General features: G+C 66.2%; 85 protein-coding genes (1 of these 85 cut by a window edge). 51 read left to right on the forward strand and 34 right to left on the reverse strand.

Going from position 1 to position 99,973, the window contains the following annotated elements; genetic code table 11:
- The 3 genes in view from ACXAD2_RS05715 to fliF are tightly spaced (at most 3 nt apart) and all read right to left on the reverse strand, a layout consistent with a single transcriptional unit that may run on beyond the window.
- Window positions 1-80, reverse strand: the 5' portion of a protein-coding gene (locus ACXAD2_RS05715; protein WP_066111163.1) for a FliM/FliN family flagellar motor switch protein. The gene continues 253 nt to the left of window position 1, outside the view; only the first 80 of its 333 coding nucleotides appear in the window; its start codon is at window positions 78-80; the stop codon falls past the left edge of the window.
- Between the two features lie 3 nt (window positions 81-83).
- On the reverse strand, window positions 84-752 hold the full coding sequence (locus ACXAD2_RS05720; protein ID WP_475167987.1) for a FliH/SctL family protein: 669 nt from the start codon (window positions 750-752) through the stop codon (window positions 84-86).
- Window positions 749-2,458 carry a flagellar basal-body MS-ring/collar protein FliF gene (fliF, locus tag ACXAD2_RS05725; protein WP_475167990.1) on the reverse strand — a complete coding sequence of 570 codons (1,710 nt, stop codon included), beginning with the start codon at window positions 2,456-2,458 and terminating at the stop codon, window positions 749-751. Before fliF ends, ACXAD2_RS05720 begins: the two co-directional genes overlap by 4 nt.
- A 148-nt stretch (window positions 2,459-2,606) precedes the next feature.
- Between fliF and ACXAD2_RS05730 the strand changes: the two genes are divergently transcribed.
- The 4 genes from ACXAD2_RS05730 to ACXAD2_RS05745 are packed head-to-tail and all read left to right on the forward strand — an operon-like array spanning window position 2,607 to window position 5,128.
- Window positions 2,607-3,182, forward strand: a complete 576-nt coding sequence (locus tag ACXAD2_RS05730; RefSeq protein WP_475167993.1) for a flagellar basal body-associated FliL family protein — start codon at window positions 2,607-2,609, stop codon at window positions 3,180-3,182.
- Complete coding sequence (locus ACXAD2_RS05735) at window positions 3,179-4,120, forward strand: flagellar motor switch protein FliM (RefSeq protein WP_475167995.1); 942 nt, start codon at window positions 3,179-3,181, stop codon at window positions 4,118-4,120. Before ACXAD2_RS05730 ends, ACXAD2_RS05735 begins: the two co-directional genes overlap by 4 nt.
- Window positions 4,104-4,469, forward strand: a complete 366-nt coding sequence (locus tag ACXAD2_RS05740) for a flagellar motor switch protein (protein ID WP_066111174.1) — start codon at window positions 4,104-4,106, stop codon at window positions 4,467-4,469. The genes ACXAD2_RS05735 and ACXAD2_RS05740 overlap by 17 nt, the downstream gene beginning before the upstream one ends.
- A gap of 5 nt (window positions 4,470-4,474) precedes the next feature.
- Entirely contained in the window at window positions 4,475-5,128 is a 654-nt protein-coding gene (locus ACXAD2_RS05745) for a MotE family protein (protein ID WP_475167997.1), read from the forward strand.
- Window positions 5,129-5,194: 66 nt separating this feature from the next.
- Here the strand turns inward: ACXAD2_RS05745 and ACXAD2_RS05750 are convergent, their stop codons facing one another.
- The 3 genes from ACXAD2_RS05750 to ACXAD2_RS05760 all read right to left on the reverse strand — a co-directional run bounded on the left by ACXAD2_RS05750 (window position 5,195) and on the right by ACXAD2_RS05760 (window position 10,066).
- On the reverse strand, window positions 5,195-6,895 hold the full coding sequence (locus tag ACXAD2_RS05750; RefSeq protein ID WP_475168000.1) for an ABC transporter ATP-binding protein: 1,701 nt from the start codon (window positions 6,893-6,895) through the stop codon (window positions 5,195-5,197).
- Window positions 6,896-6,983: 88 nt separating this feature from the next.
- On the reverse strand, window positions 6,984-9,098 hold the full coding sequence (locus ACXAD2_RS05755; protein ID WP_475168002.1) for a TonB-dependent receptor: 2,115 nt from the start codon (window positions 9,096-9,098) through the stop codon (window positions 6,984-6,986).
- 44 nt (window positions 9,099-9,142) lie between these two features.
- A complete protein-coding gene (locus tag ACXAD2_RS05760; protein WP_475168004.1) occupies window positions 9,143-10,066 on the reverse strand; it encodes a helix-turn-helix domain-containing protein in 924 nt (307 codons plus the stop codon).
- A 355-nt stretch (window positions 10,067-10,421) separates the two neighbouring features.
- Here ACXAD2_RS05760 and ACXAD2_RS05765 point away from each other — a divergent pair, with 355 nt between their 5' ends.
- The 10 genes from ACXAD2_RS05765 to ACXAD2_RS05810 all read left to right on the forward strand — a co-directional run bounded on the left by ACXAD2_RS05765 (window position 10,422) and on the right by ACXAD2_RS05810 (window position 21,001).
- Window positions 10,422-11,222 carry a creatininase family protein gene (locus tag ACXAD2_RS05765; RefSeq protein ID WP_475168007.1) on the forward strand — a complete coding sequence of 267 codons (801 nt, stop codon included), beginning with the start codon at window positions 10,422-10,424 and terminating at the stop codon, window positions 11,220-11,222.
- Between the two features lie 10 nt (window positions 11,223-11,232).
- On the forward strand, window positions 11,233-12,048 hold the full coding sequence (locus tag ACXAD2_RS05770; RefSeq protein ID WP_475168010.1) for an ABC transporter ATP-binding protein: 816 nt from the start codon (window positions 11,233-11,235) through the stop codon (window positions 12,046-12,048).
- Window positions 12,029-12,904, forward strand: a complete 876-nt coding sequence (locus ACXAD2_RS05775; protein ID WP_475168013.1) for an ABC transporter permease — start codon at window positions 12,029-12,031, stop codon at window positions 12,902-12,904. Before ACXAD2_RS05770 ends, ACXAD2_RS05775 begins: the two co-directional genes overlap by 20 nt.
- A 1-nt stretch (window position 12,905) precedes the next feature.
- Complete coding sequence (locus ACXAD2_RS05780; protein WP_475168015.1) at window positions 12,906-14,081, forward strand: amidohydrolase family protein; 1,176 nt, start codon at window positions 12,906-12,908, stop codon at window positions 14,079-14,081.
- On the forward strand, window positions 14,078-15,469 hold the full coding sequence (locus ACXAD2_RS05785) for an FAD-binding oxidoreductase (protein WP_475168017.1): 1,392 nt from the start codon (window positions 14,078-14,080) through the stop codon (window positions 15,467-15,469). Before ACXAD2_RS05780 ends, ACXAD2_RS05785 begins: the two co-directional genes overlap by 4 nt.
- A gap of 26 nt (window positions 15,470-15,495) precedes the next feature.
- Window positions 15,496-16,506, forward strand: a complete 1,011-nt coding sequence (locus tag ACXAD2_RS05790) for an ABC transporter substrate-binding protein (protein ID WP_475168018.1) — start codon at window positions 15,496-15,498, stop codon at window positions 16,504-16,506.
- Between the two features lie 18 nt (window positions 16,507-16,524).
- Entirely contained in the window at window positions 16,525-17,169 is a 645-nt protein-coding gene (locus tag ACXAD2_RS05795; RefSeq protein WP_475168020.1) for an NAD(P)H-dependent oxidoreductase, read from the forward strand.
- A complete protein-coding gene (locus ACXAD2_RS05800; protein ID WP_475168023.1) occupies window positions 17,144-17,755 on the forward strand; it encodes a TetR family transcriptional regulator C-terminal domain-containing protein in 612 nt (203 codons plus the stop codon). Before ACXAD2_RS05795 ends, ACXAD2_RS05800 begins: the two co-directional genes overlap by 26 nt.
- A gap of 17 nt (window positions 17,756-17,772) precedes the next feature.
- Entirely contained in the window at window positions 17,773-18,162 is a 390-nt protein-coding gene (locus ACXAD2_RS05805) for a RidA family protein (protein ID WP_475168026.1), read from the forward strand.
- A 178-nt stretch (window positions 18,163-18,340) separates the two neighbouring features.
- Complete coding sequence (locus tag ACXAD2_RS05810; protein ID WP_475168029.1) at window positions 18,341-21,001, forward strand: Hint domain-containing protein; 2,661 nt, start codon at window positions 18,341-18,343, stop codon at window positions 20,999-21,001.
- Window positions 21,002-21,084: 83 nt separating this feature from the next.
- Here the strand turns inward: ACXAD2_RS05810 and pobA are convergent, their stop codons facing one another.
- The 4 genes from pobA to ACXAD2_RS05830 are packed head-to-tail and all read right to left on the reverse strand — an operon-like array spanning window position 21,085 to window position 25,203.
- Window positions 21,085-22,266 (reverse strand): 4-hydroxybenzoate 3-monooxygenase, encoded by a 1,182-nt coding sequence (pobA, locus tag ACXAD2_RS05815; protein ID WP_475168030.1) that lies wholly within the window; start codon window positions 22,264-22,266, stop codon window positions 21,085-21,087.
- 10 nt (window positions 22,267-22,276) lie between these two features.
- Entirely contained in the window at window positions 22,277-23,659 is a 1,383-nt protein-coding gene (locus tag ACXAD2_RS05820) for a TRAP transporter large permease (RefSeq protein WP_475168031.1), read from the reverse strand.
- Window positions 23,649-24,158, reverse strand: coding sequence for a TRAP transporter small permease (locus tag ACXAD2_RS05825; RefSeq protein WP_475168034.1), 510 nt, complete (start codon window positions 24,156-24,158; stop codon window positions 23,649-23,651). Before ACXAD2_RS05825 ends, ACXAD2_RS05820 begins: the two co-directional genes overlap by 11 nt.
- A 7-nt stretch (window positions 24,159-24,165) precedes the next feature.
- Complete coding sequence (locus ACXAD2_RS05830) at window positions 24,166-25,203, reverse strand: TRAP transporter substrate-binding protein (RefSeq protein ID WP_475168035.1); 1,038 nt, start codon at window positions 25,201-25,203, stop codon at window positions 24,166-24,168.
- 135 nt (window positions 25,204-25,338) lie between these two features.
- On the opposite strand from ACXAD2_RS05830, the gene ACXAD2_RS05835 reads away from it, so the two are divergent.
- Window positions 25,339-26,220, forward strand: a complete 882-nt coding sequence (locus ACXAD2_RS05835; RefSeq protein ID WP_475168038.1) for a helix-turn-helix domain-containing protein — start codon at window positions 25,339-25,341, stop codon at window positions 26,218-26,220.
- Between the two features lie 77 nt (window positions 26,221-26,297).
- Here ACXAD2_RS05835 and ACXAD2_RS05840 read toward each other — a convergent pair whose 3' ends face one another.
- Window positions 26,298-28,145, reverse strand: a complete 1,848-nt coding sequence (locus ACXAD2_RS05840; RefSeq protein WP_475168040.1) for a chloride channel protein — start codon at window positions 28,143-28,145, stop codon at window positions 26,298-26,300.
- A 186-nt stretch (window positions 28,146-28,331) separates the two neighbouring features.
- Window positions 28,332-29,156 (reverse strand): formylglycine-generating enzyme family protein, encoded by an 825-nt coding sequence (locus ACXAD2_RS05845; protein ID WP_475168043.1) that lies wholly within the window; start codon window positions 29,154-29,156, stop codon window positions 28,332-28,334.
- Between the two features lie 199 nt (window positions 29,157-29,355).
- Here ACXAD2_RS05845 and ACXAD2_RS05850 point away from each other — a divergent pair, with 199 nt between their 5' ends.
- The 7 genes from ACXAD2_RS05850 to ACXAD2_RS05880 all read left to right on the forward strand — a co-directional run bounded on the left by ACXAD2_RS05850 (window position 29,356) and on the right by ACXAD2_RS05880 (window position 36,525).
- Window positions 29,356-30,114 carry a GntR family transcriptional regulator gene (locus tag ACXAD2_RS05850; protein ID WP_475168044.1) on the forward strand — a complete coding sequence of 253 codons (759 nt, stop codon included), beginning with the start codon at window positions 29,356-29,358 and terminating at the stop codon, window positions 30,112-30,114.
- A complete protein-coding gene (locus tag ACXAD2_RS05855; RefSeq protein ID WP_475168046.1) occupies window positions 30,111-31,076 on the forward strand; it encodes an ABC transporter substrate-binding protein in 966 nt (321 codons plus the stop codon). The genes ACXAD2_RS05850 and ACXAD2_RS05855 overlap by 4 nt, the downstream gene beginning before the upstream one ends.
- A gap of 26 nt (window positions 31,077-31,102) precedes the next feature.
- Complete coding sequence (locus ACXAD2_RS05860) at window positions 31,103-31,897, forward strand: ABC transporter ATP-binding protein (RefSeq protein ID WP_475168047.1); 795 nt, start codon at window positions 31,103-31,105, stop codon at window positions 31,895-31,897.
- The gene (locus ACXAD2_RS05865; protein ID WP_475168051.1) at window positions 31,894-32,670 is read left to right on the forward strand and encodes an ABC transporter permease; all 777 of its coding nucleotides are present in this window, start codon (window positions 31,894-31,896) and stop codon (window positions 32,668-32,670) included. The genes ACXAD2_RS05860 and ACXAD2_RS05865 overlap by 4 nt, the downstream gene beginning before the upstream one ends.
- Window positions 32,671-32,734: 64 nt before the next feature.
- Window positions 32,735-34,969 carry an arylsulfatase gene (locus ACXAD2_RS05870; RefSeq protein ID WP_475168054.1) on the forward strand — a complete coding sequence of 745 codons (2,235 nt, stop codon included), beginning with the start codon at window positions 32,735-32,737 and terminating at the stop codon, window positions 34,967-34,969.
- Between the two features lie 5 nt (window positions 34,970-34,974).
- Window positions 34,975-35,886 (forward strand): nucleoside hydrolase, encoded by a 912-nt coding sequence (locus tag ACXAD2_RS05875; RefSeq protein ID WP_475168056.1) that lies wholly within the window; start codon window positions 34,975-34,977, stop codon window positions 35,884-35,886.
- 144 nt (window positions 35,887-36,030) lie between these two features.
- Window positions 36,031-36,525, forward strand: a complete 495-nt coding sequence (locus tag ACXAD2_RS05880; RefSeq protein ID WP_475168058.1) for an Lrp/AsnC family transcriptional regulator — start codon at window positions 36,031-36,033, stop codon at window positions 36,523-36,525.
- Between the two features lie 33 nt (window positions 36,526-36,558).
- On the opposite strand, the gene ACXAD2_RS05885 is transcribed toward ACXAD2_RS05880, so the two are convergent.
- The 3 genes from ACXAD2_RS05885 to ACXAD2_RS05895 are packed head-to-tail and all read right to left on the reverse strand — an operon-like array spanning window position 36,559 to window position 39,233.
- On the reverse strand, window positions 36,559-37,470 hold the full coding sequence (locus tag ACXAD2_RS05885) for a 2-hydroxyacid dehydrogenase (RefSeq protein ID WP_475168059.1): 912 nt from the start codon (window positions 37,468-37,470) through the stop codon (window positions 36,559-36,561).
- On the reverse strand, window positions 37,470-38,840 hold the full coding sequence (locus tag ACXAD2_RS05890; protein ID WP_475168062.1) for an aminotransferase class III-fold pyridoxal phosphate-dependent enzyme: 1,371 nt from the start codon (window positions 38,838-38,840) through the stop codon (window positions 37,470-37,472). Before ACXAD2_RS05890 ends, ACXAD2_RS05885 begins: the two co-directional genes overlap by 1 nt.
- A gap of 24 nt (window positions 38,841-38,864) precedes the next feature.
- Window positions 38,865-39,233 (reverse strand): cupin domain-containing protein, encoded by a 369-nt coding sequence (locus ACXAD2_RS05895; protein ID WP_475168064.1) that lies wholly within the window; start codon window positions 39,231-39,233, stop codon window positions 38,865-38,867.
- Between the two features lie 281 nt (window positions 39,234-39,514).
- On the opposite strand from ACXAD2_RS05895, the gene ACXAD2_RS05900 reads away from it, so the two are divergent.
- Window positions 39,515-40,414 carry a GNAT family N-acetyltransferase gene (locus tag ACXAD2_RS05900; protein ID WP_475168066.1) on the forward strand — a complete coding sequence of 300 codons (900 nt, stop codon included), beginning with the start codon at window positions 39,515-39,517 and terminating at the stop codon, window positions 40,412-40,414.
- 79 nt (window positions 40,415-40,493) lie between these two features.
- Here ACXAD2_RS05900 and ACXAD2_RS05905 read toward each other — a convergent pair whose 3' ends face one another.
- Window positions 40,494-41,783, reverse strand: coding sequence for an NAD(P)/FAD-dependent oxidoreductase (locus ACXAD2_RS05905; RefSeq protein ID WP_475168069.1), 1,290 nt, complete (start codon window positions 41,781-41,783; stop codon window positions 40,494-40,496).
- A gap of 495 nt (window positions 41,784-42,278) precedes the next feature.
- Between ACXAD2_RS05905 and ACXAD2_RS05910 the strand changes: the two genes are divergently transcribed.
- From ACXAD2_RS05910 to ACXAD2_RS05930, 5 genes are all read left to right on the forward strand, one after another.
- Complete coding sequence (locus ACXAD2_RS05910) at window positions 42,279-43,010, forward strand: HAD-IA family hydrolase (protein ID WP_475168070.1); 732 nt, start codon at window positions 42,279-42,281, stop codon at window positions 43,008-43,010.
- A 153-nt stretch (window positions 43,011-43,163) separates the two neighbouring features.
- Complete coding sequence (locus tag ACXAD2_RS05915; protein ID WP_475168072.1) at window positions 43,164-44,786, forward strand: ABC transporter substrate-binding protein; 1,623 nt, start codon at window positions 43,164-43,166, stop codon at window positions 44,784-44,786.
- A 100-nt stretch (window positions 44,787-44,886) separates the two neighbouring features.
- A complete protein-coding gene (locus tag ACXAD2_RS05920) occupies window positions 44,887-45,849 on the forward strand; it encodes an ABC transporter permease (protein ID WP_224901129.1) in 963 nt (320 codons plus the stop codon).
- On the forward strand, window positions 45,846-46,706 hold the full coding sequence (locus ACXAD2_RS05925; protein ID WP_475168076.1) for an ABC transporter permease: 861 nt from the start codon (window positions 45,846-45,848) through the stop codon (window positions 46,704-46,706). The genes ACXAD2_RS05920 and ACXAD2_RS05925 overlap by 4 nt, the downstream gene beginning before the upstream one ends.
- Window positions 46,706-48,364, forward strand: a complete 1,659-nt coding sequence (locus tag ACXAD2_RS05930) for an ABC transporter ATP-binding protein (RefSeq protein WP_475168078.1) — start codon at window positions 46,706-46,708, stop codon at window positions 48,362-48,364. Before ACXAD2_RS05925 ends, ACXAD2_RS05930 begins: the two co-directional genes overlap by 1 nt.
- A gap of 88 nt (window positions 48,365-48,452) precedes the next feature.
- Here the strand turns inward: ACXAD2_RS05930 and ACXAD2_RS05935 are convergent, their stop codons facing one another.
- The gene (locus tag ACXAD2_RS05935; protein WP_475168080.1) at window positions 48,453-50,720 is read right to left on the reverse strand and encodes a glycoside hydrolase family 3 C-terminal domain-containing protein; all 2,268 of its coding nucleotides are present in this window, start codon (window positions 50,718-50,720) and stop codon (window positions 48,453-48,455) included.
- A gap of 246 nt (window positions 50,721-50,966) precedes the next feature.
- Here ACXAD2_RS05935 and ACXAD2_RS05940 point away from each other — a divergent pair, with 246 nt between their 5' ends.
- The 3 genes from ACXAD2_RS05940 to ACXAD2_RS05950 all read left to right on the forward strand — a co-directional run bounded on the left by ACXAD2_RS05940 (window position 50,967) and on the right by ACXAD2_RS05950 (window position 55,369).
- The gene (locus ACXAD2_RS05940) at window positions 50,967-52,013 is read left to right on the forward strand and encodes a tartrate dehydrogenase (protein WP_475168081.1); all 1,047 of its coding nucleotides are present in this window, start codon (window positions 50,967-50,969) and stop codon (window positions 52,011-52,013) included.
- Between the two features lie 3 nt (window positions 52,014-52,016).
- Window positions 52,017-53,489, forward strand: coding sequence for an NAD-dependent succinate-semialdehyde dehydrogenase (locus tag ACXAD2_RS05945; protein ID WP_475168085.1), 1,473 nt, complete (start codon window positions 52,017-52,019; stop codon window positions 53,487-53,489).
- Between the two features lie 203 nt (window positions 53,490-53,692).
- On the forward strand, window positions 53,693-55,369 hold the full coding sequence (locus ACXAD2_RS05950) for a BCCT family transporter (RefSeq protein WP_224901448.1): 1,677 nt from the start codon (window positions 53,693-53,695) through the stop codon (window positions 55,367-55,369).
- A gap of 11 nt (window positions 55,370-55,380) precedes the next feature.
- Here ACXAD2_RS05950 and ACXAD2_RS05955 read toward each other — a convergent pair whose 3' ends face one another.
- From ACXAD2_RS05955 to ACXAD2_RS05990, 8 genes are all read right to left on the reverse strand, one after another.
- Window positions 55,381-56,214, reverse strand: a complete 834-nt coding sequence (locus ACXAD2_RS05955; protein WP_475168092.1) for a 3-oxoadipate:acetyl-CoA acetyltransferase — start codon at window positions 56,212-56,214, stop codon at window positions 55,381-55,383.
- Window positions 56,215-56,306: 92 nt separating this feature from the next.
- On the reverse strand, window positions 56,307-57,869 hold the full coding sequence (locus tag ACXAD2_RS05960) for a phospholipase D family protein (RefSeq protein ID WP_475168094.1): 1,563 nt from the start codon (window positions 57,867-57,869) through the stop codon (window positions 56,307-56,309).
- 172 nt (window positions 57,870-58,041) lie between these two features.
- Window positions 58,042-59,103 (reverse strand): patatin-like phospholipase family protein, encoded by a 1,062-nt coding sequence (locus ACXAD2_RS05965; RefSeq protein WP_475168095.1) that lies wholly within the window; start codon window positions 59,101-59,103, stop codon window positions 58,042-58,044.
- Between the two features lie 112 nt (window positions 59,104-59,215).
- Complete coding sequence (locus tag ACXAD2_RS05970) at window positions 59,216-59,578, reverse strand: GFA family protein (RefSeq protein ID WP_475168098.1); 363 nt, start codon at window positions 59,576-59,578, stop codon at window positions 59,216-59,218.
- 83 nt (window positions 59,579-59,661) lie between these two features.
- Window positions 59,662-61,809 carry a pyrroloquinoline quinone-dependent dehydrogenase gene (locus ACXAD2_RS05975; RefSeq protein WP_475168101.1) on the reverse strand — a complete coding sequence of 716 codons (2,148 nt, stop codon included), beginning with the start codon at window positions 61,807-61,809 and terminating at the stop codon, window positions 59,662-59,664.
- On the reverse strand, window positions 61,806-62,150 hold the full coding sequence (locus tag ACXAD2_RS05980; RefSeq protein WP_066111251.1) for a hypothetical protein: 345 nt from the start codon (window positions 62,148-62,150) through the stop codon (window positions 61,806-61,808). The genes ACXAD2_RS05975 and ACXAD2_RS05980 overlap by 4 nt, the downstream gene beginning before the upstream one ends.
- A gap of 152 nt (window positions 62,151-62,302) precedes the next feature.
- Window positions 62,303-63,226, reverse strand: a complete 924-nt coding sequence (locus ACXAD2_RS05985) for a TatD family hydrolase (protein WP_475168105.1) — start codon at window positions 63,224-63,226, stop codon at window positions 62,303-62,305.
- Window positions 63,223-63,966 carry an EboA domain-containing protein gene (locus tag ACXAD2_RS05990; RefSeq protein ID WP_224901425.1) on the reverse strand — a complete coding sequence of 248 codons (744 nt, stop codon included), beginning with the start codon at window positions 63,964-63,966 and terminating at the stop codon, window positions 63,223-63,225. Before ACXAD2_RS05990 ends, ACXAD2_RS05985 begins: the two co-directional genes overlap by 4 nt.
- A 109-nt stretch (window positions 63,967-64,075) precedes the next feature.
- Between ACXAD2_RS05990 and ACXAD2_RS05995 the strand changes: the two genes are divergently transcribed.
- Complete coding sequence (locus ACXAD2_RS05995) at window positions 64,076-65,461, forward strand: alkaline phosphatase family protein (RefSeq protein WP_475168112.1); 1,386 nt, start codon at window positions 64,076-64,078, stop codon at window positions 65,459-65,461.
- On the opposite strand, the gene ACXAD2_RS06000 is transcribed toward ACXAD2_RS05995, so the two are convergent.
- From ACXAD2_RS06000 to ACXAD2_RS06020, 5 genes are all read right to left on the reverse strand, one after another.
- Complete coding sequence (locus ACXAD2_RS06000; protein ID WP_475168114.1) at window positions 65,458-66,315, reverse strand: UbiA family prenyltransferase; 858 nt, start codon at window positions 66,313-66,315, stop codon at window positions 65,458-65,460. The two genes, ACXAD2_RS05995 and ACXAD2_RS06000, sit on opposite strands and share 4 nt — an antisense overlap.
- Window positions 66,312-67,502 carry a metabolite traffic protein EboE gene (eboE, locus tag ACXAD2_RS06005; RefSeq protein ID WP_475168117.1) on the reverse strand — a complete coding sequence of 397 codons (1,191 nt, stop codon included), beginning with the start codon at window positions 67,500-67,502 and terminating at the stop codon, window positions 66,312-66,314. The genes ACXAD2_RS06000 and eboE overlap by 4 nt, the downstream gene beginning before the upstream one ends.
- Complete coding sequence (locus tag ACXAD2_RS06010) at window positions 67,502-69,403, reverse strand: 3-dehydroquinate synthase (protein ID WP_475168120.1); 1,902 nt, start codon at window positions 69,401-69,403, stop codon at window positions 67,502-67,504. The genes eboE and ACXAD2_RS06010 overlap by 1 nt, the downstream gene beginning before the upstream one ends.
- 235 nt (window positions 69,404-69,638) lie before the next feature.
- The gene (locus ACXAD2_RS06015) at window positions 69,639-71,081 is read right to left on the reverse strand and encodes a sensor histidine kinase (protein ID WP_475168125.1); all 1,443 of its coding nucleotides are present in this window, start codon (window positions 71,079-71,081) and stop codon (window positions 69,639-69,641) included.
- Window positions 71,078-71,809, reverse strand: coding sequence for a response regulator transcription factor (locus tag ACXAD2_RS06020; RefSeq protein WP_066111237.1), 732 nt, complete (start codon window positions 71,807-71,809; stop codon window positions 71,078-71,080). Before ACXAD2_RS06020 ends, ACXAD2_RS06015 begins: the two co-directional genes overlap by 4 nt.
- 216 nt (window positions 71,810-72,025) lie before the next feature.
- On the opposite strand from ACXAD2_RS06020, the gene ACXAD2_RS06025 reads away from it, so the two are divergent.
- From ACXAD2_RS06025 to ACXAD2_RS06055, 7 genes are all read left to right on the forward strand, one after another.
- A complete protein-coding gene (locus tag ACXAD2_RS06025; RefSeq protein WP_475168129.1) occupies window positions 72,026-73,270 on the forward strand; it encodes an ABC transporter substrate-binding protein in 1,245 nt (414 codons plus the stop codon).
- Between the two features lie 86 nt (window positions 73,271-73,356).
- Entirely contained in the window at window positions 73,357-74,229 is an 873-nt protein-coding gene (locus ACXAD2_RS06030) for a carbohydrate ABC transporter permease (protein WP_475168132.1), read from the forward strand.
- Window positions 74,222-75,127 carry a carbohydrate ABC transporter permease gene (locus tag ACXAD2_RS06035; protein WP_224901407.1) on the forward strand — a complete coding sequence of 302 codons (906 nt, stop codon included), beginning with the start codon at window positions 74,222-74,224 and terminating at the stop codon, window positions 75,125-75,127. The genes ACXAD2_RS06030 and ACXAD2_RS06035 overlap by 8 nt, the downstream gene beginning before the upstream one ends.
- Before the next feature lie 5 nt (window positions 75,128-75,132).
- Window positions 75,133-76,230, forward strand: a complete 1,098-nt coding sequence (locus tag ACXAD2_RS06040; protein ID WP_475168136.1) for an ABC transporter ATP-binding protein — start codon at window positions 75,133-75,135, stop codon at window positions 76,228-76,230.
- Window positions 76,231-76,485: 255 nt separating this feature from the next.
- Window positions 76,486-77,625 carry an isochorismate synthase gene (locus tag ACXAD2_RS06045; protein WP_475168139.1) on the forward strand — a complete coding sequence of 380 codons (1,140 nt, stop codon included), beginning with the start codon at window positions 76,486-76,488 and terminating at the stop codon, window positions 77,623-77,625.
- A gap of 19 nt (window positions 77,626-77,644) precedes the next feature.
- Entirely contained in the window at window positions 77,645-78,292 is a 648-nt protein-coding gene (locus ACXAD2_RS06050; protein ID WP_475168144.1) for an isochorismatase family protein, read from the forward strand.
- A gap of 453 nt (window positions 78,293-78,745) precedes the next feature.
- Window positions 78,746-80,458: a type I secretion protein gene (locus tag ACXAD2_RS06055; protein ID WP_475168148.1), complete on the forward strand. Its 1,713-nt coding sequence runs from the start codon at window positions 78,746-78,748 to the stop codon at window positions 80,456-80,458.
- Window positions 80,459-80,519: 61 nt separating this feature from the next.
- Here the strand turns inward: ACXAD2_RS06055 and ACXAD2_RS06060 are convergent, their stop codons facing one another.
- The gene (locus ACXAD2_RS06060; RefSeq protein ID WP_083191471.1) at window positions 80,520-81,641 is read right to left on the reverse strand and encodes a quercetin 2,3-dioxygenase; all 1,122 of its coding nucleotides are present in this window, start codon (window positions 81,639-81,641) and stop codon (window positions 80,520-80,522) included.
- Between the two features lie 97 nt (window positions 81,642-81,738).
- On the opposite strand from ACXAD2_RS06060, the gene ACXAD2_RS06065 reads away from it, so the two are divergent.
- Entirely contained in the window at window positions 81,739-82,614 is an 876-nt protein-coding gene (locus ACXAD2_RS06065) for a LysR family transcriptional regulator (RefSeq protein ID WP_475168152.1), read from the forward strand.
- Window positions 82,615-82,768: 154 nt separating this feature from the next.
- Window positions 82,769-84,052, forward strand: coding sequence for an NAD(P)/FAD-dependent oxidoreductase (locus ACXAD2_RS06070; RefSeq protein ID WP_475168154.1), 1,284 nt, complete (start codon window positions 82,769-82,771; stop codon window positions 84,050-84,052).
- A 35-nt stretch (window positions 84,053-84,087) separates the two neighbouring features.
- Here ACXAD2_RS06070 and amaB read toward each other — a convergent pair whose 3' ends face one another.
- Complete coding sequence (gene amaB, locus ACXAD2_RS06075; protein ID WP_475168157.1) at window positions 84,088-85,608, reverse strand: L-piperidine-6-carboxylate dehydrogenase; 1,521 nt, start codon at window positions 85,606-85,608, stop codon at window positions 84,088-84,090.
- A gap of 182 nt (window positions 85,609-85,790) precedes the next feature.
- Between amaB and ACXAD2_RS06080 the strand changes: the two genes are divergently transcribed.
- The 5 genes from ACXAD2_RS06080 (at window position 85,791) to ACXAD2_RS06100 (ending at window position 91,106) form a co-directional block, all read left to right on the forward strand.
- On the forward strand, window positions 85,791-86,693 hold the full coding sequence (locus tag ACXAD2_RS06080) for a LysR family transcriptional regulator (protein ID WP_475168160.1): 903 nt from the start codon (window positions 85,791-85,793) through the stop codon (window positions 86,691-86,693).
- Window positions 86,694-87,056: 363 nt separating this feature from the next.
- A complete protein-coding gene (locus ACXAD2_RS06085) occupies window positions 87,057-88,151 on the forward strand; it encodes a phosphotransferase enzyme family protein (RefSeq protein ID WP_475168165.1) in 1,095 nt (364 codons plus the stop codon).
- Between the two features lies 1 nt (window position 88,152).
- A complete protein-coding gene (locus tag ACXAD2_RS06090) occupies window positions 88,153-89,433 on the forward strand; it encodes an aspartate aminotransferase family protein (protein ID WP_475168168.1) in 1,281 nt (426 codons plus the stop codon).
- A complete protein-coding gene (locus tag ACXAD2_RS06095) occupies window positions 89,426-90,133 on the forward strand; it encodes a GntR family transcriptional regulator (RefSeq protein ID WP_475168170.1) in 708 nt (235 codons plus the stop codon). Before ACXAD2_RS06090 ends, ACXAD2_RS06095 begins: the two co-directional genes overlap by 8 nt.
- 37 nt (window positions 90,134-90,170) lie before the next feature.
- Window positions 90,171-91,106 (forward strand): aminotransferase class IV, encoded by a 936-nt coding sequence (locus tag ACXAD2_RS06100; protein ID WP_475168171.1) that lies wholly within the window; start codon window positions 90,171-90,173, stop codon window positions 91,104-91,106.
- Between the two features lie 34 nt (window positions 91,107-91,140).
- Here the strand turns inward: ACXAD2_RS06100 and ACXAD2_RS06105 are convergent, their stop codons facing one another.
- Together ACXAD2_RS06105 and ACXAD2_RS06110 are read right to left on the reverse strand one after the other, a co-directional pair.
- Complete coding sequence (locus ACXAD2_RS06105; RefSeq protein WP_475168173.1) at window positions 91,141-94,293, reverse strand: efflux RND transporter permease subunit; 3,153 nt, start codon at window positions 94,291-94,293, stop codon at window positions 91,141-91,143.
- Window positions 94,290-95,468 carry an efflux RND transporter periplasmic adaptor subunit gene (locus tag ACXAD2_RS06110; protein WP_475168175.1) on the reverse strand — a complete coding sequence of 393 codons (1,179 nt, stop codon included), beginning with the start codon at window positions 95,466-95,468 and terminating at the stop codon, window positions 94,290-94,292. Before ACXAD2_RS06110 ends, ACXAD2_RS06105 begins: the two co-directional genes overlap by 4 nt.
- Before the next feature lie 105 nt (window positions 95,469-95,573).
- Here ACXAD2_RS06110 and ACXAD2_RS06115 point away from each other — a divergent pair, with 105 nt between their 5' ends.
- The 5 genes from ACXAD2_RS06115 to ACXAD2_RS06135 all read left to right on the forward strand — a co-directional run.
- On the forward strand, window positions 95,574-96,269 hold the full coding sequence (locus ACXAD2_RS06115; RefSeq protein WP_475168178.1) for a TetR/AcrR family transcriptional regulator: 696 nt from the start codon (window positions 95,574-95,576) through the stop codon (window positions 96,267-96,269).
- Window positions 96,270-96,515: 246 nt separating this feature from the next.
- Window positions 96,516-97,157 carry a helix-turn-helix domain-containing protein gene (locus tag ACXAD2_RS06120; protein WP_224901359.1) on the forward strand — a complete coding sequence of 214 codons (642 nt, stop codon included), beginning with the start codon at window positions 96,516-96,518 and terminating at the stop codon, window positions 97,155-97,157.
- Window positions 97,158-97,354: 197 nt separating this feature from the next.
- Entirely contained in the window at window positions 97,355-98,242 is an 888-nt protein-coding gene (locus tag ACXAD2_RS06125) for a class II glutamine amidotransferase (RefSeq protein WP_475168179.1), read from the forward strand.
- Window positions 98,243-98,244: 2 nt separating this feature from the next.
- Entirely contained in the window at window positions 98,245-98,928 is a 684-nt protein-coding gene (locus tag ACXAD2_RS06130) for a GltB/FmdC/FwdC-like GXGXG domain-containing protein (protein WP_164180246.1), read from the forward strand.
- A gap of 10 nt (window positions 98,929-98,938) precedes the next feature.
- On the forward strand, window positions 98,939-99,973 hold a 1,035-nt coding region (locus ACXAD2_RS06135), incomplete at its 3' end, for an FMN-binding glutamate synthase family protein (RefSeq protein ID WP_475168182.1).

Here is a 99,973-nt window from a genome sequence, read left to right on the forward strand (position 1 = left end):
CTGTCCGGCTTGCCCGGCGCGGGTTTGGGCGCTGCCTCGGCGCCGATCTCTTCCTGCTTGGTCTCTGCCTCGTCAGCCATCTCTTATTCTCCTGCCTGATCCTGCCCGATGGCGGCGTCGATCCGCGCCTTGCTGTCCTCGAGCGCGCCGAGGATCCGCTGACAGATGTCGTTGAAACTGTAGCTCATCACGCCGTGGTCCCATTCCGCCCGCACGTCACCGGCGGCGAGGGAGGGATCGGATTTCACTTCCAGACGCCCGCCAAAGCCCGACTGCCGGGCGATCCGATGCACCTCGGCGCTGGCGCGTTCCGTAGCCTCGGGGGCGAACCACAGCTTCAGTTCCGCCGCGCCAAGCGCCATGCGCACCGCGCTGCGGGCTTCCTGCGTGGCCTCCGCCTCAGACAGCGCCGCGCTGGCCGCCGGGGCCACCTGCCGCAGCACCGACAGGGCAAAGCCAACCATCTGCGCTTCGAGCACGGCGTGATGCGCGTCGGCATCGGCATAGAGCGCCTGCAGCGCCGGAGCGACCGCCTCAAGCGCGCTCACCTGACGGGCGCTGGCGCTTTGCTGCGCTGCCTGAGAGGCTTCGTCGCGGCCCTGCGACAGCCCGGCCTCAAGTCCTTCGGCATGGGCCTTGGCCACCGCCGCGTCGAATTCGTCGCGGGTGTAGATCGCCCCGGCGCGGACCTGCTGGCCGCGCGCGGCGGCTTCTGCCTCGGCATCGAAATTGCGGTCGAAGATGAAGCTCATGTCGCGGACCCTTCTGCCAGCCAGCTCTTCACCACTTTGATGGCGTCTTCGGGCTCACGTTCGATCAGCTCACCCACGGTGTTGATCCAGCCGCGCTGCACGCCGCCCTGCACCGAGGCCACGGCCACCATCTCGTCGGACCCGTCGGGCAGCGGGTCGAGCACGGTGCCGCTGTGATAGACCGTCTCGTCACGATTGCCGCCCTGTTGCGCCGAATGAATGTGGGTGACGTTGTTCTGACCGGCCTGCCCCTGAGCGCCCTGAGCGCCCGGCAGGGCCGGGGCGGCGGCAGGGGCCGGAAGGCCGCCAGCGGCCTCGCCTTCACCCTCGTTGGCGACCATCAGACGGTTCAGCGCCGGACGCACCCCGAGGATCAGCACGGCGGCCACAAGCGCCAGCGCGAAGAGCCCGCGCAGGATGGTGCCGATGTTCTCGGACAGGATCTGCGTGAAGCTGCGCGAAACCGGCTCCCCCACATCCATCGAGTAATCCATGAAGCGCAGGCTCACCACCTCGATGCTGTCGCCGCGCGCCTCGTCAAAGCCCATGGCGCTTTGCACAAGGGCTTCCAGCCGGTCCAGTTCCTCGGCGCTGCGCTCTTCGTATTCCACCGACCCGTCGGGCTGCACATTGTAGATGCCGTTGACCAGCACCGCGACCGACATGCGCTCGACGTCACCGGGTTCGCGCACGGTCTCGACCTGCTTGCCGCCGATCTCGTAGTTGACGATCTCGTTGTTGGTGTTCGAACTGTTGGTGTTGCCGCCGGGCACCGCGTCGGCCAGAGCGGCGGGCACGTCATCGGCGACACCGACCTCACCGCCCGCGGCGCGCTGGTCCTGCGTCACCTCCTCGCGGGTCTCGGTCGAGCGCACCACCCGCTGATCGGGATCGTAGCTCTGCTCGCGCACGACCTGCCGTTCGCTGGTGAGATCGACGCTGACGGTGACCCGCGCGTTGCCCGCGCCGACCCGGGCCGAGAGGATTTGATTGATGCGCTGGCTCAGCCGGTCTTCGATCTGCGCCCGCGCCGATTGCAGCGACGCCTCGCTGCCCGCCTCGCCATCATCCGCAAGGATTGTCTCGCCCGACGCCGAGAGCACGGTGACCTGCGCCGGGGCGAGATCGGGCACGGCGGACGCAACCAAAGAGCGAATCGCATGGGCTTGCTTCATACCGATCTGCCGCGAGCCGCGCACGATCACCGAGGCCGACGGCGTGGGGCGCTCGCGGGTGAAGGGCTCGCGTTCCGGCAGCACGAGGTGAACCCGCGCGGCCTCGACCCCGTCGATGGTCTGGATCGAGCGGGCCAGTTCGCCCTCCATCGCACGCATCCGGTTCACACGCTGCATGAAACTGTTCATGCCGAGCCCGCTCTGCTCGTCGAAGAGCTCCCAGCCCGGTGTGCCCTCGCTGGGCAGGCCAAGCGAGGCAAGCTCCATACGGGCGCGCGCCATTTCTTCGGCGGGTACGCTGACGGCGGTGCCTGCGGTGTCGGTGCGGCTGCGGATGCCTGCGGCGTCGAGTGAGTTGACGATGCGGGCCGCATCCGCCGGATTGAGATCGCGGTAAAGCGAGACATAGTCGGGCGTGGTCACCACCGACAGGCCGAAAAACAAAGCAACAACAAGCGCTAGGCCCGTTCCGCCCAGCACCGACAGGCGCTTCCAGCCCAGCGATTTCAGATTTTCCAGTAGCGCCTGCACGTGTCTCGTTGTCCTGCCCTGTCACCCACAGCAAGAATAAACACAACTGTTCTTGATCATCAAGAACTATACCGGAGGTTCTGCTTGCTTAACGCGAAGAACCGGCCCATAATATTACAAGATTAACCACCACTGCCGATGACGGTTCATGGCTGACGCGACAACAACGGAAAATGGGGCCAGCGGCGGTTCCAAAAAGGGCAAGCTCATCATCGGGCTCGCCGTTGCGCTTGCCTGCACGCTGGCCCTGCTGATCGGCCTTCTGGCCTCGGCCGGTCCGGGGCAGCTGATGTCGCTGATCACCGGAGAGCCCCCCGCCGCCGCTCCTGACGCGGCACATGGCGGCCCCGACGGCCATGGCGCGCCGCAGGGCCCCGGCGCGCAGAGCGTCAGCACCGATGAGCATATCGTCGTGCTGCCGTTTCAAGAGATCATCGTCAACATCACCGCGACCACGGCCACCGGGCGGCAGACCACGCGGTTCCTGAAGCTCAACCTCGCCGTGGTCTACGATACCCGCATCGCAGGCTCCGAGAAGATCGAGGGCCGCCAACTCTTTATGCGCGACAGCTTTCAGGACTATCTGCGGCAGCTCAACGAAAGCGATCTGCAGGGCTCGATCGGGCTGGCGAAGCTGAAAGCCGAGCTGCTGCGCCGGGCGCGGGCGATCACCGGTAGCGACGCACCGCAGGAATTCCTCATCGCGGATCTCATCATTCAATGACCGAGCACAGCGAAATCACCATCGACACACGGGCGGTCGAAGAACTGATCGTCGAGCGCGCGAAACGCTCTTACACCCGGCTGCCCATGCTCGAGGTGGTCTTTGACCGCTTTGCCCTGTCGCTGGCGCAGGTGTTGAAAAGCTACCTCGGTGCGATGGTCGATGTGACGCTCAAACAGGTCGACTATCTGACCTGCCAGGACGCCATCGACGCGTTGCCCGACCCCTCGCTCATCGCCGTCACCGAGGCCCTTGAATGGAACGGCACGATCGCCGCGGTCATGCGCCCCGATCTGCTCTATTCGGTTCTAGAGATTACCTTCGGCGGACGCACCGTGCCGGAAAGCCCGCGCAGCGCCCGCAGTTTCACCGGGATCGAAAAGCGCGTCGGGAAGAGTTTTTGCGAAGAGACGCTCAGTGAACTCTCGTCGGCCTTCGAGAAGGTCACGCCGGTGAAGTTCGAGGTCAGCCACCTCGAGACCAACCCCAAGGCGCTGCTTCTGGCGCCGCCGACCAGTTCCTGCGCGCGCGCGGTGCTCAGCCTCAACATCGAGGACCGGGTGAGCGAGATGGTCTTCCTGCTGCCCAACACCGCCTTCGACAGCGTCGGCGACGTGCTGTCGCAGAACTTCACCGGGGGCCAGCTTGGCGGCGACACGGGCTGGCGCCTGAAGCTCACCGAGAAGCTGGGCACCACGGCGATCCCGGTCTCGGCGGTGCTGGGGCAGGCGGTGATACCGCTGCGCGACGTGCTGTCATGGATGCCGGGGCAGGTGCTCGATCTGGGCATGCAGGTGGATGATCCGGTCACCATTTCGGTGATCGGCAAGGATATCGCGAAGGCCGAAGTGGGGCGCCGGAAGAACGGCAAGATCGCCCTCAAAGTTTCAGATAAATTGTACGAAGAAGAGGAATTGCCAGATGTCCTTCTTGATTGACATTGCCATTCTGGTGCTGCTCGTCGGAACGCTCACCTATGCGTGGGTCGTTGACCGCCGGGTGCGGGTGCTGATGGCGGCGCTCAAGGACCTCGAGCCGATGATCGGCAGTTTCTCTGCGGCGGTGGACAAATCCGAAAGCACGGTCACCGCCCTGCGCAGCGCGGGCGAGCAGGTCGCCGACCAGCGCGCGCGCCGCCAGCGTGAACCCGAGGTGTCCCGCGACGAGGCGCCCTCGTTCCGCACCACCCGCGAGCGGCCGTCGCGGCCCAATGGCACGGCGTCTGTGTCTGGCAAATCCGAACTGGTGCGCGGGTTCTTCGAAACCGTGCGCAACCGCGAGGCCTGATGCCAATGCGACCGATTTCCTTCGTCATGATCGGCCTTGCGGTCGCGGTGGTCTCGAAGATCGCCCTGACGCTGGCCGAACAGCCGAAACTCGCGCTGCTCACTGACACGCCGCCCAAACCCGAGCAGACGCTCTTTGTCGGTGCAGCCGCCGCCGCGGCCAGCGAAGAGCCGGAACCCGCCGCCAAACCCAAGGTCAGTGCCGCCAGCGACGCGCCGCTGCAATGCGAAGACGGCCCCGAGGAACTGCTGGCCGAGATCCGCGACGAACGTGCGCTTCTGGTCTCCCAGAAAGAGCGCAACGACGCCCGCGAAGCCGAGCTCGATCTCGCATCCGAGACGCTGGAGGTCGAACAGCAGCGGCTGGCCGATCTGAAGGTCGAACTCGATGGTCTGCTGGAGAAGGTGAAGGCCGCGCATACCTCGGATGTGGACCGGCTGGTGGCGCTCTACCGGAACATGAAGCCCAAGGATGCGGCGGTGATCATGGACGATCTCGACATCGAGGTTTCGGTCATGGTGCTGGGCACGATGAACGAGCGCGACGCCGCGCCGATCCTTGCCGCGCTGAACCCGGTTCGGGCGCGGGCGATCTCGCAGATCATTCTCGAACGCTCGAAACTGCCGGGCGACCAGCGGCTCGACGACATCAAACTCTGAACGGGTTTCCCTCGTGAAAAGCGCCGGCTCACGCATGTGGGTCGGCGCTTTTTGCTGGGCTCGCGATCAGCTCGCCAGTTCGTAATAGGCCGCTTTCGCCTCGATCAGCGCCTCGTGCTTGCCGCGCTCGACCACACGACCCTGCTCCAGCACCACGATATGATCCGCGTCGCGCACGGTATTGAGCCGGTGCGCGATGACCAGCGTGGTCCGCCCGACCGCGAGCCGAGACAGCGCCGCCTGCACCTCGCGCTCTGTCGTGCGGTCGAGCGCCGAGGTCGCCTCGTCGAGCAGCAGGATCGGCGGGTTCTTCAAAAAGACCCGCGCGATGGCCACGCGCTGGCGCTGGCCGCCTGACAGCATCACGCCGCGCTCGCCGACCACCGTATCGAGCCCTTCGGGCAGCGACTCGACCAGCGGGCCAAGCTGGGCATGGGCCACGGCGGCAAGGATGTCCGCTTCGCTCGCGCCGAGTTTGCCGTAGGCGATATTGTCGCGCAGCGTGCCGCCGAACAGAAAGACATCCTGCGAGACCAGCCCGATCTGGCTGCGCAGCGAGGCGAGGGTCATTTTGTGGATCGGCACGCCGTCGATGCGGATCTCGCCGCCCGTGGGCTCGTAGAAGCGTGGCAGCAGCGCCATCAGGCTCGACTTTCCCGCGCCCGAAGGGCCGACCAGCGCCACCGTCTCGCCGGGGTGGATGTCGAGCGAGACATCATGCAGCACGCCGCGCGCACCGTCATAGGCGAAGCTGACCTGATCGAAGGTGATTTCGCCGCGAAATTTCGGGGCCTCCTGCGCGTCCGGGGCGTCAGCGATATCGGCCTCGGTTTCGAGCAGTTCGGTGTAGCGGCGGAAGCCAGCGATGCCGCGCGGGTAGGTTTCCATCACCGCCGCGATCTTCTCGAGCGGGCGGAAGAAGACGTTGACCAGCAGCAGGAAGCCGACAAAGCCACCCTCGCTGAGCGAGCCGCCAAAGACAAAGCCCGCGCCGGCCACCATCACCACCACCTGCACCAGCCGCATGCCGCCGTAATGCAGGGCGGTGAGCTTGGCCATCACTCGGTAGGCGTCGAGCTTGGTTTCGCGGTAGCGCCGGTTGTCCTCTTCGAAAAGCGCGCGCTCATGCGGCTCGTTCGAGAAGGCCTGCACCACGCGGATGCCGCCAAGGCTTTCTTCCAGACGCACGTTGAAGGCACCGACCCTGCCATAGATCTCTTGCCACGCGCGGGTCATGCGCCCGCCGTAGACCGCCACCAGCCAGACCATCACCGGCACGATCACCAGCGTCATCAGCGCCAGCGGCAGGTGGATCCACGCCATCAGGCCAAAGGCCCCGGCGAAAGTCATGATCGCGATAAAGAGGTCCTCGGGGCCGTGGTGGGCAACCTCGCCGATCTCTTCGAGGTCGCGGGTCACCCGCGCCACCAGTTTGCCGGTCTCGGCCCGGTCGTACCAACGCCAGCTGAGCTTGGTGAGATGGGCGAAGGCGCGGCTGCGCATCTCGGTCTCGATGTTGATGCCCAGCTTGTGACCCCAGTAGGTGACCACGATCATCAGCCCGGCGTTGACCAGATAGACCAGCACCAGCCCGATCGCCGCCAGAATGGTCAGCGTCCAGTCGCCCCCCGGCAGGAGGTGGTCGATGAAACCCGCGATGGCCAGCGGGAAGGCCAGTTCCAGCAGCCCCGAGGCCACGGCCGAGCCGAAGTCGAGCCAGAACAGGCGCATATGGGGGCGATAGTAGGCGAAGAACTGGCGAAGCATCCGGCTGTCTCCTGCGGAGGTATGGTCTTTCTACGGCAAAAGGCGCCGCACTCGTCGTGCGGCGCCTCGAAGTGTCAGCTGGCGCTTATCACCATTTGTAGGTCAGGCGCGCCTGCACCGTGCGGCCGTCGCCATAATAGCACCCGAAAGAGCCGCAGTTGGCCACATAGGCTTCGTCAGTGAGATTGCTGACGTTGACCGAGACCTGCATGTCCTCGGTGATCGCATAGGCCGCCTGCAGATCGAGCAGCGTGACATCTTCCATATGGTAGGTGTTGGCCGCATCGCCGTAGCGCTCGCCGATGTAGCGCGCGCCGCCGCCAACAGTGAGACCCGCCAGCACCGTATCGGGCGCAAAGCTGTAGTTGGCCCAGAGGCTGGCATTGTGCATCGGCGCGTTCGGCAGATCGTTGCCCTCGTTGTCGCCCTCGGTCTGTTCGGCGAGGTTCCAGCTATAGGCACCGCGGAGGTTCCAGCCGTTGTCGAGATCGACCGAGCCTTCCAGTTCCAGCCCCTGCGAGCGCGCCTCGCCGATCTGGTTGTAGTCGCCCACGCCGTTCGCGTCGGTCGTCGCGGTCAGCAGGTTGGTCTGCTTGAGGTCATAGATCGCCGCGCTGAAGAAGCCGTTGAAGCCGAGCGGCTGGTATTTCACGCCCAGTTCCCACTGCTCGCCCTTGGTCGGCTCGTAGGTGTTGCCGCTGTTGTCCGCCCCGATCTCGGGATCGAAAGAGGTGGCGTAGCTGACGTAGGGCGCGACGCCATTGGCGAAGACATAGCTCAGACCCGCGCGGCCAGTGGTGGCCTCGTCGTCCTGATCAATCTTTGTCGCGCCGCCGAAGTTGTTCCAGTTGGTGCCTTCCTGGCTGGCCCAGTCGTGGCGCAGCGCCAGCGACGCGCGCCAGTTGCCAAAGGCCATCTCGTCCTGCGCGTAGATGCCGAATTGCTCGAGCGTCAGGTCGTTGGTCTCGACGTACCACGCATCGGAAAGGTTCGCGCCATTGTAAGCCGGGTTCGAGAAGCTGATGTCGTCAGCATAGGCAAAGCCGGTGGATTCCTTGATGCCGTAGCGGCGCAGGTCCATGCCGAAGAGCAGCGTATGCGCCACCGGGCCGGTGTCGACGGTGCCGGTGATCCGCGCGTCGAGGTTCTGGGTGAAGCTGTCCTCGGAGGTGATGTTGGCGCCGCGCGTGATGGTGTCGCCGTCGGTCACGCCGTTGTTGACGTAAAAGCCCGTATAGTCCCAGTCGAACTTCTGGTAGCGGAAATTGACGTCCAGCTCCCAGTTCGCGCTCAGTTCCTGATTGAGCTCGAAGCCGAGGTTGAGCGTCTCGCGCTCGCTTTCATCGTCGCTGCTATCGCCCGCGTAGAACTCGCGCAGGTCTTCATCGTCGGCATCGCCGATCAGATCATAGGGCACACCGGCCGGGGTGATCGGGCTGTCCTTCAGCCACGAGCCGAGGAACTGCAGCGAGGTGCCTTCGGTCGGCTCCCAGCGGGTGGCAAGGCCGAGGTACTTGCGGGAGTTCTCCAGGTCTTCGACGTCTTCCTCGCTGTCGCGCGCCACGGCGGTGACGCGGGCGGCGAAGGTGTCGCTGAAGGCGTGGTTGTAGTCGATGAAGCCTTCGGTCGCCTTGGGATCGCCGAGACCAACGCCGACCTCGCCGAAGCTGAGGAACTGCGCGCGCTTCTGGATCTGGTTGATCACGCCGCCGGGGATGCCCGCACCATAAAGCACCGAGGCCGGGCCTTTCAGCACTTCGACACGCTCCAGCGAATAGATCTCGAAGGCAGGCGCCCCGAAGTCGCGCAGCAGCCGCAGGCCGTTGAGATATTGTGCGTTGCTGCCGTCAAAGCCGCGGATGGTCGGCGCATCGAAGCGCGGGTCGGTGCCATAGGGCTGCGCCAACAGGCCCGAGGTGTAGCCCAGCGTGTCGCCCAGAGTGGTGGCGCCCTGATCCTCGATCTGCTCGCCGGTGATCACCGAGATCGACTGCGGCGTCTCGAGGATCGGCGTGCCGGTCTTGGTGGCGGTCTGCGCGGTGGTCGCGACATAGCCCGGCACCGGGTCCGAGGGATCATATTCGCCTTCAAGAACGATCTCGCCGAGATCGAAGAGGTCTGCGGTGGATTGCGCCTGCGCGGCGCCGGCAATGGCGATCAGGCTGGCGCTGGCCATAAAGGACAGGCGGAGGGTGCTGGTCATGTCTCGTCCCACGATACGGATGGCTGTTTTGATTTTCCGAGCATTTAACTCGGGAAATCATCGCCCGCTTGAACCAGACCGCCGTGATTTGACGAAATCGCGCTCAAACGCGCCCGCCGCCATGCTCCGGGCGTTTCGCCATAGGCGCTGCGGAAGGCACGGGTGAGATGCGCCTGATCGGCAAATCCCACTTCGGCGGCGATCTCGGCAAGCGGCATGGGGCTGTCGGTCATCAGCGCCATCGCCGCCTCCAGCCGCAATTGCGTCAGCCAGCGTTGCGGCGTGGTGCCGAGGCTTTGCTTAAAGGCGCGGGTCAGCCAGCTTTCCGACAGGCCCGCCAGTTCCGCCAGTTCCGCCACCTCGATCCGCCGGTGCAGCGCCGCGACGGCATGGCTGCGCAGATCGCGGATCACATGCGGCGCAAGGCCGCCGCGGCGCGGGGCCTGCTCGGCCACGCCGAGATCGAGCACTTCGCAAAGCAGGGCCGACAGCAGCCCGTCGAGCATCATCTCGGGCCGGGCAGGGGCCTGCACCTCATCCGCCAGCATCGCCGCCAGCGCCGCAGCGCGGGTGCCGCCGGAGAGGAAATGCGCGCGCTCCATCTGCGACCCGCCGCCGGGGGCGCGCAGCCGCTGCGCCAAGGGGCCCGCCTCCAGATGCAGATCGAGATGCGCATAGTCCCGCCCCTCGGTCAGCTCGCTCCAGAGCGGCATTCCCGCTGGAATGTAGAAGGCGGCGATCCCTTCCATCCACGCCGCATCCGGGCCGGTGCGCAAGCGCAGCGCGCTGTCCGGAGCGCCCAGAAAAACCACCAGCCGCGGATCGGGGGAACTGTAGAAGCCGCCTCCGCCCGCCTCGCCCCGCACATGCCAGACATCGGCGATCGCACCGCCCCAGCGCCGCCAGCGCAGGGGGCGCAACGGGTGGATGGCTCGGGTCTGAGAGGTCATGCGAGGCATGAAGGTCATGGCGGCCTGCATCTAAGAAGGGTGGGGCCGGGCTTGGGCCAAGGCTGGTCCGGGTGCCCGCATGGGCCCTTGCGTCACCCGTCATACCCTTTCCTGATAAGTTTAGTCAAGCAACGGGCCGGCAGGGTGAGGCGCCCTCACGGTCACGGCACGATTCGGCTGATCCTGTCGCACCCCGCCCTGGGGAACCGCGCGAAGCGCCCGCGTTTTGCACAATTTCGATGCATCTTTTGCCGGTGGCGCAGCCAAGCCCCCGCTGCGCCGTTGCGGCAACCGGCAATTTCATACCATTTGGTTTGATCGCTTGCTATGAACCGACATAGAGCAGCGCAGGCAACCAGATGAAGGGGCACGCATGAAACGATACTGGGCCGATTACAGCAGCCGCGAGTTTGCCGCGCTCGACCGCGAGAAGCTGATCGCGGTGCTGCCTCTGGGCGCCATTGAACAGCACGGCCCGCATCTGCCCATGTCGGTGGACAGCTGCACGGTGAACGGCGTGGTCTCACGTCTCGCCGGGACGCTGCCGGAGACCAGCCCGGTCGTATTCCTGCCCACGCAGGCAATCACCAAGAGCAATGAGCACAGCGATTTTCCCGGCAGCCTGACGCTTTCGGCCGAGACGTTGCTGCGCGCATGGACGGAGATCGGCGCCTGCGTCGCGCGCTCGGGCGTGCGCAAGATCGTCCTGCTCAACGGGCACGGCGGCAATATTCCCGCCATGGACATCGTCGCCCGCGAGCTGCGCGAGAAACACCAGATGATGGCCTTTGCGCTAAGTTGGTTCGCCGCCGGCATGCCCGAGGGGGTCTATTCCGAGCGCGAGCGCCGCCACGGCATTCACGCGGGCGACATGGAAACCTCGGTGATGCTGACGCTGGATCCGGCGAACGTCGACATGTCGCAGGCCCGTGATTTCCCCTCTCAGGCAGAGGTCTGGGCGCAAGAGACCCCTTCGATCGCGCTGCCCGGACCGGCGAAACCGGCGTGGCTGACGCAGGATCTCAGTAGCGCGGGGGCCTGCGGCGAGGCACATCTCGCCAGCGCTGAAAAAGGCGAGGCGACGCTCGATCACGCGGTGACACAGCTCACACGGATCTTCGACGAGATCGACCGCGCGCCGCTGTCGCGCCTTGATGCGCATCCCGACTGGTAAGGAGCCCGCCATGCCTCTCGATACCTCCGCCACCCTCTCTGCGCAGGCCGCCGCGCAGATCGAGATGTCTCACGTCTTCAAGCGTTTCGACAATGGAACGCTGGCGCTGCAGGACATGGACCTCACCATCCGGCAAGGCGAATTCGTCAGTCTTCTCGGGCCCTCGGGCTGCGGCAAGTCGACGGCGCTGCGGATGATCTCGGGGCTGCTGGCACCGTCCTCGGGCCAGATCACCGTGAACGGCCACGCCCCCGGAGAGGGCGTGCAGGGCGGCGACGTCAGCTTCGTTTTCCAAGAGCCGACGCTGATGCCTTGGGCCACGGTCTTCGACAATGTCTACCTGCCGCTGAAGCTGCGCGGGCTCGGACGCCGCGAGGCCGCAGCGCAGGTGACCGAGGCGCTGGAGATGGTCGGGCTGGCGAAATTCGCCGAGAGCTACCCGCGCGAGTTGTCGGGTGGCATGAAGATGCGCGTCTCGATCGCCCGCGCCATGGTCACCAAACCGAAGCTGCTACTGATGGACGAGCCCTTTGCGGCGCTCGACGAGATGACCCGCTTCAAGCTCAACAACGACGTGCTGAACCTCTGGCGGCGCAACGGGCTGACGGTGATCTTCGTGACCCATTCGGTGTTCGAGAGCGTCTACCTGTCGAGCCGCGTCGTGGTGATGGCGCCGCGTCCGGGCCGCGTGGTGCACGACATGGCGCTGCCCGATGCCTCTGCCCGCGACGAACACTACCGCACCACGCCTGAATATGCCGAGACCTGCCGTCTCGTCTCCGATGCACTGGAAGGGACCATGGACGATGTCGACCTCAACCACTGACCCCGTGACCATGGCCCCGCAGGCCACCCCCGCAAAAGAGCCCGCAGAAGACCCCGCGCTGCGCGCCGCGCGCCGCGAGCGGCACCTGCAGATCCTCATGCCCTGCGCCGCGCTGCTCTGCGCGCTTGGGCTGTGGGAATTCCTGGTGCGCTACAACGAGATCCCGCACTACCTGATCCCGGCGCCCAGCCTCATCGCAAAGACGCTCTGGACCGACGGGCCTTCGCTGCTGTCGAGCGCGTGGTTCACCGTCAAGCTGACGCTGCTGTCGCTGGGGCTCGCGATCATCGGGGGCGTGGCGCTGGGGATGATCTTTGCGCTCTCGCGCACCGTCGAGCGCAGCCTCTTTCCCTTCGCGGTGATCCTGCAGGTGACGCCGGTGGTGGCCATCGCGCCGCTGATCCTGATCTATGTGGACAGCACCTTCGCGGCGCTGCTGATCTGCGCGTGGATCGTCGCCTTCTTTCCGATCCTGTCGAACACCGCCATCGGCATGCGCAGCGCCGACCACAATCTGCGCGACCTCTTCACCCTCTATGGCGCCAGCAAATGGCAGCGCCTGCGCTACCTGCTCATCCCCTCGGCGCTGCCCTATTTCATGGCCGCGCTGAAGATCGCCGGCGGCCTCGCGCTGATCGGCGCCGTGGTGGCGGAATTCGTCGCGGGCACCGCCGGGCAGAACACCGGGCTGGCCTCGCGCATCCTTGAAAGCAGCTTCCGGGGCGAGATCCCCCGCATGTTCGCGGCGCTTTTCTTGGTGTCGATGCTGGGCATTGTGATCTTCCTCGCCACCTCGTGGCTCTCGCGCGCCGTGCTGGGTCACTGGCACGAGAGCGAGATCAAGCGGCAGGGCTGAGATGAGCGTGACCACGTTGAACGGCGTCGCGCTGGCCGGGCGCGAGGGGCAATGGGACGTGACGCTGGAGGGCGCGCGGATCACGGCGCTCGCCCCGTCCGAAGCGCGGGGGGGCGGGCTGCTGCTGCCCTGCTTTGCCGACGCGCATGTGCATCTCGACAAGACCTTCACCGTCGCCCGCGTGCCGAGCCGTCCGAAGTCGCTGCATGACGCCATCGAGCTGATGGCCGGAGACAAGCCGAACTGGACCGCCAGCGACCTGCGCCAGCGTGCCGCCCGCGGGCTGCGCCGCGCCTTTGCAAATGGCACCAAGGCGATGCGCAGCCACGTCGATTGGACCGAGGCGGATATGCCCGAGGCGCTGCCGGTGCTGCGCGCGTTGGCCGAGGAATGGCGCGGCAGCGTCGATCTACAGTTTGCCACGCTGACACCGCTGGATGCCTTCGCCGATCTCGGCGCGCGGATCGCGCAGGAGATCAACGGGACCGGCGCCGTGCTGGGCGCCTTCGTCTACCGCAACGACGACATCCCCGGAAAGCTGCGCGCGGTCTTCGATCTGGCCGAACAGCACGACCTGCAGCTTGATTTCCACGTGGACGAGGGGCTCGACCCAGAAGCGCAGGGGCTCGACGCGATCCTGCACGAGACCGAAGCGCGGGGCATGGCGGGGCGGGTTCTGGTGGGCCATTGCTGTGCGCTTTCGGTCCGTCCCGAGGGCGAGGTCGCCGATCTGCTGGGACGGGCAGGGGAGGCCGAGATGGCCCTTTGCACCCTGCCGACCACCAACGCCTTTTTGCAGGACGCCACCCCTGGCCGCACGCCGCGACTGCGCGGGCTTGCACCGGTGCATGAGGCGCGCACCGCCGGGATGCCGGTGATGCTGGCCTCGGACAACGTGTGCGATCCTTTCTACCCGCAGGGCGATTACGACCTCTTCGACGTCTATCGGATGGCCGTGCTCGCCGGGCATCTCGACCCGGCAGGCTGGCTGTCCAGCGTCACCGAGACCCCGGCGCAATGGCTCGGCCATGACGTTCAGATCAAGGCCGGTGCCCCCGCCGATTTCATCCATATCGCCGCCAGCAGCCTCGACGATGCGCTGAACCGCCCGCGCGCGGTCCGCACCGTCTGGCGCGATGGCGCCCCCATCCCCGAGACCTCCGGAGACCTTGCATGACCGATACGCAACTGGCCGAACCACAGGGCCGCCACGCCGAGGCGCTCGCCGCGCTGCGACAGGAGCTCGACGGGCTGCGCTTTTATGACGACGAACGCGCGCTCGAAGCGCGGTCCAAGGATTACTTCTGGTACAGCCAGATCCTCGACGCCGAACTGAAGGACAAGCGCGCCGAACTGGTGGTGATCCCGCAAACACAAGACGAGGTGATCCGCGTCGCCGCTGCCGCCGCGCGCCACAAGGTGCCGGTCACCCTGCGCGGCGGCGGCACCGGCAATTACGGGCAATGCGTGCCGCTCGAGGGTGGGCTGGTCGTCGACCTGACACGGCTGAACCGGATCCTAGAGATCACCCCCGGCCACGCCCATGTGGAGGCGGGCATCCGCATGTCCAAGCTCGACGATGCGGCGCGCGAGACCGGGCAGGAGCTGACCATGTATCCGTCGACCCGCAGCCTCGCCACCATCGGCGGCTTCATCGCGGGCGGCTCGGGCGGCATCGGCTCGCTGCGCCATGGGATGCTGCGCGATGAGGGGAACCTCACCTATCTCAAGGTGCTGACGCTCGAAGAAGAGCCGCAGGTGATCGAACTGCGCGGTGCCGACGTGCAGAAAGTGCACCACGCCTATGGCACCAACGGCATCGTGCTGGAGGTCGGGCTTGCGCTCACCCCGTCGACCGACTGGCTGCACACCGCCGCGCTCTTTGATGGCTACGACAAGGCATTGCGCTTTGCCACCGCCGCGCAGGAGGACGGGCTGGATTGCTACCTGCTGACCCCGGTTGAGCGCCGCTTTGCGCCCTACTATCGCAAGTTCGAGGGCTATTTCCCCGAGGATCGCGACGCCATCTTCGCCATGGTCGCGCCCAGCGATATGGACCGTTTCCGCGCAAGGGCCGAGGCCGAGGGCGCCACGATCTCCTTTGCGATGACCATGGAAGAGATTCACGCCAACCGCCTGCAACCCGCTTATGAATGCGGCTGGAACCACACCACGCTGCAGGCGCTGAAGGTGGACAAGGGCTGGACTTACCTGCAGGTCGCCTATCCGCGGCCCTTCGACATCGATCTGGTGATGCGCCAGATGGCGCGCTACGGCGACGAGATGTTCTGGCACCACGAGATGGCGCGGCAGGACGGCGAGATCCAGATCTTCGCCCTGCCGCTGGTGCGCTTCCGTGGCAAGGACGCGATGTACGCGCTGATCGCAGAGCTGGAAGCAGACGGCTGCACGATCTTCGATCCGCATGTGGTCACCATCGAGGATGGCGGCATGAAAACCATCGACACCGCGCAGATCGACTTCAAGAAACGCGCCGATCCCTACGGGCTGATGAACCCGGGCAAGACCCGGGGCTGGCGCCCCGACATGGCGCGCAGCGCATAACAAGACCCACCAACAGGACCAAAACCATGACCAAACTCGGAATTTCGCTCACGGCACTCGCCGCGTCTCTGGCCGCCTCCGCCGCTTTCGCCGGTGACAAGGTTGTCTTCGGCACCAACTGGCTGGCACAGGGTGGCCACGGCGGTTTCTATCAGGCGCTGGCGGACGGCACCTACGAGAAATACGGCCTTGAGGTCGAGATCCGTCAGGGCGGCCCGCAGGTGAACAACCGCCCCATGCTGATCGCGGGCAAGCTCGACTTCCTGATGGCGGGCAACCTGCTGCTCTCGTTCGACAACGTGCGCAACGGCATCCCCACCACCGTCGTCGCCGCGATCTTCCAGAAGGACCCGCAGGCGCTGATCGCCCATGAAGGTGCCTACGAGAGCTGGGAAGACCTCGCCACCGCGCCCGAGATCCTGCTCAGCAAGGACGGCCAGTTCTCCTACTGGAAGTGGATGGTGCAGGACTTTGGCTTCCGCGACGAGCAGGTGCGCCCCTATGGCTACAACCTCGCGCAGTTCCTCGGCGACGAGAAGATGGTGCAGCAGGCCTATGCCACCGCCGAGCCGCTCTACGCTGCCGCTGAGGGCGCGGATGTGGCGACCTATCTGATGGCGGACTATGGCTGGAACACCTACGCCACCACCATCGAGACCCGCCAGCAGATGATCGACGAGAACCCGGACGTGGTGCAGCGCTTTGTCGATGCCTCGATCGAGGGCTGGTACACCTTCCTCTACGGCGATCATACCGCCGGCTACGAGGCGATCATCGAGGCCAACCCCGACCTGACTGTCGAGAAGCTGGACGCCGAAATGGCGCAGATGGCCAAGCTCGGCATCATCGACAGCGGCGACGCGCTGGAACTGGGCATTGGCGCGCTGACCGAGGCGCGGATTGCCAAGTTCTACGAGACGGCGGTGAACAGCGGCATCCTCGAAGAGGGCTCGGTGGATCTGACCAAAGTGGCCAACACCTCCTTCGTCAACCAGCGCCACGGCATGGACATCAAAGCCGCCGCAGAAGGCAACTGACCGGCAGAGGGCGGCGTCATGCGTGTGCTGATCGTTTTTGCCCATCCGGGCCGCGAAAGCTATGGCGCCGCTCTCTTTGCCACCGCGCGCGAAAGCCTGCTGCGTGCCGGGCATGAGGTCGAGGTGATCGACCTTTACGCCGAAGGCTTCGATCCCGTGCTCACTGCCGAGGATTGGACCGATTACCTGAGCGATACCGACCGGCTGATCGCGAAACTGGACCGCCATGTCTCGGCCCTGCGCCGGGCCGAGGCGCTGGTGATGGTCTATCCGACGTGGATGTACGGCCCGCCCGCCATCCTCAAGGGCTGGATGGAGCGGGTCTGGTTGCCCGGCGTCGCCTTCGATGTGGCCGGCGCCACCAAGAAGCGCGCCACCGGCAGGCTGCAGAACATCCGCCATCTGGCGGTGATCACCACCTCGGGCTCTCCTTGGTGGTGGCTGCGGCTAATCCGCGATCCCGGACGCTCTATGCTGACGCGCGGCTATCGGGTGCTGTTTCATCCGCGTTGCCGGATCACGTGGTTGCAGCTACACGACATGAACCACCGCAAGCCCAAGGACCTGAAGGCCTTTCTGGCCAAGGTCGACCGCCGCCTGTCGCGGCTTGGAGGCGAAAAGAACAGGGGTAGGGGCGATGAATGCCGCAAGTCTGAAGCGTAAAGAGATCCACGGCGCGATCCGTGAGGCGGCGCTGCGCGAGTTCGCCGCCACCGGGCTGGCGGGCACCTCGACGCAGCAATTGGCCAAGGCCGCCGGGATCACCAAGGCGCAGCTGCATTACTACATCACCTCGAAAGAGGACCTCTACCGCGAGGTGCTCGAAGGGATCATCGCGCAGTGGCGCGACATCTTCTTTGTCGAGGGCGAGCAGGATGATCCCGCCGAGGTGATCACCGGCTATGTGCGCCGCAAGCTGAAGCTCTGCCTCGACCAGCCGGAGGGCTCGCGGCTTTTCGTGCAGGAACTGCTGCGCGGCGCGCCCGAAATGGAGGATCACTGGGCCGGGCTGCGCGCCTCGGTTGACGACGCCTCGGGCGTGATCCGCCGCTGGATCGACGAGGGCCGGATGAAGCCGGTGGATCCGGTGCTTTTCATGATGAACATCTGGGCCGTCACCCAGCATTACGCCGACTATCAGTTGCAGAGCCGCCGCGTGCTCGACGTGCCCGATGAGGGCGCGCTGGACTTCGAGCGCATCGCGGATGAGGCGGTGCAGCTGTTCCTGATGCGCGCCGGACTGGCCTGAGCGCCAAGGAGACCCCGATGAAATCTCTGACCCCCGACACCATCGCCGCACCCTTCGGGCACTATTCGCATGGCATCGCCGGCGGGCCCATCGCCGTCACCTCGGGCCAGCTTGCGCTGCGCCCCGATGGCTCGATCCCCGAAGGCGTCGAGGCGCAGGCCGACTATTGTTTCGACGCGTTGCGCGCGATCCTCGCCGAAGACGGGCTGGATTTCTCGGATGTGCTGAAGGTCTCGGCCTATGTCACCCGGCGCGAAGACATGAAGGGCTATATGGCCGCCCGCGACCGCGCCTGTGCCGACCTGCAGGTAAAGCCTGCCTCAACTCTGATGATCGTCTCGGGGTTCACCCGGCCGGAATTCCTTGTCGAGATTGAGGCGATTGCTTTGCGCAGGCCTTCTTCTTAAGGGCGAGTGCGCCAGCATTTAAGGCAAACTTAGACACTTTCGTGCAACAACCCTCTCGCGCCGGTGACGCTGTGGGCGCCGTTTGGCAGCCTGACGTTGCGAAATTGCAGGCTGCGTGCCAGTGCTGCCGCAACGGCCGGGTACAGCGGCCGCGCTTCCGAATGAGAGGCAGTGTGTTGTGGCAAGTTACGAAATCAGCGCCTTTGCAGTAGGCGACTATTATTACCTTTCCGAAGATGGTGTGGCTGGTGCCGGCGTCACGCCCACTTGGGAACAGAGCCAGCGGGTCACCGTCGCGGTCACCGACGATGAGGATTACCTCAGCGGTGGCGGCGCCGCGCTCGACGGCAGCCAGCAGACCGCCACGGCCACCGACGCCGACGGCACGGTCCTCGCCACGGGCAAGCTCTACGTCAGCAGCGTCAACATCGTCTACGCGCCCGATGGCACCGCCATCAACGTCTATGAACTGGCGATCGAAGGCTACGGCGTTGTCGGCTATGCCACCGACCAGCCGATCACGCCCGGCATCACCTACACCTACGGCGGCGCGGGCACGCTGCCCGCCGAGGGCGTCGCCTATAGCGCCCTTGATGCGCAGGCCTACGAGCGCGACGACGCCAACACCATGGAAGGCGGAGATTTCTCGGAATCCCTCGATGGCGGGGCGGGCGACGACTACATCGAAGGCGGCGGCGGCAACGACACGATCATCTATGGCGAGGGCGCCGACACCGTCTACGGTGGCGATGGCAACGACTACATCGACGACATCAACGGCGCGCAATATTACGGCGCGAACGAATTGCACGGCGGCGCGGGCGACGACCTGATCTACGGCGGCTACGGCAACGACACCATCTACGGCGACGACGGCAACGATACGATCTACGCCGAGGGTGACGACGACTCGATCGAAGGCGGCGCGGGCGACGACTATATCGATGGCGGCGACGGCAACGATACGATCGACGCGGGCAGCGGCTCGAACACCGTCTATGGCGGCGCGGGCAACGACCGCATCGACGACGAAACCGGCCCGATCCTGACCGGCGGCAACGAGTTCCACGGCGGCGACGGCGACGACACGATCTTCTCGGGCGACAGCGCAGACACGGTTTATGGCGACGCTGGCGCCGACCAGCTCAACGCCGAAGGCGGCGACGACAGCATCTGGGGTGGAAGCGGCAACGACACCGTCACCGCCGGATCGGGTAATGACACGGTCTATGGCGACGCCGACAACGACAGCATCTCCGGCGGCACGGGCGCTGACGAGATCTGGGGCGGGACCGGCGACGACTCGATCCAAGGCAACGGCGGCACCGACCTGATCTACGGCGAAGATGGCGCCGACACGCTCGACGGCGGCCTTGGCAGCGACACGCTCTGGGGGGGCACCGGGGCCGACACCATCTGGGGCGGGGACGGCAACGACTACCTGCTCGGCGAGGACGGCAACGACTCGATGGACGGCGCCGCGGGCGACGACCTGCTCTGGGGCGGCGCCGGAGACGACTGGCTGTGGGGCGACACCGGCTCGGACCGCTTCTATGTCACCGACACCGAAGACTTCGACATGGCCTACGGCGGTGAGGACAGCGACGACAGCGACACAGACGCGCTCGACTTCAGCTATGCGACGGACCCGGTCTCGGTCACCTTCGACGGCTGGGAGTTCGGCAGCTACGAGGTGGGTGCCGCTGGCTCCACCGGCCAGTTCTGGGAAATCGAGCAGGTTGTCGGCGGATCCGGCAGTGACACGATCGACGCCTCGGCCAGCGATGCCGATGCGGAGCTTTATGGTCTCGCAGGTGACGACAGCCTCACCGGTGGCAGCGGCGCGGATTCGATCAGCGGCGGAGATGGCAGCGACACGATCACCGGCGGCGAGGGCGATGACACGCTGACCGGCGGCGCGGGCAGCGACAGTTTCACCCTGACCACCGACGGTGGCGCCGACACGATCACCGACTTCGACATGACGCTGGATGGTGACAATCGCACCATCGACCAACTCAACACCAGCGGGCTGCTCGACGACGCGGGCGAGACGGTTAACACATGGGACGTCGTGATCAGCGACGACGGCTCGGGCAATGCCGTGCTGACCTTCCCGACCGGCGAGAGCGTTGTGCTAATGGGAGTTTCTCCGGCGAGCGTCACCGCCGATCAGACGCTTTATGCCATGGGGGTGCCCTGTCTCGTGGCGGGCACACCGATTGCGACACCGGGCGGCTGGACCCCGGTCGAGGATCTGCAGCCCGGCGATCTGGTGATGACCGAAAGCGGCGCGCAGCCGATCCTCTGGGCCGGGGCGCGCAGCGTGACCGGCGATGAGATCGAGGCCGACCCGATGCTTGCCCCGGTGGTGATCCAGCCCGGCGCGCTTGGCAATGCTGCCGAGCTGCGCCTGTCGCGCCAGCATTGCATCGCGGTCACCGATCCCGCCAGCGGCCAGCCCGCGCTGGCCCGCGCCGGGCATCTGGCGCAGCGCCGCGGCAGCCGCCTGCGGCTTGCGCGCGGGGTGCGCGGGGTCAGCTACCACCACCTGCTGTTGCCCAGCCACGCGCTGCTGAATGCAGGCGGTCTGCTGGTCGAGAGCCTCTGGCCCGGCCCCACGGCGCTGCGCGCGCTCGGCCCCAAGGCACAATTGGAACTCGCCTCGGTCAAACCCGAACTCGCGCGGGCGATCTGGGGCCTCGAACCGGTGAGCGCCCTCTATGGTCCCGCCGTGCTGCCAGTGTTGCCCGGCGCCGATATGCGCGGCGGCGACGGCCCGCTGCTGCCGTTGCTGCCCGGGCCGGACTATGGCCTGCCCAAACGCGCGAAGGCCTGAGCAGGCCGAGGCGCCGCAGCGGTTCAGCAAGAACGGCGCGGCCCTTGGGCCATGCCGTTTTTGCTGCGCGTTCTGTGAGTGACTTACTCCAGCGGCAGGCCGACGTAGTTCTCCGCGATGCTGCGCGAGGCGGCCTCGGAACTGGCGAGATACTCGAACTCCGCCTTCTGCATGCGCGCTTCGAACGGCGAGTTCTCGGGGAACTGGTGCATGAGCGTCGAGAGCTGCCAAGAGAAGCGCTCGACCTTCCACACCCGTGCAAGGACCGTCTGGGAGTAGGCATCGAGATGCGCGTCATTGCCGGCGTAATGCTCGGTCAGGCCACGCGCCAGCAGGCGCACGTCGGCCACGGCGAGGTTGAGCCCCTTGGCGCCGGTGGGCGGCACGATATGCGCCGCGTCGCCAGCGAGGAAGAGGTTGCCGTAGCGCATGGGCTCGGCGACGAAGGAGCGCAGCGGCGCGATGGACTTCTCGAAAGACGCCCCCGTCTGCAGGTTGGCGGCGGCGTCGGGGCCAAGCCGCGTGGCGAACTCCTCCCAGAACCGATCGTCGCTCCACTCCTCGACGCTGTCAGACAGGTCGCACTGGATGTAGTAGCGGCTGCGCGTCTCCGAGCGCATCGAGGCCAATGCAAAGCCGCGCTGGTGGTTGGCGTAGATCAGCTCGTGGTTGACCGGCGGTTGATCGACCATGATGCCGAGCCAGCCAAAGGGGTAGACGCGCTCGAAGGTCTTCAGCACGTCCTTCGGGATCGCCTGCCGCGACACGCCGTGGTAGCCATCGCAGCCCGCCACATAATCGCAGCTCACCGTGATCTCTTCGCCGTCATGGGTGAAGCTCACCTGCGGCACGTCGGACTTCAGCGCGTGCGGCGTGACGTCCTCGACGTTGAAGAAGAACTGCTGGCCCTGCGCGAAGCGCTTGTCGAAGAGGTCCTTGGTCACCTCGGTCTGGCCGTAGACCATGACTGACTTGCCGGTCAGCCCCGCGAGATCGATGCGGTGCCGCGCCCCGTCGAAGGCCAGCTCGAAGCCGTCGTGCGGGATGCCCTCGCGGTGCAGCCGCTCGGCGACCCCGGCTTCTTCCAGCGCGGTGACGGTGCCCTGTTCCAACACCCCGGCGCGGATGCGCCCCTCGATATAGGCGCGGTCCTTGCGGTCCAGCACCACGGTGTCGATCCCGGCATTGGCCAGCAGTTGCGAAAGCAGCAGACCGCTGGGCCCGGCGCCGATGATGCAGACCTGTGTCTTGATGGTTCGTGTCATCGCGGGCTCCTCACAATATGCGCGTCAGGAAGAGGGTCAGGCTCGGCACGAGCACCAGGATGGCGACGCGAACAAGCTCGATGGCGAAGAAGGGGGCGACGCCGCGGAAGATCGTCGAGATCTGCGTCTTCGGAGAGAAAGACTTGATGACGAAGACGTTCATCCCGACCGGCGGCGTGATCAGCCCAAGCTCCACCACGATCAAGGCCAATATCCCGAACCAGATCCGCAGGTCGGAGTTCGACATGCCGAAGGCGGCGGTCTCGGCGGTGATGTAGTCGCCACCGTTGAGCTGCACGAGCACCGGCCAGAAGAACGGCACGATGACCAGGATCATCGACAGGCTCTCCATGAAGCAGCCCAGCACGATGAGGATCAGCAGCATCGCCACGAGGATCACATAGGGATCGAGCGACGAGGCCGCGGCCCAGTCCGACAGCGCTCCGGGCAGGCCCGAGCGGGCGAAGAAGCCCTTCAGGATGTCGGCGGAGAACAGGATGAAATAGATCATCGAGGCGGTCTTGGCGGTCGCCAGCAGCGCCGCCTTGAGGCGCGCCCAGGTCAGCCCGTCGCTGGAATAGAAGCGCAGGATCAGACCGTAGACGAGGATCAGAAACACCCCGACGGCGGCCGCCGGTGTCGGTGTGAAGAGCCCCATGCCGAGGCCGAGGATGATCGAGCCGAAGATCAGCGCCACCGGCAGCAGGCGGCGCAGCGAGCGGCGCACCTCATCATCGCTGATCGGGGTCAGTTCGGGGGCGAGCGCGGGATTGCGGGCGATGCGCAGACGGATCACCACGAGGAACATGATCACCGCGAGGATGCCGGGAATGATCGCAGCCTGGAACATCTCTAGGATCGAGGCCTCGACGACGATGGCATAGATCACCAGCGCCACCGAGGGCGGGATCAGAATGCCGAGCGTGCCGCCCGCAGCGAGAACGCCGGTCGACAGGCCCTCGTCGTATTTCAGCCGACGCAGTTCCGGCAGCGCAACGCGGCTCATGGTCGAGGCTGTGGCGATGGAAGATCCGCTGACCGCACCGAAGCCACCGCAGGCGAGGATCGTCGCCATGGCGACGCCGCCGCGGATCTTGCGGGTCATCACGCTCAGGCCCTGAAAGAGGTCACGGCTCAGCCCGGTTTCTGCGGCGAGAAAGCCCATCAGCACGAAGAGCGGCACGACCGACAGGTCGTAATTGGCCACGCTGTTCCACAGCGCGGTCTTGAACTGCATGAGATAGGGCACGAATTTGATGAAGGGCGAGGCGAGGCTCAGCGCCCATGTGCCGACGATACCGGTCAGGATCATCGCCAGCGCCACGGGGATGCGCAGCATGATCATCGCAAAAAGGCCGACGAGGCCAAAGACACCGATCAGTTCACTTTGCATAGGACACCTCCTGTCCGAAGGTTTCCATCAGCGCCGCAATGGCCCAGAGCAGGCACGACAGGACGGCAGTCGGCATGAAGACCCACACGGGCCAGCCCAGCACGGCGGTTTCGACATTGTCGGCGCGGGTCTCGATGGTGCCGTAGATCAGCATCACCGCCATGGTCAGCGCGAGCGCGGTGACCAGCAGGCCCGAAAGGATTTCGACGCCGCGGCGCGCCCAGTCCGGGGCCTTGTCCATGAAGATGTCCACGGCGGCGTGCCCGCCGTGCAACTGGCAATAGGGGAACATGGCAAGGGCCGCGACGCCGATCAGCATCGTCACCCCGTCCTCGTAGCCCGACAGGCCCGGGACGTCGCCGCCCCAGAGCCCAGCGATCATATCCGCCGTGAAGCCGGCGGCGTTGACGGCCGTCGCGAGGACGATGACGAGCAGCACGAGGCCGCCCGCCAGCGCCCATGTCGCGATGACCCCGGAAATCAGGGATCGAATGGACATGTCAGAGTTACTCGGTGTGCTCTGCCACGGCAGCACGGGCCTTTTCGATCAGCGTTTCGCCGTCGATGCCCTTGCTTTCGGCTTCGGCCAGCCAGCGGCCCGCCACGGCCTCGAACGGCCCGTCGAAGGCGGCGGAGGCTTCGGCAGACAGGGCGACCACGGAGTTGCCCGCGTCTTCGGCCATCTGCTTGCCCACCGGCTCGATACCGTTCCACTTCACGCCCATTTCCTCGGCCAGCGCGCGGCCCGAATGGTCGTCGATGATCTTCTGCAGATCCTCGGGCAGCGAGTTGTAGCTGTCCTTGTTCATCGCGAAGAGGAAGGTCGACGTGCCGAAGCGCTTGCCGCCGTCGAGCTCGACCGAGGAGTCGGTCAGCTCCGACAGGCCGAGCGGGATGGCGACCTCGAAGGGCACGAGCGCCGCGTCGACCACTTTCTTCGACAGCGCCTGCGGCAGCGCGGGCACTGGCATTGCGACCGGCTCGGCGCCCAGTTCCTCGATCACCCATGCGCCGGTGCGCGAGGGGCTGCGGACCTTCAGGCCGGCGAAGTCCTCGGCGCTTTCGACGGTGCGGCCCGCAAGATGCAGCGCGTTGCCAGCGTGAACGTGAACGAGGATCGGGTGGACGTCCTCGAAGTCCTCGGCGAGGTCTTCCATCATGTCGTTGATGGCGAGGTTCGTCGCGCGGGCGTCTCCACCATGCACATTGGGAAGCTCAAACACTTCGAGATGCGGGAAGCTGCCCGGGGTGTATCCCGGCAGGGTCCAGGCCAGATCGACCACACCGTCACGCACCTGGCTGTAGAGCTCGGGCGGCGAGCCGCCAAGCGACATGGCCGGGAAAATCTCGAAGTGGATGCGTCCGCCGGACGCTTCCTCGATGGACTTTGCCCAGGGCTCAAGCAGCACGGTCTGAGCCGGAGATTTCGGGCTCAGGAAGTGGTGGATCGAGAACTGGAACTCCTGCGCGAAGGCGGGCGCGGAAATGGCAATAGTGCTGAGCGCCGTGGCCAGCCCGAGCACGCTGCGACGGGTGATGGTCATGGTAGGTCCTCCCTTAATGGTACCCGTCAAAATAACCTTTTCGATCTTGCGCGGAATGAACGCGACGCACAAAAACTTGCATTTTTCGATCATGTGCAGATCATGTCCGTGGCGTAAGCGCGGCAAGGAGGGCTCATGGCACGCTTGATTCCGACCTACGAGCTATACGGGGAACTGCTGTCCGGCACGCTTTCGGACCCGATTCACCTCGAGACAATCTATGAGCGCAGCAGCAAGCTTGATTGGACAATCCGACTTCATCGCCACAGCCGGCTGCTGCAGATCTTTCTGTTCCGCACCCCAAGCGTCAAATTCCGTGTCGGCGATGGGGATCATCGCACCAGCGAGCCGCTGCTCCTTGTCGTGCCCCCGGGCACGCCACATGGGTTCCGCTTCCCCGAGGATATCAACGGCGATGTGCTAACCATTCCCGAGACGGAGATTCATCCGCCCGTGCTTGATCGGCTCAGGCAGGTGACGCAGCCCTACGCTGGCTTCCTTGCGCAGTCCGAAACGCCGCGTTTTGCCGATGTCGATGCGCTCATGCGGCAGCTCGGCGCGGCCTATCATTCGGTCGGCAGCGAGCGCGAAGCCCTGCTCAGGGCGCTCAGCCACGCCATCGTGCTGACACTGATCGAGGAACTGCGGCGGACCGCCCATATTGATGCTGGGCACGCTGGCGCCGAGCTCAGCCGCCACGAGGCGCAGGCGCAGGCGTTTTGCGAGCTGGTCGAGGCGCGCTTTGCCGAAACGGTCACCGTCGAGGACTATGCCCGCGCCATCGGCGTCTCTGCGCCGCATCTCACGCGCATCTGCAAGCGGATTCTCGGGATCGCGCCAAACGAGTTGGTGCGCCGCCGCCGGATGCTCGAGGCGAAACGACTGCTGACCTACACCCGCCTGCCGGTGCTCGACATCGCGCATCGCGCAGGCTTTGGCGATGCCGCCTTCTTCAGCCGCACCTTCAAGGCAACGTTCGACGTCACCCCGTCAGAGTTCCGAAAGCGCGCCGACTGAGATTGGCGATCTGCACGGCGGAGCGATTGCACCCGTGTTGCAGCAGCCTCCGAAGCGAAATCCCGCGGGACCCTTGTTCAGCGCCGCGCCGGATAGAGGCGCTTGTTGGTTTCCTCGGCATAGCGGCGCAGGCAGTAGTGCTCGTTGACGATGCCAAGCACCTGCCGCTCGGAATCGAGCACGGCCAGCGTGTCCGCCTCATTCTTGGCAAATGCGCCGATCGCGTCCTGAACGGTCTGCTCGGGGCGCAGCCATGCGCTTCTGAAGCGGGCGATGCTCGACAGGGGCGCCTTGGGATCCTGCCCGTCCCAATGCAGGTCGGTCATCAGGCACAGCCCGGCGTAGCGATCCGCCTCGTCGAGCAAAGGTACGGCCTTTGTCGCCCCGAGCGGAAAGCGGCGCCGCGCCTCGGCGATGGTGGCGGCGGCCGACAACGTATGGCCAGAGCGCCGCATCATGCGCCCGACGGTAAGATCGCGCATCCAGCCGACATCGGCGGCCGAACGGATGGTTTCGCCGCGCAGGTGGAAACGCCAGGTGGAAAAGCTGAAGCCGAAGAACTGCCGCACGATCGAGGTCGAGAGCAAGGCGGAGACCAGCACCGCCAGTGCCAGCGGCAGGCTCTGGGTCATTTCCAGCGCGAGAAAGCTCATGGTCAGCGGGGCGCCGATCACCGCCGTGGCGAGGGCGCACATGCCGACCACCGCAAGCACCTCGACCGGCGGTTGCAGACCGAACCCAAGCATCCAAAGCAGCGCGAGAACCTTGCCGAGGATCGCGCCAAGCAGCAGGGACGCAAAGAACAGCCCACCCCGAAAGCCCGCACCCAGCGAGATGATCGACGCCGTCATCTTGAGCAAAAACAGCAGGATCAGTGGCCAGAGAGGCAGATCGCTGCCCATCACCAGCGTCATGGCGCCATGGCCCGACGACAGCACCTGCGGGCTGATGAGCGCCAGAGCGCCGACGCAGATGCCGCCGAGGATCGGCTGGCTCCATCCGGGAATATGGCTCTTGCTCAGCAGCCGCTCCATCAGCGCCACCGAGCGCATGACGAAGATCCCGACAAGCGCCGCGGCGACCGCCAGCAGCGCGATCAGCAGGTAGGAGCGGGCGGGAATGTCGCCCGCGAAGACAAGGCTCGTGCCATGCGTATCCGACAGCAGCCGTGCCACCACGGTGGCGGCGATCGAGGCGGAGAGCACCGGCAGCAGGGCGGCGACGGAATAGGCGGCGAGCACCAGTTCGAACGCGTAGAATGCGCCTGTGAGCGGCGCGTCGAAAGCCGCGGCGATGGCCCCTCCCGCACCCGCGGCAACCAGCTGTCGCAGGTCCTCGCGGCGCAGCCGCAGCTTCTGTCCGCTCCACGACGCGAGCGCCGAAGCGGCCTGCGTGTAGGCTGCCTCCATGCCAACCGAGGCGCCGAAGCCGCTTGAGGCAATGGTCTGCAGGGTGATGTAGATGCTGCCCGGCACCGGGATCTTGCCGCCGCCGACGGCATTCGCCTCGATCGGGTCGGCGACGCGGCGGAACCAGCGACGTCCGACGAGATAGGACAGGCCCACGAGGACGCCGCCGAGCACCGGTCCGGCGAAGGCGCGCAGCGGGTCGAGTTGCTGCGCGCCGCTGACCGGATCGGCGTAGCCAAAAACCAGAAGACCCAGCAGGTGGATCACCTCCTGCATGCCGATCACCGCAGCGCCCGCGAGCACACCGATCAGCGCCGCCACCAGCGTGTAGGCGATCTCGTTGCGGCGGATCAGCGTCCGGATGCGGAACGGGGCACGCAAGCGGCGCAGCAGCCTGCGGCCGCGGCCTTTCGAGGGCGCGCGGCGGCTCTGAAGGGGACCGGTTGCTTCGGTGCCGGAGGCTCTGTCCACGGGGACGGCCTCGGGGGAGGTGAATGCGGTTTCGCGGCGGCTCATCACCGGGTCCTTCGGGGTAGGGGGGAATCTCTCGTCTTTGCTGCGGCCGCTGAAACAGCGCATTGCGCCGGTGGTCCAGATTTCACGACGGACTTCGGGCGAGAGGTCACGAGATTTTTACCAGGGTCTGATTGCGTGGTTGCGCCATCGCCCAGCAATGCGGCAGGTTCTTTGGCGTGGGGCGTGTCAGCTCGGGGTGCCTTGGGCCCGCACGTCCGCTGCGCACCGGAAGCCAAGGTGGCTCGACGTCGCCTGAGCGCCGTTCGACGTTCGCGCCGACACCCGGTAGCGATTGCAATAGGACGCGTGGCACAGATACGAGCCGCCGCGCATCGCCTTGAGATCCGGCGCGCCCGGATGCCAGTCGGAGGCCGTCCACTCCCAGCAGTTTCCGGACATGTTGTAGAGGCCGAAACCATTGGGCCGGAAACTGCGCGCCGGTGCCGTCGCGAGATAGCCGTCTGCGCCGGTGTTCTCCATCGGGAAGCGGCCCTGCCAGATATTGCACATATGCGCGCCGCCGGGCGTGAGATCGTCTCCCCACGGATAGGTGCCCCGCCGCAATCCCCCGCGTGCGGCCACCTCCCATTCTTCCTCGGTCGGCAGGCGCTTTCCGGCAAAGTCGCAGAACGCGATGGCATCTTGCCACGACACATGCACGACCGGGTGATCCATGCGGCCGCGCAGCGACGAGCTGCCCCCGTCGGGCCGATGCCAGCAGGCGCCGCGCGCGGCGCACCACCATTCGGGGGCGAGCAGATCATCGACTTCGGCGAGGGTGCCGTCCGGGTGGAGCTGTGCGGCAAAGACAAAGGACCAGCCGGCGCGCTCGGCCTCGGTGCGGTAGCCGGTGGCGCGGACGAAGGTGGCGAACTGCGCGTTGGTCACGGCGGTGCGGTCGATCAGGAAGGCGGGCAGGTCCACGGGCCGGACCGGCCCCTCGCCATCGCCGGGAATCGCCTCGGGGCCGTCGTCGCCAATGAGCCATGTGCCGCTTGGGATGGGCGCCATTTCCGGGTGCTCCGCCGGGTCCAGAGGGGCGGTCGGAACCGGAAAGGAGCGCTCAGGCGCGCCTGTTTGCACAATTTTTGGGCTGCAACACGTCAAAGCGTGCCCCTCTTTCTGGAAAACTCGCGATTTCTTTGGCGCGGACTTTGACAGCTACCTCGCGTCACGACAAGAGGTAGGACGTCCTACCTCTGGAGTCGGTATGCAGGAAACCTCAACAGATCGCGTGATCAACTTCATCAGATCCGAAGGCATGACGCCGGGCGACCGCCTGCCGGCGGAAATCGCCATGGCGCAGCTGCTCGGCCTCAGCCGCAACTCGGTGCGCGAAGCCTATTCCGAGCTTTTGGCGCGCGGGATGCTGACCCGCCGCCACGGCATCGGGACCTTTGTCGCCGAGCCTCCGATCATGAATTCCATGGGCAACAACGTCGGCTTCTGGAAGCTGATCGAGCAATCGAAGATGACCCCCGCGGTCCGCGAGCTGAGCCGTGGCAAGGCAGAACTGCCCGACGCGATCGCCTCGCTCATGGGGCTCGAGCCCGGCCGTGCGGTGGACTCGCTGCGCTGGCTTTTCCTCGCCAACGGCGAGCCCTGCGTGCTGATCGACCATTTCCTCGCGCCGCACGCGTCGCTCGAGCTGATCGATCCCGACGCGACGCCCAATGTCATGCATGCGCTGCGCGATCAGATCGTCGTGGAAGGCGCGACGCTGACCACGCAATCCTCTGCCACCAATGCCACGCTGGCCATCGCGGGGCTGCTCAACGTGCCGGAAGGCGAGGCGCTGCTGACCGGCATGGCCGCCGTCAAATCCGGCGACGGCACGGTGATCCTCGCCTCCCGGTCGTGGCACAACCCCAAGCTCATCAACAACCGCACCACCTCGCAACTCTCCGCGATGCACTTCCTGCACGCGGCCAATAACGCTCCCAACAACGCTTCCCAGGAGAACTCATGACCAAATCCGTTCGCATGTTCGGCGGCCTGCTGGCCGCCTGCGGGTTCCTCGCCGCGCAGCCGGTCTTTGCAGAAACAGCCGTCCGCTTCGGCGTTGACGCCTATACCACCGGCTCGCAAATCTGGGTCGCAGAGGACAAGGGCTATTTCGACGAAGAGGGGATCGACGCACAGATCACCACTTTCGCCACCGGCGTCGAGGCGATCGACGCGCTGCTGGTCGGCCGCGCCGATATGTCTGTCGGGCTCGACTTCCCGATGGTGTCGCGCATCCAAGGCGGCAAGCTGAAGGTGCTGGCGGGGATCTTCCACTCGACGCCGGGCTTCCACAAGCTGGTCGTGTCGAACGACATCCAGGAGCCCGCCGACCTGAAAGGCAAGAAGATCGGCATCGCCACGGGCACCGCCGAACACCTGATCACCTTCAAGTATCTCGAAGAGAACGGCCTCAGCCCCGACGACGTCGAGATCGTCGGCTTCACCAGCCTGATGGAAATCGTCGCCTCGCTGCGTTCCGGCCGCATCGACGCTTCCTTCGTCTGGGCTGACGGCACCGAAAAATCGACCAGCGACGGCGAGCATTACGTTCTGACCGACGACAGCGCCGCGAAGCTCAAGGGCAGCGCCTATATCGCCGCGGCTTCGGGCTTTGCCGAGGAAAACCCCGAGGCGGTGGTCTCGGTACTGCGCGCGCTCGACAAGGCCAGCAGCTTCATCTCGGAAAGCCCCGACGAGGCGGCGGACATCATCGCAAGCAAGACCCGCGCGCCGCGTGACACCGTGCGCAACCTGCTCGACTACAACGCTTTCAGCCTCGCGCTCGGGGACTACGAAAAGGCCGGTTTCGACGCCGTGTCAGAGTTTGTCTCGCGCAGCCAGTCGGCGGAAGTCACCTTCGAGACCGGCGTTGACGCGTCCTTCCTGACCGAAGCGGTTCCGAGCGCGGTCACCCTCGCCGAATGAGCGCCCTGAATACCAAGGATACCACGATGACTGCGACCACGGCCGCAATCTCCTTCGACGGGGTGGGCATGGCCTACCCCGGTCAGAAGGCCGGCAGCGAACTCATCCTCGCCGATCTCAGCCTGAGCATCGCCGAGGGGGAGTTCTTCATCCTCGTCGGGCCTTCGGGCTCGGGCAAGTCGACGCTTCTGAAGATCGTCGCCGGCACCCAGAAACAGACCGAAGGCGAAGTGCTCGCCTTCGGAGAAAAGATCAACGGCCCCGACCGGCGGCACGGCATGGTGTTCCAATCCGTCGAAGAGCCGCTCTTCGAATGGCTGACCGTGGCTGGTAACGTCGGCTTCGGCCCGGAGGTGGCGGGCAAGTCGCGCAAGGTTTGCCGGGAAATCGCGCAGAGATACATCGACCTCGTTGGCCTGCGCGGCCATGAAAAGAAGTTCCCGCACGAGCTGTCTGGCGGCATGAAGCAGCGGGTGCAGATCGCCCGGACGCTGGCCGCCGAGCCCGAACTGATCCTCTTCGACGAGCCCTTCGCGGCGCTCGACGCGCTGACTCGCCGTGTGCTGCAGCAGGAGCTGATCCGCATCTGGCAGGAAACCGGCCGCACCATGGTCTACGTGACCCACGACATCCGCGAGGCGGTGATCCTCGGCCAGCGCGTCGCCGTCATGAGCCGCGGCCCGCGCGCCAACATCACCCGCATCTACGATATCGACCTGCCCTATCCGCGGGACGATCTGGATGCCGAATTCGCCCGCTCGGTGCGCGAGATCGAGGCCGACATCGAAAAGGAGGCGTCCTCGCAATGGCAAGCGCAATGAACAAAGATGCGGCCCGCAAAGACATGGCGTGGTCCGCCGCCTCGGTGGCCGCTGTGGTGCTGCTGTGGCAGGCGGTGTCTACATGGTTCGTCGACCCGATGTTCCTGCCCACCCCGGTCGCCGTGCTTCAGGGCGCCTGGCAGTTGCTGCTCGACGGCACGCTGCTGAGCTCCATCGCGGTGTCGATGATGCGGATCCTGTCGGGCTGGATTTTGGGCAGCGCCATCGCCATCCCGATCGGTCTCGCGGTCGGTGTGTCGCGCACTGCGCGCGCCTTGATCGACCCGTTCATCCACTTCTTCCGCTTCGTTCCGGCGATCGCGCTCGTCACGCTGTTCATCGTGTGGTTCGGCGTCGGCGAGGTCAGCAAGATCATCCTGATCGCCTATGCCACGGCCTTCATCGTGACGGTGAACACCGCCAGCGGTGTGTCGGGCATCTCGCAGGACAAGCTCGATGCGGCGCGCTGCCTCGGCGCGAAACCGCTTCAGGTCTTCCGGCGCGTGACGATCCCGGCGAGCCTGCCGTCGATCTACGTCGGCATGCGGCTGGCGCTGGCCTCGTCGTTCCTGGTCATCGCGGCGGCAGAGATGCTCGCTGCGGACTCGGGGCTTGGCTACATCATCTGGACCGCGCGCCTTTATTTCCAAGTTGATTGGATGTTCGCCGCGATCATCGTGCTCGGCCTGCTGGGCTTCATCACGGACCGCCTGTGGCGGTGGGCTGGCCGCAGCCTGTTCCAGCGCTTCCTGCGCGGCGTGACCGGCTACTGATCAAGACACTTCCGGCGCGGCACCCGAGCGGGCCGCGCCGCCTCTCTTTCCAAGGACATTTCCGATGACCCAAGACCCGCAGCCGCTCATCGGCCGGACCCACCATGAATCGACGCGCGCCTATGCGCCGATCCCCACCGGACCCGCCGGCCAGCCCAATGTGATCTATGTGGTGCTCGATGATGTGGGCTACGCGGATCTGGGCTGCTTCGGCTCGTCGATCGACACGCGGAATTTCGACAGCCTGGCCGACCGCGGCCTGCGCTACAGCAATTTCCACACCACGACGCTTTGCTCGCCGACGCGCGCCTGTTTGCTGACCGGGCGCAACCACCATTCGGTCGGCATGCGCTATCTGGCCAATGCCGACATGGGCTGGCCCTCGGGGCGCGGCGCGATCGACCATAAGGCCGGGACGCTGGCCGAGATGCTGCGGCTGCAGGGCTATGCCACCTATGCGGTTGGCAAGTGGCACCTTGCGCCGACCGAGCAGGCCAACGCGGCGGGCCCCTTCGATCAGTGGCCGCTGGGGCGCGGCTTTGACCGCTTTTATGGCTTCATGAACGGCGGCACCGACCAGTATTATCCCGAGCTTTTCGAGGACAACCATTCGGCCACACCCCCCGCCAGCCCCGAAGAGGGCTACCACCTGTCGGACGACCTTGCGGACAAAGCCGTGCGCTTCATGTCCGACAAGATGGCGATCTGGCCCGACAAGCCCTTCTTCCTCTACCTGTGCTATGGCGCGGGTCACTTCCCGCATCAGGCGCCGAAGGAGGCGATGGAGCGTTACCGCGGCGCCTTCGCCCATGGTTGGGACGAGGAGCGCACACGCAGGCTCGCCAAGCAGAAGGCGACCGGCCTCGTGCCCGAGGGCACCGACCTGCCGCCGGCAAACCCCGGCGTGCGCGCCTGGGAGGAACTGTCGGCGGAAGAGCGCGAGGTCGCCGAGCGGATGCAGGAGGCCTATGCAGGGTTCCTCGATCACACCGACAAGAGCTTTGGCCGTGTCCTCGACTTCCTCGACCGCACAGGTCAGCGCGACAACACGATCATCGTGTTGATCTCGGACAATGGCGCCTCGATCGACTGCGATCCTGACGGCACCACCAACGTCCTGCGCTGGTTCAACAAGATCCCCGACGATTACGCGGTTTCGGCGCAGCAGCTGGAAGACATCGGCGGCCCGCGCAGCTTCGGCAATTATCCCTGGGGCTGGGCACAGGCCTCGAACACGCCGCTCAAGCTTTACAAGAGCTTTACCCATGGCGGCGGCGTGCGCGATCCGATGATCGTGTCCTGGCCTGCGGGCATGGAGCAGCAGGGCGAGGTGCGCAGCCAGTTCACCCATGCAACCGACATCACCCCGACCGTTCTGGAGATCTGCGGCATGCAGGCGCCCGAGACGATCAAGGGCGTGCCGCAGATGCCGGTGCATGGCGAGAGCTTCGCCTATTCCTTCGATGCGCCCGACGCTGAGACCCGCAAAACCACGCAGTATTTCGAGATGTATGGCCACCGCAGCATCTGGCATCAGGGCTGGAAGGCGGTCACCCGCCACGAGGCAGGCACGGATTTCGAGACCGAGGCTTGGGAGCTCTATCACCTCGACGAGGATTTCTCGGAAACCCGCGATCTGTCGGAGGAGATGCCCGCCAAGCTCACCGAACTGAAGGAACGCTGGTGGGCCGAGGCCGGGCGCTACGGCGTCATGCCGCTCGACGACAGCGACGTGCTGTTCCGTCCGCCCTATCGTCCGGGCGCGCCGCGCTGGCGCACCGCCTACAGCTTCTACCCGCCGATCTCGACCATTCCGCCCGAAGCGGCGCCGATGACGCAGGACTGCTCGCACCGGATCACCGTTACCGTCGAGCGGGACCGGCCCGACATGGAGGGCGCGCTGGTCTGTTTCGGCAACTGCCACGGTGGCTACGCGCTCGACATCTGCGACAACCGCTTGGTCTATGTCTACAACGCCGCTGGCACGCAGGTTGTGCGCCTGGTGTCCGACCGCGAACTGCCCGTGGGCCGCAGCGAGCTGTGCTTCGAGTTCGAGAAGACCGGCACTCTCGAAGGGCGGGGACGTCTGCTGATCGATGGCGAGGAGGCCGGCGCCTGCCTGTTCCCCAAGACCTTGCTGCGGCTCTCGCTCTCGCCGCTGCGCTTCGGCTCGAGCCATCCCGAACCGGTCGATCCCGCGCAGCGCAAGCGCCCCGACTTCCAGGGCCGGCTGCTGCAGGTGGACTACGCGCTCGGCGATGACGGCGGTCTCAAGCCCGACACGCTGGACGTGGACTGACCGCCATGAAGATGATCATCGACACCGATCCCGGCATCGACGACGCCATGGCGATCCTCTACGCCGCGGCGCATCCCGGGATCGAGCTGCTGGGGCTGACGACGGTCTTTGGCAATGTCACCGCCCGGCAGGCCACGCGCAACGCGCTGCACCTCGTGGAAAGGGCGGGGCTCGACATCCCGGTGGCGCAGGGGGAGAACAAACCTCTGGTCAACGGGCCGATCGAGCCCAGCCACCACGTACACGGACCCGAGGGGTTCGGCGAACTGACCTCCATCGACGCCCGTGGCACGAAGGTGGAGGAGAGCGCCGCCGCTTTCCTTGTGCGGATGGCGCGGCAGCATCGCGGCGAGCTGGTGCTCTGCCCGGTGGGGCCGATGACCAATATCGCCAAGGCGATGCTGCTCGATCCGGAGTTTGCCGGAAACCTCGCCGGGATCGTGTTCATGGGCGGGGCGCTGGACGTGCCGGGCAATGTGACGCCGTATGCCGAAGCAAATGCCTATCACGACCCGCATGCGCTCGACCTCGTGCTGAAGAGCGGCGCGGCGATCCGCATGATCGGGCTCGACGTGACGAACCGGGTGCTGCTCGACGCCGCAGATTTCGAGACGCTGGCGCAGATCAATCCCGCGCATGGGCCGTTCCTGCAGGAGATGAGCAGGTTCTATCTCGCATTCTACGCGGCGCGCGGGCAGGCAGGCTGCGGGCTGCATGATCCGCTGACCGTGATGGCTGCGGTGATGCCGGATTTGCTGGGCTTCATCCGGACGCCGGTCGAGGCTGTCCTCGAAGGGCCCGAAGGTGGCGCAACCCGGCGCGCCACCTACGGGCCCATGATCGAGGTGGCGACGGCCTGCGAGCCCGAGCTGATCAAAGAGCTGTTCTTTGCGCCGTTCCGCTGCGTCCCGGCATGACCAGTGTGAGTGTGAAACTTTGCGCCAATGCTGCCCGACCCTCGTGGCACTGGGAAATGACGTCAGATCGAATACGGTTGACTTGAGGGCGGCTCTGCCCTTCACAAGATGAGCACAGCGCGCAGACTGCAAGGACCAATACCTATGACCACCCGCTACAAGCTCGACCGGATCGATCTGAAGATTCTCGCCGAGTTGCAGCGGAATGGCCGTATCACCAACGTCGAACTGGCCGATCTTGTGCATTTATCGCCGTCGCCTTGCCTGATGCGGGTGAAGAAGCTGCAAAAGGCGGGCTACATCACCGGGTACGCGGCGCAGATCGATATGGCCAAGCTTGGCGAGACATTGATCGTGTTCGCCGAGTTCACGCTGAGCAACCACCGGCAGATCGATTTTGCCCGCTTCCAGCAAGCACTGGAGGAGGTCGAGTGCTGTGTCGAGTGCCACCTGGTGTCGGGCGGCTATGATTACCTGGCGAAATTCGTGGCCGCCTCGATTTCCGACTATCAGACGATCATCGAGGGGTTGATCGACCGCAACATCGGGATCGACAAATACTTCAGCTTCGTGGTGATGAAGACGCCCTTCAGCAAGACGCAAATGCCGCTGACGCATCTCTTCGCCGACAAAGTCTGACACGGGTTTCGTCCCGCGCCCCGCAGAGGGGGGTTAGTAACCCCGTGTCTGATCCACGAAGCCGGGGATTTCCGTGCCCTCGCGGGACGCGCGGACCACGGCGAGCGCGTGCTGCGCGCCCTCGCGCGCGTCGGTGCTGGCGGCCACATGCGGGGTGATGACGATGCGCGGATCGGCCCAGGCCCAATGGTCTTCAGGCAGCGGCTCGGGATCGGTGACGTCGAGCATCGCCGACGCAAGCTGGCCCGCGTCGAGCGCCTCTTTCAAGGCCGCCATGTCGAGTTGTGCGCCGCGCCCCGCGTGGACCAGCTTCGCGCCCTGGGGCAGCTTTGCGAAAAAATTCGCGTCCATCAGGCCGCGCGTCTCGGCGGTAAGCGGCAGCAGGCAGATGAGAATCTCGCTGCGGGCAAGGAAGTCCTCCATGCCAGTCGCGCCATAGACCTCGACCCCGGCCACGGCGCGGCCAGAGCGCGACCAGCCCGCCACGTCAAAGCCCATGCCGCGCAGGGTTTCAGCGGCCAGTTGCCCGATCCGCCCCATGCCCATGATTCCGACCCGCGTGCCCCGTGCCAGCGGCACCGGGCGGTTCTGCCAGCGGCCTTCGCGCTGCTGGCCCAGATAGATCGGCATCTCGCGGTGCAGCATCAGCGTGGCCATCACCACCCAGTCGCGGACCATCTCCTCGATGCCCGGTGCCAGCGTGCGGGCAAGCTGCACGCCCTTGGGCATCGGGGGCATGTAGTCGACCCCCGCGCCGGTCGAGATCACCACCCGCAGGTTCGGGTAGCGCCGCAGATCCTGCGGCGGCACCCAGCACACCAGATGGGTGATCGCGGCGGGGTCGGTCACCGCCGCCTCGCCCACGATGATCTCTTCCCCTGCCGCAGCGAAGAGCGGCTGCCAGACTGCAGCGCGCTGTGGCGTAGAGAGAAAGAGCAGCGCCATCAGGCGAGAACCGCGCGGATCTCCGGGTCTTCCAGCGTCAGGTCGAGCACGGTGCGGGTGCGCTCGACGATGGCGTCGATCTCGGCCTCGGTGCAGCAGAGCGGCGGTGCGTAGCCAAAGATGCCCTGCGCGAAGCTGCGCACGATGAGCCCTTGTTCCCATGCCCGGTCAAAGAGACGGGTGGCGGGCTGCACGGCGGCGGGCAGCGGCGTTTTCTTTTCCTTGTCGGTGACCAACTCGACGGCGGCCAGCATGCCGCGGCCGCGCACATCGCCGACCAGCGGGTGATCGCGCAGCGTCTCGAGCCCCGCCATGAGCCGCGCCCCGGCCTTGCGGCCATTCTCCAGCAGACCGCCCTCGTAGAGCCGCAGCACCTCCAGCGCGACGGCGGCAGAGACCGGATGCGCCGAATAGGTAAAGCCATGGCCGACTGCCTTGGCCCCCGCGCCCTCGGCGATGGTCTCATAGACATGATCGCGCATGAAGACCGCGCCCATCGGCACATAGCCCGAGGTGAGGCCCTTGGCGGTGGTCATGAGGTCGGGCACGATGCCTTCCTCTTCGCTGGCGAACAGCGGACCGGTGCGGCCAAAGCCAGTGATCACCTCGTCGGCGACAAACAGGATGTCCATCTCGGCGCAGGCGTCGCGCATCGCCTTGATCCAGCCCTTCGGCGGCACCAGAACCCCGCCCGAGCCCTGGATGGGCTCGACGTAGAAGGCGGCGACCTTGTCCTCACCGATGGCGGCAACCTTGGCCTTCAGCTCGGCGACCGAGGCGTCGATGATCTCCTGCTCGGTCTTCAGCGGGTTGCGATAGATGTAATGCGACGAGATCTTGTGCTGCCACTGGTAGGGCACGCCAAAGCCTTCGTGGAAGCCGGGCAGCGCCGTCAGGCCAGCGCCCATGGTGGTGGAGCCGTGATAGCCCTGCTCGACCGAGATGAACTGGTCGCGCTGCGGCTGGCCCTTCGCGTGCCAGTAGTAGCGGATGAAGCGGATCGTGCTGTCCACCGCGTCCGAGCCGCCGAGGCTGAAGTAGATGTGGTTGAGATCGCCCGGGCTGCGCTCGGCCAGTTCGGCGGCAAGGCGGATCGGCGCCTCGGCACCCAGATCGAAATAGCCCGTGGCATAGGGCAGCTTGCGCATCTGCTCGGCGGCGGCCTCGACCACGCTTTCATGACCGTAGCCAGCGTTGACGCACCACAGGCCCGCGAAGCCGTCGATCAGCTCGCGACCCTCGGCGTCGGTGACGGTGGCGCCGGATGCCGACCGCAGCACGCGCACGCCGCGCGCCTCATGGCCTCGGAAGGACGAGACGGGGTGGACAAGGTGCTGGCGGTCCAGCTCGACAAGGGAATTGGTCAGCATTTTGATCTCTGTGTCAGGAGGGGGTCAGGAGGCGATGACGAAGATTTTCTTCACGGTTTCCAGCGTGTGCCAGGTGCCGATGAAGCCAGGCTTCATGATGAAACTGTCGCCGGGTCCGAAGGTGTGGCTCTCGCCGCCGTCCTCGGAAATCGTGCAGCGCCCCGAGAGGATGTGGCAGAACTCGAAGGTCTCGCCCTTCAGCGAGATGGTCTTGCCGGGTGTGGCCTCCCAGATGCCGGTACGGACCTTGCCCCAACGGGCGGCCTCGGAGAGCGCGGTGTCAAGTTCCCACGTCTTGTAGTGAGGCGCGCCCTCGATCAGCCGATCGGGCGCGGCATCGGCTTCCTTCGGGGCGAAGGTGGGGGCGGTGTCGAGAGGAAGGAGGAGGGGCATCCGGGGCTCCGCAGCATCTTGGGTCATATGCATGTGTCGCACTTGCAAGGTGCCGCGCGGGGACTGAATGCGCGCCCCACACGGCATCGCCTGCCGATTTGGGGCCGAGCCACGCAATCTTCTGCGCCGGCTATGCCGCTCGGTCGAAACCCTGAGGGCAGAACAGCATAAAGTTTCGACAGCGCGGGATATTTGGTGGAATTCCCTGCTGGCCTTGCTTGATAGTGGGCTTAAATCTCCCGAGCGGGCGCATCGCCCGACAACCAGATGGACCGATCAAGTTGAGCGAGAACAGTTCCGCCCCGCCCGAGGACGCCCCCCTTTTACTCGAGACCTTCCGTGCGACCATCAGCCCGGTGACCGCAGAGAGATTGCCGCACCTGCATGAACTCGCGGTCAGCGTCTTCTGGCCGCATCGCGGGCGGGACATCGAGCTCTTTCTCGAGCTGGGGCAGGGGTACATTGCGCATGACGAGATCGGTCGCGCGATGGGCTCGGCGATGTACTTCCCGATGGGAGAGGACTTCGCCATGCTGGGCATGATGATCGTCACGCCGCGGCTGCAGGGCAATGGTGCGGGGCGGCGGCTGCTGGAGCGGGTCCTGAAGGATTGCGAAGGCCGCGATCTGCGCATCACCGCAACGCTTGCAACGCGCGCTTTCTATGCTTCTGCCGGGATGGAGCCTGTCTGCAATATCGCGCAGCACCAGGGCTTTGCCAGCGCCGTCGCCGCGCCAAAACCGGTGCCAGGCCTGCTAATCCGTCCGCTGGAGGCGGGTGACTTGGACGCAGTACGCCAGCTGGATACGGCGGCCTATGGGGCCGACAGGACGGTGGCGCTCGACGCGTTGCTGCGGCGGTCAGAAGGGCTGGTGGCGGTGCGCGACGGCGAAATCCGCGGCTTCGCGCTGAAGCGTCCCTTTGGGCGCGGTGTCGTCATCGGACCGCTCGTGGCCGAAGACGACGCGATGGCCGAGCAGCTTGCTGCGCCGCTGATCCATGCCTCTGAGGGGGCGTTCGTCCGCGTCGACGCGCCGGTGGCGCATGAGGCCTTCCGCGCGCTTCTGTCCGCAGCAAACCTGGCGGTCTACGACACGGTTACCGAGATGCGCCGCGGTCCTGCGCGACGGGCAACAACCGGGGCTCAGGTCTACGGCCTTGCGACCCACTCGCTCGGCTGACGACGCCGCTGATCTTATCGACGAATGCAAATGGGCCGCCTTCGAAAGAACGGCGGCCCTTTTCTTGGAGTGATGCGCCTCAGGACAAACGGTCCTTGAGGGCGAACCACTGGCCGACCAGCGGCAGGAACCAGGGTGTTCCGGTGTGCATCGGGATCGGCGGCCAGTCCATGCCGGCCAGCGGGTTCGTGTCCGTGCGGCCCATCGCCATATCGGCCAGCGCCTGACCGATCAGCGTGGTCATCTGCGCGCCATGTCCGGAAAACCCCATACCGTAGATCATGCCCTCCGCCTCGCCTGCGCGCGGGTAGCGATCCTGTGTCATGTCCACGAGGCCGCCCCAGCAGTAGTCCAGTTCGATGTCGGCCAGCTGCGGGAAGATCTCGGCGAAACCGCGGTGCAGGATCTGGCCGGACTTGGCATCGGACTGCTGGTCGGAGCGGGCTGAAAAGCGGGCGCGCCCGCCGAAGATGATGCGGTTGTCGGGCGACCGGCGGAAGTAGTTGCCGATGTTCATCGAGGTCACATAGGTCCGGTCGCCGGGCAGGGCCTGCGCCATCTCGGCATCGGTCAGCGGGCGGGTCGCGATGATGAAGGATCCGACCGAGATGATGCGGCGCCGGAAATAGCCCAGCTTTGCGCCCTTGTGCTGGCCGGAATACGCGCCGGTGGCAAGGATCACCCGCTCGGCCTGCAGGGTGCCCTTGGGGGTCTCCAGCAGCCAGCCCGCGCCGTTGCGGCTGCGCCCGGTGACCGGAGCCTGCTCCCAGATCAGCGCGCCGTGCCGCGCGGCGGCCTCGGCCAGCCCGTGCGCGTAGCGCCCCATGTGCATCATCGCCGTTTTCTCGTAGAGCATGCCGCCGTGGAAGGCCTCGGAGCCGACCTCTGACGGCAGATCCGCGCGGTCGATCCAGCGGGTCGCGCTGTCAACCTCGGCGTGAATCGTTTCGAAGTTCGCGCGCAGCCCGGCGACATGGGAAGGTTTGGAGGCCAGCTTGAGCTTGCCCGAGCGGCGGAAGTCGCAGGCGATGCCCTCCTCTGAGATGACATCCTCGATCATGTCGATGGAGCGGTCATAGGCCTTGTAGAGTGCATGGGCCCGTTCCGCGCCGAGATGCGCCTTCGCGCTGGCATAGCCGTGGGCGATACCGTTGTTGAGGTGGCCGCCGTTGCGCCCGGAGGCACCAGAGCCGACGCTGCCTGCCTCAAGCAGCGCCACCGAGACACCTTCCCGCGCCAGCTTGCGCGCGGCGTTCAGCCCGGTGAAGCCGCCGCCGATCACCGCCACGTCCACACGGCCCGCCACCGGGCCGGTTTGCCCCGCCGTGAAGACGGGGGCGGTGTCATGCCAGTAGGAGGAATATTTCATGCCGTCGATCCTTGCGCTCAGCTGTCTTGGCGCAGGATGCCGCAACTTCTGCCAAGCCATGTGCCGGTTTCCCCGGTCTCGCCGCAGGAAATTTGCTATTGCGCGGCAAGTGCAGCACGCCGTGCCGTATGGACGGCACGCGATGCGCGCGCGGCCCCGCGATTGTGGGGCGCGCACCGCGGGTTTTGCCCGCGAAACGGGCATATTCGGGCCGATTTTGGCATAAATCGCCGTTCTCACGGCTCATGACGCAACTTGGACTGATATGCCGCCGGGCCCGAGATTTCGCAACTTTCTGCCGTCTGCGGGCGGGATTTAGCATCCGCCACTGCGCCGGAGCGGTGATGCTGAGGATGTCCCGAGGCGCGCTCCCTCTCTCCTCAGCCGCCCGCGGACCCGGCGCACTCCCCGCTGCCGGACCAGACAGACCCGACGGGTCACCCCCCGGACGTGCCGCACCCTTCTGCTGGCACCTGACAGAAAGGACCGCGCCAGATGGCGACCGAGACCGCAGTGAAACCCCTGACCGCCTTCAGCTACGTCACCTTCGACGTGGTCGGCACGCTGATCGACTTCGAGGGGGCTATCAAGGAAGGCCTTGCGACCATCGCCGCCAAGGAAGGCGTGGACGTGGACGGCGAGGCGGCGCTCTCGGTCTACCGCGACGCGCGCTACGAGCCGGGCGCGGGCCTCTTCCCCGATGATCTGGGCCGCTGCTATTCGCGCATCGCCGCCGCCTTTGGCCTGCCCGACACCGAAGACTACCGCCAGCTGATGATCGACACGGTGGGTGAGGCGAAACCCTTCCCCGACAGCGCCGAGGCGATGGCCAAGCTCAAGGCCCGCTACAAGCTGATCGCGATGACCAACGCCCGCCGCTGGGCCTTCGAGAAATACGCCGAAAAGCTGGGTCAGCCGTTCTGGGCCGGTTTCACCACCGACGACACCGGCTGCGAGAAGCCGAACCCCGAGTACTTCCAGCAGGTGTTCGACTATGTGGCCAAGGACGGCGGCTCCAAGGACGACATCCTGCACACCGCGCAGAGCCAGTACCACGACATCGGCATCTCGCGCGAGCTGGGCATGACCAACGCCTGGATCCAGCGGCGCCACGCGCAGAACGGCTATGGCGGGACCATCGAGCCGAAGGAATTCACCGAGCCCGACTACCATTTCCACGCGCTGATCGAACTGGCGTGTGCCGCAGAGGATGCCTTCGAGGGCTGATCCTTCGGCCGTCGCGCAGGTCTCGCGCGGCGGCCTCGCGACGGTCGAGACGGCGCGAAGATCGTCCAACCGTTTCTCCGCCCCCGGAACGGGGATAAGATCAAAAAAAGGAGGCCGCTCCCCCGGGATGCCTCCGCAACAGGGACTGACGACATGACCAAACCCACCAATTGGATCCCGAGCAACTGGACGGGCCGCGATGACGCCCGCATCGAGGATGCGATCCGCCGCGGCGCGACCCGCCGCGACCTGCTGAAGATGCTGATGTCTTCGGGTGTCGCCGCCGCTGCCGGTGGCTCTTTGCTGCTGCGCGCGTCCGAGGCCGTGGCCGCGACGCCGGTCTATGGTGGCTCGCTGCGCGCCGCCGGCTGGTCCGCCTCCACCGCCGACACGCTGGATCCGGCGAAAGCCTCACTGTCGACCGATTACGCCCGCATCTGCGCCTTCTACAACCGCCTGACCTTCCTTGCCGACGGCGGTGTGCTGAAGATGGAACTGGCCGACGACATCACCACCGATGATGCAAAGGTCTGGACCGTCAAGCTGAAGTCCGGCGTGCAGTTCCACGACGGCAAGACCCTCGCCGCCGAGGACGTCGTCTATTCGCTGTCGCGCCACCTCGACGAAGCGACGGGCTCCAAGGTGCACTCCATTGCCCAGCAGATGAGCTCGATCACCAAGGTCGACGATCTGACCGTGCGCATCGAGCTTTCCGAGGCGAATGCCGACCTGCCGACGATCCTCGCGCTGCACCACTTTATGATCATCGCCGATGGCACCACCGATTTCTCCACCGCCAACGGCACCGGCCCCTTCGTCTGCGAAGTCTTCGAGCCCGGCGTGAAATCCGTTGGCACCAAGAACCCGAACTACTTCAAGGACGAGGGCCCCTACCTCGACAGCTTCGAGTTCATCGCCATCGCCGACAACACCGCCCGCGTGAACGCGCTGATGTCGGGCGACATCCAGCTTGCCGGTGCCGTCGGCCCCCGCGCCACCCGTATGCTCGACACTTCCGACGCGGTCTGGGCCAGCACCACGACCGTCGGCAACTATACCGACATGAACATCCGCCTCGACATGGAGCCCGGCTCGAAAGCCGAGTTCGTCGAGGGCATGAAGGCACTGATCAACCGCGAACTGATCCACAAGTCGGTGCTGCGCGGTCTTGGTGACATCGGCAACGACCAGCCCGTCTCGCCGGTGAGCAAATACTACAACGCCGAGCTGAAGCCGCGTGCGTTCGACCCTGAAAAGGCGAAGCACCACTTCGAAAAGGCGGGCGTCCTGGGCACCGAGATCCCGCTGGTCGCCTCCGACGCCGCCGGCTCCTCGGTCGATATGGCAACGGTGATGCAGCAGGCCGGCTCTCAGATCGGCATGAACTTCACCGTCGACCGCGTGCCGTCGGACGGCTACTGGTCGAACTACTGGCTGAAGGCGCCGATCCACTTCGGCCACATCAACCCGCGCCCGACCCCCGACATCCTGTTCTCGCTGCTCTACGCTTCGAATGCGCCTTGGAACGAAAGCCACTGGGCGTCCGACAAGTTCGACAAGATGCTGGTGGAAGCCCGCGGCCTGCTCGACGAGGACAAGCGGACGGACATCTACCACGAGATGCAGGCGATGGTCTCCAACGAGGCCGGCACCGTCATCCCCGCCTTCATGGCCAACGTCGATGGTGTTTCCTCGAAGGTCGGTGGCCTCGAGGCCAACCCGCTGGGCGGCCTGATGGGCTTTGCCTTCGCAGAGTACGTCTGGCTCAAGGACTGACCCCAATCCGCCGGGCCCCTGCGGGCTCGGCGTTTGCCTACCGCAGAAAAGGGCCGTTGGCCCTTTTCGCTCCCTACCACCCCGCACGAGGAGGCACCGCGTGGCCCCATCCCTGTTGCCCTGGTTCTACGTCGTCCAGCGTTTCGCGCTGGCGCTGCTGACGCTTTTCATCATCTCGCTCACCGTCTTTTTCGCCTGCCAATTGCTGCCCGGCGACGTGGCCGAGATCCTGCTTGGGCAGGCCGCCACCCCCGAGGCCGTTGCTGGCCTGCGCACGGCGATGGGCTTGGACGAGCCGGCGATCCAGCAGTACGTCAACTGGCTGACAGGCTTCCTGCAAGGCGACCTCGGCACCTCCTACGCCAACCGGATAGAGATCTCGGAACTGATCGGCGGGCGGCTGGTGAACTCGCTGAAGCTGGCCGGAATAACCACGATGATCTCGGTGCCCGTGGCCTTGACGCTGGGCATTCTGGCGGCGATGTACCGCGGCTCGGCGCTGGACCGGGTGATTTCCATCTTCACCATCTCGATCATCTCCGTGCCGGAATTCATGCTGGCCACCTTCGCCGTGCTGGTCTTCGCCGTCTGGCTGGGCTGGCTGCCTGCGCTGTCGCTGTCGAGCGCCGAAGCCCAAAGCTGGGGTGAGCTGCTGAAGGCCTACGCGATGCCGGTGATCAGCCTGTCCATCGGCGTCTCGGCCCAGATGATCCGCATGACACGCGCCGCGGTGATCGAGACGATCAACACGCCCTATGTCGAGATGGCGCTCCTGAAGGGGGCCTCGCGGTCGCGCATGGTGCTGCGCCACGCGCTGCCCAATGCGATCGGGCCGATCGCCAATGCGGTGGCGCTGTCGCTCTCCTATCTCGTCGGCGGCGTGATCATCGTCGAGACGATCTTCAATTACCCCGGTGTCGCCAAGCTGATGGTGGATGCCGTCGCCACCCGCGACCTGCCCCTGATCCAGTCCTGCGCGATGATCTTCTGCGTCAGCTACCTTTCGCTGATCACCCTTGCCGACATCGTGGCCATCCTCTCCAACCCGAGGCTGCGCAAATGACCGCTCGAACGTCCCTTCTCGCCCGCGTGCCCACACCGGCGCGCCTCGGCTACCGCTTCAACATCGTTGGCCGCATCGGCCTTGCCATGATCCTGTTCTGGGCGGTGATTGCCATCGTTGGTCCCTTCGTGGCGCCCTATCCTCCGGGGGAGATCGTCGGCTGGGACTATTTCACGCCGATGTCCGCGGAGTACTGGTTCGGTCTCGATTACCTCGGGCGCGACGTGTTTTCCCGCATCCTGATGGGCGCGCGCTACACGGTGGGCATCTCGCTGGCGGCGGTGTTCATCACCGTCACCGCCGGTGTCCTGCTGGGTATGGTCGCCGCCGTCATCGGCGGGTGGTTCGACATGGTGCTGTCGCGCCTGCTCGATGCGCTGAACGGCATTCCTTCGCTGCTCTTCGGGCTGGTGAGCGTTGCCGCCCTTGGCTCCTCCATCCCGATCCTCATCCTGACGCTGGCCGCGATCTATATCCCCGGCGCCTACCGCTATGCCCGCGCGCTCGCCGTGAACGTCAATACGATGGACTATGTGACCGTGGCCCGCGCCCGCGGCGAGACGACCTTCTACCTCATCAGCCGCGAGATCTTCCCGAACATCCTCGGCCCGGTGCTGGCCGATCTCGGCGTGCGCTTCATCTTCATCGTGCTGGTGCTCTCGGGCCTGTCCTTCCTCGGCCTTGGCGTGCAGCCGCCGAACGCGGACTGGGGCGGTCTCGTCCGTGAGAACATCGAAGGCATGAGCTTCGGCGCGCCGGCGGTGATCTTCCCGTCCATCGCCATCGCCACGCTGACCATCTCGGTGAACATGTTCATCGACAACCTGCCCACCAAGATCCGCGACAGGAGCGAATGATGACCGAACCTCTCGTATCCGTCTCCGACCTGCGCATCGGCGCGACCACCGACAGCGGCCGCCGCGTCGAGATCATCAAGGGCGTCTCCTTCGATATCGCGCCCGGCGAAATGGTCGCGCTCATTGGTGAAAGCGGCTCCGGCAAGACCACGATCGCGCTTTCGCTGATGGGCCACACGCGCACCGGCTGCGAAATCGACGGCGGCACCATCCGCCTCGGCTCTGCCGAGATCACCGCGATGACCGAGCGCCAGCGCGCCGCGCTGCGGGGCACCAAGGTGTCCTATGTGCCGCAATCCGCGGCCGCCGCCTTCAACCCGGCCAAGCGGATCATGGATCAGGTGATCGAGATCACCACGATCCACGACCTGATGCCCCGCGCCAAGGCCGAAGCCCGCGCCGTCGAGCTCTTTCGCGCGCTGGCGCTGCCGAACCCCGACACCATCGGCAGCCGCTATCCGCATCAGGTCTCCGGCGGGCAGTTGCAGCGCCTGTCTGCCGCCATGGCGCTGATCGGCAGCCCCGATCTGGTGATCTTCGACGAGCCGACCACTGCGCTCGACGTGACCACACAAATCGAGGTGCTGCGTGCCTTCAAGGGCGCCATGGCCGAAAGCGGGGCCTCGGGGGTCTACGTCAGCCATGATCTCGCGGTCGTTGCCCAAATCGCCGACCGGATTATCGTGCTCAAGGGCGGCGAGGTGCAGGAAGAGGGCGACGTCGAGCAGATCATGCACGCGCCCACCCATCCCTATACCCGCGAACTGCTGTCCGCCTTCGAACCCAAGCTGCACGCGAGCCCGGCATCGAAAGAGGCCCGTCCGCGTCCGATCATCGAGGTCCGCGATCTCTGTGCCGGTTACGGGCACATGCGCAACGGCGAGCCTCAGGCGAAGATTCTGAAGAATGTCAGCTTCCGGCTGGAGCGCGGGCGCAACCTCGGCGTCATCGGCGAGAGCGGCTCGGGGAAGTCGACGCTGGCGCGGGCCATCGCGGGCATTCTGCCACCCTATCGCGGCGACGTGCTGATCGACGGGCAAGAGATGCTGCCCGACCTCGCGAAACGCTCGAAGGAAGAGCTGCGCAAGAGCCAGATCGTCTTTCAGTTGGCCGATACCGCGCTGAATCCGACGCATTCCATCGGCGCAATCCTCGGGCGCCCGCTGACGTTCTATCACGGCCTCAAGGGCCGCGAGCGGGAGCGCCGGGTGATCGAACTGCTCGATATGGTGCAGCTGCCCGCCGCGATCCGGCGCCGTCTTCCGGGCGAACTTTCTGGCGGTCAGAAGCAGCGGGTCAACTTCGCCCGCGCGCTTGCGGCTGAGCCGGAGTTGATCCTCTGCGACGAGATCACCTCGGCGCTCGACACCGTCGTCGCCGCCGCGATCATCGACTTGCTGAAGGAACTGCAGCGCGAGCTGGACCTGTCGTACATGTTCATCAGCCACGATCTTTCGACGGTCGAGGCGATCTGCGATGAGGTGCTGGTGATGTATAAGGGCGAGGTCGTCGAGGCGCTGGCCGCGCGCGACATGACGGCAAAGGCAGAGCATCCTTACTCGCGCCTGCTGATCTCCTCGATCCCGCAGCTCGACACCAACTGGCTGTCGTCGCTGGAACAGGACCCCGAACTGGTCAAGCAGTTCGCACTGCGCTGAACGCAGGTACAGTCACGGAAGAAAGGGCCCCGTAAGGGGCCCTTAGCCGTTCTTAAGACGCGCCGTTTCGATGCAGGGAAGGCGGCGCTCAGGCGAGCGCCGCGGCCTCTTCGCAGAGGGCGTCGAGGTCTTCGGGCACCAGCGGGACACCGGGGAACTCCGACAGCGACGCCAGCGGGCAATCGCAAACGCCTTCGCGTCCGGCGGGATCGTCCATGAGATCGGCGATGCGCCCACGGAATCCGCCGCGCTCGGCGATCAGACCCTCAAGGCGCGGTCCCATAATGTCGTGGTCGAGCCATTGCCCCAGCGAGGAATACTTGCCCAGCACAAGCCGCAGCGGATGGCCGGGCACCGTGACGGCACTGGTGAGCCGGATGTCCCGCGACGACGCGCCGACGTGCAGCGTCAACTGTCCGCCCGCAAACACCCAGTCGTTGGCCGCCTCGTGCCAATGGGCCAGCCGCCGGCGCGTCACGGCGATCTCGACGCGCTGCACTTCGCCGGGCATAAGGTCCACCTTGGCCCAACCGCGCAGCTCGCGCTCGGGCGTGAGGAACCCGGCGGGCGTGGTCACATAGAGCTGCACCACCTCGCTGCCGGATCGCGCGCCGGTGTTGCGGACCGAGACCGAGAGCCGGAAGGCCGTCTCATCCTCCAGCGGCATCACTTCGACGGCAAGGTCTTCATAGGCAAAGCTGGTGTAGGACAAGCCGTGACCGAAAGGATGGTCCACCTCGATCTCGCGCGCGTCGTACCACCGGTAGCCGACAAAGGTGCGCTCGCCATGACGCGCGATCTCGTGGTCGCCCGGAAAGTCGAGGTAGCTCGGCGTGTCGGCCAGCTTCTTGGGGATCGTCTCGGACAGACGGCCACCGGGGTTCACCGCGCCGGTCAGAACATCGGTGATCGCTTCGCCATGCGCCTGGCCGGTCAGCCAGAACTCGACGATGGCCTGCACGTCGTCGCGCCATCCCGCGGTGGTGACGGCAGCGCCATTGCACATGGCCACGACGCGCGGCGCATCGAGATCGCGCAGCGCCTCGATCAGCGCCAGTTGCTGCTCCGGCAAGTCGATGTGGCTGCGGTCGCGACCTTCGCTCTCGTAGGCCTCGGGAAGCCCCAGCAGCAGGATGACCACATCCGCCTTTGCCGCCACGTCGCGGGCCGACGCGATCAGCTCCGGCTGGGCGGGATCCTCCTGCAGCGTGTACCCCGGCGCGAAGTCCACCTCTGCACCGGCCTGTGTCGCGGCGGCGCTCAGCACGTCGAGGACGGTGCTGATCCGGCGCGGATTGACCCGCGAGCTGCCCGCGCCCTGATAACGCGGCTTGCGCGCCAACTCGCCGATGACCGCCACCTTCAGTCCCGCACGCAGATCGAGCGGCAGGGTCCCATCATTGACAAGCAGCACGGCGGACGCCGCCGCCGCGCGGCGGACCAGCGCATCCTGCGCCTCGGGCTCGACCGGTACGACAGGCTTGTCGGCGGTGCGCGCCGCGAGCAGCCGCATGCGCTCGATCACCTGTTCTACCCGCGCGTCCGAAACGCGCCCATCGGCGTGTGCCTCACGCACCCGAGTGTCCTGCGGACGGCCGGGCATGCGGACATCGACGCCGGCGTTGAAGGCGGCGACAGGCTCGTAAACGCCGCCCCAGTCCGACATCACCAGCCCATCAAAGCCCCAGTCATCGCGGAGCACATCGCCGAGCAGCCACGAATCCTCAGAGGTATAGGTGCCGTTGATCCGGTTGTAGGAGGTCATCAGGGACCACGCACCGGAGGTTTCGAAGGCGATCTCAAAGTTGCGCAGGTACATTTCGCGAAGCGTCCGCATGTCGATCTCGGCCGAGACGCGGTGCCGGTCGTGCTCTTGGGTGTTGGCGGCGAAGTGCTTCAGGCAGGCGGCCACGCCAGTGCTCTGGATGCCGCGGGCGGCTGCCCCGGCGAGGGTGCCAGACAGCAACGGATCTTCCGAATAATATTCGAAGTTGCGGCCGCAGAGCGGGCTGCGCTTGAGGTTGAGGCCCGGCCCGAGGATCACGTCGACCCCGGCGGCAGCGGCTTCGCGTCCGAGCGCGGCACCGACCTCCTCGATCAGAGCCTCGTCCCAGGAACAGGACAGCGTTACCGCGGGCGGAAAGCAGGTCGCCGGCAGTGACCGTTCCAGACCAAGGTGATCGGGATTTTCGTCGTTTTGCAGGCGCAGCCCGTGCGGGCCATCCGCGAAGCGCAGCGACCGCAACCCAAGGGCCTCGACCGCGGGGGTGCTCCAGTAATCCTGCCCTGTGGCAAGGGCGAGGCCCGCATCAATCGCCGCGCGGTCCGAGGCGGTGCAGGTGTCGTCAGGTGTCATGTCTGGGTCTCTCGGGAGGAAAAACGGGGTATCGGCGGTCATCGCCGATGCCATGAACCGAGCACATGCGGCAGGGCGGATCAATCTTTGCCACCTCCGCCGAAGCGCTCAGGGTGACATTCGCAATCTTCTGCGCAGCGGACCCCGGCGAGGAGTGTTTTGTGCTGTGGTACCGACGCAAATAGCAGCAAATCCCTCGGCTTTCGCGCGACATTTTCCGCAACGAGCAGTTCTGGGAGACTCAAGATGACCACCTATAAGCTCGCGCTGATCCCCGGTGACGGGATTGGCGTTGACGTGACCGATGCCGCGATGAAGGTGATGGGCGCCGCCGCCAGCCGCTTTGGCTTTGCGCTGGAGAGCGAGAGCTTCCCGTGGTCCTGCGCGTACTACCTTGAGCATGGCACGATGATGCCCGAAGGCGGGATCGAGACGCTGCGCGGGTTTGATGCCATCTATCTCGGCGCGGTGGGCTGGCCCGCCACCGTGCCGGACTCGGTGTCGCTGCACGGGCTGCTGCTGCCGATCCGCAAGGCCTTCAACCAATACGCCAACATCCGCCCGCACCGGCTGCTGCCGGGCGTCGAAGGGCCGCTGAAGGCCGAGGGCTTCGATATCCTGTGCATCCGCGAGAACACCGAAGGCGAATATTCCGGCGCCGGCGGCCGCGTGCATGAGGGCAAGGACAATGAGGTGGCGGTCGAGACCTCGGTCTTCACCCGCGTCGGGGTCGAGCGCATCCTGCGCTTCGGCTTCGAGCAGGCGCGGGCGCGGCGGGGGCACCTGACCTCGGTGACCAAATCCAACGCGCAGAAATACTCGATGGTGTTCTGGGATGAGGTGACGCGCGAGCTGGCCGCCGAATACCCCGATGTCACCGTCAGCCACATGCATATCGACGCCATGGCCGCCAAGATGGTCATGGCGCCGCAGGATCTGGATGTGGTGGTGGCCTCGAACCTCTTCGGCGACATTCTCACCGACCTCGGTGCGGCGATCCAGGGCGGGCTGGGCTTTGCCGCCTCGGCCAATATCAACCCGGATCGCTCGGCGCCGTCGATGTTCGAGCCGGTGCATGGCTCGGCGCCGGATATCGCCGGCCAGAACATCGCCAACCCGATCGCGGCGATCTGGTCCGGCGCGCAGATGCTCGAGCATCTCGGCGAGGCCGAGGCCTCTGCCGCCGTGCTGGGCGCCATCGAGGCCGCCACCGCCAAGGGCATCGGCATCCGCCCGGGCCTCAACACCACCCAAGAGATCACCGCGGCCGTCATCGCCGCTCTGGAGGCCTGAGCCATGACCCTGCACACCGCCTTCGCCGCCGACATCCGCGACAGCCTGAGCGATCCCGACCTCTTCCGCGAGGCGGCGCTGATCGACGGGCAGTGGATCGCCCGCGATGACATGGAGGTCAGCAACCCCGCCACCGGCGGCACGCTTGGCCAGATGCCCGATTGCACCGCCGAAGAGACCACGCAGGCGATCGCCGCCGCCGAAGCGGCGATGAAGGCGTGGAAGGCGAAGACCCACGCCGAGCGCGCCGATCTGCTGATGGTCTGGTACAACCTGATGCTCGAGCATGCCGACGATCTGGCGCTGATCCTCACCGCCGAGCAGGGCAAGCCGCTGGCGGAAGCCAAGGGCGAGATCCTCTATGGCGCCTCCTTCGTGCGCTGGTTCGCCGAGGAAGCGCGGCGGATCAACGGCCACATCATCCCCAGCCCGGTGCCGGGCAAGAAGATCTTCGCGATGAAGGAGCCGGTGGGCGTCTGCGCGATCATCACGCCGTGGAACTTCCCCAACGCGATGATCACCCGCAAGGTCGCGCCGGGTCTGGCGGCGGGCTGCACCATGGTGATCAAACCCTCGGACTTCACCCCCTATTCGGCGCTGGCGCTCTGCGTGCTGGCCGAGCGGGCGGGCATCCCGGCGGGCGTGCTCAACGTGCTGACCGGCCGCCCCGAGGAGATCGGCGCGACGCTCACCGCCTCTCCGGTGGTGCGCAAGCTGTCGTTCACCGGGTCCACGCGGGTGGGGGCGCTGCTGGCCGAGCAATGCGGGCCGACGCTGAAGAAGATGTCGCTGGAGCTCGGCGGCAACGCGCCCTTCATCGTCTTTGACGACGCCGATCTCGAGGCGGCGGTCGAGGGCGCCATGGCCAGCAAGTTCCGCAACGGCGGGCAGACCTGCGTCTGCGCCAACCGCATCCTCGTGCAGTCCGGCATCCACGACCGTTTCGTCGCGGCGCTGGCGGCGAAGGTCGACGCGCTGAAGGTCGCGCCGGGCACCGAGGAGGGGGCGCACATCGGCCCGATGATCAACGCCGCCGCGATCACCAAGATCACCGCCCATGTCGAGGATGCGCTGTCGAAAGGCGCCGCCCGCGCCACGGCGACGCGTGATCTGCCGAGCCAGTTCGCCGATCCGGTGGTGCTCACCGGCGCGACGCAGGAGATGCGGCTGGCCGGCGAGGAAACCTTTGGCCCGGTCGCGCCGATCTTCAAGTTCGAGACCGAGGAAGAGGCGCTCGCGATCGCCAATGGCACGCCCTTTGGGCTCGCGGCGTATTTCTACACCACCGATATGGCCCGCGCCTTCCGCTTCGGCGAGGCGCTGGAGGCGGGGCTGGTGGGGCTCAACACCGGCGCGGTGAGCCACGCCGAGGCGCCCTTCGGCGGGGTGAAAGCCTCGGGCCTTGGCCGTGAGGGCGCGCAGGAAGGCATCGAGGAATACCTCGAAACCAAGGCCTTCCACTTCGGCGGGCTCTGAGCCAACCGCCGCCTCACCCGTGACGCCGTCGGGCGCCGCGGTTGCGCCGGTCCGGGTTTTCGGACCGGCGCTTTGCTGTCTCGTGATGGTGCGTGAACACGTAAGTGTGCCGAAAATATCAATTCCCGTGAAGATTGTGTGGAACCCTGCCGGGGGTGGGTCCGTTGGGTCAGGAGATTTGCCCCAAAACACGGATTTGATCCTTGGAACAGCTTGCACGCCGCCTCGGCCTACGAACCGATCCGACGATTTTCTTCATTTCGGCCGCCTTCACGATCATTTTCGTGCTGGCGCTGGTCCTTTTCCCAGAGGCCATCGGGGACGCCTTCGCGGTGGGACGAAATTGGATCGTCACCAACCTCGGATGGTTCTTTGTCCTCGGCGTGAACGTCTGGCTGGGCTTTCTGATCTGGGCCGCCATGTCGCGCCACGGTCATATCAGGCTGGGTCGCAAGGGAGAGCGCCCGGTCTATTCGAACCTGTCGTGGTTCACCATGCTGTTCGCGGGCGGTATCGGCACGGTGCTGATGTTCTGGGGCGTGGCCGAGCCGATCAGCCACTTCTCGAACCCGCCTTTGCCGGGGGTCGAGCCTTACACCGATGAGGCGGCCAAGGACGCCATATCCATCGCCATTTATCACCTTGGCCTGCACACTTGGACGATCTTCACGCTGCCGGGTCTGGCCTTTGCCTATTTCATCAACCGCTATGATCTGCCGGTGCGCGTCAGCTCGGTGTTCTATCCGCTGCTGGGCGAGGGCATCCACGGCCCCATCGGCAAGGCCATCGACATCGCCTCGATCCTCGGCACGCTGTTCGGCGTTGCCGTGTCGCTCGGTCTCGGCTCCAGCCAGATCGCGGCGGGGCTCGATGCGCTTTTCGGCACTGGGGACGGCGCGTTCGTCAAGGTGATGATCCTCACCGTGCTGACCATCGTGGCCGTGGGCTCGATCGTCGCCGGGCTCGACAAGGGCGTGAAGATGCTCTCGAACCTCAACATCGGCATGGCCGTGGCGCTGATGATTTTCGTGCTGGTCTGCGGCTCGACGCTGTTCCTGTTGCGCGGCATCGTCGAGACCTTCGGGCTCTATTTCTCGAACCTGCCGCGGCTGGCGTTCTGGAACGACATGCTGGCCAATGAGAACCCCGACACCGATGGCTGGGGCTGGCAGGGCAGCTGGACGGTGTTCTACTGGGCGTGGACCGTGACGTGGTCGCCCTTCATCGGGCTTTTCGTGGCGCGCATCTCGCGCGGGCGCACGGTGCGTGAGTTCGTCTTTGGCGTGCTGCTGGCCCCGTCGCTCTTCACGCTGATCTGGTTCGCCATCTTCGGCTGGCAGGCGATGGATTTCGACGGGCTGGGCCTTGCCGCACGCGAGGCGATGGGCGACAGCGCCGGAGAGATCAGCCGCGCCGTGGCCGACAGCGTGCCGCTGGCGATGTTCGCCTTCTTCGAGCACTTCCCCTTCACCACCTTCATCCAAGGCTTTGCGGTGATCATCGTGGCGATCTTTTTCGCCACCTCCTCGGACTCCGCCTCGCTGGTGGTGGATATGCTCTGCACCGGCACGGCGACGCCCGGCCCGACCCACCAGCGGGTGTTCTGGGGCGCTGCCGAGGGCGTGGTGGCCGCCATGCTGATCGTGCTGGCGGGCGAGGCGGGCCTCACCGCGCTGCAGCAGGTGATCACCGTGGTCGGTCTGCCGATCTTCATCCTTGTGAGCATGATGATCCCCTCGATCATCCGGGGCTTTGCCGCCGAGGATATCGAGCACATCAACATCGGCACAAGGCCCAGCCTCGAAGAATTCGGTCACGGCCCGGCGAGCGAGGAAAGCACGTCGGGCGGGCTACGCCCCGAGGGCAGCCCGGCCGAGTAAGCCCGGAAAAATCAGGCCGCGCGCAGACCCAGCAGCGCGCGGGCCTCGGCGGGCGTGGCGATGCTGCGCCCGTGCTTTTGCGCCACCTCTGCGGCGCGCTGCACCAGCGCGGCGTTCGAGGGGGCCAGCGTGCTTTTATCGAGGCGGATGTTGTCCTCGAGCCCGGTGCGCAGGTGCCCGCCCGCGGCGGCGGCCCATTCGTTGAGCTCTAGCTGGTGCCGCCCGATCCCGGCAGCGCACCACGGCGCGTCTTCGCCGAAAAGCACTTTCACCGTCTCCACATAGTAGTCGAACACCCGTTTCACCGCGGGCATGGCGTTCTGCACCCCCATGACGAATTGCACATAGGGCGTGCCCACAAGCTCGCCGCGGTCGGCCATCGCTTTGGCCTGATAGATGTGCGAGAGGTCAAAGGCCTCGATCTCGGGCTTCACGCCGTAGGTCTTCATCTCGGAGGCGAGCCACTCCACCAGTTGCGGCGGGTTCTCGTAGACGCGGGTGGGGAAGTTGTTCGAGCCCACCGAAAGCGAGGCCATATCCGGCTTCAGTGGCAGCATCCCGCCGCGGGCCTGACCTGCGCCAGAGCGGCCGCCGGTCGAAAGCTGCACGATCATGCCGGGGCAATGGGTTTCGATCCCCTCCTTCAGCGCGGCAAAGCGCTCGGGGTCAGAGGTGGGTTTGCCCTCGTCGTCGCGCACGTGGCAATGGGCGATGGTGGCCCCGGCCTCAAAGGCTTCCTGCGTCGACTCGACCTGCTCGGCCACGGTGATCGGCACGGCTGGATTGTCGGCCTTGGTGGGCAGCGAGCCTGTGATGGCAACGCAGATGATGCAGGGCTGGGTCATGGCGGAAGCTCCGTGTCGTCAGGGCCGCGCGTGGCGCGGCGAATGGCAAGAGGATGTCGCAACCCCGCGCGCGCCGCAACCAATGGCGGCGCTCAGAGCATCCATTCCACCGGCAGCCAGCTGATCACCCGGGCGAGAGCGCGTTTCAGCAGGCCGGTGTTGGGCTCGCTGTGGAAGGTCTCGGCAGGGCCGTCCGCCGGGTCCGAGACCCATTGCAGATCGCCGCTTTCGCCGAGGGTGACGTGATAGGCATAGCTTGGCTTGTCGAGCTGTTCCGAGAGCGTGGCGGCGATGGTCGGGCTGTCGATCAGCAGGCCCATCTCGGTGTTGATCTGCGCCGATCGTGGATCGAGGTTGAACGAGCCGATGAAGGCGCGCGTGCCGTCGAGGCCGAAGACTTTGGCGTGCAGACCCGAGGCCGAGCCCGACAGCACCTCGGGCAGCGAGCGCTTCACATGCTCTTCGCGCATGGCGCGCAGTTCATAAAGCGTGACGCCGCTTTCCAGCAGGGCAGGGCGGTATTGCATATATGCGGCGTTGACCGGCATCACGTCGGTCGATTCCAGCGCATTGGTCAGAACGCGCACCCGGACGCCTTTTTCGGCCAGATCGGTCAGCAACTCGGTGCCGCGATCGCCGGGAATGAAATAGGCCGAGACAAGGTCCGCAGAAGTTTCCGCGCCCGCCACCAGATCGAACAGCCGCTCGACGATCTTATGCTCGGGCGCCACATTGCCAAGCCCCTTGGCCGGGTCGTCGACGATCAGTTCGGCCTCGCCCCACTCCAGATCGAGCGCGCGGCCTTGCAGCGCCTTGACCAGCTGTCCTTCGGCGATTTCCTTCATGTAACCGGTGCCGATCGACGAGCCGCGCGCCGTCTTGCCCGCCTCGGCGATCAACGGTGCGGCGGGCTCTGTTTCGCCCTCTGGCAGCGGGGCGAGGATCAGATCGGCATCATAGGATGAGGCGCTATTCCAGTAGCGGTCGAACGCGCCCGAGACGTCGCTCACGATGGGGCCGACCGCCAGCGCATCGACGTCGAAATAATGCGTGCCCTCGCCGTATGCGAAATAGATGTCACCGATGTTGCGCCCGCCGACCACGGTGGCGACGCCGTCCACGGTCATGGATTTGTTGTGCATCCGCCGGTTCAGACGGCTGAAGTCGAAGAGATAAGAGGCCAGCTTCGGTTCGCGCAGGGTGAACGGGTTGAAGATGCGCACATCGGCGGTCGGCATGGCGTCAAGCTCGGCCAGCAGGGCGTCGAGGCCGGGGATGCCGTTGTCATCCACCAAAAGCCGCACGCGCACGCCACGCTCGGCGGCAGCGCGCAGCTCGTCGAGCAGGATCATCCCGGTCGTGTCGTCCTGCCAGATGTAATACTGAGCGTCGATGCTGGTCTTGGCGAGCCGCGCCAGCAGCACCCGCGCGGCAAGGGCGTCGCGGCCATCGGAGAGCGGGCGCACGCCGTTCTGCCCGTCATGCGCCTCAAGCGCGGCGCGGACCGTGAGCCCGAGCGGCCCCTCCCAGTCGGGCGCGAGGCTTTGCTGTCTCTCGGCGTAGTTGCTGTCGGGCAGGGGGAAGGCCAGCTTCATGCCGAAGACGAAACACACCAGCAGAAGGACGAGGACCAGAAGGCCTTGCAGAAACCGCATTGGACGCACCTACAAAATTCGGCCCCGCGCGTCCGGGATCTGCAGAATGCCCCCGCGATGGGGCGGGCCGAAGACTTCCCTTCCGCTACGGGGATTTGCCGTCGCTTTCCCTCAGCCTAGCCGAAACGAACCGCCTGCGTCGAGACTTACCTTGGGCTGCCGCACACGCCTATCACTGGCTCGGCAGCATCCCTTCGAGATAGCGCTCCATCAGCTTGGCGGTGCTGCTCTTGCCCAGTTGCGCGTAATTCTCCTCGAGCCAGCTCAGCGCGGCACCGCGCCCGGTTTCGTGCAGATCGACCAGCATCTCCCACGCCGGGTACATCTTGGAGCTGGGGTCGAGCTCGGACATGGAGGCCTGATCGTGGATCTCGTGGATGCGCAGATCGCGCAGCTGTTTCAGCAGGGCCGGGGCGTCGGACAGATCCTGCTCCGACAGCGCCTCGTGGATAATCGACAGCCCCCGCAATTCGGTCACCAAAGCTTGGTTGAACACCATCTCACTGACCCGCTCGGTGATCTCTTCGGGGGCGCGGGCGGTGAAGCTGCGTTTCGCCGGGTTGATCGTGACCAGCAGCAGATCGGCGTGCGGCGTGAAGCGCACCAGCGAGGTGATCGGAGGGTTGGCGCTATAGCCGCCGTCCCAATAGTCGACCCCGTCGATGTTCACCGGCGGAAAGCTCATCGGCAGGCAGGCCGAGGCGATGGCCACATCGGGGCTCATTTCATGGTTGCGGAAGATGCGGCTCCCGCCGCTGCGCGCATCGGTGGCCGAGATGAAGAGCTCTGGCGCGCCGGGCCGTTGCAGCGCCTCGAAATCCACCTGTTCGGCAAGGATGTCGCGCAGCATCATCTGCGCGCGCCGCCCCTGCCACGGCCGCGCCGAGATGGTCACCTGCCCGGCGCTCACCAGTTGCCACCATGCCGAGGAGGCGATGAAAAGGCCGGGAAAGCTTTCGAGCATGTGGAAGGCCGGGGTGGCCTCGCGCGCGGCGGCGTTCACCGCGGTCCAGAACCGCCGCAGCGCCTCGCGTCCGCCTTCCGAGCCGCCGGTGGCAAGGCCAGAGGCGACGACGATGGCGTTCATCGCCCCGGCGCTGGCCCCCGACAGAGCGCCGATGTGCAGCCGGTCGTCTTCCAAAAGCGCGTCGAGCACGCCCCAGGTGAAGGCCCCATGCGCGCCGCCGCCCTGCAGCGCCACGTCGAGGATGATCTTGTCAGAAGAATTGGTCATCGAAATGCAAAAAGCCTCCCGGTTGAGGAGAAATTCTGCGCTGCAGCATAGCGCGGCGGAGGATTTGCATCCAGCGGGCGGATCCGGTGGTCGGCGGCACCATGCCGAAGGCTCAGCGGGTGGGGCCGGGCGGCATGTCGCAGCGCCCGTCGTAGCGCCGCGATTTCAGGGTGAACACATCGATCCCCTCGATGCAGCGGGCGTTGACCGCGATCCGGTCTCCCCAGCCGGTGCGCAGCACGGCGACGCCGCAATCGGGGCAGAAGTGGTAGCCGCCATGGGCATCGCGCCAGAGGTAGGTGCTCAGCCGTATGCTTTCGGTTTTCAGTGTCACGGCCTCGAGCGGCACGAGCCAGCGCAGGAAGCCGGTGCGGGCGCAGGTCGAGCAATTGCACTCGAGGATATCTTCGGGCTCGGCATGCACCTCGGCGCGGAAGCGGCCGCAATGGCAGGAGATCGCGAAGGGCTGGGGCATCGGGGCACGTGTCCCTCGGGGTGTCGTCGCAGGATGCGCCCCGCCCGGATGTGGCTCCGGGCGGGGCTTGAACGGGGCTTGGATCAGCGCGGCAGGCGGTAGACCGAGACCATGTCGCCCACCGAGGGCTTCAGGATCGAGTTGCCGCCCGAGACGAAGGCCACATATTCGGCGCCGTCATGCTCGTAGATCGCCGGGTTCGACACCGAGGGCGCCTCGGTCAGGTCGCTCCACAGCTCTTCGCCGCTTTGCAGGTCATAGGCGCGGACCATGCCGTCCATCGTGGCGCCGATGAAGATCAGCCCGCCCGCGGTGATCGCCGGGCCGCCGATGGTGGGCGAGCCCCATGCTTCGGGCATGTAGAACCCATAGCGCTGCGACATGCCGAAGGGTTTGCGCCAGAGCGGCTCGCCGGTGGTCATGTCGATCGCCATGATCTCGCCGAACGGAGGCTCCCAGCAGGGCATGCCCCAGCGGTTCATCGCGGTCTTCAGCGACATGCCGTAGGGCGCGCCGGTCTGCGGGTGGAAGCCGCTTTCGCCGACCCCGGCCTCGCCGTTGATCTCGTCGTATTCCTCGCGCTCGTAAAGCTGGATGTACTGCACCACATGCGACAGGTTCACCACGGCGATCTGGTTCTCGGGGTCATAGCCGACGCCGCCCCATTGCACGACGCCCGCCGAGTTCGGATAGGCGCCTGCGCCTTCGCCCTCGGTGGTGGGCGCGGTATACATGCCGTCGTAGATCAGCTTACTCCATAGGTCCGAGCATTCCCCGAAAGATGCGATGTCGGCGATGTTCCACACGTCGGGCAGCTTCGACTGGTCGAGCAGCGGCGCGGGTGTCGTGGGGAAGGGCTGGGTCGGCGCGTAACGCTCGCCCTCGATTGTCCCCGCGGGGACAGGGCGCTCTTCGATCGGCCAGATGTCCTCGCCGGTCTCGCGGTTCACCACGAAGAGAAAGCCCATCTTGGTGGCCTGCATCAGCGCCGGGATCTCCTGCCCGTTCACCGTGATGTCCATCAGGGTGGGGGCGGAGTTGATGTCATAGTCCCAGATGTCGTGATGCACCCATTGCCGCGACCAGATCACCTCGCCGGTGTCCACGTCGAGCGCGGTGGTCGAGGTGGCATATGGGATGTCCTCGGTGCGGTTGCCGCCCCAATAGTTGGGCGAGGGCGAGGCCACGGGCAGATAGACGATGCCGCGTTCCTCGTCGGCGCTCATCGCGGTCCAGACGTTGGCGGTGCCGGTCTTTTCGCGGATCTCCTCGGGGATGGTGTCGAAGGTCCACTCAAGCTCGCCGGTCTGCGCGTTCACCGAAAAGACCGAGCCCGGAGGCGCTTCGGCCCAGTCCCAGTCGTTGCCCGCCCAGCCGATGATCACGTGATCCCCGACGATGGTCGGCGGCTGCAGCAGCGACAGCGGCCAGCGGTCGTTGACGGTGTTCCACTGGTTGACGTCGAGCACGCCGCCATCGGCGAAATCCTCGCAGAGCGCGCCGGTGTCAGCGTCCATGGCAAAGAGCCGCGCGTCCATCGTGCCCAGATAGACGATCTTCTGGCAGGCCTCGCCCTCGGTGGGGTTGGCGGCTTCCCAATAGGCCACGCCGCGGTTTTTCAGGGCGGGCTGGGTGAGCGCCTCGAGCGTGGACTGGGTGTCGTAGGACCAGATCTCTTCGCCGGTCGCCGGGTCGAGCGCCAGCACGCGATAGAAGGGCGTGCCGATGTAGAGCAATTCGTTGGCGTAGATCGGCGTGGCCGACCAGACGGTGGCGGGTAGATCGCCCGAGCCGTCCGAGACGTCGCCGGTCTCGACCCGCCATGCCAGTTCCATATCGCCGACGTTCTCGGGGGTGATCTGGGTCAGCGGTGAATATTTCGCGCCAGAGACCTGACCGTGGAAGCTGGGCCAGCCGGTGCCGGGGGCAGGCACTTTGGCATCCGACGCGGGCCGCGCGGCGGGCACTTCGACCACCGCCGTCTCGGCGTTGGGTTCGGGCTCGCTGTCGTCCTGCGAGGCGGTGTCTTCTGGGCTCTCCGGCGCCTCGACTTCGGCGGGTGTTTCGCCGCCCTCAGTGGCGGTTGCGCCGGGGGGCGGGGTTTCGGGGGCGTCGGTCTCTGGCGCTGCGCTTTCGGGCGCGGCGGGCGGGGTCGGCGTATCGGCCTGCTGCGCGAAGGCAGGACCGGCGAGCAGGGCGAGAAGGGCGGTGCTGCGGAGCAGATGGGTCATGCGTAAGCTCCTTCTTCGGGACCGGAGAGTGCAGCGATCCAGCCCAAGGCGCAGACGCCGAGCGCGGCCAGCATCACCCATTGGTGCATCAGGAAGGCGGCGAAGGCGGTCAGCACGATGCCGATGGCCAGCAGCAGCATCAGAATGACCCGTGCGCCGCGGCTGCGCGCCTTGACCATCAGCGCACCGCCGATCAGCAGGCAGAGCGCGCCGAAGGCGGCGGCGAGGGGACCCCAGACACCGGTGACACCGGTGAGCGGGACGAAATAGGCATAAAGGCCGCATCCGATGGCGACCAGTGCCGAGACCATTATGACGGTCAGGCCGGTTCGATAGGGCATGAGAGTGTTCCCGTTCAATTTCGCGGCGGGCCGCGCTGCGGGAAGCTCGCGACCGCGTCACAACAAGGAGTAGTACGCGCGAGCGAACGGGCAAATTTTCGTGTGGAATTTGTGAGGGCTGCGCCCGCCCGAGGGCAGGCGCAGCAGGGGCCTTACTCGATGGTCAGCCCGGCACGGCGCTGCGCGCCCGGCTCTTCGATCACCGGCTCGCGACCGCCACGCAGGATCGAATTGCCTTCGTAGAGCGTGCGCTGGTCAATCGCCGGAGGCTCGAGCCAGTCGCTTTCCTTCATCTGCCCGCTCTGCCCATAGGCCGCCAGCGCATTGCCATAGCAGACCGCGCGCACGGTGCTTTCGGGAACGCCGCTCTGCAGCGCAAGCTGCGCGGTTTTGGCGACGCCGAGGCAGTCGGAAATGCCCCAGTCGCAGGCGCTGTCGACGATGATGCGTTCGGACCCGTATTGCTTGAGCAGCTCGACCATCCGCGCGTTGCCCATCTTGGTCGAGGGGTAGATCGAGAAGCCCGCCCAATAGCCGCGCTGCAGCACCTCGCCGACGGTTTCCTCGTTGTTGTGGTCGATGATCACCATCGACGGGTCGAGGCCCATCTCTTCGCAGACATCCATCGATCGGGTGGTGCCCTGCTTCTTGTCGCGGTGCGGCGTGTGGACCATCACCGGCAGGCTCAGTTCCTTGGCCAGCGACAGTTGCAGGCGGAAGTATTTGTCCTCGAGCTCGGTCTGCTCGTCATAGCCGATCTCGCCGATCGCCACGACGCCTTCCTTGAGGGCGAAACGCGGCAACCATTCCATCACGCCTTCGGCCAGTTCCTCGTTGTTGGCCTCCTTCGAGTTGAGCCCGATGGTGCAGTAATGGCGAATGCCGAATTGCCCGGCGCGGAACCGCTCCCAGCCGACGATGGTCGACAGGTAATCGACGTAGGTGCCCACGAAAGTGCGCGGCTGGCCAACCCAGAAGGCGGGCTCGATAAGCGCCACGACACCGGCGGCGGCCATCGCCTGATAGTCGTCGGTGGTGCGCGAGATCATATGGGCGTGGGGGTCAATCAGCATCATGATACAAGATCCTCAAATGTACGGCCTTCGGCGCGGGCCCGGTCGAGCTCGGCACGGATTTCAGGGGTTTCGGCAAAGGGCGCCACGAGCGGCCAGAGCTCGGGCATGACGGGCCGTCCGGCGGCCCAGCGTTCGCGCGCATATTGCACGAGGATGCGCGCCAGTTCGGGGTTGGCGCGGGCCGCAAGCCCGGTGATCGGGCCAAGCTCGGCCCCGATGAAGAGCGCCTTCAGAACCATGTGGTTCCAGCGGTGCTCGTCGAAATGGTCGCGCGGGTAGGGGTTGTTGTGGGCGATCGCCTCGAACACCGGCTTGAGGTTCGAGCGCAGCCCCTCGCCAACCTCGAAATGCAGGCTCTCGGGCGCGGGGTAGAGCGGCAGGCCGCGATAGAGCGCGATCATCTCGGCAGCGTCCGACGTGCGGCGCAGGTCCTTGAAGGTCTCGGCGAAGGGACGGGGGCCGCTGTAGGTCAGCAGCCCCAGAATGCGCGCGGCACCGTCGATGCTCCAGCCCGACGGGTCCCAGCCAGAGCGCGCGGCATCGGCCTGCGCCAGATCGTCCGGCGTCAGCGCGAGATCGGCCTTGCCGAGCCTGCGCGGCGCAAAGCCGAGGTACATATGCAGGTCGCGCTCGGTCGCGTCCGGCGCGGCGAGTTGCGCCAGTTGCGCGTCGAGCCAAGGCCTTTCGTCCCCGGCGCGCTCACTTATCCATCCATACAAAAGGTCTTTCGGATCGGTCATCAAACTCTCTCCCGAATAATCAATGAAACACTGGACTGAGGGGATGGCGGCGCGTCATAGTTGCGCCCATATTCTTCTTGTTTTTTTCGAATGGATTTTGGTTCACAGCATGAAACCGACCCTTGTTATTCTTGTCGTCGGCCTGACACCCAAACTTGTCGGAGCTCATACCCCCCACCTTGCAGCCCTTGCCGAACGCGGCGGAATGCGCCCGCTGGAGACGGTCACACCGGCGGTCACCTGCACCGTGCAGGCGACGCTGGCGACCGGCTTGCCGCCCTCGGGCCATGGTGCCGTGGCCAATGGCTGGCTGTTCCGCGATCTCAAGGAGGTGCTGCTGTGGCGGCAGCCTAACTCGCTGATCGAGGGAGAGAAAATCTGGGACGCGGGCAAGGCGCGCGATCCGGGTTTCACCTGCGCCAAGATGTTCTGGTGGTACAACATGTACGCCACCGCCGATTACTCGGCGACGCCGCGCCCGATGTATCCGGCGGATGGGCGCAAGATCCCCGACCATTACGCCCATCCGCCCGAGTTGCATGACGAGCTGGATGCCAAACTGGGGCGCTTCCCGCTTTTCACCTTCTGGGGGCCGACGGCGGATATCACCTCTTCGGCGTGGATCACCGAGGCGACGCTGCATGTGATGGAAACGCGCCAGCCGACGCTGACCCTGACCTACCTGCCGCATCTGGACTACGACCTGCAGAAGTTCGGCCCCGATCTGGCGCATCCCGAGGTGCAGTCCTCCCTCAAGGACATCGACGCGCTGGTTGGCAAACTGGTCGCCGCGGCGGATGCCGAGGGACGCCGGGTGCTGGTCGTGTCGGAATACGGCATCACCCCGGTCAGCGAGGCGATCCACATCAACCGCGCCCTGCGCGAGGCCGGGCTGATCGCCGTGCGCCCCGAGGAACATGGACGCGAAATTCTCGACGCAGGCGCTTCGGCGGCCTTTGCGCTGTCGGACCACCAGCTTGCGCATATCTACGTCAATGACGCCGCGCGTCTGGCCGAGGTGAAGGCGCTGGTCGAGGGGCTCGATGGGGTCGAGACGGTCTGGGACGAAGATGGCAAGCGCCAGAATGGCCTCGACCATCCGCGCTCGGGCGAGCTTGTGGCCGTCTCGAAGCCCGACCGCTGGTTCAGCTATTACTACTGGCTGGACGACGACAAGGCCCCCGACTTTGCTCCCACCGTCGATATCCACCGCAAGCCCGGCTACGACCCGGTCGAGTTGTTCCTCGATCCCGATCTGCGGTTTCCCAAGCTGGCGGCGGGCTGGAAGCTGGCCAAGCGCAAGATGGGCTTTCGGCAGCTTCTTGACGTGATCTCTCCCTCGCGGACCGATCTGGTGAAAGGCAGCCACGGGCGGTTCACCGATGATCCCGGCGACGGGCCGCTGGTGATCTCTTCCGAGGCGGGCCTGCTGCCGGAAGGATCGGTCCGGGCGGTGGATTTCAAGGCGCTGACGCTGAGCCATATCTTCGACTAAGTCCCTGCAATGACCCGCTGCAGCGCGCGGGTGAGGCCAAAGCCGAGAACCGCGAGCAGCGCCGGGATCCATCCTCCGTGGACCCCGGCGATCAGCGCGGCGTCATAGAGCGAGATGGCGGCGATCAGCAGGGTGACGGCCTTTGGCACGTCGCCCTTTGCCCGGCGAAAGAGATAGTGCAGCGCCAGCCCGGTGGCGGCGAAGAACCCCAGCGCGATCAGCAGCGCCAGCGCGCTGCCCCAGCTGAAGATCAGCACCAGCAGGCAGGGAAAACCCATCACCGCCAGCGGCCACGCGCGCTCGATCCGGTCGTAAGCCTCTTGTTTGGCGGCATAGGTGAGGCCCACCACATAGGCCAGCAGCCCCAGCGCGCCCCAGATCGCCACCCCCGGAAAGCTGCCCGTCGCGCCGAAGGCGGCCAGCGCGTAGCAAAAGAACCGGGTGACCCCCATGATCACCGGCGCCAGCGCAGTGCGTTTGTGCAGCCAGTCGTAGAGGAAGATGCTGATGCTCAGCAGCACCGCCGAGACCAGCGCCCAGCCTCCGAGCGGCAGGGCCAGCAGGATGCCGGTGCCCAGCATGACGAAACCGCCGACAAAGACATCGCCCTGACGAATGTCGCCGCGGGGGATGGGGCGGTCGGCCTTTTGCGTGCGGTCGTGCTCGGCGTCGAAAGCATCGTTGAGCCACATGCCGCCCACGTAAAAGAGGGTTAGTGCCAGTGCGCTCAGCACGATTGGCCAGAACGCCGTGCCGGGGGCCGCCGAGAGCGCCAGCAGCGCCCCCGCCATGGCATTTGTCCAGACCGTCGGCAGGTTGGACACGCGGCCCAGTTCCAGAGCGGTGCGGATCATTGGCCCAGCCTTTTCAGAACCCAGCGCAGCTCTCGCGCGATGGCGGCATCGACGCTGGAGGTGCGCAACTCGGGCGGCAGCACATCCCAAGTGTAGGTCTCGACCTCGAGATGCGGCGAGATCGGCGCAGCGCGGTGCAGGTCGAGGATTTCCTTCAGAAACGCCTGTGTGCTGTCGAAGAGGCCAAGCGAGGCCAGAAACACCGGCACATGGAAATGGATGCGCCACTCTTCGCCATCCGCCTCGGCGCCGCGGGCCAGTGCCTCGGGCAGATCGGAATAGGCGGTGATCGGCCCGTCGCCGCGCCGTGTCAGCACCTGATGCAGGTAGGTGGGTTCCGAGAAGGGCTGCAACGCCTCGCGCACCTTGGGCGAGACCTCGGCCGCCCGCAGCGCCGAGCTGAGCTGCAGCTTGTGGATCGGAACGCCCGCGGTTTTCAGCGCATCGAGGCTGCCTGCCGCATCCTCATATTCCACCGCCGCGTGGCAGACATCGTAGCACAGGCCCAGATGGCGGCGCAGCGCCTCTTCGGCGGCCTCGCCCTTCAGCCCGGTGAGCTCTGCAAAACGGGCGACAGCGGCGGAGGAATAGAGCCAGTTTTCAAAGAAATCGACGCTACCGGCGATGGTCTCCAGAAAGCAGAAAGGCTCGGGCTCGATCGCCAGCGCGACCGCCACGCCGGTGTGTTCGCGCACCGACAGGCAATGCGCCGCGGCGCGCAGATAGTGCTCGGCCATCTCGGCCTCGGCACCGCCAGCCAGGGTGCGGAAGGTGCCCGGCACGGTGCTGAGGCTGACGTTGGCGCCCGGCTCTGCCAGTTCGGCCATCAGTTCGGTCAGCCGGTTGGTGTAGGCGAGCCGCTCTTCGGTCCGCCAGTCGGGCTGATAGACCTGTTCCTTCACGCGGGTGCCATGGAAGGGACCATAGGGAAAGCCGTTCATCGTCAGCGGGATCAGGTCGTGGCGGGTCAGAAACTCGCGCAGCGCGGCGCGGCGTCCGCCCTTGTCCAACCCTTCCAGCGCCTTGGCCGAAAGGCGCAGACCCACGGCGAAAGGCGCATCGGGGCTCAGCTCTTCCTTTACCGCCAGCAGCGGACCGGTGAGCGCGGCGGAACATTCCTCCCAAGTTTCGGTGGGATGGATGTTGAGGCAGTACGTCAGGCTGCCCAGCCCGTTGCCGAGCTGCATCAGTCCTGTCCCTGCGCCGCCAGCCAGCCGAGCGCTTCGGCCACCAGTTCCGGCTTCATCTCGTGCATTTCGACGCCCGTGCCGAGCCCGAGCAGCAGCGTGACGGTCAGCTCGCCGCCCAGATGCTCGCGGAACTCCTCAAGGCCGTTGAGGATCTCCAGCTGACCGCCCGCATCGCGCTGTTCCAGCGCCGGATGCCAGACCGGCAGATCAAGCGCCTGCAGCAGCGCCAGCACGCGCTCTTCTCCGCCTTCAGGCAGCAGCCCGGCCAGAACCGAGTAGCGGGCGTCGAGGGCGATGCCCATGGCCACCGCATCACCATGGCTGACCGCGTAATGCGTCAGCCCCTCGAGCTTGTGCGCCGACCAGTGACCGAAGTCCAAGGGCCGGGCCGAGCCGCGCTCGAACGGATCGCCGCCATGGGCGATCTGGTGCATGTGCAACTCTGCCGAGCGCCGGATCATATACTCTTCGGCGGCGGGCTCGAAGCGGCGCAGCGCCGCGGCGTTCGTCTCCAGCCACAGGAAGAACTCGGGATCGCGGATCAGCGCCACTTTCACCGCCTCGGAGATACCGGCGCGGCGGATGGCGGGCGGCAGGGTTTCGAGCATGTCGAAATCGTTGAGCACCGCCCAAGGCGGCGCAAAGCTGCCAGCGAAATTCTTCGAGCCCTCGAAGTTCACCGCGTTCTTCACCCCCACGCCGCTGTCGTTCTGCGACAGCACGGTGGTGGGCACGCGGATGTGTCGGATGCCCCGGTGAGCGGTGGCGGTGGCCATGCCCACCGCGTCGAGCACCGCGCCGCCGCCGATCGCCATCACATAGCAGTGCCGGTCGATGCGGTGGCGCAGGATCAGGCGGTAGATCTCGAAGACCTGCTCGAAGCCCGCCTTGATGTCCTCGCCCCCCGTGACCGGAAGCGGCGCGGTGGCCAGCGTGACCTCTGTGCCGAGACGGTCGAAACAGGCGGTGATCTCATCCGCCAGCGCGGGGCGCTGGCGCAGCATGTGGGCATCGACGAAGACGAGGCAACGTTGCGCCCGGCCATCGGAGGCCTCGCGAAAGACCTCGGCCAGCGTGTCGTTGCCCGGCGCAAAGAGGCCGCGGGTGAAAACCACGCGATAGCTGTAATCGACGCTGAAGCGCTGCAGCACCGAGGTGCCCTGAGGCGGCGCGGTGGGGCGCAGCGCCGGACGGCTGATGGGCGTGGGATCGGGCGCTTCGGCCATGGCGAGCGTGCCGCTGAGCGGCTGGCTCTCGGGGCGCATCTGCGCGTAGATCAACCGCCCGCCGAGGCCCGCCACAGGCAGGGCCAGCGCGGCGCAGAACGCGAGGAGGAACGAGTTGGCCTCGACCGCCATGGCACCCAGCGTCGCGTAGGCGGCGGCGATGCCGAGGTTGGCCAGCGCCACCACGCCGAGGAAGCGGCGCAGCGGCAGGCGGGCGATCCCGGCGGCGATGGTCGAGGTCTCGGCCAGCACCGGCACCGCGCGCAGCAGCAGCAGCGAGCCAAAGGCGAAGCGGTTCGACATGCGGCTCGAGCGGGCCAGTTCCTCGGCGCCGAGCAGCCTGCGCAGCGCGCTGGTGCCGCCGGTGGCGCCGATCCAATAGCCCAGCAGACAGCTCAGCGTCATGCCAAGCCAGCAGGTCAGCGTGCCGCCCGCGACCCCCAGAACGGTGCCAGCGGTGACATTGACCACGCTCGAGGGGACCGGCAGCGCCACATCAAGCGCCAGCGCCCCCACGATAAGGGCGGAAAGCCCCGCAAGGCTCTGCGCGCCGGACATCATGCCAAGCACGATTTGTTCGGTCTTTCCCTCGAAGAGCAGGAACGAAAAGGCAATCACGAGCGCCGGAATCCCAAGGATCGCAAGCCGGCGCAGGGTGAGGGAAATTGACATGTAAAATATCCTTTCTAAACCTCACAAGGTTGCCCGACATGCTGCGGCCAACCAGAAAACAAATGTATTCAAATACTTATCGTATACTCCGGAGAGAAAATTCCGGGGCGGGCGGGCAATAAACCGCTGATTCCGCACAATCAGGTTAGGCAAGACTGAGGCAGCAAGCCAGAAGTATCGCGGCTTTGCCTGCGGGAATGCGCATATGAGCGGTGTCGGTGCCCGCCTTCGCGGCTCAGGCGCGCTGGATGGTCAGCACCGCGCGCAGCCCTTTGGGCGCGGTTTCGAAACGCAGCGTGCCCCCGTGCAGCATGGCGATGGTCGACACGATGCTGAGGCCAAGCCCGGTGCCGTCGCTGGACCGCGCATTGGCACCGCGCCGGAAGGGAGCCATCAGCGCCTCGATCTGTTCGGTGGAGCGCAGGCCGCTTTCATCCTCGACGATGATCGTCGCGGTGTCGGCGGTGGCCTCGAGGTGCAGCTCTGCCCGGCGCCCGTATTTCAGCGCATTGTCCACGAGGTTCGAGATCGCGCGCTGGATTGACACGGGCCGGGCGGTGACGAGGATGCGATGCGCGCCCTCGATCACCTGTGCGCCGCGCCGCGCCGAGAACAGCGAGCGCCCGCCGCGCAGCACTATCGGCTCGACACGGGCGAGGGTCACCGGATGGCCCATGTCCTGATAGTCGTCGACCAGCGCCTCGACGAGCGCCGAAAGCGACAGTTGGCGCGGGTCTTCGACGCTGAGCTCGGCGCGGGTGTAGGTCAGCGCGCTTTCGATGATCGCGGTCATCTTGTCGATGTCGGCCTCGAATTTGCCGCGCAGCGCATCGTCCTCGATCAGCGCGCTGCGCAGCCGCAGGCGGGTGGCCGGGGTGCCGAGGTCGTGGCTCACCCCCGACAGCACCACGGCGCGTTTCGCCAGTTGCTCGCGCTCGTCCTCGAGATAGGCGTTCACCGCATCGACGATGGCGCGCAGTTCGGCGGGGCCTTCGGTCTCATAGCTCTCGGGCCCGCCGAGCCGCCGCCGCGTGGCCAGCGCCTGCGCGAAGTCCGAGAATTGGGCGGCGGTGCCGGTGACGCGGGTGAAGAACACGCCAAGGGTGATCAGTGCCAGCGCGATGGCGGGCAGACGCAAATCGCGCGGCGCCGCCTCGCAGCCCCAGACGCCGGGCGCCTCGACGCGCTGCCAGCCGCTCTCGCCCGAGCGGGCGATGATCTGCGGATGCGAGCAGTAACGCGCCATCAACCGGGTGAGCTGGCCCAGCGTCTCTTCGGGGCGCTGGCCGGGGCGCGAGGGCAGATCGGCGACGCGATATTGCAGCCCGTCCGAGATCACCGCCAGTTCGATCCCCTCGCCGCCGGTGCCGTCGGGCAGGATCGGGGCGAGCGTCACATAGCGTGGTTTCGGCAGGCCCGAGACCAGTGAGAAATTGCCGACCGCGGCGGCATTGGCGTCGATCTCGGCCAGCGGCGTGACGGTAACGCCCTCAGGCGGCGCCGCGCCACGGGTGAGCGTGTGGTAGAGCAGGATCCCGGCCCGCTCGGCGTGGTCGAGATGGCTGGTCCAGCGGGTCTGCGACAGGCTCCACATGCCGGTGATCACCATGCCCGCCAGCGCCGCGCCGATCATCAGGACGAGGCCCGAGACGCGCAGAGAGAGGCTGCGGCTGCTCACGTCTCTTCCGTCGTCACGTCGACCGCGAAGACATAGCCGACACCGCGTTCGGTGCGCAGCATCTGCGGGTCTTTGGGCGACTTCTCGATCTTTGAACGCAGGCGCCCCACCAGAACGTCGATGGCGCGGCCCTGCGTCTCTTCGGCCCCCTCGCCGGTGACGTCCAGCGCGGCGGCGATCTCGTCGCGGGTGAGCGGGATGAAAGGATTGGCCAGAAGCGCCTGCAGCAGCATCGTCTCGCGCCGCGACAGCGCCACTTGGAACCCCTCGGGCGAGATCACCTCGTCCCGCTTTGCGTCATAGCGCCAACCCGCAAAGCGGAAGGTCTGAGTGCGCCGCCGGTGCACCAGCGAGGCCGAGCGCCGGGCGCGGGCCAGCACGGCGCGCACGCGGGCGACCAGCAGCTCGGGGTTGAACGGTTTGGCGATATAATCGTCGGCGCCGACCTCATAGCCCGCCATGCGCTGGTGATCCGCCGACAGTGCCGAGACCATGATGATCGGCACATCCTGCTCGCGGCGCAGGCGCGCGCAGATCTCGATGCCGCTTTCGTCGCCGAGCATGACGTCGAGCAAGATGAGATCGATCCGGCCCGCGTCCATCGCGGTGGCGATCTCGGCCATGGACTGCGCGCCAAGCGCGATGAAGCCCTGCTTTTGCAGGAACTGGGTCATCATCATGCGCATCTCGGAATCGTCGTCGACGACCAGTAGTCTGAAGATGCTCACTTGACCCTCCGTCGCAAGTGCCCGGCCAGACCGGATTTTTCGCCGCAGCGCAGCGATTTCCGCCGCCCTGTAACAGCCTGTAACAGATCGCCGCTATTTTAGCGCCACCAGTGTTCTGGCGGTGGGTCTACACTCTTGCGAAGGCGGCGGCCAGCAGCGCAGGATTTATGCCACATCTGCCCCGGGGAGGGGCAAGACCAACGGGAGGACTACCTGATGAAATTCACCGCTAAGGCGGCAATCTCTGCCGCTGCCCTGTCGATTGCGGGCGCAGCCTATGCCGAGCCGCAGGCCGAAGTTCTGCACTGGTGGACCGCGGGCGGCGAAGCCAAGGCCGTGGCCGTGCTGCAGCAGGAATTCTCGGACCAGGGCGGCACCTGGACCGACATGCCGGTCGCGGGCGGCGGCGGCGATGCCGCGATGACCGCGCTGCGCGCCCGCGTGCTGTCGGGCAATGCGCCCACCGCCGTGCAGCTGAAAGGCCCGGCGATCCAGGAATGGTACGAAGAAGGCGTTCTGGCGGATATCTCGTCGGTGGCCGAAGAGCAGGGCTGGGCCGACGTGCTGCCCGCGCAGATCGCCGAGCACATGAAGTGCGAAGGCAGCTGGTGCGCGGCGCCGGTCAACGTGCACCGCGTCGACTGGATCTGGGCCAATAAATCCGTGCTCGAAGACAACGGCATCGAGATGCCGACCACTTGGGACGAGTTCAACGCCGCGGCCGAGAAGCTGCAGGCGGCGGGTGTGATCCCGCTGGCGCACGGCGGCCAGTCCTGGCAGGACGCGACCGTGTTCGAGACCGTCGTTCTTGGCCTTGGCGGCCCCGAGTTCTTCCAGAAGGCGCTGGTCGATCTCGATCAGGACGCGCTGACCTCGGACACGATGGTGCAGGTGTTTGACCAGATGCGTACCCTGCGCGGCTTTGTGGATGACAACTTCTCGGGCCGTGACTGGAACCTTGCCACCGCCATGGTGATGAACGGCGAAGCCGCCTTCCAGATCATGGGTGACTGGGCCAAGGGCGAGTTCCTGGCCGCTGGCAAAGTGCCGGGCGAGGACTTCGTCTGCGCCTCCACGCCGGGTGATGGCTTCCTCTACAACGTCGACAGCTTCGCCATGTTCGAAGTGGACGGCGACGACAAGCAAGCCGGTCAGAACCTGCTGGCAGAGCTGATCGTCGGCCCGAACTTCCAGAAGGTGTTCAACCTCAACAAAGGCTCGATCCCGGTGCGCACCGACGTGTCGCTCGACGAGTTCGACGAATGCGCGGTGAAATCCTCCGAGGACATGAACGCCGCTGCTGACACTGGCGCGCTGCTGCCGTCCTACGCCCATGGCATGGCGCTGCGCGGTGCGCAGTCCGGCGCGATCACCGACGTGGTGACGGCGCATTTCAACTCGGACATGAGCTCCGAGGACGCGGTGCAGATGCTCTCCGACGCTGTCGCGAACTCCATGTAACCGTCCCCGGTCTCGGGCTTATCGTCTCTGACCAAACTCGGCGGGCCCGTCTCCGATCCGGGGCGGGCCCGTCATAGGAGAACACCATGGCCAAATGGTTCGAAACCCATTTGCCGAAGATCGTGCTGGCGCCCAGCTTCATCGCGGTCCTGATTTTCGTCTACGGTTTTATCGGCTGGACCGCATGGGTGTCGCTCACCCGCTCCAAGCTGCTGCCGAAATACGAAATCGACGGCTTCATCCAATACGAACGGCTTTTCGCCTCGCCGCGCTGGGATACGGCGATGGACAACCTCTACATCTTCGGGGGCATGTTCATCGTGATCTCGATGCTGCTGGGGCTGATCCTTGCGATCCTGCTCGACCAGCAGATCCGCGTCGAAGGTGCGATCCGCACCATTTACCTCTACCCGATGGCGCTTTCGATGATCGTCACCGGTACCGCGTGGAAATCGATCCTCAACCCCGGCCTCGGGGTGCAGGCCATGGTGCAGGGCTGGGGCTTTGAGAACTTCAAGTTCGACTGGCTGGTGAACCCCGACATGGCCATCTACACGGTGGTGATGGCGGCGATCTGGCAAAGCTCGGGCTTCGTTATGGCGCTTTTCCTCGCGGGGCTGCGCTCGGTCGACACCGAGATCATCCGCGCCGCGCAGATCGACGGCATCCCGACGTGGCGCGTCTATACCGCGATCATCATTCCCTCGATGGCGCCGATCTTTCTGTCGGCCTTCATCGTGCTGGCGCACCTTGCCATCAAGAGCTTTGACCTCGTCATCGCGCTGACCGGCGGCGGCCCCGGCTATGCCACCGATCTTCCGGCCACCTACATGTACGCCATGGCGTTCTCGCGCGGCGATGTGGGGCAGGCGGCAAGCTCGGCGATGATCATGATGATGGTGATCTTCATCATCGTGGTGCCCTATCTCTACTCCGAACTGAGGGCGAAAAATGACTGATGTCTCGACAACGCCCGCCGCTGGCGCGGCCCGCCGGCAAGGCGCAGGCATGAAGACCGCGCTGCGCTGGGGCCTCTATGTCATCCTCGGGCTCTTCGCGATCTACTACCTGATGCCGCTCTTCGTGATGCTGACCACCTCGCTCAAAAGCCTCGAGGAGATCCGCACCGGCGATCTCGTGGCGCTGCCGCGGGAGGTCACCTTCGACGCATGGGCCAAGGCATGGTCCGGCGCCTGCACCGGCATCCAATGCGAAGGCGTGCGGCCCTACTTCTGGAACTCGGTGCTGATCGCGGTGCCGGGCGTGCTGATCTCGACCCTGCTGGGGGCGGTGAACGGCTATGTGATCGCGCAATGGCGCTTCAAGGGCGCCAACATCATCTTCGCGCTGATGCTCTTTGGCTGCTTCATCCCGTTCCAGGTGGTGCTTTTGCCCATGGCGCGGCTGCTGGGCCTGCTCGGCATCGCAGGCACCATTCCGGGGCTGATCTTCGTGCACGTGATCTACGGGCTCGGGTTCACCACGCTGTTCTTCCGCAACTACTACGTCACGATCCCGCAAGAGCTGGTGAAGGCGGCCAAGGTCGACGGCGCGGGCTTCCTGCGCATCTTCTGGTCGATCTTCCTGCCGCTCAGCATCCCGATCGTCGTGGTCAGCGTGATCTGGCAGTTCACCCAGATCTGGAATGACTTCCTGTTCGGTGTGTCCTTCAGCTCGGCCGGCACCCAGCCGGTGACCGTGGCGCTCAACAACATCGTCAATTCGACCACCGGCGTGAAGGAATACAACGTCGACATGGCTGCCGCGATCATCGCCGCGCTGCCGACGCTCCTCGTCTATGTCGTTGCCGGCAAATATTTCATCCGCGGCCTGACCGCCGGATCCGTCAAAGGATGATCCCCATGGCTCCCATTCTCGACATCCAGAACCTCTATAAGAACTACGGCGCGACCGAGGTCCTCAAGGACATCAACGTGTCGATCGAACCGGGCGACTTCCTCGTGCTGGTCGGCCCCTCGGGCTGCGGCAAGTCCACGCTGCTGAACTGCATCGCCGGGCTGGAACCGATCTCGGGCGGCACGCTGAAGATCGGCGGCGAGGACATGACCCATGTCTCGCCCAAGGACCGCGACATCGCCATGGTGTTCCAGTCCTACGCGCTCTACCCGACGATGAGCGTCGCCAAGAACATCACCTTCGGCATGAAGGTGCGCGGCGTCGATCAGGCCACGCAAGAGCAGAAGCTCGCCGAGGTGGCCCGCCAGCTGCAGATCGAGCCGCTGCTCAAGCGCCGTCCCGGCCAGCTTTCGGGCGGACAGCGGCAGCGTGTGGCCATGGGCCGGGCGCTGGTCCGCGATCCGAAGCTGTTCCTCTTCGATGAGCCGCTGTCGAACCTCGACGCCAAGCTGCGGGTCGAGATGCGCACCGAGATCAAATCGCTGCACCAGCGCCTCGGCGCGTCGATGGTCTATGTGACGCACGACCAGATCGAGGCGATGACGCTGGCCACCAAGATCGTCGTCATGAAGGGCGGCATTATCCAGCAGATCGGCACCCCGGCAGAGATCTACAACCAGCCTGCCAACCTCTTTGTCGCCGATTTCATGGGCTCGCCCGCGATGAACCTGATCCCGGCCAAGGCGCAGGCGGGCGGCAATGGCACGCAGATCGAGATCGCCCGCGACGGGGCGGCGCCCATCGTGCTGACCGATCCCGGCGCGGCGGGTCTGCCTGAGGATGTGATCCTCGGTCTGCGCCCCGAGGACATCTCGGAGCCGGGCTTCCGCAGCGGCACGGCGGTGCAGCAGGCCGAATGCCAGGTCGAGATCGTCGAGCCCGCGGGCGCCGACACCTATGTGATGACCACGCTGGGCGGCAAACAGGTGACCGCGCGTCTGCACGCCGAGACCGAGGCCAAGCCGGGCAGCGCGCATACCTTCGCCTTCGATCTGGGCAAGGTCTCCTACTTCAATCCGGGCACCGGCGAGCGTATCGCCTGACCCTGCGTTCAGCGCTGAACCAAAGGCCTCCCGCGTGATCGCGGGGGGCCTTTTCATGTGGTGCGGCGTGACGGCAATTTGGCAGCGGGAAGGCCGGATTGCGGAATGTCGCGCAGCCTCGGTAATTCCCGACTTATTTACTTGTCTACTCCCCTCCTGATTGCGTACCACGCCCGCGGCAGCCAAGCGGCTCTGTTCGAGTCGGTCAGCCTCCAAGCCACCCAGATCCGTAACGGTCATGATGGAGGAGGACTGATGACGCGCCCTCTCACGCATTTCGATACCCGTCCCGAGCTGCCCGGCCCGGGCCTTGCCTTTCTGAACGGTCGCGACACGCGCATCGCGCGCGGCCCACTGCGGCCCGTGCTGCGCGGCGATGCGGCAAGCCTCGGCGCGCGGCTGGCACCGGCGCTGGCGGCTCTGCCGCAGGGCGGGATGATCGGCGGCGCCCTGCCGTTCGACCGGGCGGCGGAGGATTGCCTCTGGAGCGCCGAGGCGCAGGGCGGGCACCTGCCTGTGAGTATGCCCGCACCAACGGGCCAACTGCGCCTGACCCCGGAGCCGCAGGCGCGGGACTATGCTGCGGCGGTTGCCGCCGCGCTGGCGGAGATGCAAGCCAACCCCGCGCTCGAAAAAGTGGTGCTGGCCCGGACCCTGAGGCTTGAAAGCACGCGTCCCATCGACCGCGCCGGATTGCTTGCCCGGCTGGCTGCTGACCCGGCAGTCACCGCCTTTGACGTGGCGCTGCCCGGCGGGCGGCACCTTGTGGGGGGCACGCCCGAGCTGCTGCTGGACAAGCGCGGCGCGGAGATCCTCTCGCATCCGCTGGCCGGGTCGGCGCGCCGCAGCACCGATGCCCGCGAGGACCGTGCCGCCGCCGAGGCGCTCGCAGGATCCGAGAAGGACCAGCGCGAACATGCGCTGGTGGTCGAGTTCATCCTCGACACGCTGGCACCGCTCTGCAGCACCCTTGGCGCGCCCGAGGGCACCTGCATCACTTCGACGGGCAGCATGTGGCATCTTGGTACGCGCATCGCGGGTCAGCTGCGCGACAAGGATCAGCCCGCGCCCGTGCTGGCCGCCTGTCTGCACCCGACCCCCGCGGTCTGCGGCTTGCCGCGCGATCCCTCGGCCGAGCTGATCCGCCAGCTTGAGCCGGTGCAGCGTGATTTCTACGCCGGGGCCGTGGGCTGGTGCGACGCCCGCGGCGATGGGGCGTGGCATGTGGCGATCCGCTGCGCCGAACTGCAGGGGACGCATGCGCGGCTCTACGCCGGGGCTGGCATCGTGCCCGGCTCGGATCCCGACAGCGAAACCCGTGAGACCGGCGCCAAGTTCGGCGCCATGCTGAGCGCTTTCGGCCTCGCGCCGGATGCCGCCCTCAACCTGACCTGACACTGAAAGACTGACCACGATGGCCCTGCCCGGAATTGCTCCCTATCCGCTTCCCACCGCCGCCGAGCTGCCCGCGGCCCGCGCGCCCTTTGCGCCGGAGCGTGATCGCCTTGCCCTGCTGGTGCACGACATGCAGCGGTATTTCTGCGCGCCTTACCCCGACGATGCGCCGCTGCGCCCGGCGGTGGCCAATATCGCGCGGCTGATCGCGGGGGCGCGCGCGGCGGGCATCCCGGTGTTCTACACCGCGCAGAAGGGCAACCAGTTCCGGCCCGACCGGGGTCTTCAGGCCGATCTCTGGGGACCGGGCATGGCGGCGAAACCCGAGCATGAGGCGATCCTTCCCGATCTTGCGCCCGCGCCGGAAGACATCGTTCTGGTCAAGCACCGCTACAGCGCCTTCCAGCGCTCCAACCTCGAGACGTTGTTGCGCGCGCGCGGCCGCGACCAGCTGATGATCACCGGGATCTACGCCCATATCGGCTGTCTGTGCACCGCGACCGAGGCCTTCCAGCGCGACATCGAACCCTTTGCCGTGGCCGACGCGCAGGCCGATTTCGACCGCGCGAAACACGACATGGCCATGCAGTGGATCGCCGCCACCTGCGGCGGCGTCACCTCGACCGGGCAGATGCTCGATGCCATTGGGGTCAGTGCCGCGGCCTGACGCCACCCGCTGCAAAGCCGGACGGCAGCCCGCGCTAGAGGCGCGGGCTGGCAGAGACCTGCGCATGCGGTGATCCCGGTGTAATCACGCTTGCAGGACCGCATCGGACAAACTACCCTAGATTGCAGGGCGCTGTGGGGTTTTGCGCCTTTCAGCCTAGTAGAAAATAGCTTTTCCAAATCACGACGGTGCCGCAGATTTTGCGGCCTCTCTACGCATACACGCAAAACGAGCGACCCTTCGGCCTCCCTCTGACGCGGGGACCGGCGCTTTCGGCGTACCCGCCCGTCTTTTTGCCCGCCTGCCGGGCCTGTGTCCGATCCGCGGCCTCGCTGGCTGATCGGTTCGAGCGAGTTTTCCCCGGTTTTCCTGATCTTCGCTGACCGTGCGCGGCCTGCGGCACCTTGGTGCCGCTGCGGGCCTGCCTGCGGGGCGGCTTGCCCGGAGAATGCCATGGCCGACAGTCTGCCCCTTGCCCTTGCGGCCACCGGCGCGCCCGTCGGCGCAGCGCTGTTCGGAGGCAATATCCTCGCGCCGCGCGGCGAGATGACCGGCACGGGGTCTTATGCCGAGGCGGTCTCGCAGCTTGGGGTCACCGGCCTGCGCTATCCCGGCGGATCGCTGACCGAGTATTATTTCGATCTGGCCGATCCCGATGCGACGCTGGCAAGCCATGCGATGACCGGCGCGGAAACCGCCTTTATCCCGCTGTCGGAGTTCATCGGCTACGCCGCCCAGACCGGCCACGCGGTGACCATCGTGCTGCCCACACGCGACCAGCTTTCGGATGTGCGCGACGAGACCGGCAACCGACTGCCGGATATCGACGAGGAGGTGCTGCGCGACTTCGTGCATGATCTCGCGTCGGGCGGCTACGGCGCGGCAGAGATAGCGGCGCTCGAGATCGGCAACGAATACTGGGGCTCGGGCGAGATGACGGCGGTGGAATACGGTCGCCTCGCCGCGCACATGACCGAGATCATCGCCGACGAACTGGTGCTGGTGGCCGAGGTGCAGGGGATCGACACCTCGGGCATCCGCGTGCTGGCGCAGATGGGGCAGAACTACGGGTTCTCGAACCTTTCCGAGGGCTACGAGGGATGGGCCGCCGAGGAGGTCATCGCCGATCTGACGGCGCTCTACCCCAATGCCGGGCTGAGCGAGGCCAACATCCGCGGCAGCGGCGAGGTCAATTGGTCCGAGGTGACCAACGCCCTGGTGCAGATGGGGTTCGAGACCGAGGCGGAGCGCGATGCGCTCGACGGGATCGTCACCCATGTCTACGCCCGAGGGACAGAGGCCAGCCGATCCTATGCGCTCGAGACCATCCAGAACACATGGCTCGAGCACGCGGGGTTCGAGCACCTCGAGATCCATGTCACCGAGTGGAACCTCAAGTCGACGCAGGGCCTCGACCGTGCAAGCGACTACGGGCTGTTTCAGGCGCAGGAGATGCTGCAGATCGTCGAGGAGTTCATCCTCGCCGGGGTCGATCAGGCGCATGTCTGGCCGCTGATCCAGAACACCGCCAATGCCCTGTCGACCGGGTTTACCTTCGAGGCCGCCACGGTGCCCGGCGAGATGTTTGCGATGATGGCCAGCGCACTGCCCGGTAAGACCTTGTTGGATTTTGTCCCCGGCGATGACGACACCGAAGCCGAAGCAGGGGCGGTGACAGTGCATGCCTTTGCCGGGTCGGGCGAGATGGTGCTCTATCTGATGTCGCAAAGCGACGCGGCGAGCGTGTCGGATTTTGATCTGTCGGGGCTGGTGAGCGGTTTCGGCGCGATGGAAATCACCGTGCTTGGCGTGGCCGAGGGGGAGGCCGTTGGAGACACCGGCTCTGTGCCCGATGTGCAGAGCGTCAATGCCGAAGAGGTCTATGCGGACGGCGTGCTCGAGGTCGATCTGGACCCGCGCGAGATCATGCAGGTGGTGATCCGCGACCTGCAACCGAGCGAAGCCTTCGCGCCCGTGCTGGCCGAGATCGACGGCATTGCGGCGGAGGAGGCCGAAGCGGTGGTCTCCCTCGACATGTTGCTGCCGGAGACGCCGGTGGAGGAGGAGGCGCCCGAGCCTGAGGAAGAAGAGGGCGATGCGGGCGGCTGGGGCAGCTTTGGCATGATGCTCGCGCTGCTGCCGCTGGCCGGGCTTTTGGGGTTCTGAGCGCCAGAGGTCCGATCCCGCCCGAAGGCGGGATCGCGGTGCTGATGGGTCCGTTGGCAGCTCAGTCCCTGACGGTCAGCACGTTCAGGTCGAGCTCATCGAGCTTTGCCATCACCCGATCAAAGCGGAAGGCGGGCGGCTCGACGGGGAAGACATGCGCCTCGGTCGGATCGCCGATGGTGCGGAAGAACGGCTCGAACACCGCGGGCACGAGCCAGCCGTAGAAGCGGGTATAGGGCGAGTCGAGACGGTAGCTGTGTACCGTGCGCGCCGTCACCTGACAGAAATCGCCCGGGTGCAGCGTCAGTTCGGTGCCGTTCACCCAGAGCGTCATCTGCCCTTCGAGACAGAAGAAATTCTCGGTGTGATGCTCGTGGTAGTGCCATGGGATCGGCTGCCCCGCGGGGCCCTCATCGAGCACCGCGAAAAACGCGCCATCGGTCGAGGCGGCGGTCTGGGTGAAGCTGAAAAGCTGATCGGCGGCGACCAGCCGCTCGCCTTCACCGTCTTGCAGCACATAGGGTACCCGCTCGGACGGCACGCCGGTGGCGGTGACCAGAACCGGCGTCATCTCGGGCAGGGCGCCGAGCCATTCCACGTCGGCGCTCGCGGCGGCGGCATCGAGCCGCTCCTGAGCGATCGTGTGGTCGGGCAGGTCGGGCTGCACCGGGCGGCTGAAGGGGGTGCCGAGGCTTTGGTAGAATTGACCCAGCCCATCGCCGATCGACCACGTGAGCACCCGCGTGCGCCATCCCGCCATGCGGTAGCCATGCGCTGTCCCCGCGGGGACATAGGCGTAATCACCCTGTGTCAGCAGATGCGCCTTGCCATCCATGTAAAGCTCCAGCCGCCCGGACATGACGTAGATCGCCTCGTCGGTCTTGGCGTGGCGATGCATGGGCAGTTCCGCGCCGACCCCGCCGGTGAGAATGGCGGCGGTGCAATCGCCCGCGGATTCCTCGGGGCGCATGATCAGCGTGGCGACATGGCCGCCGATCAGGTGGAACTCGCCCTCGCCGTCGCGCAGAGCGTAAAGCTCATGCTTGCCCGGCAGCGTGCCGGTGGCCACCGGCTGCGGCAGCATCCCCAGCGGCTGGTCGGCAAGCACCATGTCTCCGGTCAGCGCGGCGGCGGCCCCGCCAAGTGCGGCGCGGCCAAGGAAGGCTCTGCGTGAAAAACCCATATCGATACCTCATCAATTCTCTATGGGTTGCACCTACCGCGCGCCGTTGATCAGTTCTAATATCGAGTTTTGACCGTATGATCAGTTGGAGTGATCAATGGAGCTGCGTCACTTGCGCTATTTCACCGTGCTTGCCGAAGAGCTGCATTTTGGCCGCGCGGCGGCGCGGCTCAATATCGTGCAGCCGGCCCTTTCCATGCAGATCCGCGCGCTAGAGGAAGAATTGGGCGCGACGCTCTTTCTGCGCGAGCGGCGGCAGGTGTCGCTCAGCCCGGCAGGCGCGCAGTTCCTGCCAGAGGCCCGGCGGGTGCTGTCGCAGGCAGAGTTCGCCGCGCAGGTCGCGCGTGACGCGGCGCGCGGGGTGATCGGACACTTGCGGCTTGGGTTTTCGGCCAATGCGGTGTTTTCAGGGGTGCTGTCCGATGTGGTGGCGCGGATGCGCGAGGCGCACCCGAAGGTCGAGATCACGCCGGTGGAGGGCCATCCGACGGAGCTGACCGAGGCGCTGCTACGCGGCGAGTTGGACGCTGCGGTCAGCACGGTGCTCTCGGGGCCGGTGCGCGACGGCTTGCGATCGCGAAAGCTGGCAACATTTGCGCCGCGGCTCGTGGTGCCAAAGGGCAGTGACTTGGCGGCGCGGGGGCCGGTCGCGCCCGAAGCGCTGCGCGCCGAAGCTTTCATCGGATATTCGGGCAGCGGCGATGTGGACGGCATGGGGCTTACGGCGCAGGTGCTGGGGTTCATGCCGCGGCTCGCCTGCACCAGCTCGTCGCCGTCGATGGCGATCGGATTGGTGGCGGCGGGCTTTGGGCTGACCGTGGTGCCGGAAAGCCTCGCGCTGCCGGGGCAGGGGGTCGCTTTCGTGCCGCTGGTGGGCGCGGCGGAGGTGCTGGACGTGTCGGTGATCTGGCCCGAGGCGCAGGCCGGGACGGGGGTGACCGGCGCGTTCCTCGACCTGTTGGACGGGGGTTAAGCGCGGGCAGCGGCAGCAGAGCCCCTGCTTGGGCGGTAGACGCGCCGTCATGCGCATCCGGTCTCGCCCCATGCGCAATCTGCACTGGACGTTGCCTTGAGCGGGTCGCAAGATTTGGCAGGCCCGCCGAGGCGGCAGTTAACGGACGGAGTCCATGGCAGATTTTCCCCGCAGCAATCTTTGGCACGCCAGCGCGCAGGAGCAGTTTTCCGGCGCGGCTCTGGCCGAGGATCTGAGTGCCGAGCTGATCATCGTCGGCGGCGGCTTCACCGGCTGCGCGGCGGCGCTGGAGGCGGCGCGGCGCGGGGCCAGCGTGGTGCTGCTTGAGGCGCATGTGATCGGGCACGGCGGCTCGGGGCGCAACGTGGGGCTGGTGAACGCAGGGCTATGGCTGCCGCCGGATCAGATCATCGCGCAGATGGGGGAGGTGGCCGGCGGGCGGCTGATCGAGGAGCTGGGGCAGGGGCCTGAACGGGTCTTTGCGCTGATCGACCGTGAGGGCATCGCCTGCGAGGCGACGCGGGCCGGGACCCTGCATCTGGCGCATGCGCCTTCGGGCGTGGCCGATCTGGAGAGCCGCTTCCGACAGGGCAACCGGATCGGCGCGCCGGTGCAGCTGCTGGACGCCGAAGAGACGCACCGGCGCAGCGGCTCGGGCGAATTTCACGGCGCGCTTCTCGACCCGCGGGCGGGCACGGTGCAGCCGCTGTCCTATTGCCGGGGGCTTGCCCGCGCGGCCTCGGCGGCGGGGGCGCGCATTTTCGAGCATGCGCAGGTCAGCGAGATCAGCCGGGATGGTGCGGGCTGGCAGCTGCGCTGCAACGGCCACCGCCTGCGCGGGGCGCGGCTGCTGATTGCCACCAACGCCTACCACGAGGGGCTGCCCGCCGATTATCGCCCCAGCTTCGTCACCGTCAGCTACAGCCAGTTCGCCACCGCGCCGCTGCCGGATGGGCTGCGCGAGAAGGTGCTTCCGGGGGGTGAGGGCTGCTGGGATACGGCGCTGGTCATGTCCTCCTTCCGCATCGACCGCGCCGGGCGGCTGATCCTGGGTGGCATGGGCGACGCCGAGGGTCCGGCCCGCGCGCTGCACGGCGATTGGGCGCGGCGCAAGCTGCGGCGGGTGTTCCCCGAGCTTGGCGATATCGGCTTTGAGCATGCGTGGCGGGGGCAGATCGCCATGACCCGCGACCATGTTCCGAAGATTGTGCGCCTTGGGTCGTCGGCGCTGTCGATCTTCGGCTATTCCGGGCGGGGGATCGCGCCGGGCACCGTCTTTGGCACCGCCGCCGCCGAGGCACTTCTGGGAGGGTCTGAGGCGGCGCTGCCCATCGCGCCCATCGAGGGCTATTCGGAGCGGTTCACCCGCGTCATGGGCGGCTATTACGAGGCAGGCGCGGCGCTGACCCATGCGCTGAAACCGGGGCTTCTGGGGTAGGGGCGGGTGGCCAGTTCCGGCCACCCGCCTTTGTGTCATTCGATGTCGAACACCACGCCCTGCGCCAGCGGCAGCTCGCTGGAGTAGTTGATGGTGTTGGTCGCCCGCCGCATGTAGGCGCGCCATGCGTCAGAGCCGCTCTCGCGCCCGCCGCCGGTCTCTTTTTCACCGCCGAAGGCCCCGCCGATCTCGGCCCCCGAGGTGCCGATGTTGACATTGGCGATGCCGCAGTCGGAGCCGCGCGCCGACAGGAAGCTCTCCATCTCGCGCAGGTCGGTGGTGAAGATCGACGAGCTGAGCCCGCCGCCGACGTCGTTGTGCAACTCCAGCACCTCGTCGAAGTCGCTGTATTTCATCACGTAGAGGATCGGGGCGAAGGTCTCGCGCAGCACCGGGCCGGTTTGCGCGGGCATCTCCACCAGCGCGGGTTTGACGTAATAGGCCGCCTCGCCCTCGACCGCCTCGCGCTGGCCGCCGTGCACGGTGCCGCCGAGGTCTGCCGCTTCCTTCAGGGCCGTCTGCATGCCGTCGAAGGCGGTGACGTCGATCAGCGGGCCGACCAGCGCGTCGGTCTGCAGCGGGTTGCCGACGGTGACGCTGGCATAGGCGCGGCGCAGCGCGGGCACCAGTTGATCGTAGACGCTTTCATGCACGAAGAGGCGGCGCATGGTGGTGCAGCGCTGGCCCGCCGTGCCCATGGCGCCGAAGGCGATGGCGCGCAGGGCCATGTCCATATCGGCGGAGGGGCAGACGATCCCGGCGTTGTTGCCGCCCAGCTCGAGGATGCATTTGCCGAAGCGTGCCGCCACTTTTGGGCCGACGATGCGGCCCATGCGGGTCGATCCGGTGGCCGAGATCAGCGCGACTTTCTCGCTCTCCACCAGCGTCTCGCCCAGTTCGGGGCCGCCGACCAGCACTTGGCTCAGCCCTTCGGGGGCGTCGCCGAAACGGGCGATGGCGCGGTCGAGCACCGCTTGGCAGGCGAGCGCGGTGAGCGGGGTCTTTTCGGAGGGTTTCCAGATCACCGGATCGCCGCAGACCAGCGCCAGCGCGGCGTTCCAGCACCACGGCGCGCAGGGGAAGTTGAAGGCGGTGATGATGCCTACCACGCCCAGCGGGTGCCATGTTTCCATCATCCGGTGGCCGGGACGCTCGGTGGCGATGGTCAGCCCGTAAAGCTGGCGCGAGAGGCCGACGGCGAAATCGCAGATGTCGATCATCTCCTGCACCTCGCCAAGCCCCTCGGAGGGCGATTTCCCGGCCTCGATCGAGACCATGCGGCCAAGATCGTCCTTCGATTTGCGCAGTTCCTCGGCGAAGAGGCGCACCAGCTCGCCCCGGCGCGGCGCGGGCACCATGCGCCAGTTGCGGAAGGCGGCGCGCGCGGTGTCGATCGCGGCGGCGGCATCCTCGGCGGAGTGGGGGGCGAGCTGCGCGACACTCTCGCCGGTCACCGGCGAGATGATCTGCAGTCCATCTGCGGCATCCAGCGCGGCGGTGACGCCGCAGCGCTCGAGGGTTTCGGCGGTGAGGACGGGAAGCGGTTTGCTCAGCATCGGGGGCTCCTTCGCTTGGGTATCGGACGCTTGGGTCATTTGCGGTCTTTGCTTGCGGGCAGGATAGCAGCACGGGGCCTTGGGCCCATAACGCCAAGTCCGGCTGACCTCATGCGGGTTTGGCATGGTCCTTGGCCGGGGCGGGGCATATCGTGCGCCGCAGCATGACAAGAGGACCCACCGTGCCCCTGCAAAGACGCCTGCTTCCCGACATGAAGGTGCTGCAGACCTTCGAGCTTGCCGCGCGGCACGGCAATTTCACCCGCGCGGGCGAGGAGCTGGCGCTAACGCAGAGCGCGGTGAGCCGCCATGTGCGCGAGTTGGAGGAACAGATCGGCAAGCCGCTGTTCGAGCGGCTGCGGGGCCGGGTGGTGCTGACGCGGGCGGGCACCGAACTGCTGCCAGAGGTGCAGCGGCTTTTGCGCATGGCCGAAAGCACCATGCGCCACGCCACCGCCGGAGCGCAGGGCGAGAGCCTGCTGGCGGTCAACGCCCCGCCGACTTTCGCGACGCGCTGGCTGATGCCGCGGCTGCCGGAGTTTCTGGCGGCGCATCCGCAGCTGCGCATGGACGTGGGCACCAGCACCGGCGTCTTCGACCTCGATAGCCGGCAATGCGATCTTGCGCTGCATTTCGGGCAACCGCTCTGGCCCGGTGGGCAATGTCGCTATCTCTGCAGCGAAATCGTCCTGCCGGTGGCTGGCGGGGCGCTGCGTGAGGTGGCGATTACGGCACCGGAGGATCTGCTGGCGCAGCCCCGGCTGCACATCACGCCGCGTGCCACCATGTGGGGCGATTGGTTCGCCCGGCAGGGCATGGCGCTGCCCGATGCACAGGGCGGGCATTGGTTCGACGAATTCGCGCTGAGCATCGAGGCGGTGAAGGCCGGTCTGGGCTTTGCGCTGCTGCCGCGCTACCTGATCGAGGCAGAGCTTGCGCGCGGCGAGCTGACCGTGGCGCTCGACGTGCCGCATGGGACTGATCTGGCTTGGTATATCGTCACGCCTGAGGGTCGGGCCGACAAGGCCGCAGCGTTTTCCGAGTGGCTGCTCGGGCAGGTGTCGTTCCGGCCCTTGGAGGGGTGACATAGCAAGCTATGCGCTGGAGGCAGGGCGGGTCTTCCCTTTCGGAAGTTGTTCCGAAGCGCTTCGAATGGCATCTTTGATCCATCGACGCCACGCTGCGACGATAGAGTTTTCTAGAGGCTCTCTCCTCCTCCCTGAGCCTCGGAAATCGGCGGCGACCCTTCTCCTCCTCCCTAGGGTCGCCGCCACACTCACTCCCCCAGATGCCCGTTAAAAATCAATCGCTTCGCGAAGCGTGTGCTTGCGTGCATGCCTTTTTTGCAGTCGCATTCTTCGCTGCGCGGCAGGGCCATTCCGGCCTATGCCGCCGCCTTGCGCACTCTCAATTTATAAAATATAAATATCGAAAAAAGCGAGGCTTATATGGCGACCGACGCGCTGCAGACCACTCTCTTCGAGTTTGAGAACCCGCTCCTGCGGGCGGCTGCTGTCGGATTCTCGACGCCGAAGCCCTCGCTCCCCCTTTCGCAGCTTGCGGGTATACTCTTTGATGGCTGGGGCCTCGAAGGTCGGCTCACCGACCTTGGTGGCGAGCGGGACAGCAACACGCTGGTCGAAACAGGGCAGGGCACGCGCTATGTGCTCAAGGTCTTCAGCCCCGAAGACGGCGAGGACATCCGGCAGCTGCAGCATCGCGCCATGCGGCATCTGACCCAGCACAGCCCCGTGCCGACCCCCGCGCTGCACCCGACCTTGGCGGGCGCACTGGAACATCCGATTTTGCATAATGGCGACGTCCCGCTCTTTGCCGCGCTGATCGACATGATGGCGGGCACCGCGCCGCAGCCGGATGGCAGCGACGCGCAGATGCGGATGATCGGGCGCAGCATCGGGGCGCTGCAATCGGGTCTTTCAGGGCTGCAGCATCCGGCGGCGCGGCGCGTCCTGCTGTGGGACCAGATGAACGTGCTGAGGCTGCGCGAGCTTTCGGCGCTGATCGCGGATGCGGACCTGCGGCTGCGCGTGCAGCGGGCCATGGATCACCTCGAAGGGCGGATGGACGCGCTGGCGGCGCTGCCGAGCGCGATCATCCACAATGACCTGAGCCCGAGCAACATGCTGGTCGATCCCGCCGATCCGCTGCGGCTGACCGCGATCTTCGACTTCGGCGATCTGGTCGAGGCTCCGCTGATCAACGATATCGCCATTGCCGCCAGCTATTTCATCCGCCCCGCAGCGCCTTTGGCGCCGCAGCTTGCCTGCTTTGTCGCGGGCTATGAAGAGCACCGCCGCCTCAGCGATGACGAGCTGGCGGCGCTGCCGGATGCGCTGCTGTCGCGGCTGCTTTTGCGGCTGGTCATCCCGCTGTGGCGCAGCACGCTTTTCCCGGCCAACCGCGCCTATCTTCTGCGCCATTTCGAGGCGGCGCAGGCGCTGGCCGAGCCGCTGTTGCCACCGCGATCCGGGCCGATCCATCCGCCGCTGCGCTTCTCCCGTTCCGATCTGAAAGGGGTCTGACATGACCGATCTCGCCACCCGCCGCGCGCGCACGCTCGGGCCCGCCTACCGGCATTTCTATGACGCGCCGCTCTATCCGGTGCGGGGGCGGGGCGTCGAGCTTTGGGACGCCGAGGGGCGGCGCTATCTCGACGCCTACAACAACGTGCCATCCGTGGGCCATTGCCACCCGCGCGTGACCGAGGCGCTGGCACGGCAGGCAGAGATCCTCAATACCCACACGCGCTACATGCACGATACGGTGGTGACCTATGGCGAGCGGCTGACCGGGCTTTTCGATCCTGCGCTGTCGCAGGTCATGTTCACCTGCACCGGCAGCGAGGCGAACGATCTGGCGCTGCGTCTGGTGCGGGCGGTGACCGGGCGCAGCGGCATCATCGTGACCGCGAACGCCTATCACGGCGTGACGCTGGCGCTGGCCGAAATGTCGCCCTCGCTGGGGGCGCACAACCCGCTTGGCGCGCATGTGCGTACCGTCGCACCGCCGAGCGGCGCAGACGGGGGCGCGCGCTTTGCCGCGGATGTAAGCGCGGCGATCGCCTCGCTCGAAGAGGTGGGACTTCAGGCGGGCGCTCTGCTGTTCGACACGGCGTTCGCGTCGGATGGGCTGCGGCTCGACCCGCCGGGCTGCATCGCCGGGGCGGTCGCCGAGATCCGGGCCGCGGGCGGGCTGTGGATCGCCGACGAAGTGCAGGCCGGGCTTGGGCGCATCGGCAGCCACATGTGGGCCTACGAGCGCCACGGCGTGCGGCCCGATATCGTCACACTGGGCAAACCGCTGGGCGCGGGGCATCCGATCGCCGCCATGGTCACCCGCCCCGATCTGCTGGCGGAGTTTGGCAAGAAGACGCGGTATTTCAACACGTTCGGCGGCAATCCCGTCTCTGCGGCGGTGGGTCTTGCGGTGCTCGACGTGATCGAGGACGAGGGGCTGATGCAGAACGCCGCCCAGACCGGCACGCGGCTGCTGAGCGGGCTGCGCGATCTGGCGGCGCGGCATTCCGAGGCTGTCGCCGATGTCCGCGGCACCGGGCTCTACGCGGCGCTTGAACTGCGCGGCACGCCCGAGGCGGCGGGGCAGGGGATCACGTGGCTGACCAATGAGATGCGCCGTCGCGGCATCCTTCTTGGCAGTTGCGGTGCCCATGGCGAGGCGCTGAAAATCCGTCCGCCGTTGCCGTTCTCGCCGCAGAACGTCGAGGAACTGGTGGCCGCGCTGGACGCCGCCCTGTCCGACGAAGCGCTTCTGCAGACGCTGGGCAAAAGCGCGCAAAATGTCTGAGACGCGGGACCTTCCCATGGCTCGAGGGGCGGGCGTGAAGCCCATTGCCTCGGGGAGCCTCTCGGCCCGCGCCTATGAGGCCATGCGGCAGGGGCTGATCGAAGGCGCGTTTCACCCCGGCCAGCGCCTCATCCTGCAGGATCTGGCCAATCACTTCGGCACGTCGATCACTCCGGCCCGCGAGGCGGCGATGCGGCTGGTCAGCGAGGGCGGGCTGGAATTGCGCTCGGGGCGGTTCCTGCATGTGCCGGGGATGGATCGGGACCGCTACCTCGAAGTGCGCGCCATGCGCATCGAGCTTGAGGGGCTCGCCGCGCGTATGGCCGCGAGCGCCTGCACCGCCTCCGACCTGATGGAGTTGCGCGAAATACAGGACCGCTACGCCGCTTCGGATGCACCCGGTCAGGCCGCCGAGGCGGCATTGCTCAACCGCCGCTTCCATGCCGGTGTCTACAAGCTGTCGCGGATGCCGCTGCTCATTGGCCATATCGAGCAGCTGTGGGTCGCCATGGGGCCGATGCTGAACGTTTTCTACGACCTCTCGGAGCGGCGCTATTTCGGGGCCGAGGTGCATGAGGCCGTGCTGGCCGCATTGGCCGCGGGGGACGGCGCCGCCGCCGAACTGCAGATCCGGACGGACATCGCCAATGGCACCTCCAGCTTCCTGCAGCATTTCGATCAGCTCAGCGAAGGCAGCTGATCCCCAGTCCGGCCAAGCGCCGAAGGAGACACCGAACATGGACACGCATCTCGACCTGCAGCCTGCACCGCCCCGCGAGGATGCCCAGTGGCCCAAGGGTGCCGCCTATCTCGACGGCACCTTCATGCCTGCTGCCGAGGCGCGGATCCCGGCGGGCGACTGGGGCTACCGGCGCTCTGACGTCACCTACGACGTGGTTGGGGTCTGGGATGGCTGCTTTTTCCGGCTCGACGATCATATCGCGCGGTTCCGCGCCTCGATGACCCGGTTGCGCATGCAGCCACGGGAGAGCGACGCCGAGATCCGCGAGCTCCTGATCGAGACCGTACGCCGCTCTGGCCTGCGCTCGGCCTATGTGTCGATGGATTGCCTGCGCGGCTCGCCCGCGCCCGGTGCGCCGCGCATTCCCTCGTCGGCGCGCCCGTGGCTGCTGTGTCAGGCGCTGCCATGGGTCTGGGTCGCCAGCCTTGAGCAACAGCGCAAAGGGGTCAGCCTGATGATCCCTGAGGTCCGGCGCATCCCGGCGGAGAGCTTCGATCCGCGGGTGAAGAATTTCCACTGGGGAGACCTGACCGACGGCCTGTTCGAGGCCGAAGCCGCGGGAGCAGATTTCCCGATCCTTCTCGATGGCGCGGGTCATGTGACCGAGGGGCCGGGGTTCAACGTCTTCTGCGTTGCCCAAGGCAAGGTGCTGAGCCCGCGCAGCGGCGCGCTCGAAGGGATCACCCGCCGCTCGGTGCTCGAGCTGTGCGAGGATCTGCGGCTGCCCTTCGAGGTGCGCGATATCCCCGCCGAGGAGTTCCGCGCCGCCGATGAGATCTTCTGCGCGACGACAGCGGGAGGGGTCTGGGGCGCGCGGCACATAGACGGGCGCGCTCTTGGCAATGATGCACCGGGCGAGATCACCGAGCGCCTGCGCACGCGCTTCTGGCGCAAGCGGGCCGAGGGCTGGCACGCAACAAAGGTCGCCTGATAAGCCGAGATGTGCCTGCCAGTGCTCCCCTGCCTTAGGCCGATGTCGCGGTCGGGCTGCGGTTCCCGCGTTCTCCTTGGCTGCGTGGCTCTGAGCGTGTCTCGCGTTTTTCCCGCAGCATCAGCATCGCCGGGGTCACCACGAGGGTGAGCACGGTGGCGATCACCAGCCCGCCGGCGATGGCGCTCGACAGCTCGGTCCAATATTGCGTCGACGGGGCCCCGAAGACGATCTCGCGCGAGATGAAGTTGATGTTCATTCCCAGCACCATCGGCATCAGCCCCAGCGCCGTGGTGATCGAGGTGAGCACCACCGGGCGCAGACGTTGCGCGCCGGTGCGCAGCGCCGCTTCCAGCGGCGACATCCCATCTTTGCGCAGGTCGTTATAGGCGTCGATCAGCACGATGTTGTTGTTCACCACGATACCCGCAAGGGCGATCACGCCGACCCCTCCCATGACGATGCCGAAGGGGCGTCCGGTGACGACCAGCCCCAGCAGCACGCCCCCGATCGAGAAGACGATGGCGCTCATCACCACGAAGGACTGGTAGAAGCTGTTGAACTGGACCACGAGGATCAGGAACATCAACACGATGGCGGCGACGAAGGCGAGCGCCAGAAAGGTCATCAACTCCTGCTGGTCCTCGGCCTCGCCCGCGAACTCATAGCTCGCGTTGTCGGGCAGGTCGGCCTGATCAAGTGCGGCGCGCAGGGCGGTGACCTGATCGTTAACCAGCAGCCCCGGGGCGACATTGGCCTCGATGGTGGTGACGCGCTGCTCGTCGATGCGGCGGATGACACCGACGCGCTCCACCGGCTCGAAGGTCACGAAGTTAGAGATCGGCACGAGCCCCGCCGAAGTGGGCACACGCAGGTTGGTCAGTTCCGACAGCGAGCGCGAGTCGTTCGGGAAGCGCACCCGCACGTCGAGCTCGCCGTCGGCGTCCGGCGGGCGATAGTCAGTGACGGTGATGCCTTGGGTAAGCAGTTGCACCGCCTGTCCCAGCAGGCTGACATCGGCACCAAAGCGCGCCGCCTCGGCGCGGTCGACGTTGATCGCCACCTCGACGCCGGGCAGCGGGCGGGTGTCGGTCACATCGGTGAAGCCGCCGACACGCTCCATCGCCGCCAGCACCTTATCGACCGCCGCGCTCTGCTGAGTGAAATCTTCGGCCGAGACGCGCAGGTTCACCGGCTTGCCGCTGGACGGGCCGCCGCTTTCGGTCTCGACCTGCACGTCGATGCCGGCGATGTCGGCCATCTTGGCGCGGATGTCCTCGCCGATCTCGGCGGCGGTGCGGCGCGCCTGCCAGTCCACAAGGTCGAGCTGCAAAGTGCCGATCACATCTTCCTCGCCGCCGCCGGCGCTCATGGTCGAGCGGGCGTAGACGCTCTCGATGCCTTGGGTGCCAGTGAGCCTCTCCTCAACTTTGCGGACCAGATCGTCGCGCTCGTAGATCGACAGGTTGTCGCGGGCGCGCACCTGCACCTGCATGAATTCCGGCTCGACCGAGGGGAAGAACGAGATGCCGCGCCCGAACTGGCCGTAAAGGGCAAACCCGCCGAGCAGCAGCGCCAGCGCCAGAACCACGGTGGTCCAGGGCCGCAGGATCGCGCGCTCCAAGAGCCGCACGTAGGCGCCGGTAAAGCCGGGGATGCGGCGCGGATCGCCGCGCTCGGCGGCGTGCAGCGTGGCCTTTGCCTTGGCGGTCTGCGGCTGGTTGCGCCCGATCATACCGCCGAGCACGGGGATGAAGATCAGCGCCATGAAGAGCGAGGCGCCCAGCGTCAGGATCACGGTGATCGGCAGGTATTTCATGAACTGCCCGATCAGCCCGGTCCAGAACAGCAGCGGGAAGAACACCGAAAGCGTGGTGGCGGTGGAGGCGATGATCGGCCAGGCCATGCGCTTGGCGGCATGGGCATAGGCGGCCTTGGGGCTGTCGCCCTCCTGCAGGCGGCGGTCGGCAAGCTCGACGGTGACAATGGCGCCATCGACCAGCATGCCCACCACGAGGATCAGCGCGAAAAGTACCACGATGTTCATGGTGAACCCCATCGCCCAGATGATGGCGACACCGGCGAGGAACGCGCCCGGAATGGACAGACCGACGAGGATCGCCGAACGCAGCCCGAGGGCGAAGACGATGACGATCATCACCAGCATGACGGCGGCCATGACGTTGGCCTCGAGATCGGAAAGCAAGGTTTTCACCTGCTCGGACTGGTCCTGCAGGTAGGTGACGCGCAGGCTTTCGGGCCAGTCGGCGCTCATCTCGTCGATGACCGCTTTGGTGGCCGCGACGGTGTCGATGATATTGGCGCCCGAGCGTTTGGTGACCTCCAGCGCCAGCGAGGGCTGGCCGTCGATGCGGGCGTAGCCGGTGGGATCTTCGAAGGTGCGGCGCACGGTGGCGACATCGCCAAAGGTGACGACGGTGGTGCCGTCGACCTTCACCGGCATGGCCATCACGTCCTCGAGGTCTTCGATCAGCCCGGGCACCTTCAGCACGATGCGCCCGCCGCCGGTCTCGATGGCGCCTGCGGCGATCAGCTGATTGTTGCGCTGCAACTGGCTGGTCAGCGTCTCGAAGCTGAGGTTGTAGGTCTGGAAGACGGTCGGGTCGATCAGCACCTCGAGGAATTCCTCGCGGGCGCCGCCGATGTCCACTTCCAGCACACCGGGCAGCGCTTCGAGCTTGTCCTGAACCGCCTCGGCGACGTCATTGAGGGTGCGCTCGGGCAGCGGGCCGGACAGCACGGCGGTGATGATCGGGAAGAGCGCAGTGTTGATCTCGGTGACGTTGAGCGTGGTGGCGTCTTCGGGCAGGTCGCTCTGCACCGTGTCGGCGGCCTCGCGCACCTTGTCGAGCGCCTCGTCGATATCGCCGCCAGCGGCAAATTCGAGCTGCACGCTGGCAAAGCCTTCGGTGGCCTCGGCGGACATTTTCTCGAGCCCTTCGATGGCGCCAAACTCGGCCTCCATCGGCTCGATCAGCAGGCGTTCGGCGTCGGACGGGCTGATGCCGTCGAGCGTGGTGCTGACATAGACCAGCGGCAGCGGAACCTCGGGGTTCGCTTCCTTGGGGATCGAGATATAGGCCACGGCACCGAAGGCGAGGATCATCCCCAGCAGGATCATCATCGCCCGGCCACGGGAGAAGGCGGCGTCGATCAGGCTGTTCACGGCTTGTCCTCCGCGATCTCGAGCGGAACGCCCGCGGCCGCATCCGAGACCTGTTCGGTCTCTTCCTGAGGCTCGGCGCGGACCTCCTCGCCGTCGCGCACAAAGCCCTGGCCCACGGTGATGATCGTGACGTCGTCGTCGAGCCCGGTGACCCAGACGCTGTCGATCTCGGTCTTCACGATCTGGATCGGGTCGAAGGCGACACGCCCGTCCTCGACCGTCTTGAGACCGATCTGCCCGGCCTCGTCCAGCGAGATGATCGACGGGGCGACGCGATGGGCCGTGGCCTCGCCGGTGGGGATCGTCACCTGCGCCGACACACCGGCGGGCACCTCGCCGCCGGGATTTTCGACCTCGATCTCGGTCAGGAAGGTGCGGGTCTCCGATGCGGCAGCGGCGCCGACAAAGCTGACCCGGCCCTCGCGAGTCTGGCCGGTGATGAAGTTGACCTCAGCGCTCTGACCCTCGCTGATCCGGCTCAGCGCCTGTTGCGGCACCTGAATGGCGACGGTCAGCGGATCATTGTCGACCACGCGCGAGATCGTGGCTCCGGCCTGCACATATTCCCCTTCGCTTGCGGGAAGCCCTTCGATGCGCCCGGCAAAAGGGGCCTCGACGACAAGATTGTCGATGGCCTCTTCGGCGCTGGCCACATCTGCCTCGGCGGCGGCGAGCGCTGCGCGGGCCTCGGACAGCCGGTCGTTGGTGGCGACACCGCGTTCGAAAAGCCGCGCGGCGTTGTCGAACTCGCGCTGCGCATTGGCCCGCTGCTCTTCGGCTTGGGTGAGCGCCGCCTCGGCGCGGGCGGAATTGAGCCGCGCCAGCACGTCGCCGCGCTGCACCCGGTCGCCCTTGGCAAACGGCATTTCGATCACTGTGCCGGCGGTTTCGGCAATGACGTCGGTATCGCGGTCGGGCAGCGCCTGACCTTCGGCGCGGTAGCTGAGGGTGACCGGCTCGGCCTTGGACTGCAGGACCATCACCGACGGCGGCAGCGGATCGTCGGCGGCGGTGTCCGCCGCGGGCTCGGAGCCGGGCAGGAAGAAACCGCTGCCCATCCAAAGAATGATGGCGGCGACCAAGGATATCGCGATCCAGAACGGGCGCGACGAGCCGCGGTCGGTCTCGAACCGCAGGGCATCGGGCGTCGCCTCGGCGGCGGGGTGGTCGGTCATGCTGCTACTCTCGCTCATCAAGGCGTGATCGATATGACGTCTGAGCCGCTTTACATACCGACGGTCGGTCGGTAATCAAGGCCAGAGCTGACGGAGAACGTAATCGTGAACAGCAAACGTTCCAGAATGTCCGCCGAAGATCGCCGAACCGCGATCCTCGACGTTGCCACCGACCTTCTGTCGACCCACCCGTGGGAGGAGGTGACGGTGGCGCTGCTTCTTGATGCGGCGGGCATCTCCAAGGGCGGTTTTTATCATCACTTCACGTCCAAGGACGATGTTCTCGGCGCGGTGCTTCTGCGGCTCACCGACGCCAGCACCTCCGCCGGTCAGGCGGTCTACGAGCGCAGCGAAGGCGGCGCGGCGGCGCGGTTCACGGCCTATCTCGACGGCACCACCCGCTGGGAGTTGGAGCACGCCGACAAGATCATGGGCGTCATCCGGATCGCCATGATGGCGGGCAATGAGGCGATCTTCCTCAGGCTCGAGCAAGAGGCGCGGCGGCGCGCGACGCCGTTGATGCGCACGCTTGTGGAAGAGGGCGTTCGGGAGGGGGTCTTCGACGTGATCGACGCCGCTATGACGGTCGATCTGCTGCAGCACGCATGGCGCATGCGCTGGGTGGTCTTTGCGCAGGCGCGCCAGCGCTGTGCCACGGGCGATCTGGCCGGAGGTGAGGCGATGCTGGAACAGCGCCTCAGCCTTGAAGAGCGCATGACCAACCGTTTGCTCGGCTGCTCCGAGACAAAGGTACATATGCCCGGGGCCGCGAATTTCCGGGATTTTCTGCGCTCGGCCTGATCGCAGGAAGCGCATTAGATTGCTCTTCGGCGTCCAAGGGCTCGGAGGGGGCGCGCCGATAATCGCCACGCAAATATGCAGGAGCTATCCGGCTTCTAGCGGAACAAAAAATTTTCCACTGGTCAATGAATTTTCTTTAGGGGAATATCGCTCACTCCGACACCAACGCGGATTTCCCGGTATCTTGCGCAGGGGTGTGACCCCCTAAGCTGGCGCATGCCATGTCGGATACGGAGGACTGAGCCATTGCCCGTCAAAAAGCAAAGCGCGGCACTTTCGCAAAACCCCCACGCGGTGGGCGAGCCGCGCGAAAAGAACCTCGAAGTGGCCATCGGGCGGCAAGTCCGCGAGTTGCGCAAGCGCCAGCGGATGACCGGCGGAGATCTCGCGGGCAAGACCGGCCTGTCGGTCGGCATGCTGTCGAAGATCGAGAACGGGGTGATCTCTCCGTCGCTGAACACGATGTCGGCGCTGGCCAATGCGCTTGGTGTTCCGCTTGTGCAGCTTTTCTCTGGTTACGAGGAACGGCGCGGGGCGATGCACGTCAAGGCGGGGCAAGGGGCCGAGATCGAGCGGGCCGGGACGCGGGCCGGACATCAGTACAATCTGCTTGGCCATATCGGCTCGAACAATTCGGGCGTGGTGGTCGAGCCCTATCTGCTGACACTCAGCGACAAGTCAGAGCGGTTCCCCACCTTCCAGCATGAGGGGATCGAGTTTCTCTATATTCTGGAGGGCAGCGTCAACTATCGCCACGGAGATCAGACCTATCTTCTGGAGCCAGGCGACGCGCTGCTTTTTGACTCGGACGCGCCACATGGCCCAGAGGAAATTCTCTCCCTGCCGCTGCGGTATCTGTCGGTCATCACCTACCCGCAGGCGGGCTGAGACCGCGCAGGATATCCAGTGCGTGGGCGAACACCGCCGAAATGCCTAAGCCGTGACCAACAAACGGGCGTTTTTCGGCCAGCCTCGGAAATCTTCCCGTGGCGGCAAAAACTTTCTTGCAGGGAAAATAGATTTCCCCTTAGTGATGTTGCCAGCGGCGCATCCGCGCCAAAGACTAATTCATTGCGGAGAACACCATGTGTGGCATCGTTGGGCTGTTCCTGAAGAAGGATGACCTGCGCCCCAAGCTGGGCGACATGCTGACCGACATGCTCATCACCATGACCGACCGTGGCCCCGACAGCGCGGGCATCGCGATCTACGGTGATGAGACGGGCGGTCTGAAGATCACCGTGCAGAGCGACGCGCCCGATGCGGCCTTTGCCGGTCTTGGCGAGGCGCTGGCCGAGGCCTTCGGCCCCGATGCCACGCTGCGCGTCGTCGACACCCATGCCGTGCTGACTCTGCCGAAAGAACATGAGGCGGCGGCGCTCGACTGGCTCGAGGCGCGCGGGCTGCGCGTCATGGGCGCGGGCGAGAGCATGGAGATTTTCAAGGAAGTGGGCCTGCCTCGGGACGTGGCGGCCCGCTTCGGCATCCGCGAGATGGGGGGCAGCCACGGCATCGGCCACACCCGCATGGCGACGGAATTGGCGGTGACCACGCTGGGCGCGCACCCGTTCTCGACCGCTGACGACCAGTGCCTCGTGCACAATGGCTCGCTGTCGAACCATAACGACATGCGCCGCCGACTGGCCAAGAAGGGCGTCTTCACCAAGACCGAGAACGACACCGAGGTGGGCGCGGCTTATATCTCCTCGCGCATCGCCGAAGGCGCCACGCTGGGCGAGGCGCTGGAAGGCACGCTCAAGGATCTGGACGGGTTCTTCACCTTCGTCACCGGCACCAAGAACGGCTTTGGTGTGGTGCGCGATCCGGTCGCCTGCAAGCCCGCGGTGATGGCCGAGACCGAAGACTATGTGGCCTTCGCCAGCGAATACCGCGCCTTCGCCGATCTTCCGGGGATCGAGGCCGCCCGCGTGTGGGAGCCCGAACCCGCAACCGTCTACTTCTGGGAGCGCTGAGAATGCCGGTACTGGACATGTCGCAAACGCCGCTGCGCGAAGTGAACGCAGCGCTGCAGAGTGCCGCCAAGGCGCAGGCCAACGAGAGCTTTACGATTGAGAACCCGCGTGGCTCGCATGCTATGGCGGTGGGGCTCGACGGCCCGCTGTCGGTCACCGTGAAGGGCAACACCGGCTATTACTGCGCCGGGATGAACAAGCTCGCCACCGTGCATGTCGAAGGATCCGCGGGTCCGGGCGTGGCCGAGAACATGATGTCGGGTGAGGTGATCATCGACGGCGACGCCAGCCAATACGCCGGGGCCACCGGCCATGGCGGGCTGCTCAACATCAAGGGCAACGCCAGTTCGCGCTGCGGCATCTCGATGAAGGGCATCGACATCGTCGTGCACGGCAGCATTGGCCACATGTCGGCCTTCATGGCGCAGAAGGGCAATCTGGTCGTTCTGGGCGATGCCGGGGATGCGCTGGGAGACAGTCTCTACGAGGCGCGGCTCTTCGTGCGCGGCACGGTCAAATCGCTGGGCGCCGACTGCGTCGAGAAGGAGATGCGCCCCGAACATCTCGCCATCCTCAAGGACCTGCTCGAGCGCGCGGGCGCCGATGCCAAGCCCGAAGAGTTCAAGCGCTACGGCTCGGCCCGCAAGCTCTACAACTTCAACATCGACCACGCCGACGAATACTGAGGAGCGGACTATGGACAAGACCCCCCACACCGAGCCGCGCCAGTCCTGGACCTTTTCGCGCGAGGTGAATTCCGAGATCCGCCGCGCGGCGGCGACCGGCATCTATGACATCCGTGGCGGCGGGGCGAAGCGCCGCGTGCCGCATTTCGACGATCTGCTGTTTCTCGGCGCCTCGATCTCGCGTTATCCGCTCGAAGGCTACCGCGAGAAATGCGACACCTCGGTCACGCTCGGCACGCGCTTTGCCAAGAAGCCGATCGAACTGAAGATCCCGATCACCATCGCGGGTATGTCCTTTGGGGCGCTCTCGGGCAATGCCAAGGAGGCTCTGGGCCGCGGCGCGACGCTGGCAGGCACCTCGACCACCACCGGCGACGGCGGTATGACCGAGGAAGAGCGCGGCCACTCGGAAAAGCTGATCTACCAGTATCTCCCCAGCCGTTATGGCATGAACCCCGACGATCTGCGCCGCGCCGATGCCATCGAAGTGGTCGTGGGGCAGGGGGCGAAGCCGGGCGGCGGCGGCATGCTGCTGGGCCAGAAGATCACCGAACGGGTCGCCGGGATGCGCGATCTGCCGGTGGGCATCGACCAGCGCTCGGCCTGCCGTCACCCCGACTGGACCGGGCCGGACGATCTGGAGATCAAGATCCTCGAGCTGCGCGAGATCACCAATTGGGAAAAACCGATCTACATCAAGGTCGGCGGCGCGCGGCCCTATTACGACACGGCGCTCGCGGTGAAGGCCGGGGCCGATGTGGTGGTGCTCGACGGGATGCAGGGCGGCACCGCCGCGACGCAGGATGTGTTCATCGAGAACGTCGGCCTGCCGACGCTGGCGTGCATCCGCCCCGCCGTGCAGGCGCTGCAGGATCTGGGCATGCACCGCGAGGTGCAACTGGTGGTCTCGGGCGGCATCCGCACCGGCGCCGATGTGGCCAAGGCGCTGGCTCTGGGGGCCGACGCGGTCGCCATCGGCACCGCCGCTCTGGTCGCGCTTGGCGACAATGATCCCAAATGGGAAGACGAGTACCGCAAGCTCGGC

It is taken from the genome of Salipiger sp. ABN3_019 (genome assembly GCF_056158605.1).

What these genes read in the sequence shown, in the direction of transcription:
- ACXAD2_RS05905 (WP_475168069.1), bottom strand. Translation starts at nt 41,783, where the DNA reads ATGAAATATTCCTCCTACTGGCATGACACCGCCCCCGTCTTCACGGCG.
- ACXAD2_RS05740 (WP_066111174.1), top strand. Translation starts at nt 4,104, where the DNA reads ATGTCCTTCTTGATTGACATTGCCATTCTGGTGCTGCTCGTCGGAACG.
- ACXAD2_RS05770 (WP_475168010.1), top strand. Translation starts at nt 11,233, where the DNA reads ATGCCTCTCGATACCTCCGCCACCCTCTCTGCGCAGGCCGCCGCGCAG.
- ACXAD2_RS05745 (WP_475167997.1), top strand. Translation starts at nt 4,475, where the DNA reads ATGCGACCGATTTCCTTCGTCATGATCGGCCTTGCGGTCGCGGTGGTC.
- ACXAD2_RS05795 (WP_475168020.1), top strand. Translation starts at nt 16,525, where the DNA reads ATGCGTGTGCTGATCGTTTTTGCCCATCCGGGCCGCGAAAGCTATGGC.
- ACXAD2_RS05800 (WP_475168023.1), top strand. Translation starts at nt 17,144, where the DNA reads ATGAATGCCGCAAGTCTGAAGCGTAAAGAGATCCACGGCGCGATCCGT.
- ACXAD2_RS05880 (WP_475168058.1), top strand. Translation starts at nt 36,031, where the DNA reads ATGACCACCCGCTACAAGCTCGACCGGATCGATCTGAAGATTCTCGCC.
- ACXAD2_RS05865 (WP_475168051.1), top strand. Translation starts at nt 31,894, where the DNA reads ATGAACAAAGATGCGGCCCGCAAAGACATGGCGTGGTCCGCCGCCTCG.
- ACXAD2_RS06040 (WP_475168136.1), top strand. Translation starts at nt 75,133, where the DNA reads ATGGCTCCCATTCTCGACATCCAGAACCTCTATAAGAACTACGGCGCG.
- ACXAD2_RS05830 (WP_475168035.1), bottom strand. Translation starts at nt 25,203, where the DNA reads ATGACCATCACCCGTCGCAGCGTGCTCGGGCTGGCCACGGCGCTCAGC.
- ACXAD2_RS05990 (WP_224901425.1), bottom strand. Translation starts at nt 63,966, where the DNA reads ATGACCGATCCGAAAGACCTTTTGTATGGATGGATAAGTGAGCGCGCC.
- ACXAD2_RS06010 (WP_475168120.1), bottom strand. Translation starts at nt 69,403, where the DNA reads ATGTCAATTTCCCTCACCCTGCGCCGGCTTGCGATCCTTGGGATTCCG.
- ACXAD2_RS05955 (WP_475168092.1), bottom strand. Translation starts at nt 56,214, where the DNA reads ATGACCCAGCCCTGCATCATCTGCGTTGCCATCACAGGCTCGCTGCCC.
- ACXAD2_RS05780 (WP_475168015.1), top strand. Translation starts at nt 12,906, where the DNA reads ATGAGCGTGACCACGTTGAACGGCGTCGCGCTGGCCGGGCGCGAGGGG.
- ACXAD2_RS06130 (WP_164180246.1), top strand. Translation starts at nt 98,245, where the DNA reads ATGCCGGTACTGGACATGTCGCAAACGCCGCTGCGCGAAGTGAACGCA.
- ACXAD2_RS05760 (WP_475168004.1), bottom strand. Translation starts at nt 10,066, where the DNA reads ATGACCTTCATGCCTCGCATGACCTCTCAGACCCGAGCCATCCACCCG.
- ACXAD2_RS05985 (WP_475168105.1), bottom strand. Translation starts at nt 63,226, where the DNA reads ATGATGCTGATTGACCCCCACGCCCATATGATCTCGCGCACCACCGAC.
- ACXAD2_RS05860 (WP_475168047.1), top strand. Translation starts at nt 31,103, where the DNA reads ATGACTGCGACCACGGCCGCAATCTCCTTCGACGGGGTGGGCATGGCC.
- ACXAD2_RS05970 (WP_475168098.1), bottom strand. Translation starts at nt 59,578, where the DNA reads ATGCCCCAGCCCTTCGCGATCTCCTGCCATTGCGGCCGCTTCCGCGCC.
- ACXAD2_RS05945 (WP_475168085.1), top strand. Translation starts at nt 52,017, where the DNA reads ATGACCCTGCACACCGCCTTCGCCGCCGACATCCGCGACAGCCTGAGC.
- ACXAD2_RS05765 (WP_475168007.1), top strand. Translation starts at nt 10,422, where the DNA reads ATGAAACGATACTGGGCCGATTACAGCAGCCGCGAGTTTGCCGCGCTC.
- ACXAD2_RS05750 (WP_475168000.1), bottom strand. Translation starts at nt 6,895, where the DNA reads ATGCTTCGCCAGTTCTTCGCCTACTATCGCCCCCATATGCGCCTGTTC.
- ACXAD2_RS06125 (WP_475168179.1), top strand. Translation starts at nt 97,355, where the DNA reads ATGTGTGGCATCGTTGGGCTGTTCCTGAAGAAGGATGACCTGCGCCCC.
- ACXAD2_RS06100 (WP_475168171.1), top strand. Translation starts at nt 90,171, where the DNA reads ATGGACACGCATCTCGACCTGCAGCCTGCACCGCCCCGCGAGGATGCC.
- ACXAD2_RS05935 (WP_475168080.1), bottom strand. Translation starts at nt 50,720, where the DNA reads ATGACACCTGACGACACCTGCACCGCCTCGGACCGCGCGGCGATTGAT.
- ACXAD2_RS05785 (WP_475168017.1), top strand. Translation starts at nt 14,078, where the DNA reads ATGACCGATACGCAACTGGCCGAACCACAGGGCCGCCACGCCGAGGCG.
- ACXAD2_RS05965 (WP_475168095.1), bottom strand. Translation starts at nt 59,103, where the DNA reads ATGACCAATTCTTCTGACAAGATCATCCTCGACGTGGCGCTGCAGGGC.
- ACXAD2_RS06025 (WP_475168129.1), top strand. Translation starts at nt 72,026, where the DNA reads ATGAAATTCACCGCTAAGGCGGCAATCTCTGCCGCTGCCCTGTCGATT.
- ACXAD2_RS05875 (WP_475168056.1), top strand. Translation starts at nt 34,975, where the DNA reads ATGAAGATGATCATCGACACCGATCCCGGCATCGACGACGCCATGGCG.
- ACXAD2_RS05755 (WP_475168002.1), bottom strand. Translation starts at nt 9,098, where the DNA reads ATGACCAGCACCCTCCGCCTGTCCTTTATGGCCAGCGCCAGCCTGATC.
- ACXAD2_RS05855 (WP_475168046.1), top strand. Translation starts at nt 30,111, where the DNA reads ATGACCAAATCCGTTCGCATGTTCGGCGGCCTGCTGGCCGCCTGCGGG.
- ACXAD2_RS05820 (WP_475168031.1), bottom strand. Translation starts at nt 23,659, where the DNA reads ATGCAAAGTGAACTGATCGGTGTCTTTGGCCTCGTCGGCCTTTTTGCG.
- pobA (WP_475168030.1), bottom strand. Translation starts at nt 22,266, where the DNA reads ATGACACGAACCATCAAGACACAGGTCTGCATCATCGGCGCCGGGCCC.
- eboE (WP_475168117.1), bottom strand. Translation starts at nt 67,502, where the DNA reads ATGCAGCTCGGCAACGGGCTGGGCAGCCTGACGTACTGCCTCAACATC.
- ACXAD2_RS06060 (WP_083191471.1), bottom strand. Translation starts at nt 81,641, where the DNA reads ATGGGTTTTTCACGCAGAGCCTTCCTTGGCCGCGCCGCACTTGGCGGG.
- ACXAD2_RS06030 (WP_475168132.1), top strand. Translation starts at nt 73,357, where the DNA reads ATGGCCAAATGGTTCGAAACCCATTTGCCGAAGATCGTGCTGGCGCCC.
- ACXAD2_RS05975 (WP_475168101.1), bottom strand. Translation starts at nt 61,809, where the DNA reads ATGACCCATCTGCTCCGCAGCACCGCCCTTCTCGCCCTGCTCGCCGGT.
- ACXAD2_RS05720 (WP_475167987.1), bottom strand. Translation starts at nt 752, where the DNA reads ATGAGCTTCATCTTCGACCGCAATTTCGATGCCGAGGCAGAAGCCGCC.
- ACXAD2_RS06070 (WP_475168154.1), top strand. Translation starts at nt 82,769, where the DNA reads ATGGCAGATTTTCCCCGCAGCAATCTTTGGCACGCCAGCGCGCAGGAG.
- amaB (WP_475168157.1), bottom strand. Translation starts at nt 85,608, where the DNA reads ATGCTGAGCAAACCGCTTCCCGTCCTCACCGCCGAAACCCTCGAGCGC.
- ACXAD2_RS05825 (WP_475168034.1), bottom strand. Translation starts at nt 24,158, where the DNA reads ATGTCCATTCGATCCCTGATTTCCGGGGTCATCGCGACATGGGCGCTG.
- ACXAD2_RS05850 (WP_475168044.1), top strand. Translation starts at nt 29,356, where the DNA reads ATGCAGGAAACCTCAACAGATCGCGTGATCAACTTCATCAGATCCGAA.
- ACXAD2_RS05930 (WP_475168078.1), top strand. Translation starts at nt 46,706, where the DNA reads ATGACCGAACCTCTCGTATCCGTCTCCGACCTGCGCATCGGCGCGACC.
- ACXAD2_RS05790 (WP_475168018.1), top strand. Translation starts at nt 15,496, where the DNA reads ATGACCAAACTCGGAATTTCGCTCACGGCACTCGCCGCGTCTCTGGCC.
- ACXAD2_RS06090 (WP_475168168.1), top strand. Translation starts at nt 88,153, where the DNA reads ATGACCGATCTCGCCACCCGCCGCGCGCGCACGCTCGGGCCCGCCTAC.
- ACXAD2_RS05885 (WP_475168059.1), bottom strand. Translation starts at nt 37,470, where the DNA reads ATGGCGCTGCTCTTTCTCTCTACGCCACAGCGCGCTGCAGTCTGGCAG.
- ACXAD2_RS06000 (WP_475168114.1), bottom strand. Translation starts at nt 66,315, where the DNA reads ATGATCCGCACCGCTCTGGAACTGGGCCGCGTGTCCAACCTGCCGACG.
- ACXAD2_RS05735 (WP_475167995.1), top strand. Translation starts at nt 3,179, where the DNA reads ATGACCGAGCACAGCGAAATCACCATCGACACACGGGCGGTCGAAGAA.
- ACXAD2_RS05805 (WP_475168026.1), top strand. Translation starts at nt 17,773, where the DNA reads ATGAAATCTCTGACCCCCGACACCATCGCCGCACCCTTCGGGCACTAT.
- ACXAD2_RS06110 (WP_475168175.1), bottom strand. Translation starts at nt 95,468, where the DNA reads ATGACCGACCACCCCGCCGCCGAGGCGACGCCCGATGCCCTGCGGTTC.
- ACXAD2_RS06085 (WP_475168165.1), top strand. Translation starts at nt 87,057, where the DNA reads ATGGCGACCGACGCGCTGCAGACCACTCTCTTCGAGTTTGAGAACCCG.
- ACXAD2_RS05910 (WP_475168070.1), top strand. Translation starts at nt 42,279, where the DNA reads ATGGCGACCGAGACCGCAGTGAAACCCCTGACCGCCTTCAGCTACGTC.
- ACXAD2_RS06095 (WP_475168170.1), top strand. Translation starts at nt 89,426, where the DNA reads ATGTCTGAGACGCGGGACCTTCCCATGGCTCGAGGGGCGGGCGTGAAG.
- ACXAD2_RS05840 (WP_475168040.1), bottom strand. Translation starts at nt 28,145, where the DNA reads ATGAGCCGCCGCGAAACCGCATTCACCTCCCCCGAGGCCGTCCCCGTG.
- ACXAD2_RS05870 (WP_475168054.1), top strand. Translation starts at nt 32,735, where the DNA reads ATGACCCAAGACCCGCAGCCGCTCATCGGCCGGACCCACCATGAATCG.
- ACXAD2_RS05960 (WP_475168094.1), bottom strand. Translation starts at nt 57,869, where the DNA reads ATGCGGTTTCTGCAAGGCCTTCTGGTCCTCGTCCTTCTGCTGGTGTGT.
- ACXAD2_RS06035 (WP_224901407.1), top strand. Translation starts at nt 74,222, where the DNA reads ATGACTGATGTCTCGACAACGCCCGCCGCTGGCGCGGCCCGCCGGCAA.
- ACXAD2_RS05845 (WP_475168043.1), bottom strand. Translation starts at nt 29,156, where the DNA reads ATGGCGCCCATCCCAAGCGGCACATGGCTCATTGGCGACGACGGCCCC.
- ACXAD2_RS05940 (WP_475168081.1), top strand. Translation starts at nt 50,967, where the DNA reads ATGACCACCTATAAGCTCGCGCTGATCCCCGGTGACGGGATTGGCGTT.
- ACXAD2_RS06055 (WP_475168148.1), top strand. Translation starts at nt 78,746, where the DNA reads ATGGCCGACAGTCTGCCCCTTGCCCTTGCGGCCACCGGCGCGCCCGTC.
- ACXAD2_RS05890 (WP_475168062.1), bottom strand. Translation starts at nt 38,840, where the DNA reads ATGCTGACCAATTCCCTTGTCGAGCTGGACCGCCAGCACCTTGTCCAC.
- ACXAD2_RS05895 (WP_475168064.1), bottom strand. Translation starts at nt 39,233, where the DNA reads ATGCCCCTCCTCCTTCCTCTCGACACCGCCCCCACCTTCGCCCCGAAG.
- ACXAD2_RS05995 (WP_475168112.1), top strand. Translation starts at nt 64,076, where the DNA reads ATGAAACCGACCCTTGTTATTCTTGTCGTCGGCCTGACACCCAAACTT.
- ACXAD2_RS06045 (WP_475168139.1), top strand. Translation starts at nt 76,486, where the DNA reads ATGACGCGCCCTCTCACGCATTTCGATACCCGTCCCGAGCTGCCCGGC.
- ACXAD2_RS06050 (WP_475168144.1), top strand. Translation starts at nt 77,645, where the DNA reads ATGGCCCTGCCCGGAATTGCTCCCTATCCGCTTCCCACCGCCGCCGAG.
- ACXAD2_RS05730 (WP_475167993.1), top strand. Translation starts at nt 2,607, where the DNA reads ATGGCTGACGCGACAACAACGGAAAATGGGGCCAGCGGCGGTTCCAAA.
- ACXAD2_RS05915 (WP_475168072.1), top strand. Translation starts at nt 43,164, where the DNA reads ATGACCAAACCCACCAATTGGATCCCGAGCAACTGGACGGGCCGCGAT.
- ACXAD2_RS05775 (WP_475168013.1), top strand. Translation starts at nt 12,029, where the DNA reads ATGTCGACCTCAACCACTGACCCCGTGACCATGGCCCCGCAGGCCACC.
- ACXAD2_RS05980 (WP_066111251.1), bottom strand. Translation starts at nt 62,150, where the DNA reads ATGCCCTATCGAACCGGCCTGACCGTCATAATGGTCTCGGCACTGGTC.
- ACXAD2_RS06065 (WP_475168152.1), top strand. Translation starts at nt 81,739, where the DNA reads ATGGAGCTGCGTCACTTGCGCTATTTCACCGTGCTTGCCGAAGAGCTG.
- ACXAD2_RS05925 (WP_475168076.1), top strand. Translation starts at nt 45,846, where the DNA reads ATGACCGCTCGAACGTCCCTTCTCGCCCGCGTGCCCACACCGGCGCGC.
- ACXAD2_RS05835 (WP_475168038.1), top strand. Translation starts at nt 25,339, where the DNA reads ATGGCACGCTTGATTCCGACCTACGAGCTATACGGGGAACTGCTGTCC.